113 protein-coding genes and 1 pseudogene (1 of these 114 running past the window's edge) are annotated in these 108,895 nt (G+C 28.7%); 47 read left to right on the top strand and 67 right to left on the bottom strand.

Going from position 1 to position 108,895, the window contains the following annotated elements; all coding sequences use genetic code 11:
* The 4 genes and pseudogenes from L8X97_RS02780 to L8X97_RS02765 form a co-directional block, all read right to left on the bottom strand.
* A pseudogene (locus tag L8X97_RS02780) lies at positions 1 to 180 on the bottom strand (hypothetical protein); the annotation flags it as partial.
* Positions 181 to 452: 272 nt separating this feature from the next.
* On the bottom strand, positions 453 to 1,208 hold the full coding sequence (traN, locus tag L8X97_RS02775) for a conjugal transfer protein TraN (RefSeq protein WP_263662565.1): 756 nt from the start codon (positions 1,206 to 1,208) through the stop codon (positions 453 to 455).
* 116 nt (positions 1,209 to 1,324) lie between these two features.
* On the bottom strand, positions 1,325 to 1,477 hold the full coding sequence (locus L8X97_RS02770) for a hypothetical protein (protein WP_250325339.1): 153 nt from the start codon (positions 1,475 to 1,477) through the stop codon (positions 1,325 to 1,327).
* Positions 1,461 to 1,853 carry a hypothetical protein gene (locus L8X97_RS02765; protein ID WP_263662564.1) on the bottom strand — a complete coding sequence of 131 codons (393 nt, stop codon included), beginning with the start codon at positions 1,851 to 1,853 and terminating at the stop codon, positions 1,461 to 1,463. The genes L8X97_RS02770 and L8X97_RS02765 overlap by 17 nt, the downstream gene beginning before the upstream one ends.
* A gap of 538 nt (positions 1,854 to 2,391) precedes the next feature.
* Between L8X97_RS02765 and L8X97_RS02760 the strand changes: the two genes are divergently transcribed.
* Positions 2,392 to 3,300 carry a helix-turn-helix transcriptional regulator gene (locus L8X97_RS02760; protein WP_263662563.1) on the top strand — a complete coding sequence of 303 codons (909 nt, stop codon included), beginning with the start codon at positions 2,392 to 2,394 and terminating at the stop codon, positions 3,298 to 3,300.
* Positions 3,301 to 3,304: 4 nt separating this feature from the next.
* On the opposite strand, the gene L8X97_RS02755 is transcribed toward L8X97_RS02760, so the two are convergent.
* On the bottom strand, positions 3,305 to 4,714 hold the full coding sequence (locus L8X97_RS02755) for a PD-(D/E)XK nuclease family protein (RefSeq protein WP_263662562.1): 1,410 nt from the start codon (positions 4,712 to 4,714) through the stop codon (positions 3,305 to 3,307).
* Between the two features lie 106 nt (positions 4,715 to 4,820).
* On the opposite strand from L8X97_RS02755, the gene L8X97_RS02750 reads away from it, so the two are divergent.
* From L8X97_RS02750 to L8X97_RS02730, 5 genes are all read left to right on the top strand, one after another.
* Entirely contained in the window at positions 4,821 to 5,369 is a 549-nt protein-coding gene (locus L8X97_RS02750; protein WP_263662561.1) for a hypothetical protein, read from the top strand.
* Positions 5,366 to 5,809 (top strand): agmatine deiminase family protein, encoded by a 444-nt coding sequence (locus tag L8X97_RS02745; RefSeq protein ID WP_263662560.1) that lies wholly within the window; start codon positions 5,366 to 5,368, stop codon positions 5,807 to 5,809. The genes L8X97_RS02750 and L8X97_RS02745 overlap by 4 nt, the downstream gene beginning before the upstream one ends.
* A 66-nt stretch (positions 5,810 to 5,875) precedes the next feature.
* Positions 5,876 to 6,535 carry a hypothetical protein gene (locus tag L8X97_RS02740; RefSeq protein ID WP_263662559.1) on the top strand — a complete coding sequence of 220 codons (660 nt, stop codon included), beginning with the start codon at positions 5,876 to 5,878 and terminating at the stop codon, positions 6,533 to 6,535.
* Between the two features lie 44 nt (positions 6,536 to 6,579).
* Complete coding sequence (locus L8X97_RS02735) at positions 6,580 to 6,786, top strand: helix-turn-helix domain-containing protein (RefSeq protein ID WP_002819558.1); 207 nt, start codon at positions 6,580 to 6,582, stop codon at positions 6,784 to 6,786.
* Positions 6,783 to 7,355 (top strand): hypothetical protein, encoded by a 573-nt coding sequence (locus L8X97_RS02730; RefSeq protein ID WP_263662558.1) that lies wholly within the window; start codon positions 6,783 to 6,785, stop codon positions 7,353 to 7,355. The genes L8X97_RS02735 and L8X97_RS02730 overlap by 4 nt, the downstream gene beginning before the upstream one ends.
* Here the strand turns inward: L8X97_RS02730 and L8X97_RS02725 are convergent.
* Both L8X97_RS02725 and L8X97_RS02720 read right to left on the bottom strand, forming a co-directional pair.
* Positions 7,347 to 8,255 (bottom strand): DNA-methyltransferase, encoded by a 909-nt coding sequence (locus L8X97_RS02725; RefSeq protein ID WP_002819561.1) that lies wholly within the window; start codon positions 8,253 to 8,255, stop codon positions 7,347 to 7,349. The genes L8X97_RS02730 and L8X97_RS02725 overlap by 9 nt on opposite strands.
* A 29-nt stretch (positions 8,256 to 8,284) precedes the next feature.
* On the bottom strand, positions 8,285 to 9,307 hold the full coding sequence (locus L8X97_RS02720) for an IS1595-like element ISCaje5 family transposase (RefSeq protein WP_032591053.1): 1,023 nt from the start codon (positions 9,305 to 9,307) through the stop codon (positions 8,285 to 8,287).
* Positions 9,308 to 9,500: 193 nt separating this feature from the next.
* On the opposite strand from L8X97_RS02720, the gene L8X97_RS02715 reads away from it, so the two are divergent.
* From L8X97_RS02715 to L8X97_RS02705, 3 genes are all read left to right on the top strand, one after another.
* Positions 9,501 to 9,821, top strand: coding sequence for a hypothetical protein (locus tag L8X97_RS02715; RefSeq protein WP_263662557.1), 321 nt, complete (start codon positions 9,501 to 9,503; stop codon positions 9,819 to 9,821).
* 167 nt (positions 9,822 to 9,988) lie between these two features.
* Entirely contained in the window at positions 9,989 to 10,705 is a 717-nt protein-coding gene (locus L8X97_RS02710; protein WP_263662556.1) for an ATP-binding protein, read from the top strand.
* Positions 10,706 to 10,843: 138 nt separating this feature from the next.
* Complete coding sequence (locus L8X97_RS02705; RefSeq protein WP_263659129.1) at positions 10,844 to 12,508, top strand: DUF262 domain-containing protein; 1,665 nt, start codon at positions 10,844 to 10,846, stop codon at positions 12,506 to 12,508.
* Positions 12,509 to 12,537: 29 nt separating this feature from the next.
* On the opposite strand, the gene dnaE is transcribed toward L8X97_RS02705, so the two are convergent.
* Positions 12,538 to 16,131 (bottom strand): DNA polymerase III subunit alpha, encoded by a 3,594-nt coding sequence (gene dnaE / locus L8X97_RS02700; RefSeq protein WP_263662555.1) that lies wholly within the window; start codon positions 16,129 to 16,131, stop codon positions 12,538 to 12,540.
* Positions 16,132 to 16,234: 103 nt separating this feature from the next.
* Here dnaE and L8X97_RS02695 point away from each other — a divergent pair, with 103 nt between their 5' ends.
* The gene (locus L8X97_RS02695; RefSeq protein ID WP_257906301.1) at positions 16,235 to 16,474 is read left to right on the top strand and encodes a SelT/SelW/SelH family (seleno)protein; all 240 of its coding nucleotides are present in this window, start codon (positions 16,235 to 16,237) and stop codon (positions 16,472 to 16,474) included.
* A 23-nt stretch (positions 16,475 to 16,497) separates the two neighbouring features.
* Here the strand turns inward: L8X97_RS02695 and L8X97_RS02690 are convergent, their stop codons facing one another.
* From L8X97_RS02690 to L8X97_RS02675, 4 genes are read right to left on the bottom strand one after another with little or no spacing between them, the layout of a single operon-like run.
* Positions 16,498 to 17,064, bottom strand: a complete 567-nt coding sequence (locus L8X97_RS02690) for a DJ-1 family glyoxalase III (RefSeq protein WP_263662554.1) — start codon at positions 17,062 to 17,064, stop codon at positions 16,498 to 16,500.
* 10 nt (positions 17,065 to 17,074) lie between these two features.
* The gene (locus L8X97_RS02685; RefSeq protein WP_087699946.1) at positions 17,075 to 17,947 is read right to left on the bottom strand and encodes an N-carbamoylputrescine amidohydrolase; all 873 of its coding nucleotides are present in this window, start codon (positions 17,945 to 17,947) and stop codon (positions 17,075 to 17,077) included.
* The gene (locus tag L8X97_RS02680) at positions 17,916 to 18,830 is read right to left on the bottom strand and encodes a cation diffusion facilitator family transporter (protein WP_012661604.1); all 915 of its coding nucleotides are present in this window, start codon (positions 18,828 to 18,830) and stop codon (positions 17,916 to 17,918) included. The genes L8X97_RS02685 and L8X97_RS02680 overlap by 32 nt, the downstream gene beginning before the upstream one ends.
* Complete coding sequence (locus L8X97_RS02675) at positions 18,827 to 19,804, bottom strand: agmatine deiminase family protein (protein WP_263662553.1); 978 nt, start codon at positions 19,802 to 19,804, stop codon at positions 18,827 to 18,829. Before L8X97_RS02675 ends, L8X97_RS02680 begins: the two co-directional genes overlap by 4 nt.
* Positions 19,805 to 19,994: 190 nt before the next feature.
* Here L8X97_RS02675 and L8X97_RS02670 point away from each other — a divergent pair, with 190 nt between their 5' ends.
* A complete protein-coding gene (locus L8X97_RS02670) occupies positions 19,995 to 20,990 on the top strand; it encodes a c-type cytochrome (RefSeq protein WP_263662552.1) in 996 nt (331 codons plus the stop codon).
* A 23-nt stretch (positions 20,991 to 21,013) separates the two neighbouring features.
* Here the strand turns inward: L8X97_RS02670 and L8X97_RS02665 are convergent, their stop codons facing one another.
* Together L8X97_RS02665 and L8X97_RS02660 are read right to left on the bottom strand one after the other, a co-directional pair.
* Positions 21,014 to 21,295 carry a hypothetical protein gene (locus tag L8X97_RS02665; protein ID WP_133318838.1) on the bottom strand — a complete coding sequence of 94 codons (282 nt, stop codon included), beginning with the start codon at positions 21,293 to 21,295 and terminating at the stop codon, positions 21,014 to 21,016.
* Complete coding sequence (locus L8X97_RS02660) at positions 21,295 to 21,894, bottom strand: MBL fold metallo-hydrolase (RefSeq protein ID WP_263660924.1); 600 nt, start codon at positions 21,892 to 21,894, stop codon at positions 21,295 to 21,297. The genes L8X97_RS02665 and L8X97_RS02660 overlap by 1 nt, the downstream gene beginning before the upstream one ends.
* 61 nt (positions 21,895 to 21,955) lie before the next feature.
* Here L8X97_RS02660 and L8X97_RS02655 point away from each other — a divergent pair, with 61 nt between their 5' ends.
* The 5 genes from L8X97_RS02655 to L8X97_RS02635 are packed head-to-tail and all read left to right on the top strand — an operon-like array spanning position 21,956 to position 26,488.
* Complete coding sequence (locus L8X97_RS02655) at positions 21,956 to 22,696, top strand: NAD+ synthase (protein WP_263660925.1); 741 nt, start codon at positions 21,956 to 21,958, stop codon at positions 22,694 to 22,696.
* A complete protein-coding gene (locus tag L8X97_RS02650) occupies positions 22,683 to 23,621 on the top strand; it encodes a tetraacyldisaccharide 4'-kinase (RefSeq protein ID WP_263662551.1) in 939 nt (312 codons plus the stop codon). Before L8X97_RS02655 ends, L8X97_RS02650 begins: the two co-directional genes overlap by 14 nt.
* Positions 23,596 to 25,005 (top strand): threonine synthase, encoded by a 1,410-nt coding sequence (thrC, locus tag L8X97_RS02645; protein WP_263662550.1) that lies wholly within the window; start codon positions 23,596 to 23,598, stop codon positions 25,003 to 25,005. Before L8X97_RS02650 ends, thrC begins: the two co-directional genes overlap by 26 nt.
* Positions 25,002 to 25,727 (top strand): 3-deoxy-manno-octulosonate cytidylyltransferase, encoded by a 726-nt coding sequence (kdsB, locus tag L8X97_RS02640; RefSeq protein WP_263661784.1) that lies wholly within the window; start codon positions 25,002 to 25,004, stop codon positions 25,725 to 25,727. The genes thrC and kdsB overlap by 4 nt, the downstream gene beginning before the upstream one ends.
* The gene (locus tag L8X97_RS02635) at positions 25,724 to 26,488 is read left to right on the top strand and encodes a transporter substrate-binding domain-containing protein (RefSeq protein ID WP_133318832.1); all 765 of its coding nucleotides are present in this window, start codon (positions 25,724 to 25,726) and stop codon (positions 26,486 to 26,488) included. The genes kdsB and L8X97_RS02635 overlap by 4 nt, the downstream gene beginning before the upstream one ends.
* On the opposite strand, the gene L8X97_RS02630 is transcribed toward L8X97_RS02635, so the two are convergent.
* Both L8X97_RS02630 and ppk2 read right to left on the bottom strand, forming a co-directional pair.
* Entirely contained in the window at positions 26,485 to 27,267 is a 783-nt protein-coding gene (locus L8X97_RS02630; protein WP_263662549.1) for an amino acid ABC transporter permease, read from the bottom strand. The genes L8X97_RS02635 and L8X97_RS02630 overlap by 4 nt on opposite strands.
* Before the next feature lie 9 nt (positions 27,268 to 27,276).
* Entirely contained in the window at positions 27,277 to 28,119 is an 843-nt protein-coding gene (gene ppk2 / locus L8X97_RS02625; protein ID WP_220567128.1) for a polyphosphate kinase 2, read from the bottom strand.
* Positions 28,120 to 28,196: 77 nt separating this feature from the next.
* Here ppk2 and dsbD point away from each other — a divergent pair, with 77 nt between their 5' ends.
* Positions 28,197 to 29,888, top strand: a complete 1,692-nt coding sequence (gene dsbD, locus L8X97_RS02620) for a protein-disulfide reductase DsbD (protein ID WP_263662548.1) — start codon at positions 28,197 to 28,199, stop codon at positions 29,886 to 29,888.
* Positions 29,889 to 29,910: 22 nt separating this feature from the next.
* Here dsbD and L8X97_RS02615 read toward each other — a convergent pair whose 3' ends face one another.
* A complete protein-coding gene (locus tag L8X97_RS02615) occupies positions 29,911 to 31,086 on the bottom strand; it encodes an NAD(P)/FAD-dependent oxidoreductase (RefSeq protein ID WP_263662547.1) in 1,176 nt (391 codons plus the stop codon).
* Between the two features lie 102 nt (positions 31,087 to 31,188).
* Here L8X97_RS02615 and L8X97_RS02610 point away from each other — a divergent pair, with 102 nt between their 5' ends.
* Positions 31,189 to 32,553, top strand: coding sequence for a sodium-dependent transporter (locus L8X97_RS02610; RefSeq protein ID WP_214126899.1), 1,365 nt, complete (start codon positions 31,189 to 31,191; stop codon positions 32,551 to 32,553).
* Here the strand turns inward: L8X97_RS02610 and L8X97_RS02605 are convergent.
* The 5 genes from L8X97_RS02605 to L8X97_RS02585 all read right to left on the bottom strand — a co-directional run bounded on the left by L8X97_RS02605 (position 32,524) and on the right by L8X97_RS02585 (position 37,618).
* Positions 32,524 to 33,408 carry a 1-aminocyclopropane-1-carboxylate deaminase/D-cysteine desulfhydrase gene (locus L8X97_RS02605; RefSeq protein ID WP_263660063.1) on the bottom strand — a complete coding sequence of 295 codons (885 nt, stop codon included), beginning with the start codon at positions 33,406 to 33,408 and terminating at the stop codon, positions 32,524 to 32,526. The two genes, L8X97_RS02610 and L8X97_RS02605, sit on opposite strands and share 30 nt — an antisense overlap.
* A complete protein-coding gene (locus L8X97_RS02600; RefSeq protein ID WP_263662546.1) occupies positions 33,395 to 34,345 on the bottom strand; it encodes an OmpA family protein in 951 nt (316 codons plus the stop codon). Before L8X97_RS02600 ends, L8X97_RS02605 begins: the two co-directional genes overlap by 14 nt.
* On the bottom strand, positions 34,332 to 35,663 hold the full coding sequence (locus tag L8X97_RS02595) for a MotA/TolQ/ExbB proton channel family protein (RefSeq protein WP_039626332.1): 1,332 nt from the start codon (positions 35,661 to 35,663) through the stop codon (positions 34,332 to 34,334). Before L8X97_RS02595 ends, L8X97_RS02600 begins: the two co-directional genes overlap by 14 nt.
* Positions 35,664 to 35,738: 75 nt before the next feature.
* Positions 35,739 to 36,803, bottom strand: coding sequence for a class II fructose-bisphosphate aldolase (fbaA, locus tag L8X97_RS02590; protein WP_133318824.1), 1,065 nt, complete (start codon positions 36,801 to 36,803; stop codon positions 35,739 to 35,741).
* Positions 36,803 to 37,618 carry a peptidylprolyl isomerase gene (locus L8X97_RS02585; protein ID WP_133318823.1) on the bottom strand — a complete coding sequence of 272 codons (816 nt, stop codon included), beginning with the start codon at positions 37,616 to 37,618 and terminating at the stop codon, positions 36,803 to 36,805. The genes fbaA and L8X97_RS02585 overlap by 1 nt, the downstream gene beginning before the upstream one ends.
* A gap of 78 nt (positions 37,619 to 37,696) precedes the next feature.
* Here L8X97_RS02585 and nth point away from each other — a divergent pair, with 78 nt between their 5' ends.
* A complete protein-coding gene (nth, locus tag L8X97_RS02580) occupies positions 37,697 to 38,320 on the top strand; it encodes an endonuclease III (RefSeq protein ID WP_133318822.1) in 624 nt (207 codons plus the stop codon).
* 28 nt (positions 38,321 to 38,348) lie between these two features.
* On the opposite strand, the gene gltS is transcribed toward nth, so the two are convergent.
* The 4 genes from gltS to L8X97_RS02560 all read right to left on the bottom strand — a co-directional run bounded on the left by gltS (position 38,349) and on the right by L8X97_RS02560 (position 44,075).
* Positions 38,349 to 39,557: a sodium/glutamate symporter gene (gene gltS / locus L8X97_RS02575; protein WP_133318821.1), complete on the bottom strand. Its 1,209-nt coding sequence runs from the start codon at positions 39,555 to 39,557 to the stop codon at positions 38,349 to 38,351.
* 114 nt (positions 39,558 to 39,671) lie between these two features.
* Positions 39,672 to 41,012 (bottom strand): TolC family protein, encoded by a 1,341-nt coding sequence (locus L8X97_RS02570; RefSeq protein ID WP_263662545.1) that lies wholly within the window; start codon positions 41,010 to 41,012, stop codon positions 39,672 to 39,674.
* Between the two features lies 1 nt (position 41,013).
* Positions 41,014 to 42,945: an ABC transporter permease gene (locus L8X97_RS02565; RefSeq protein WP_263660066.1), complete on the bottom strand. Its 1,932-nt coding sequence runs from the start codon at positions 42,943 to 42,945 to the stop codon at positions 41,014 to 41,016.
* Positions 42,942 to 44,075: an efflux RND transporter periplasmic adaptor subunit gene (locus tag L8X97_RS02560; RefSeq protein ID WP_263660067.1), complete on the bottom strand. Its 1,134-nt coding sequence runs from the start codon at positions 44,073 to 44,075 to the stop codon at positions 42,942 to 42,944. Before L8X97_RS02560 ends, L8X97_RS02565 begins: the two co-directional genes overlap by 4 nt.
* A 133-nt stretch (positions 44,076 to 44,208) precedes the next feature.
* Here L8X97_RS02560 and L8X97_RS02555 point away from each other — a divergent pair, with 133 nt between their 5' ends.
* A complete protein-coding gene (locus L8X97_RS02555; protein WP_133318817.1) occupies positions 44,209 to 44,817 on the top strand; it encodes an NAD(P)H-dependent oxidoreductase in 609 nt (202 codons plus the stop codon).
* 69 nt (positions 44,818 to 44,886) lie between these two features.
* The gene (locus tag L8X97_RS02550) at positions 44,887 to 48,399 is read left to right on the top strand and encodes an acyl-[ACP]--phospholipid O-acyltransferase (RefSeq protein WP_263662544.1); all 3,513 of its coding nucleotides are present in this window, start codon (positions 44,887 to 44,889) and stop codon (positions 48,397 to 48,399) included.
* 30 nt (positions 48,400 to 48,429) lie between these two features.
* Here L8X97_RS02550 and L8X97_RS02545 read toward each other — a convergent pair whose 3' ends face one another.
* Both L8X97_RS02545 and L8X97_RS02540 read right to left on the bottom strand, forming a co-directional pair.
* On the bottom strand, positions 48,430 to 50,439 hold the full coding sequence (locus L8X97_RS02545) for a CocE/NonD family hydrolase (RefSeq protein ID WP_263662543.1): 2,010 nt from the start codon (positions 50,437 to 50,439) through the stop codon (positions 48,430 to 48,432).
* Positions 50,436 to 51,686, bottom strand: a complete 1,251-nt coding sequence (locus L8X97_RS02540) for an MFS transporter (RefSeq protein WP_263662542.1) — start codon at positions 51,684 to 51,686, stop codon at positions 50,436 to 50,438. The genes L8X97_RS02545 and L8X97_RS02540 overlap by 4 nt, the downstream gene beginning before the upstream one ends.
* A gap of 242 nt (positions 51,687 to 51,928) precedes the next feature.
* Here L8X97_RS02540 and L8X97_RS02535 point away from each other — a divergent pair, with 242 nt between their 5' ends.
* Genes L8X97_RS02535 through mnmH form a run of 7 tightly spaced genes read left to right on the top strand, consistent with a single transcriptional unit; the run spans position 51,929 to position 57,182 of the window.
* A complete protein-coding gene (locus L8X97_RS02535; protein WP_220567115.1) occupies positions 51,929 to 52,873 on the top strand; it encodes an NAD(P)-binding domain-containing protein in 945 nt (314 codons plus the stop codon).
* Positions 52,867 to 53,559: a tRNA1(Val) (adenine(37)-N6)-methyltransferase gene (locus L8X97_RS02530; RefSeq protein WP_220567116.1), complete on the top strand. Its 693-nt coding sequence runs from the start codon at positions 52,867 to 52,869 to the stop codon at positions 53,557 to 53,559. Before L8X97_RS02535 ends, L8X97_RS02530 begins: the two co-directional genes overlap by 7 nt.
* Complete coding sequence (locus tag L8X97_RS02525; RefSeq protein WP_220567117.1) at positions 53,549 to 53,920, top strand: YkgJ family cysteine cluster protein; 372 nt, start codon at positions 53,549 to 53,551, stop codon at positions 53,918 to 53,920. The genes L8X97_RS02530 and L8X97_RS02525 overlap by 11 nt, the downstream gene beginning before the upstream one ends.
* Positions 53,896 to 55,131, top strand: coding sequence for a tetratricopeptide repeat protein (locus tag L8X97_RS02520; protein ID WP_220567118.1), 1,236 nt, complete (start codon positions 53,896 to 53,898; stop codon positions 55,129 to 55,131). The genes L8X97_RS02525 and L8X97_RS02520 overlap by 25 nt, the downstream gene beginning before the upstream one ends.
* Entirely contained in the window at positions 55,116 to 55,718 is a 603-nt protein-coding gene (locus L8X97_RS02515) for an indole-3-glycerol-phosphate synthase TrpC (RefSeq protein WP_133318809.1), read from the top strand. The genes L8X97_RS02520 and L8X97_RS02515 overlap by 16 nt, the downstream gene beginning before the upstream one ends.
* Positions 55,718 to 56,206, top strand: a complete 489-nt coding sequence (locus tag L8X97_RS02510) for an HIT family protein (RefSeq protein WP_220567120.1) — start codon at positions 55,718 to 55,720, stop codon at positions 56,204 to 56,206. Before L8X97_RS02515 ends, L8X97_RS02510 begins: the two co-directional genes overlap by 1 nt.
* The gene (mnmH, locus tag L8X97_RS02505; protein WP_263659103.1) at positions 56,199 to 57,182 is read left to right on the top strand and encodes a tRNA 2-selenouridine(34) synthase MnmH; all 984 of its coding nucleotides are present in this window, start codon (positions 56,199 to 56,201) and stop codon (positions 57,180 to 57,182) included. Before L8X97_RS02510 ends, mnmH begins: the two co-directional genes overlap by 8 nt.
* Here mnmH and L8X97_RS02500 read toward each other — a convergent pair.
* From L8X97_RS02500 to L8X97_RS02490, 3 genes are read right to left on the bottom strand one after another with little or no spacing between them, the layout of a single operon-like run.
* Positions 57,177 to 58,697, bottom strand: a complete 1,521-nt coding sequence (locus L8X97_RS02500; protein ID WP_133318806.1) for an inorganic phosphate transporter — start codon at positions 58,695 to 58,697, stop codon at positions 57,177 to 57,179. The genes mnmH and L8X97_RS02500 overlap by 6 nt on opposite strands.
* A gap of 43 nt (positions 58,698 to 58,740) precedes the next feature.
* Positions 58,741 to 59,841, bottom strand: a complete 1,101-nt coding sequence (pdxA, locus tag L8X97_RS02495; protein ID WP_263659102.1) for a 4-hydroxythreonine-4-phosphate dehydrogenase — start codon at positions 59,839 to 59,841, stop codon at positions 58,741 to 58,743.
* Positions 59,838 to 60,605 carry a pyridoxine 5'-phosphate synthase gene (locus tag L8X97_RS02490; protein ID WP_263662541.1) on the bottom strand — a complete coding sequence of 256 codons (768 nt, stop codon included), beginning with the start codon at positions 60,603 to 60,605 and terminating at the stop codon, positions 59,838 to 59,840. The genes pdxA and L8X97_RS02490 overlap by 4 nt, the downstream gene beginning before the upstream one ends.
* A 55-nt stretch (positions 60,606 to 60,660) precedes the next feature.
* Here L8X97_RS02490 and L8X97_RS02485 point away from each other — a divergent pair, with 55 nt between their 5' ends.
* Genes L8X97_RS02485 through L8X97_RS02475 form a run of 3 tightly spaced genes read left to right on the top strand, consistent with a single transcriptional unit; the run spans position 60,661 to position 62,724 of the window.
* The gene (locus tag L8X97_RS02485; protein WP_263662540.1) at positions 60,661 to 61,620 is read left to right on the top strand and encodes a Ppx/GppA family phosphatase; all 960 of its coding nucleotides are present in this window, start codon (positions 60,661 to 60,663) and stop codon (positions 61,618 to 61,620) included.
* Positions 61,621 to 61,630: 10 nt separating this feature from the next.
* The gene (locus tag L8X97_RS02480; protein WP_263662539.1) at positions 61,631 to 62,074 is read left to right on the top strand and encodes a GatB/YqeY domain-containing protein; all 444 of its coding nucleotides are present in this window, start codon (positions 61,631 to 61,633) and stop codon (positions 62,072 to 62,074) included.
* Entirely contained in the window at positions 62,071 to 62,724 is a 654-nt protein-coding gene (locus L8X97_RS02475) for a DNA/RNA non-specific endonuclease (protein ID WP_263659098.1), read from the top strand. Before L8X97_RS02480 ends, L8X97_RS02475 begins: the two co-directional genes overlap by 4 nt.
* Positions 62,725 to 62,755: 31 nt before the next feature.
* Here L8X97_RS02475 and dnaK read toward each other — a convergent pair whose 3' ends face one another.
* Genes dnaK through L8X97_RS02460 form a run of 3 tightly spaced genes read right to left on the bottom strand, consistent with a single transcriptional unit; the run spans position 62,756 to position 65,929 of the window.
* Complete coding sequence (gene dnaK / locus L8X97_RS02470; protein WP_263659097.1) at positions 62,756 to 64,618, bottom strand: molecular chaperone DnaK; 1,863 nt, start codon at positions 64,616 to 64,618, stop codon at positions 62,756 to 62,758.
* Positions 64,619 to 64,640: 22 nt separating this feature from the next.
* A complete protein-coding gene (gene grpE / locus L8X97_RS02465; RefSeq protein WP_114640401.1) occupies positions 64,641 to 65,150 on the bottom strand; it encodes a nucleotide exchange factor GrpE in 510 nt (169 codons plus the stop codon).
* The gene (locus L8X97_RS02460) at positions 65,147 to 65,929 is read right to left on the bottom strand and encodes an HrcA family transcriptional regulator (protein ID WP_258107533.1); all 783 of its coding nucleotides are present in this window, start codon (positions 65,927 to 65,929) and stop codon (positions 65,147 to 65,149) included. Before L8X97_RS02460 ends, grpE begins: the two co-directional genes overlap by 4 nt.
* Positions 65,930 to 66,169: 240 nt before the next feature.
* On the opposite strand from L8X97_RS02460, the gene L8X97_RS02455 reads away from it, so the two are divergent.
* The gene (locus tag L8X97_RS02455) at positions 66,170 to 66,301 is read left to right on the top strand and encodes a hypothetical protein (RefSeq protein ID WP_256374638.1); all 132 of its coding nucleotides are present in this window, start codon (positions 66,170 to 66,172) and stop codon (positions 66,299 to 66,301) included.
* Here the strand turns inward: L8X97_RS02455 and L8X97_RS02450 are convergent.
* Genes L8X97_RS02450 through L8X97_RS02430 form a run of 5 tightly spaced genes read right to left on the bottom strand, consistent with a single transcriptional unit; the run spans position 66,290 to position 70,754 of the window.
* Complete coding sequence (locus L8X97_RS02450; protein ID WP_263662538.1) at positions 66,290 to 66,919, bottom strand: hypothetical protein; 630 nt, start codon at positions 66,917 to 66,919, stop codon at positions 66,290 to 66,292. The two genes, L8X97_RS02455 and L8X97_RS02450, sit on opposite strands and share 12 nt — an antisense overlap.
* On the bottom strand, positions 66,916 to 67,152 hold the full coding sequence (locus tag L8X97_RS02445; RefSeq protein WP_263659094.1) for a hypothetical protein: 237 nt from the start codon (positions 67,150 to 67,152) through the stop codon (positions 66,916 to 66,918). The genes L8X97_RS02450 and L8X97_RS02445 overlap by 4 nt, the downstream gene beginning before the upstream one ends.
* Positions 67,136 to 68,188 carry a DHH family phosphoesterase gene (locus tag L8X97_RS02440; RefSeq protein ID WP_263659093.1) on the bottom strand — a complete coding sequence of 351 codons (1,053 nt, stop codon included), beginning with the start codon at positions 68,186 to 68,188 and terminating at the stop codon, positions 67,136 to 67,138. Before L8X97_RS02440 ends, L8X97_RS02445 begins: the two co-directional genes overlap by 17 nt.
* 9 nt (positions 68,189 to 68,197) lie before the next feature.
* Positions 68,198 to 70,357 (bottom strand): flagellar biosynthesis protein FlhA, encoded by a 2,160-nt coding sequence (flhA, locus tag L8X97_RS02435; RefSeq protein WP_133318796.1) that lies wholly within the window; start codon positions 70,355 to 70,357, stop codon positions 68,198 to 68,200.
* A complete protein-coding gene (locus L8X97_RS02430) occupies positions 70,350 to 70,754 on the bottom strand; it encodes an Rrf2 family transcriptional regulator (protein ID WP_220567238.1) in 405 nt (134 codons plus the stop codon). The genes flhA and L8X97_RS02430 overlap by 8 nt, the downstream gene beginning before the upstream one ends.
* 183 nt (positions 70,755 to 70,937) lie before the next feature.
* On the opposite strand from L8X97_RS02430, the gene rpsO reads away from it, so the two are divergent.
* Entirely contained in the window at positions 70,938 to 71,210 is a 273-nt protein-coding gene (gene rpsO, locus L8X97_RS02425) for a 30S ribosomal protein S15 (protein WP_012661650.1), read from the top strand.
* A 187-nt stretch (positions 71,211 to 71,397) separates the two neighbouring features.
* Here rpsO and L8X97_RS02420 read toward each other — a convergent pair whose 3' ends face one another.
* The 5 genes from L8X97_RS02420 to ilvC are packed head-to-tail and all read right to left on the bottom strand — an operon-like array spanning position 71,398 to position 75,503.
* Positions 71,398 to 72,291, bottom strand: a complete 894-nt coding sequence (locus tag L8X97_RS02420; protein WP_263659091.1) for an RsmB/NOP family class I SAM-dependent RNA methyltransferase — start codon at positions 72,289 to 72,291, stop codon at positions 71,398 to 71,400.
* Positions 72,278 to 72,664 carry a Holliday junction resolvase RuvX gene (gene ruvX, locus L8X97_RS02415; RefSeq protein ID WP_263659090.1) on the bottom strand — a complete coding sequence of 129 codons (387 nt, stop codon included), beginning with the start codon at positions 72,662 to 72,664 and terminating at the stop codon, positions 72,278 to 72,280. The genes L8X97_RS02420 and ruvX overlap by 14 nt, the downstream gene beginning before the upstream one ends.
* Positions 72,661 to 73,428 carry a DNA-protecting protein DprA gene (locus tag L8X97_RS02410; RefSeq protein WP_263659089.1) on the bottom strand — a complete coding sequence of 256 codons (768 nt, stop codon included), beginning with the start codon at positions 73,426 to 73,428 and terminating at the stop codon, positions 72,661 to 72,663. Before L8X97_RS02410 ends, ruvX begins: the two co-directional genes overlap by 4 nt.
* Positions 73,415 to 74,479, bottom strand: a complete 1,065-nt coding sequence (locus tag L8X97_RS02405; protein ID WP_263659088.1) for a divergent polysaccharide deacetylase family protein — start codon at positions 74,477 to 74,479, stop codon at positions 73,415 to 73,417. Before L8X97_RS02405 ends, L8X97_RS02410 begins: the two co-directional genes overlap by 14 nt.
* Before the next feature lies 1 nt (position 74,480).
* Entirely contained in the window at positions 74,481 to 75,503 is a 1,023-nt protein-coding gene (gene ilvC, locus L8X97_RS02400) for a ketol-acid reductoisomerase (RefSeq protein ID WP_263659087.1), read from the bottom strand.
* A gap of 107 nt (positions 75,504 to 75,610) precedes the next feature.
* On the opposite strand from ilvC, the gene L8X97_RS02395 reads away from it, so the two are divergent.
* The 6 genes from L8X97_RS02395 (at position 75,611) to L8X97_RS02370 (ending at position 80,468) form a co-directional block, all read left to right on the top strand.
* On the top strand, positions 75,611 to 77,551 hold the full coding sequence (locus tag L8X97_RS02395; RefSeq protein WP_263662537.1) for a VacB/RNase II family 3'-5' exoribonuclease: 1,941 nt from the start codon (positions 75,611 to 75,613) through the stop codon (positions 77,549 to 77,551).
* A complete protein-coding gene (holA, locus tag L8X97_RS02390; protein WP_263659085.1) occupies positions 77,544 to 78,509 on the top strand; it encodes a DNA polymerase III subunit delta in 966 nt (321 codons plus the stop codon). Before L8X97_RS02395 ends, holA begins: the two co-directional genes overlap by 8 nt.
* A 90-nt stretch (positions 78,510 to 78,599) precedes the next feature.
* Positions 78,600 to 78,974, top strand: coding sequence for a 30S ribosomal protein S6 (gene rpsF / locus L8X97_RS02385; protein ID WP_133318789.1), 375 nt, complete (start codon positions 78,600 to 78,602; stop codon positions 78,972 to 78,974).
* 3 nt (positions 78,975 to 78,977) lie between these two features.
* The gene (locus L8X97_RS02380) at positions 78,978 to 79,508 is read left to right on the top strand and encodes a single-stranded DNA-binding protein (RefSeq protein ID WP_133318788.1); all 531 of its coding nucleotides are present in this window, start codon (positions 78,978 to 78,980) and stop codon (positions 79,506 to 79,508) included.
* Positions 79,509 to 79,518: 10 nt separating this feature from the next.
* Positions 79,519 to 79,779, top strand: a complete 261-nt coding sequence (gene rpsR, locus L8X97_RS02375; protein ID WP_039618521.1) for a 30S ribosomal protein S18 — start codon at positions 79,519 to 79,521, stop codon at positions 79,777 to 79,779.
* Positions 79,780 to 79,832: 53 nt separating this feature from the next.
* Positions 79,833 to 80,468: a MarC family protein gene (locus tag L8X97_RS02370; RefSeq protein WP_133318787.1), complete on the top strand. Its 636-nt coding sequence runs from the start codon at positions 79,833 to 79,835 to the stop codon at positions 80,466 to 80,468.
* Here the strand turns inward: L8X97_RS02370 and L8X97_RS02365 are convergent.
* From L8X97_RS02365 to fliW, 5 genes are all read right to left on the bottom strand, one after another.
* Entirely contained in the window at positions 80,461 to 80,775 is a 315-nt protein-coding gene (locus L8X97_RS02365; protein ID WP_263659083.1) for a hypothetical protein, read from the bottom strand. The genes L8X97_RS02370 and L8X97_RS02365 overlap by 8 nt on opposite strands.
* 98 nt (positions 80,776 to 80,873) lie before the next feature.
* Positions 80,874 to 81,602: a prepilin-type N-terminal cleavage/methylation domain-containing protein gene (locus L8X97_RS02360; protein WP_263660961.1), complete on the bottom strand. Its 729-nt coding sequence runs from the start codon at positions 81,600 to 81,602 to the stop codon at positions 80,874 to 80,876.
* The gene (locus L8X97_RS02355; protein ID WP_263660963.1) at positions 81,586 to 81,882 is read right to left on the bottom strand and encodes a hypothetical protein; all 297 of its coding nucleotides are present in this window, start codon (positions 81,880 to 81,882) and stop codon (positions 81,586 to 81,588) included. The genes L8X97_RS02360 and L8X97_RS02355 overlap by 17 nt, the downstream gene beginning before the upstream one ends.
* On the bottom strand, positions 81,879 to 82,607 hold the full coding sequence (locus L8X97_RS02350) for a pyrroline-5-carboxylate reductase (RefSeq protein WP_263662536.1): 729 nt from the start codon (positions 82,605 to 82,607) through the stop codon (positions 81,879 to 81,881). Before L8X97_RS02350 ends, L8X97_RS02355 begins: the two co-directional genes overlap by 4 nt.
* On the bottom strand, positions 82,607 to 83,002 hold the full coding sequence (fliW, locus tag L8X97_RS02345; RefSeq protein ID WP_012661666.1) for a flagellar assembly protein FliW: 396 nt from the start codon (positions 83,000 to 83,002) through the stop codon (positions 82,607 to 82,609). Before fliW ends, L8X97_RS02350 begins: the two co-directional genes overlap by 1 nt.
* 175 nt (positions 83,003 to 83,177) lie before the next feature.
* Here fliW and bamD point away from each other — a divergent pair, with 175 nt between their 5' ends.
* A complete protein-coding gene (gene bamD / locus L8X97_RS02340) occupies positions 83,178 to 83,834 on the top strand; it encodes an outer membrane protein assembly factor BamD (protein ID WP_133318782.1) in 657 nt (218 codons plus the stop codon).
* Positions 83,834 to 86,212, top strand: coding sequence for an endopeptidase La (gene lon, locus L8X97_RS02335; RefSeq protein WP_263662535.1), 2,379 nt, complete (start codon positions 83,834 to 83,836; stop codon positions 86,210 to 86,212). Before bamD ends, lon begins: the two co-directional genes overlap by 1 nt.
* A 10-nt stretch (positions 86,213 to 86,222) precedes the next feature.
* Here the strand turns inward: lon and L8X97_RS08380 are convergent, their stop codons facing one another.
* The 11 genes from L8X97_RS08380 to L8X97_RS02280 all read right to left on the bottom strand — a co-directional run bounded on the left by L8X97_RS08380 (position 86,223) and on the right by L8X97_RS02280 (position 97,444).
* Positions 86,223 to 86,957, bottom strand: a complete 735-nt coding sequence (locus L8X97_RS08380) for a methyl-accepting chemotaxis protein (RefSeq protein ID WP_412174898.1) — start codon at positions 86,955 to 86,957, stop codon at positions 86,223 to 86,225.
* A gap of 652 nt (positions 86,958 to 87,609) precedes the next feature.
* Positions 87,610 to 88,101, bottom strand: a complete 492-nt coding sequence (locus L8X97_RS02325; RefSeq protein WP_263659078.1) for a PAS domain-containing protein — start codon at positions 88,099 to 88,101, stop codon at positions 87,610 to 87,612.
* Between the two features lie 85 nt (positions 88,102 to 88,186).
* Entirely contained in the window at positions 88,187 to 88,678 is a 492-nt protein-coding gene (locus L8X97_RS02320; protein ID WP_133318778.1) for a PAS domain-containing protein, read from the bottom strand.
* A 43-nt stretch (positions 88,679 to 88,721) separates the two neighbouring features.
* Entirely contained in the window at positions 88,722 to 89,933 is a 1,212-nt protein-coding gene (gene ilvA / locus L8X97_RS02315) for a threonine ammonia-lyase (protein WP_263662534.1), read from the bottom strand.
* Positions 89,926 to 90,297 (bottom strand): CoA-binding protein, encoded by a 372-nt coding sequence (locus L8X97_RS02310; RefSeq protein WP_257928492.1) that lies wholly within the window; start codon positions 90,295 to 90,297, stop codon positions 89,926 to 89,928. The genes ilvA and L8X97_RS02310 overlap by 8 nt, the downstream gene beginning before the upstream one ends.
* Positions 90,298 to 90,361: 64 nt before the next feature.
* Positions 90,362 to 91,546 carry an MFS transporter gene (locus L8X97_RS02305; RefSeq protein WP_263662533.1) on the bottom strand — a complete coding sequence of 395 codons (1,185 nt, stop codon included), beginning with the start codon at positions 91,544 to 91,546 and terminating at the stop codon, positions 90,362 to 90,364.
* Between the two features lie 13 nt (positions 91,547 to 91,559).
* Positions 91,560 to 91,883, bottom strand: coding sequence for a MarR family winged helix-turn-helix transcriptional regulator (locus L8X97_RS02300; RefSeq protein WP_133318774.1), 324 nt, complete (start codon positions 91,881 to 91,883; stop codon positions 91,560 to 91,562).
* Positions 91,884 to 92,686: 803 nt separating this feature from the next.
* Positions 92,687 to 93,724, bottom strand: a complete 1,038-nt coding sequence (gene trmA / locus L8X97_RS02295; RefSeq protein ID WP_263662532.1) for a tRNA (uridine(54)-C5)-methyltransferase TrmA — start codon at positions 93,722 to 93,724, stop codon at positions 92,687 to 92,689.
* Positions 93,725 to 95,437 (bottom strand): Na+/H+ antiporter NhaC family protein, encoded by a 1,713-nt coding sequence (locus L8X97_RS02290; RefSeq protein ID WP_263662531.1) that lies wholly within the window; start codon positions 95,435 to 95,437, stop codon positions 93,725 to 93,727.
* A gap of 16 nt (positions 95,438 to 95,453) precedes the next feature.
* Entirely contained in the window at positions 95,454 to 96,200 is a 747-nt protein-coding gene (locus tag L8X97_RS02285; protein ID WP_263662530.1) for an SDR family NAD(P)-dependent oxidoreductase, read from the bottom strand.
* Positions 96,197 to 97,444 (bottom strand): ankyrin repeat domain-containing protein, encoded by a 1,248-nt coding sequence (locus L8X97_RS02280; RefSeq protein ID WP_412175782.1) that lies wholly within the window; start codon positions 97,442 to 97,444, stop codon positions 96,197 to 96,199. The genes L8X97_RS02285 and L8X97_RS02280 overlap by 4 nt, the downstream gene beginning before the upstream one ends.
* Positions 97,445 to 97,552: 108 nt before the next feature.
* Between L8X97_RS02280 and L8X97_RS02275 the strand changes: the two genes are divergently transcribed.
* Positions 97,553 to 98,005 (top strand): methylated-DNA--[protein]-cysteine S-methyltransferase, encoded by a 453-nt coding sequence (locus L8X97_RS02275; protein WP_263660973.1) that lies wholly within the window; start codon positions 97,553 to 97,555, stop codon positions 98,003 to 98,005.
* A gap of 1 nt (position 98,006) precedes the next feature.
* Positions 98,007 to 98,885, top strand: coding sequence for an EamA family transporter (locus L8X97_RS02270; protein WP_263660096.1), 879 nt, complete (start codon positions 98,007 to 98,009; stop codon positions 98,883 to 98,885).
* Here the strand turns inward: L8X97_RS02270 and truA are convergent.
* The 7 genes from truA to glmU are packed head-to-tail and all read right to left on the bottom strand — an operon-like array spanning position 98,839 to position 105,080.
* Complete coding sequence (gene truA / locus L8X97_RS02265; RefSeq protein WP_263662529.1) at positions 98,839 to 99,573, bottom strand: tRNA pseudouridine(38-40) synthase TruA; 735 nt, start codon at positions 99,571 to 99,573, stop codon at positions 98,839 to 98,841. The two genes, L8X97_RS02270 and truA, sit on opposite strands and share 47 nt — an antisense overlap.
* Positions 99,573 to 100,598 (bottom strand): LptF/LptG family permease, encoded by a 1,026-nt coding sequence (locus L8X97_RS02260; protein ID WP_214100351.1) that lies wholly within the window; start codon positions 100,596 to 100,598, stop codon positions 99,573 to 99,575. Before L8X97_RS02260 ends, truA begins: the two co-directional genes overlap by 1 nt.
* Complete coding sequence (locus tag L8X97_RS02255; RefSeq protein ID WP_263662528.1) at positions 100,595 to 101,344, bottom strand: prepilin peptidase; 750 nt, start codon at positions 101,342 to 101,344, stop codon at positions 100,595 to 100,597. Before L8X97_RS02255 ends, L8X97_RS02260 begins: the two co-directional genes overlap by 4 nt.
* Positions 101,341 to 102,009 (bottom strand): polyprenyl diphosphate synthase, encoded by a 669-nt coding sequence (uppS, locus tag L8X97_RS02250; protein ID WP_263662527.1) that lies wholly within the window; start codon positions 102,007 to 102,009, stop codon positions 101,341 to 101,343. Before uppS ends, L8X97_RS02255 begins: the two co-directional genes overlap by 4 nt.
* A 1-nt stretch (position 102,010) precedes the next feature.
* Positions 102,011 to 102,631: a hypothetical protein gene (locus L8X97_RS02245; protein ID WP_165955253.1), complete on the bottom strand. Its 621-nt coding sequence runs from the start codon at positions 102,629 to 102,631 to the stop codon at positions 102,011 to 102,013.
* A complete protein-coding gene (gene coaBC, locus L8X97_RS02240) occupies positions 102,628 to 103,791 on the bottom strand; it encodes a bifunctional phosphopantothenoylcysteine decarboxylase/phosphopantothenate--cysteine ligase CoaBC (RefSeq protein WP_263662526.1) in 1,164 nt (387 codons plus the stop codon). The genes L8X97_RS02245 and coaBC overlap by 4 nt, the downstream gene beginning before the upstream one ends.
* A complete protein-coding gene (glmU, locus tag L8X97_RS02235; protein ID WP_263662524.1) occupies positions 103,788 to 105,080 on the bottom strand; it encodes a bifunctional UDP-N-acetylglucosamine diphosphorylase/glucosamine-1-phosphate N-acetyltransferase GlmU in 1,293 nt (430 codons plus the stop codon). The genes coaBC and glmU overlap by 4 nt, the downstream gene beginning before the upstream one ends.
* A gap of 162 nt (positions 105,081 to 105,242) precedes the next feature.
* On the opposite strand from glmU, the gene L8X97_RS02230 reads away from it, so the two are divergent.
* From L8X97_RS02230 to L8X97_RS02215, 4 genes are all read left to right on the top strand, one after another.
* Entirely contained in the window at positions 105,243 to 105,377 is a 135-nt protein-coding gene (locus L8X97_RS02230) for a hypothetical protein (protein WP_263662523.1), read from the top strand.
* A 390-nt stretch (positions 105,378 to 105,767) separates the two neighbouring features.
* Complete coding sequence (locus tag L8X97_RS02225) at positions 105,768 to 107,567, top strand: autotransporter outer membrane beta-barrel domain-containing protein (protein ID WP_263662522.1); 1,800 nt, start codon at positions 105,768 to 105,770, stop codon at positions 107,565 to 107,567.
* A 145-nt stretch (positions 107,568 to 107,712) separates the two neighbouring features.
* Positions 107,713 to 108,447 (top strand): flagellar type III secretion system pore protein FliP, encoded by a 735-nt coding sequence (fliP, locus tag L8X97_RS02220; RefSeq protein WP_133318758.1) that lies wholly within the window; start codon positions 107,713 to 107,715, stop codon positions 108,445 to 108,447.
* A 65-nt stretch (positions 108,448 to 108,512) separates the two neighbouring features.
* On the top strand, positions 108,513 to 108,895 hold the 5' end (the start) of the coding sequence (locus tag L8X97_RS02215; protein WP_263662521.1) for a bifunctional anthranilate synthase component I family protein/class IV aminotransferase. 1,366 nt of this gene lie beyond the right edge of the window; 383 of the gene's 1,749 nt are visible here — the first part of the coding sequence; it begins with the start codon at positions 108,513 to 108,515; the stop codon falls past the right edge of the window.

Raw genomic sequence — 108,895 nt, 5'->3', positions numbered from 1 at the left:
ACTTTTATTAGTTAATTGAAGCAAAGATATAACATCTTTTATAACTTGTAAAATATCATTTGCTACTTCACCATAGCCCCAAGTAAAGATAATATGATTATCATCTATATTTGTAGCACCAAATAATAAAGAAGGTGCAAAAATTAAAGCACTAAGGAATAAAATGTAAAATCTTTTCATCAATTGTATTAAAGAAGTTAAAGAGTTTGTTTGGTATAATTATATTAAGGGTGGAATGCCAAAGGGTGCCACCTTTGACATTCAATTTACCGCCCAGAAGGGAGGTGAGTTAAATGCTCAACATTGTTCTAATAATTATACTCTTAATGCTTTGCTATGTCAAGGCTTATTGAGTATCCCCTGCTTTTGCAGGGTTTAGAACAATCCCTTTGGCTTTTACCAAACAAACTTTTAACTAAACTCTATCTCCTTTCTATAATTTTATTTTCTTTTTAATTAGTAGGTTTTCTTGTTAAATTCTCAAGATTGCTTTCAATCTTTTCTTGTATTTTTATAAAATCAGCTTGTATTTTATCTACATCAATATTTCCAACAATATCAGCAATAAATTCACTTAAATCTATTTCACTAAAATCTAACTTTTGAAATTCTTCTGGAGTAAATCCTCTACAATCAGGACTTTTTGGAGAACCCCAACCTCTTTTAATTTGTGGACGTCCTTGTTCATTAAATATTCTTGCTAATTTTGAATTAAAACAACAATGTGTTTTTTTATGCTGAATACAAGCTATGAATTTAATTTTTTTAGAGCAATATTCACCAACTTCTACAAATCTATTTTGCTTATTGAGTTTTGCTAGCTTTTTTTCATCTTCTTTACAAGGTACAAGCCCTATAAATACTTTATCTTTATCACAGCAACCACCACCAGTTAAGCCAAAAAATTTGTCTTTAGAGCGACATCTATTATCTTTTTTATTAAAGATAAAAATTTGTCCTCCACAAGAACCATCATATTCCCAACCATTATTATTTTCATCATTAATACCAACTTGAGCATCATCATCTTCAATATCGCTAGCACCTTCTATGCAAGGAAACGGAGAACATTGATACTTATTATCTGTTAAAACACATTCTCTTTCTTCATTAAATGGACATACTTTCCTACTTTTAACGCAATTGTTTGCAGGTGGTATTGAAGAATTACAAGTATCATTAAAACCATCATTGTTAGAATCTATCACTAGATTATCTAAGCTTTTGGAATGGTAATTTCAATAAACGATATGTTGTCACAACATATACTAGAAATCCAAAAGAAAGTAGTATATTGTGAAACTCAAAAAATTAGCAGATAAAATCACTGATTCAACTCCTTGATTTTTTCTATATTGATCTCACATTGCTTATAGTGGTAAAAAAGCTCACTATAAGCTTTTAATATATCTTTTTCATCTTGCACTATAGGTTTATGCGCTCTATCAAATTCTAAAAGCTCATTTGGTATTTGCACTTTTTGAATTTGTATTTTGGTTAATACTTGTGTTTTGCTCCCACAGCCTATCAAGCATAGCATTAAAAAGCTTAGTGGTATTAGTTTCATTGCTTTTGGATATATAGTTTTTAACATCATCAACCCTTACTTTGATTTGATTTTTTTGAGTATTTGCATGAAAGAGTGCTTTTAGCTCTTGCTCGTGTCTTATTTTAAGCTCCTGAGTAATCCTTGTGAGTTCATTGTTTACACCCAAAGCTAAATTTAAATCACTTTGACTTTTTTCTAATTTTGCACTTGTGCTATCTAGTTTCAAATATAAAAATACATTAAGCATAAGCATTAATGCTAAAGCAATATAAAGCTTTGTATTGTTAAATAAAAGATTTATCATTTCTTATTTTATAAGTTTAAGTAAGATTTGAGTATAATTTCAAAGGGTGGAACACCAAAGGTGGCCGCCTTTGGTGTTAATCAACACTCAGTTAGGTGGTGATTAAATTGAACCATAAAATTCTAGTAATAATTATACTACTTTGTATAATTATAGTCAAGGCTTATTAGCTTTGATTTCCCCTTTAAAAAGGGGAGCTAGAATACCACCTTTGGCCTACTTAAACTTTTATCTCCTTTTTAAAATTTATTTGTGATTTCTAATTTTATATTTGATAAATCTTGCTGATATAACAAGTCATATAATTCTTTACAAGCTTGTCTGCTTTGACCTATACTTTCATCACTCTTAATTAAACCTAGTAAAAACAACCTTTTGTATTCTAATAATTATATATTTATCATCTTTTACTCTCAAGCATTGTTTTCTAAATAAACTTTCATTTCCAAACTATAAGTCTTGCAGCGTTTATAAACTAGACTTTATTTGTTTATAAAGCAATTGTTGTTAATATTTTGAAAAAATTTAGAGAAAAATCATGAAAGATCTTAAAAAATACATTGCAAATTCCAAACTAACACGCCTTGAAGTTTTATATGAAAAATTAGTAAAGTCTGAAAATGGCATAACCATAAAAGAACTAGCCCAAGAACTCAATGTAAGCGCTAAAACCATAAAAAGAGACATGCAAGGGGTTTTTGAGCCTATGGGGCTTATTAAAAATGGAAGAAAATGGCGTATCGATACAAGCAAGCAAGATGATGAAAAAATAATCCTTGAAGTGCTTGATACCATGGCAAAAAGTGCTGGAAATAGCTTTTATGCTAAGGCTCATCCCCTACTTTCTAAACTTTCTCAAAATATCTCTAACCCCATCCATACTAGCCTAGATGCAGAAAAGCTAGAAGAAAAAGATTTAAGCAATTTTCAAATTCTTGAACAAGCTATTAACACTAAAACACAAATTGTCTTTAAATATGAAAATAAACTTTTCCAAGTAAAACCTTTAAAACTAGCTTTTTTTAGTGGCTTTTGGTATTTACTTGTTTTTGATATGAAAAAACGTGATATTTTCAAAAAATTTTATTTAAAAAATATCCAAAACATCACCCTAACCCAAGAACATTTTCAAACCGATGAGAGTTTAGAAGTAAAACTTCAAAGAGTAAATTCTATATGGTTTAGCCTTGATAAACCTTTTACAGTAAGGCTTTTAGTAGAAGAACCGATACGAAAATACTTTGAAAGAAAACCTCTAAATTCGCAAATCATCACTGGTAAAGACAAAGATGGCTCCATAGAAATAGAGCTTGAGATAACTCATGAAATGGAAATTTTACCTTTGGTGTATTATTACATACCTTATATAAAGGTTTTAGAACCTGATTTTATAGCAAATAAAGTCAAAGAAGTAATTAGAGAATACCTTGATCAAATAAGTAAATAATTGCTTATTTGTTTGGTTTTAATTCATTGTTTATCTTTTTTAAAACATCTTTTATGGTATTTTTATCCAAGAATTCTCTTAAAATTTTAGAAAATTCTACCATCCAATTGCCATGATTATTTATTAGCCAATGCACAAAAGCATATTTTTCTTTAAAGTTAAAAATCTTAAATTCATCATAGTAATAATGATCACCACTTCTGCGGATATTATCATTTCTTATATTTGAGTTTTGAAAGAATTCCTTATATTTTTCATCCTCTTCATTACAATTAATTTTAAAAGTCAATCCAAAATTATCATAATCACCTTTTCCAAAAAAAACACCCACACTAGGCCACACATCATTATCATCTTCATAAATTTTTGGATAAAAATCAAACCAATCGTAATTAACTCTTTTCTCATCAAGCTTATATCCAAACCATTTTTCATCACATATAGTTCGTTCTTTTTCAAATTCTTTTTCAAGCTCATTAAAAAAATCATTTACTAATTCTTCACAAATTTCATCCCATTTCTCTCTTACTATTTCTTTTGCTTTTTTATATTTATCATTATCCACATCTTTAAAATCACTTTTATTTTTAGTATATCTATACAAAGCCTTAGTATTTTTTAAATTTTCTTTACTTTCTTTTAGAAAATTTAATACATAATCCCTAGCTACATATTCATCTGTTACATACCATTCTAAAATGTTTTTATATTGATTTAAAGTAAAAATCACATTTTGCATATCATTTTTAAATTTTTTATCAATTTCATTGTTTTTAACTTTATTCTCACACACACCTATACAAGCATTAATCCACTCTTTTATCCATTTATAATCCATTTTTAGATAAAAACTCATTTTTTTATCATAGCCATCATATATAAGATCATTATTTATTTTAAATCCATTTCTTGTGCCTAAGCTATACTTACTAGGCTCGGCTTCTTCATTTTTATGCAAATAAATAGTAAGTATATTTTCATGAAAATCATCTATGTTTTTACCTTTTTCTCTTATGTATTTTATGTAGTCTTTGAGTTGATTTGGCTGATCTTTTGCATAAAGTTTATTTTCTATGATGATATATCTTTTATCTTTTAAACTTATAAGTATATCAATCCTTCTATTATCTTTTACACAAGCTTCTGTTTCTACTCTTTCTATGTCATGAGCTGTAAGATTTTTAAATTTACCAGCCTTTGTATATCTTCCAAGCTTTTTTAGAAACTCATTTGCAAAAAACTCTTGATAATGATCACCATGCGGATCGATCAAATAAGCTATAAATTTAGAATGATAATTTTCTTTATACTCAACTCCCAAAGCTTCAAAAATATTTATATCACTCATGCCTTTTTTGGTATTTTCTTCAAATTTATCATTAACCCTTAATAATTCTTCAATAAAATTTTTCATTCACAATGCCTTTAAAATAATTTTCACAATTATACTACAAAAATATAGACTACCATTGTCTTCTTTTTTTAGATATGATTTTTCAAATCATTTAAAAAGGATAAAAATGCTTCAAACCATGAAACACATCCTAACTCACACCGATGAGACTTTACTTGCAAAGAAATTTGGTTATAACAATGTAGAAAAATTTACCAAAACAAAAACTTTGTTTTTAGAATGCGAAAGCATACAAGAATGGCTTTTAAAAGGATATTATGATATGGTAAATTCCTCTTTAGAATTTATACAAAAATTTGATTTTATCTTAGATAAAGAAATTTTAAATTCAATTTTAGAACAAAGTATTTTATTAAAAGATAAACACATAAAATTACAAGAAGCAAAAGCCATCATAAAAACAAATTTTAAACGCAAAAGCGAGCCTTTGCATACTTTGATGTTTTTATCTCATTTACGCATGCTTAAATTTCCTATTAGCAATGATATGCCCTATCTTGATAAAACGCAAATCATGCAAAAGCTCAAAGAACTTGCTATAAAGCATTATGAAAATTCACAAGGCAAATTAAAGCTTTGGGGAGATATCTTACAATATGACATTATTTATGATGATGAGTTGTTAGTTTTAAGCATGCAAAAGAGCGATGAATGATAGCCATTTCTACACTTTTATCATCAAAACATAAAAGAATTTATCAAAATCTTGTGCGAAATTTTACTAAATTTAACATCACTTTTAAAGAAATTCCAAGTAATGATATATGGTTAAGAGATTTCATGCCTTTAGTGTATGAAAATACGGCGACAAGCTATATTTATAATCCTGATTATCTTAGAAATTATCCGCATTTAAAAACCACTATAAAACCTCTAAAAAATCACTTAAATTTAATCCTTGATGGAGGTAATTTCATAAGAAAACATGATGTTGCCTTTATGTGTGAGAAAATTTTTAGCCAAAATCCAACACTTAGCAAGGAAAGCATTATCCATACTTTTAAACAAAGCCTAAATTTAAAACACATAGTCTTTTTACCAAGACTAGCTTATGATAGATACACACATAGTGATGATATTAATAATTTTTCATAACTAGACAACTAAAGTCTAGTTATTTTGTTTATAATTACATTATATATCTTAGTTTAAAGGTTTATAATGCAAACAAATACTTCTACTCTTACTCACATTGCGGATTTTGATTATTACTCACATAATGTAAAAGTCATCTCACTACACGCACAAATGCTCTCAAATAGCAAACAAATCAAAAAAGATTTTTACATCGAATTTGAAGATATACTAGAAAAAGATAGTAAAATCCCTAGTTTTATCTACAAACAATACTCCAAATTTATCTATTCTAGCTTTTTAAAGAAAAATCTAAGTTATCTTAAAAAATACTTAAATTTTACTCAAGCAGAATGTGATGTGTTTGTGTTTTTTTACTATGCAAATAAAGGTAGATTTGCTTTACACCAAGGCTATAGCACTGCTTTGGGCAAAAAGATCATAGAAAAAATTTTCAACCACACTTCAAAAGATGTCAATAAAGCTTTAAGTGATGATTCTATGCTTTTTAAACTAGATACCTTGTGTTATTATGATAGCGATGCCTTTGGTATAGATATAAATAATTTTGAAAGCATTTTCACTCAAGATATTAGCAAAACTACACTTATGGGTGAGTTTTCGTATTTTTTACCTAAAACTAGACTAAATTTGAGTGATTTTGACTATATACAAGAGGAATTAAATACTATCATTACTTTTTGGCTCTGTTTTTATAGTGTATTGATTTCTAAAAAATGCTATTAATAGAGTGTTGATTTATTTTGTTACTTATTTATAAAATATAAATTATGATTTCCATTTTAAACATATTTGCAAAAAATGTTCGCAAAAGACGACAAGCACTAAATATTACTCAGGAAAAGTTAGCAGAATTATCTAGTCTGCATAGAACTTATATTGGCAGTATAGAAAGATGTGAGAAAAATATTACCCTAATAAATGCTTATAAAATTGCAAAAGCTCTAGGAGCTGATTTGTCGGAGTTACTAAAATGATGAATATAGTTATAAAGCAAATAGAACGTAATGTTATTGATATTTTGTCGCAATATAAAAGTAATTTTAAATCAAAGAAATTTGACACAATTGTTTCTGACTCAGATATTTTAATGGATTTTTTTAATATAACTTATGAAACAAAAATGCAAAATATGCAATATTGGAATAGAGAGCTTGGAAGAGTTTGGGAATTAATAACCAAAGAGCTTTTTACTTCCAATAATCTATTTAAGCCACCAGAAAGTGTTGATTTTGGAACAGACCACCCTGTAGATTATTTCATAGGTAATTTGGCAATTGATGCTAAATATCGAATTGGTTCAGGCGATAGTGGAACGCTGAAAAAATTTAAATTATATGGAAAAATGTTAAAAGAAATGGAATATAATCCAGTTTTCCTGATTTTAAGAAACGATAACCTACTAGCGGCTATTACTGCTGCTATAAACGGCGGTTGGGAAATTATCTCTGACAAAGATGCTTTTAATTTTATCATAAACTATAGTGGAATAGATATAGTTCAATATTTGGCTTGTTTAAAAGCCAAATATGATTTTTTAAGATAATCGCATATTTGCTATTTTAATATACTCTTCATTTAATTCAAAACCAATATATGGAATACCTAAATTTTTACAAGCTAATGCTGTTGTCCCACTTCCCATAAAAGGGTCAATTATAATATTATTTGTTTGTTTTGGAACAATCATCTCTGCTAATTTTTCTATAAGTTTTATTGGTTTAACCGTTATATGCTTATTGAAATCATCTTTTTTATCTCTTTGATAGCCTTCAAATATATTTGATAGAAAGCCATTATGATTTATATAGCCTTCTGTTTTTAAAAGTCCTACTCCGTATTTCTTTACATTGTTTACATAATTGTTTTCTATTGGTTTTTGCAAGACAGATACTGCCTCGTAATTGTTTCTTGTTGCACTATGCCAGCCTTTCCAATTTTCTGCCAATTCATATCCATCTTTTTTCATTTTTTCATAAGCATTTAAGCCTTTTGGAATACCACTATTTCTTATCCATATAAACATATCTTTGGTATAAAAACCCACGTTTTCAAGTGCTATTTGAATATGTGCCACACTCCTATTGCTATTAAATACCATTATAAACGCACCAGGCTTTAAAATTCTATATAACTCTTTCCCCCAATGCTCCACCCAAGATTGATATTCTAAAATATTATCCCTATTTTTTTTATACCATCTTTCATTTTTAACTCCTCCTGCTAACCCACTGCCATAAGGTATATTTTTTACCAATATATTTTTATTGTTATTTGCTTTATTTTTTCTGCGTTTTATTTCTACATTATCCCAATTTCTACCAAAAAATTCATAATTATATGGTGGGTCAGTTATGCAGCCTGAAATATAATTATTAGGAATATTTTTCATTAGCTCACAGCAATCACCCAATGTAACATTGTTTAAATATTTTTTATATGACAATTTTATTCCTTTTTTAAATTTTTTACAGCTTACGCTACCAATAACGGCACGGCAGGTCTATTTGCTACGCTTATGCTTTGGCTTATGCAATTTGTGTTTAGTATATGGTTTAGCAAAATTTGTTCTTTATCTTTTCTACTCTCTTTTGCAAAATTTACAAAGTTGTGATAGACAAGATAATTATTTAGATACTTAGTAGCCACGCCTTTAAAATTATACACAAGCATTGATTTAAGTCTGCTATGGTAGTTATTTACGACTTGAATATTAAACGAGCCGTTACTATGTTTGTTTCGTGGTATGCGGATATGGTTTAGGCTCATTTCATTTGATAGTTTTAAATATGAACGTAGGCTATCAGTTACAAATACGCTTTCTTTCTCAACTTTGCCTTGTATTACTTTGGATAAACTAGCAATATTTGGCTTACCCAGATTAGATATTTTTGCTATTGATTTGCCATTTAAATTTACTACGCAAGGTATGCAAACAAGTTCTTTTGATAAGCCACGCTTAGTGTTTGCAGTTCCTCTTTTCTTTGCTAAGCGTGGAAAGTTAAAATCCTTGTGATGACCTTTATATGAGATAGGCATAAATGTTTCATCTGCTTCTACTATGCCATTAAGTTTTACTTCATCTTGCATTTTTTGCAATGTGTCTAAGATTTTATGTCGCCAAAAAAACGCAGTAGATAGTGCAATGCCACAAATTTCAGCGGTTTTTCTAAGTGAGTATTTTTCAATCATACAATGGATATATTTTTGCCAAATTTCAAGGTCTTTTTGGGTTTTAAAAAAGATTGAGTTATTTGTAACAGTAAATGTCTTATGACAATCCATACACATAAATCTTTGTTTACCATCTTTTTTTCCATTTTTCACAAAATTAGTAGATTTGCAATGCGGACACGCTTTTATCTCTTTTGAGAGTATTAAATTTTGCTCTGATTTTTCTTTGTTTTTGATAGATTTTAGAAATGATTTTTTATCATCATCGCTTAGAGTGCTAAAAAGCTGTTTTACGATTTCAAGTTCTGCGTTAGAAGTTGCCATTTTACCGCCTTTATTGTGCTATTTTTAATGTAGATATTTTAGCAAAATAAAGCTTAAATTTCAATACTTAATAAAAACATAGCCTACTTTTTTAAAAAAACGCCAAAAGGGGAATATTTTTATATATGGAAAAGCAGGCGTAGGCAAAAACGAGCTTGGCGCACTCATAGCTAAAGAGCTTGGAAAAGAAGCATTGTGCGTTAAAGATTGCGAAGATGTAAAAAAATCAAGCAGAATTTCAAATTTTTATGCACTTAAAAAAATACTCAATCCAAAAAAACAAATGATAGTCTTTGATGAGTGTGAAGATAGCCTTTGCTATGATTCTTTAAAAGAGAAATTAAAAATCAATAAAATCTTAGATGAAGAAAATGGCATTTGTGTATTTTTATCAAATTCTAAAGACATGGATGAAGCGTATTTGAGGCGTTTTGATGTGATTTTAGAGCTTAAAAGTATGCCTAAAGAAAAGAAAATTCAAAATATAAAAAAGCTATTTAATAAAAAAATATAAAAATAGATGAAGCCATTATAGAAAATATAGCTTCTCATCCTGAACTTTCTCAAGGGGTTATTTTAAAATGTGCAAACAATGCTAAGATCTTTAAAAGCAAAAGCCAAGAAGTATTTGTAAGATTGATCAATGAAAATTTAAAAGCAAGATCACTTCAGGGCATTTCAATGCCAAAAAAAGACAAAAAATACGATTTAAGCTTGATAGAATGTGATTTAAATTTACAAGAACTAATAAACAATATCGATAAAAATTCAAGTTTGAGAATTTTAAGCTATGACATAGCAGGTAGTGGAAAAAGCGAGTTTGGCAAAGAACTAGCTAATGTTTTAAACAAAACTTTACATTCTTATAAACTTAGTGATATTTTAGATCCTTTTGTGGGCAATAACGAAAAAAATATCGCAAACATTTTCAAAAAAGCTTCAAATGATAATGCTATCTTACAACTTGATGAAATCGATGCGTTAATTTATAGTAGAGATGAAGCAAATAAAAGCTGGGAAAAAAGCTTAGTCAATGAAATGCTTATGCAAATGGAAAATTTTGAGGGTATTTTCATAGCTTCTACAAATTACCTACAAAACCTTGATAAAGCTAGCATAAGAAGATTTGATCTAAAGATAGAATTTCAGGCACTAAAACAAGAAAAGCTTTTAAAGGCTTTTGAATTTTTTGCTAAAGAATTAAATTTAAGCTTTGATAAAAAACAAATTTCAAAAAGGCTCTTAAGACTTCAAAACATTTGTTTGGGTGATTTTACGCTAATTCTTAGACAAAATAAAATTTTTAAAATCAAAAACGCCGATGAGTTTTTAGAAAAATTAGAAAAAGAATCAAAACTCAAATCAGATGATGAAAAAATCAACATGGGATTTTTATGAAAAGAATTTACGCTTATATAAAAAATAATTTATTTGATATAATCCTTATATTAGTAGTAATAATAACAGGAATTTTATTTTAAGCAAATAAAAATTAAATTTTAGATATAATGAATAAATTTTTTAAAAGGAGTAAAAATGGAAATAAAAGCTAACATAAGCAGTTTAGAGGATATATTGGCTGATAATAGAAAATTCTATCAAATACCAGATTATCAAAGACCATATTCTTGGGATAAAGAAAATCTATCGGATTTAATTGACGATTTGTTTAATGCATATATTAATAACAAAGATGAGAATTATTTTTGTGGTTCTTTAGTTTTAGTAAATAATGAAAAAGACCAAAGATTTGATATTATAGATGGACAACAAAGAATGACCACTTTTATAATTTTATCTTGTGTTTTCAAAGCTTTATATTGGGAACAAATAAATGATAAAGCAAAAGATTTTATATTAAAATCCATTCAAGATAGATATGAAGAAGCAAAAAGAAAGTTAAGATTTCTAACAAATGAATATAATCAAAACAGTTTTGAACAAAATGTTTTACAAGGTATAAACTTTAAAGAATTTAAAAATATTAAAGAAATGGAAAATAATTTAAAAAATAATAAATATATTATAAATGCTTATTATTTTAAAAATCTTTTACAAAATAAATTAAATGAATATAAAGAAATAAATATAAATGATTTTATAGTTTGGATATATGAAAAAGTAGTATTAACAGTTATAATTTGTCCATCTCAAGATAGTGCTATTAAAATATTTAATGTTTTAAATGATAGAGGTATGCCACTAAGTCCTGTTGATATTTTAAAATCATCATTGATGTATAATTTAGATGATGAAGATAGAAAAATATTTAAAGCTACTTGGAATTCCATAAATGATAATGTTGAAAATAATGGTTTAGAGTTATTTTCTTTATTAAATGTATATTTATATTACACTATAACTTCAAATCCTAAAACTAGATTAGATAAAGAATTATTAGATAATTTTAAAAAAAATAATAAAAATTCATTAGAAATAATCAATGATATACAAAATTTTTCAAATTCATATATAGATTTATTAAAAATGGAAGATAAGTATATTTATTTATTAAAATATTTAAGACATGAAATATATTGGACTAGTATATTAACAACAGCTTTATTTAATAATTATAAATATTTTAATGAGCTTAAAAAATTACTATTATCTTATTATTATAAAAATTGGGTTGCTGGAAATACAGTTGCTACAATAAAACAAACAAGTTTTAGAATTTTAAAATTAGTAAAAGAAAAAGCCAATATTCAAGAAATAAAAAATGAGATATTAGAAAATATAAAAAATAACAACACGGAAGAAAATTATATGGAAAACTTAGAATATTATTATGTATATGGTAAAAAGTGGGATAAACCTATCTTGCTAATGCTTGAATATTTTGCCACAGATAATAATCATCATAGTTTTATACCTTTAGATGCAAATATACAAATAGAACATGTATTGCCTATAAAATATAAAGAATATAATTGGGATAAAATATTTACAGAAAATGAAAGAGAATATTGGACTAATGCGTTAGCAAATTTAACATTAATATCTATGAGAAAAAATGTTCAAGCGTTAAATTATGATTTTGCTAGAAAAAAAGAAATTTATACAAACAAAGATAAGGTTAAAACTTGCTATACGATAACTCAAGATATAATACATAATTATACTGAGTGGAATGTAAAATCTCTTAAAAAAAGAGAAAAAGAGCTAATAGAAAAAATTTCCAATATATTATCAGTTTAAGCTATGATAATCATAGCTTAAACTGATATTTAACCTTTACATTTTTGAGCTATCACATCCATAGCTTCTTGCGAGAGAACAAAATTTGTATGATAAAGCAAGCAACTACCCATATCAAGCACTTTTAGCACAAGCTTTTTGTTATTAGCATCTTTTGGGTTATGTCTTGTATTAGCTAGATCATAAATTTCATACACCATATCTTTACTAAGCTTATTAATGTCAAGTTCTATGATATTTTCTTCAAATTTCATAGGATCTTGTGTAAATTCTTCTTTGTTTTCTTTTTTTACAAAGCTTTTTTTCTTACTAAAAGATTTTAGCTCATTTTCTTTTGCTTCTTCTAGTGTATAAATTTCATTTAAACTAAAGCTTAAGTCATTGTCATTGTTTTTATATCTTAGTAAAAAGGCAAAGGCTTCATCTTTGCTTTCTTTAAAAAGTGTTTCAACTTTTTCTACTTGAGTTTCAAAAATAATCATATCAAAAGAAGAATAAAAGTCTAAAACCACAGCCTTAGCATATCTTTTACCACTTTTACTCATCATTGATTTAAAATCTTCAATCTTTCCTACAACCAAAAGCTCACCCTCGCCTTTGAGTGTTTCAAAATCCATACTTTTAAAATAATCTATACCTTCTATTTGACTTGCAAATTTATCTAAAGGATGACCTGATACATAAATTCCTAAGATTTCTTTTTCATAGCCTAGTTTTTCCATTAACTCAAATTCTACTTTGCTATCATGAAGCCCTACTTTGATATCTGCGGCTATTTCTTCTTCTCCAAAAAGAGAAGCAGTAGAATTTCTTTTAACTTCAGCTATTTTTCTACTTGTTTCTGAAATAAGCTCAAGATTATCCACCAAACATTTTCTAGTATAGCCAAACTCATCAAAAGCACCTGATTTAGCTAAATTTTCTATAGTTTTTTTATTAATCTTAGTAGGATCAATAGAGCTTATAAAATCATCAAAATCACTAAAACCCTCTTCCTTGCGAATAGTCATGATATTTTCTATCGCAGGAATTCCCACACTCTTAATCGCTCCAAGCCCATAAATAATAGCTTCAGAACCATCTTCAAGCTTAGTTGCACTAAATTCTCTTTGAGCTTTATTGATATTTGGCGGCAAAAGCTTGATATTCATTCTTTTCATCTCTTCAATGTATTTTGCGACCTTATCTACATTGCTTTCTTCACTTGTTAAAAGTGCAGCCATAAACTCACTTGGATAATAAGTTTTTAAATACGCTGTTTGAAAGGTTATAAGTGCATAGGCAGCCGAGTGAGATTTATTAAAACCATATTCAGCAAATTTCAAAATAAGCTCAAACAAATCATCAGCCTTTTTCTCATCATAGCCTTGTTTTTTAGCTCCTTCTAAATACTCTGCTTTAAGATTGTCCAAAATTTCTCTTTTTTTCTTACCCATAGCACGACGCACATTATCAGCTCCACCCAAAGAAAAACCACCAATTTTTTGCACTATTTGCATAACCTGCTCTTGATAAACTATAACCCCATAAGTATTTTCAAGTATAGGCTTTAAATCATCAAATGCATAAGTAGCAGCCTTTCTACCATGTTTAATATCGATAAAATCATCCACCATCCCACTATCAAGTGGTCCTGGTCTATATAAAGCTAAAACCGCGATTAAATCTTCAAATCTTTCAGGCTTTAACCTAGCATTCAAACTTTGCATACCGCCTGATTCTATTTGGAAAATACCCAAGGTATTACCACTTTGTATAGTTTTATAAACCTTAGGATCATTCATATCAATCTTTTCCCAAATTACATCTTTACCATAACGCTTTTTAACTAGTTTTATGGCATTATCAATTACTGTAAGGGTTTTTAAACCCAAAAAGTCAAATTTGATTAAATCCACATCTTCAAGATATTCTTTAGAATACTGCGTTACCAAATGACGCTCATCATTTTTGCTTTGTCTAAAAAGCGGAGCTTTATTCCACAAAGCTTCATTAGATATCACAACTCCGGCCGCGTGCATACCTGCGTTTCTATTTAAACCCTCTAGTGCTTTAGCAAAATCCCAAACTTGACGCCCTTTTGGATGAGAATTTACAAATTCAGCTATTTTTGGTTCTTGCTCATAGGCTTTTTCTAAAGTAATTTTTAGCTCTTCAGGAACTAATTTTGCCAAAGCATCCGCATCAGGTATGCTCATATCACAAACCCTGGCTACATCACGGATTACTCCCTTTGCTAAAAGCTTACCAAAGGTAATGACTTGTGCAACCTTTTCAGCTCCATATTTATCGATCACATAATCAATCACTTCTCCTCTTCTATCTTGACAAAAATCCACATCAATATCAGGCATTGATACACGCTCAGGATTTAAAAATCTTTCAAAAAGAAGATTATAAGGTATAGGATCTAAATCTGTAATTTTCAAACAATACGAAACCAAACTTCCCGCTGCACTCCCACGCCCTGGGCCAACTGGTATATCTTTTTCCTTAGCTGCGGCGATAAAATCATGAACGATTAACATATAACCTGAAAATTTCATATTTTTAATAATACTAATTTCTAAATCAAGCCTATCTTTATACTCTTGGTGCTTACTCTCATCGATAAATTGAAGTCTTTCTTCTAAGCCTTTTTTACAAAGATACTCAAAAACTATATCATCATTATCAAAGCTAAATTCTTGATCTTCTTGTGCTAGATTTAAACTATATTTTTTTGCATATTCACGGGTAAATTTAAAATTTGGTGGGGTTGGATCGCCTAGTTTTAATTCTAAATTGCATTTATTAGCTATTTCTTGAGTATTTTCAATGGCTTCAGGAATATCAGCAAAAAGTTCGCTCATTTGCTCTGGTGTTTTTACATAAAACTCATGCACCTCATGTCTTAAACGCCCTGGATCATCAAGCTTAACCCCCATGGCTATACACATAAATACTTCATGAGCAGCTGCTCTTTCTTTAAAAGTGTAATGCGTATCATTAGTTGCAATAATTTTTATATCAAGATCTTTAGCAAGTTTGATGATAGAATCATCGATAAATTTTTGATCATCAATACCATGACGCATAATTTCAAGGTAAAAATCATCTCCAAAAACCTTTTTATACCATAAAGCTGCTTCTTTTGCACCCTCATAACCCTTTGCGCCAAATTTTATATTTCTTTCATTCTTGGTATTTAAATGCCAATTAATCTCACCTTGCAAACACGCAGAAGAGCAAATCAAACCCTCACTATGAGCCTCTAAAAGCTTTTTATTAATCCTTGGGTAATAATACAAGCCATGTATATAACTTTGCGAGCTCAAATACATCAAATTTTTATAACCAATTTCATTTTTAGCAAATAAACAAAGATGGAAACGCTGTCTTGAGCTTTTATCACTTAAATCATCGTGATTATGTAAATATGCTTCAAGCCCTATAATAGGCTTAATTCCTTCAGCTCTCATTGTTTTATAAAAATCAATAGCACCAAACATATTTCCATGATCAGTCATAGCAACACTTGTTGCACCTTGTGCTTTTAGCGTTTTAGCTAGCTCTTTGAGTTTATTTGCTCCATCAAGTAAAGAATATTCTGTATGTAAATGCAAATGTGTAAATTGGCTCATATTTTTCCTTGTATTTTTTTATTATTATAAAAAAAAACCTTAAATTTAAAACTTACAAGCATAAAAAATGTATAATAGCTTACTTTCAAAAAAGGAGTAAAAAATGGAAGTAAAAATTTATTATTGTAATCTTTGAAATTACAAACCACAAGCTGCAAGGGTTGCAGAAGAAATACAAAATGAATTCAAAGATGCGCAAATTTCTACCATAGAAAAAGGTGGTGGTCATTTTATAGTAGAAGTAGATGGTAAAATCATTTACTCTAAAAAAGACTTGTTTAATTGTGAAGTAGATAGATTTCCTCATGAGGGTGAAATTACCAAGCTTATGAAACAAATATAAGCTAAACCCTCATTAGCGAGGGTTTATTTTGTTAAAGGAATAAGCATACCTTCATAAAGTTTTTGATAAATTTCTTCTGAACATAAATGTTTAGCAAGCTCTAAACCAAATAAAATAGCCGTAGCAGGCCCAGCTGCTGTGATGATATTTTCATTTACTACAACTGCTTTATTTACTCTTATACCTTCAACACCCGCTTCACAACCAGGATAGCAAGAAAACTCCCCGTTAATCACCCCTGCTTTTGCCAATACCATAGGTGAAGCACAAATAGCAGCTACGATTTTTTTCTTAGCATGTAAATCTTGTATGATTTTTATGATAAGAGAATTGTTTTTTAAATTCATCATACCTTCAAATCCACCTGCCAAAGCGATTGCATCTAAATTTTCTTGATCAACACTAGCCAAACTCACATCAGCCCTTATGCTAATTCCATTAGCTCCTTGCACTAAAAGCTCATCATCTAGTGAAGCAATAATAACTTCTAAATTTCCACTAGCCTCTCCTGCTCTTTTTAAAACATCAGCTATACCTATAAACTCAGCTTCTTCAAAACCTTTTGCCAAAGGCACTAAAACTTTTTTCATTTTTCTCCTTTTAGTCGATAAATCTTTTATTTAATTCATGAAAATATTCTATGCGTCTATCGCGTAAAAATGGCCACCATCTACGCACATTTTCACATCTTTGCATATCAATTTCAACGATTTTACAAAGCTCTTGTTTATCATCAGCCCTAAAAAGCTCTTCACCTTGAGCTCCAAAAACAAAAGAATTCCCCCAAAATCTTATACCTTCTTCCACACCGCTTTCATCTTTTTCAAAACCCACTCTATTAATAGCTACTACAGGTAAACCATTAGCTATAGCATGACCTCTTTGCACGCCTATCCAAGCTTCAAGCTGTCTTTGTTTTTCTTCTTTTTCATCCTTATCAAACCAACCTATAGCAGTAGGATAAATCAAAATTTGAGCTCCCTTTAAAGCCATTAACCTAGCAGCTTCAGGATACCATTGATCCCAGCATATTAAAACCCCAAGCTTTCCAACACTTGTTTGTATAGGCTCAAAACCCAAATCACCTGGAGTAAAATAAAATTTTTCATAAAAACAAGGATCATCAGGAATATGCATTTTGCGGTATTTGCCTGCTATGGAGCCATCTTTTTCAAATACCACACTAGTATTATGATAAAGCCCTGCACTTCTTTTTTCAAATAAAGAAGTTACCAAAACAACTTTATTTTCCCTAGCTACATTAGACCAAAATTTAACATCCTCTTCATAGTCATTTGCCAAATCAAAAAAGTTTGTATTTTCACTTTGACAAAAATACTGCGTTTGATGAAGCTCTTGCAAACACACAAGCTCAGCCTTTTCTTTTGCTGCTTGTTTAATAAGTTCGCATGTTTTTTCTATAGTTTTTTCTTTATTTTGTTTAAATTCTTGCTGAATGAGCGCTAATTTCATTTTTACTCCTTTCTTCTTCTGAATCATCATAAGGATCTAAATGTATATGGATATTCCAAAAATCATCTTTAAAATGTTCTCTTATGCTATCTTCAATCTCATCACCAATCTCATGAGCTTTTAAAAGTGATATTGTAGGTTCAAAAACTAAATGCACACTAACATAAAGCATATCAGGACTTTTTCTAGTTTTTAAATGATGAAAACTTTTGACTTCTTTATTTGCACTTATGATTTGTTTAATCACTTCAACTTGTTCTTTATCAATAGCTACATCTAATAAAATTTTAGAACTTTCCTTAATGATTTTAAAAGCTGAAAAAATCGTATATAAACTTATAGCTATGCCAAATAATCCATCAATAAAATGATAATTTGTAAAAGCTATAATCACAAGTGCTAAAAGCGTTAAAGCATTAGTCAAAAAGTCTATTTTATAGTGTAAGCTATCAGCTTTTATAATCAAGCTTTTTGTTTTTTTAGCAACATAATTTAAAAAAACCACCAAACACAAAGTCACAGCCATAGCAAAAGCCATGACAAAAATTCCAAGATCAAGTTTTTCTACACTTTCTTGATTGTGAATTTTCAAAACACTCTCATAAAAAATATAAACCCCAATCCCACTAATAACAAGACCTTCAAAAAGCCCCATTAATGCTTCAATTTTACTAAGGCCAAAATTATATTCCTTGCTAGAGCCTTGAGAGCTTTTTTTCAAAGCTAAAAAATTTAAACCCGAAATCACACAATCAAGCAAAGAATCAATCGCGCTAGAAAGTACTGCAACAGAACCTGAAGCTAATCCTACTGCAAATTTTATAATAGCTAAAAAAATAGCACATACACTTGCAATGATAGTTGCGCTTTTTTGTAAATTCATCTTTGACCTTCATAGCGGTTTTGACAAGAGCAATGCAAAGAACCATTTTGTCTTAAAAACACCCTTGCATCAACCCCTACTACTTTTCTATCTTTGCATGCTTTTTGTAAATTTTCTAATACCAAAGCATCATTTTCATCATTATAAGTTGGCACTATCAAACCACCATTAACAAAAACAAAATTTGCATAAGTAGCACCAAGTCTTTTACCTTCAAAATATAAAGGCTTAGGTAAAGGAAGCTCTAATAAATCAAATCCTGTTTTTTTAACTTCCTCTTCCATAGCCTTTAAAGGTTTATAATGCTCATCATTTTCATCTTTACACACACAATAAGCAATGGTTTTTTCATTTATAAATCTTGCTAGAGTATCTATATGATGATCAGTATCATCGCCTTTTATATAACCATGATTTAACCATATAATTTGTTTTAAGCCAAAAATTTCTTTTAACTTAGCTTCAATTTGCTCTTTATTAAAATGTGAATTTCTATTTTCATTTAACAAACAAGCACTCGTTGTAAGCATTACTCCTTGCCCGTTAAAATCAATACTCCCACCTTCTAAAATAAGATCAATTTTTTCTAATTTTCCAGATAATTTTTGTGCAAAAAGTTTTGAATTTACCGCATTATCTAAAGTGCTTTGAAATTTATCACCCCAAGCATTAAAAGTAAAATCAAGCCCTATAATTTTATCATCTTCACGCGCATCAATTGCACCAAAATCTCTAATCCAAGTATCATTAGTATCACACTTAAAAAAATCTACATTTTTTATATGTTTAAATCTTTGAAAATCTTTTTCACTTGGAGCAATAAGTAAAACTTTTTGAAAATTTGCCACAGCTTTAATAAATTCCTCATAGCTTTGCATAATTTCTTCTAAATAAGGACTCCAATCGCTATTTTTATGGGGTAATGAAAGTAAAAGTAGTTCCTGTTTTTCCCATTCTGCTATGCTTTTTCTCATTGATAATTTCCTTTGATAAAATGTATAAAAAGGTAACATTAATTACATATTCTAAAAAATATTAATAATATCATTTTTATCTTTAAAAACGGCATAGTAGTATTTAAAGATACTTTTACATTAAAAACATTTAATATTTTTTTAAATTTCAAGTTATAAGATGAAAATAAGACAAGTTCAAGGAGGTAAAATGAAAAAAATTGTATATTCTGTCTTATCTTTATCTTTTTTAATGAGTTCTGCTTTTGCCATTGATCAAGCAAAACTTCAAGCAAAAAAGCAAACAGGTATCCATTTACAAAGTGCGCAATGGAAAGTCCCAAATACTATAGAAAATGGCATTATCATTGAAGATAAACTTCCAAATTCACCTTATACTCAAGCAGTCATTTTGGGTAATAAAATTTTAAATTACACCACAAACTATATAGGACCTCAAGCAAAAAATCCTAAAAATCGTTATGCAGGCAATAATCTTTCTTGCTCAAGCTGTCATGCTAATGCTGGAACTATAAAAAATCAATCAGGTTTTGTAGGAATTTATGCACGCTTTCCACAATATAATGCAAGAGCGGATAAAATAATCACTCTAGAAGATAGAATTAATGGCTGTATGGAAAGATCCATGAATGGCAAAAGGCTTCCAAACAACTCTCCTCAAATGAAAGCCATACTTGCTTATATGCATTATATTTCTCAAGGTATAGAAGTAGGAGCAAAAACACAAGGACAAGGATTACCTAAAATATCCTTTTTAAAAAGAGCAGCAGATCCTAAAAAAGGTAAAGAAATTTATCAAAATAAGTGCGTAGCCTGCCATGGAGAAAATGGAGAGGGGGTAAAAAGTAATGATCCTAGTATGAGTTATTACATATATCCTGCTTTATGGGGAAATGATAGTTACAACACAGGTGCTGGCATGTATAGACTTATCAAAGCTGCAAGTTATATCAAAGCAAATATGCCAAAAGATGATGCAACCTTAACTCTAGAACAAGCTTATGATGTGGCAGCTTATATTAATTCTCAACCAAGACCTATTAAAAAGAATAGAAATAAAGACTTTCCAGATCGTGATGTAAAACCTGCAGATATGGATGTAAAACCTTATGCTAAACATGATAAATTTAGTATAGAGCAACATCGTTATGGTCCTTTTGAACCTTTATATATTAATACAAAATAATTTTTAAGAATAGCTAATTCTAGCTATTCTTTTTTTAAAACCCAAGCAAAATACCATATCGCAAAAGATAAAAGCAAAATCATAAAAAGCTTTTTATCATACACTCCAAAACCAATATAAAGCACAGAATACATAAAACCAAAACTTCCTGCATAAATGCAAATTCTACTCATTAAACCATTTTCTACTGCTCTAAAACATGGACATTTGTGAAAAAATTTCTTTTTTGTTTCTTTGGGTTTAAAAAAACTCAAAATCGCACTTAAAATCAGTAAAAAACTTAAAAAATATAAAACCTTATCCATTAATGAAAATACCTTAACCAAGCAGGAATTGCACTTTGCTCTTCTCTTAAAGAACTTTCTTCTCCATGCCCTGGAAAAAGCTTAAAATCTTTTTCATAAGCTAAAACTTTAAGCAAACTCTCTTTCATCTTAGTTGCATCTGAGTAAGGAAAATCCCACCTACCAATACTACGATAAAATAAAAAATCCCCACTAAAAAGCACATCTTCGCCCACAAGTTCTATCATACAACACCCTGGAGTATGCCCTGGGAAATGATGAAATTTAAACTTAAACTCATCTATACTAAATTCATTTTCATTTTCTATCAATACATCAGCACTTGAATGCTCAAAACCATAATTAAAAGGATCTTTTAGCATAAAAGCATCATCTTTATGGATAAAAATTGGAATTTCATAAGCCATTTTAACTTTAGCATTATCATAAACATGATCATAATGACCATGGGTATTTAAAATAGCTAAAGGTTTGCTTGTATTTTCTTTGATAAACTTATAAGCATTTTCTCCTGGATCGATGATAATTTGCTTGTTATTATGATCTATAATATAACAATTTGTTTCATACATTCCACATGGTTGTTTCAAAATACGCATATAAACTTCCTTTTAACTAAATCAAATATAATTTTAAAAAATTAATATTTAAAGATTTTTTATGAATTATACAAAATTACAAGAATTATTGATCAATTTTATAAAAGAACAAGCAAGAGATAAAAATCTCATCTTAGGTTTAAGCGGTGGGATAGATTCAGCTTTAGTAGCTCATCTTTGCAAAAAAGCAGTAGGTGAAAAACTTTTTGTGCTTTTAATGCCTACAAAATATTCTAAAAAAGAAAATTTAGATGATGCGTTAATGCTATGTGATCATTTGCAAATTCATCATAAGATCATTTATATTGATGAAGTACTTTGTGCTTATGAAAAAATTTGTCAAGATTTAAGCCATTTACGCTTTGGGAATTTAGCTGCAAGAGTGCGTATGAGCTTGCTTTATGATTATTCAGCCTTGCATAATGCTTTAGTGGTAGGCACTTCTAATAAAAGTGAACTTATGCTTGGTTATGGAACTATTTATGGAGATTTAGCTTGTGCTTTTAATCCTTTAGCTACACTTTATAAAAGTGAAGTTTTTGAGCTTGCTAAATTTATAGGTGTACATGAAAATTTCATACAAAAAGCCCCTAGTGCTGATCTTTGGCCAAATCAAAATGATGAAAAAGATCTTGGCTATAAATATGAAGTTTTAGATGAAGTTTTAAAAGCTTTAGAAAAAAATCAAAGCTTAGAAAATTTTGATGAGAATTTAAAAAATTTAGTCTTAGAGCGTGTGCAAAATAATGCCTTTAAAAGAAAACTTCCAACAACATTAAAGAATACATATGACTTGGCTTGATCGGTATTTTTTTAAACCTAATTTTTTGCAAAAAATTCTAGCCTTTTTTCTTTTACCTTTTAGCTTTTTATATATGATTATAGCTATTTTAAATACTAAATTTAAAAAAGAACTTGATTTTAATTTACCCATTATAAGCATAGGTAATCTAACCCTAGGAGGCAATGGAAAAACTCCCATTTGTAAAGCCATAGCTGCTGAGTTTGAAAATTGTTTTATCATCTTAAGAGGCTATAAAAGACAAAGTGAAGGCTTAATCATCGTTAAACACAAAGATAAAATTTTATGCAGCATTAAAGAAAGTGGCGATGAAGCTATGGAGTATGCACTTACAAAGCACATTAATGGAGTGATAGTAAGTGAAGATAGAGTTAAAGGCATACAAAAAGCTATCGAACTTGGAGCAAAGATCATACTTTTAGACGATGCTTTTTCTAAATTTCATATTAAAAAACTTAGTATTTTATTACAAAGCAAAGATGAGCCTTTTTTTGATTTTACCCTACCTAGCGGGGCTTATCGTTTGCCAAAATCTTTTGCTAAAAGGGCTGATTTTATAGCTAAAGAAAATGAAGATTTTGTGCGTTATTCTCATGTAAAAGAAAATCAAAAAGCTATTTTAATAAGCTCTATTGCAAAGCCTTTTAGATTATATGAGCATTTTATCAAAGCTAGGGCTTGTTATTTTTTTGCTGATCATTACACTTTTCAAAAAGAAGAATTAGAAAAACTTTTAAAAAAACACAATTGTGATACCTTAATGCTAACCTTTAAAGACTATGTCAAGGTAAAAGATTTTGGCTTTAAAACAGAATTAATTCATCTTGATATTATTTTAAAAGACAGCTTTAAGCAAATTTTGCAAGATTATATTGATAAATTTAACAATAAGGAAAAAAATGTTACTACACTCAACCCAAGATAAAAATCACCAAGTAAGCTTTTCAAAGGCCTTACTTAGCCCTAGTGCACCTAATAATGCTTTATATGCACCACTTAATCTACCAAAGCTTGATAATGAAGCTTTAAAAAATTTAAACTACAAAGAATTAGCCTTAAAAATCATCGCAGCTTTTGATTTTGATTTAGAGCTTGAAGTTTTTGAAAAAGCTTTGAAAACTTATGAGGGTTTTGATGATAAAACCTGTCCTATTAATTTAAGAAAAATTAATGATAAGCTTTATATTAATGAATTATTCCATGGGCCAACAAGAGCTTTTAAAGATATGGCTTTGCAACCTTTTGGCGTGCTTTTAGAATACTTAAAAAAAGATGATGATTTTTTAATCATGTGCGCTACAAGTGGTGATACAGGGCCTGCTACGCTAAAAAGCTTTGAAAATAAAAAAGGTATAAAAGTAGTTTGCATTTACCCAAATGAAGGCACAAGTAAAACTCAAGCTTTACAAATGACACACTCAAATGCAAGCAATTTAAAATCCATAGCCATTGAAGGTAATTTTGATGATGCACAAAATGCCCTAAAAACACTTTTAAATGATGAAGATTTTAAAAACACCTTAAAAGAAGAAAAGTTAAATCTAAGTGCTGCAAATTCAGTTAATTTCGGAAGAATACTTTTTCAAATCATCTATCATTACTATGCTAGTTTAAAAATCGATAAAACAATAGACATTATTGTGCCGAGTGGAAATTTTGGTGATGCTTTGGGAGCTTATTATGCTAAAAAAATGAGAGCAAATATAGGTAAAATAAAAATTGCTTCCAATTCAAACAATATCTTAAGTGAGTTTTTTAATACAGGTAAATACGATTTAAGAAACAAAAACTTACAAAAGACTATTTCCCCTGCTATGGATATACTCATATCATCAAATATAGAAAGATTGCTTTTTGATAAATTCAAAGATGAACGCACCAAAGAACTTATGCAAGCTTTAAAGAATGAAAAATATTATGAGCTTAGCCAAAAAGAACTAAAGCTTTTACAAGAAGACTTTGAAGCTGATTTTTGCAATGATGATGAGTGTATGCAATATATCAAACAATACAGCCACTTAGGACTTTTAGATCCTCACACTTGCACTTGCTTTAAAATGCTTGATTCTAACACCACGACACTCATCACTTCCACAGCACAATGGAGTAAATTTACCCCAAGTATGTATCAAGCAATTTATAACAAAGAATGTCAAGATGAACAAGCTTGTATGCAAGAACTTGCAAAAGAATTTAAGCAAGAAATTCATCCAAATATTGCAAGCTTATTTACAAGCACTCAAAAACAAAATCAAGTTTGCAAACTCAAAAATCTAAAACAAACTATTATAGAATGGATAAAACAATGATAATCATACCAGCAAGATTAAAATCAAGTCGTTTTGAAAATAAAATTTTATGTGAGATTGATAATTTACCTATGTTTATTTATACAGCTAAAAAAATGCAAGAAGTTGATGAAGTGTATGTGGCACTTGATGATGAAGAGGTTTTAAAAATAGCACAAAAACACAATATAAAAGCAGTTTTAACAAGCAAAAATCATGAAAGTGGCACTGATAGGATCAACGAAGCTTGTCAAATTTTAAAACTAAATGAAAATGAGCTAATTATTAATGTCCAAGCTGATGAGCCTTTTATAGAAACACAAAATATTAAAGATTTTAAAGAATTTAGCCAAAAAGCTTTTGAAGATGAGCTTTGTTTTATGAGTAGTTGCTACAAAGAAGTAGATGCGAAAGCTTGTGATGATCCAAATTTGGTTAAAGTAGTTACTGATAGTAATGATTATGCTTTATATTTTTCAAGATCTAAAATTCCTTATGAAAGGGCAAATTATAAACAAAATTTTAAAGCCCACCTTGGAATTTATGCATATAGGGTTAAAAATTTACAAGAATTTTGTACTTTGAAAAACTCAGCTTTGGAAGAATGTGAAAAATTAGAACAATTAAGAGCCTTAGAAAATGGCAAAAAAATCAAAATGTTAAAAATACAAAGTCAAAGCATAGGTATAGATACAAAAGAAGATTATGAGAGGGCTTTGGCTAAATTTGGAGTTAAAAAATGAAAAAAATACTTTTTTTACTAAGCTTATTTTTTACACTTCATGCAAAAGAATTAATCGTAGGTATGGAACTGGCCTACCCTCCTTTTGAAATGAGTGATACTAAAGGCAATCCAAGTGGTATTAGTGTAGAGTTTTTACAAGCCTTTGCTAAGGAAAAAAACTATGATTTAAAAATTCAAAATATAGCTTGGGATGGACTTATACCTGCTTTAAGAACTCAAAAAATAGATCTCATCATGTCTTCTATGAGTATAAGCGAGCAAAGAAAAAAAGTAATAGATTTTACTTTGCCTTATGCTAAGGCAAATTTAGCGATATTAAGCGCTAAAAAATCAAATATTAATTCCATAGAAGATTTAAATCAAAAAGGGAAAATCCTTGCTTTAAAAAGAGGTTCAAGTGCGCATTTATATGCTCAAAAAAATCTTAAAAATGCAAAAATCCTAGTATTTGATAAAGAAAATGCAGCTATTTTAGAAGTCATTCAAGCAAAAGCTGATGCTTTTATTTATGATCAAATGAGTATTTATAAAGCATGGAAAAAACATCCTGAGCAAACAAAAGCTATTTTTACCCCTTTTGAAAAAACACCTGAGCAATGGGCCATAGCTTTAAATAAAAACAATACCAAATTAAAAGAAGAGCTCAATGAGTTTATTTTAAAATCTAAAAAAAATGGTCTTTTTGATAAACTAAGTCAAAAATATCTCAAAGATATGCAAGAAGTTTTCAAAGAACAAAAGCTTGAGTTTTTCTTTTAAGAAAAACTCTTTTCAAGCTTTCTTGAAAACATAGAAATAGGTAAAGTTAAAAACAAATAACAAAGCGCTAAGGGAATATAAATTTCTAAAGTAGAAAAGGTAAAAGCATTAATTTCTTGAGCATTTTGAGTTAATTCTGAAATAGCTATAACGCTTAAAAGAGAGCTATCTTTGATCAAATTACTAAGTTGTCCACTTAGTGGTGCTAAGATATTTTTTAAAGCTTGAGGAAAAATCACACTTTTATAAATTTCAAACTCACTCAAACCTAAAGCCTTAGCACTTTCATATTGCATTTTATCAACACTTAAAATCCCTGCTCTAAATATTTCACAAATATAAGCACTAGCAAATAAAGCTAAAATCAAAACTCCACAAACATAGCGATTATCAAGCCCCAAATTATCTGCAAAAATATAATAAATCAATAAAATTTGCACTAGCAAAGGTGTGCCTCTAATAAGCTCTATAAAAACTCTTGCAAACATATTAAAAAGTACGATTTTACAAAGACTCATATAACACAAAATCAAAGCAAAAATCACACCTACAATCAAAGACAAAACACTAATAAAAAAACTCGTAAAAAAACCTTGTATCATTTTGTCTTTATACTCATAAATTGCCATAAAATCAAAATTATAACTAGCACTTAAAAAAGATAAATAAAAAAATAAAAACAATAAAAATGCTAGCAAAAAGGCATTAACCGCAAACACCTTTGGACTGATTTTTTTATGCTCATTAAATTTATTACGCACTATAAAAAGATGATTCAATTCTAGCCTTTATTTTTTATCAAATTTTTTAAGTTTTTCATCATTTAAACTAAGTTCCATCTTACGAATTTCTTCCTCACCGCTACGGACTAATTTTTTATCATATTTAAAATACTTATTTTTAATTTTATTTGGATACTCTAAAGAATTAAGTAGATATTTAAATAAATTTATCCTTGCTTTCTTTTTACTATCTGAATTAATGATCACCCAAGGACATTTTGGTGTATTAGAAGCTAAAAGCATAGAATATTTTGCTAGAGTGTATTTATCCCATAATTCTTGTGATTTTTCATCAACAACAGAAAGTTTGTATTGTTTTAGCGGATCTGTTCTCCTTTGCTCAAAACGCCTTTTTTGCTCTTGTTTGGAAACTGAAAAATAAAATTTAAAAAATAAAATTCCACTATCAAGTAGCATTTCTTCAAAAGAAGACACCTCACGCAAGAATTTTTTATGCTCATTTGGAGTACAAAAGCCCATCACAGGTTCCACCCCTGCTCTATTATACCAAGATCTATCAAAAATCACTATCTCTCCTGCTGCAGGCAAATGTGTCACATAACGCTGAAAATACCACTGAGTTCTTTCCACATCACTTGGTTTTTCAAGTGCTACCACACGACAACCTCTAGGATTTAAATGTTCAATTAATCTTTTAATAGCACCACCTTTTCCTGCTGCATCACGCCCTTCAATTAAAATCAAAACTTTTAATCCTTTATCTTTGACATGATTTTGAAATTTTAAAAGCTCAATTTGTAATCTTCTAAGCTCGCTTTCATACTCAAGTGTTGATTTTTTCACTTTAATAAGAGTAAATTTATCCTTATCCACAACAAACTCCTTAATTTAGGATAATTATTAACTTAAATTTACCACAAATAAGTAAAATAAAACAAATTTAATTTTCAATTTCAAGGAGAAAAATGCGTTTTTTAGCGGTATTTTTTATTTTTTTAAATTTAGCTTTTGCTAACAATGGAGTATTATCACTTAATGAAGCCTTTAAACTCAATACTCACAGCAATAATCAAGGAATTTTTTTAAAAATCAATCTTGCAGATAGAATTTATCTTTATAAAGATCAAATCAAAGTAGAATTAGACTCTAATGATATTACTTCTTTATTAAATTTCCCACAAACTCAAACTAGAGAAAACAAAGAAGTAATTTTTAGCCAACTTGAACTTTTCATACCTCAATTATTATTAGATGATTTTATTAAAAATAACAAAGCAAAACTTTCCCTAGCTTATCAAGGTTGCTCAGAAGAAGGTTTATGCTATCGTCCTGTATATGTAAATTATGAACTTAATAAACAAAATGGAATTTATACTATAAAATCCACTAAAGATCAATTTAAAAAGCAAAATGAAGATGAACAAATTGCTAATGATTTAAGTACGCAAAATATATTTATCACACTTTTAACTTTTTTTGGTTATGGCTTATTACTAGCATTTACTCCTTGTATTTTACCAATGATACCTATTCTTTCATCATTAATTGCAATGAAGCTCAAAGATAAACCATCTAAAAAACATAGCTTTTATTTATCTTTTATCTATGTCTTTTTTATGTCTTTAGCTTATGCTATAGCAGGTGCTTTAGTGGGCCTTGCAGGAGCTAATGTGCAAGGTTTATTACAACAACCTTGGATTATCATTACTTTTGCAGGCATTTTTGTATTACTTTCACTTTCTATGTTTGGACTTTATGAATTACAACTGCCACTTAAATTTCAAAATTTTATCAATAAAAAAATAGAAGGTAAAAACGGGGTTTTTGGTATAGCTATCATGGGCTTTTTATCAGCTCTTATTGTAGGACCTTGCGTAGCTGCACCTTTAGCAGGGGCTTTGCTTTATATTACTAATAGTGGCGATGTATTTTTAGGAGGACTTTCTTTATTTGTGATGAGTTTTGGTATGGGCATGCCTTTACTTTTAATAGGTCTTGGAGGAAATCTTTTAAAAAGTGGGGCTTGGATGCTTAAGATAAAGATTTTCTTTGGTTTTATCATGCTCATTATGGCAGTTTGGATGCTAGAAAGAATACTTAGTGCAAATATCATTTTGATACTTTATGGAATTATAGGGGTATTTTTTGCTAGTTTTATGGGTTTATTTGATGAAGCTAAAACTAATTTTGACAAATTTAAAAAAGCGAGTATGATTTTAGTTTTAACTTGCAGTTTAAGCCTAATTTTAGGTGGCTCAATGGGTTCAAAAAGCTTACTAAAACCTCTTGAGTTTAACCTTGCCTCAAAAGAAAATAGCCCTAGTTTAAGTTTTAAAACCATTAAAAATTTAAAAGAACTTAAGCAAGAATTACAAAATTCTACCAAACCTGTTATGCTTGAATTTACAGCCGCTTGGTGTGAAAACTGCAAGCTCTTAGAAGAATATACTTTTACAGATGCTAAAGTACAAAATTTACTTGCTAATTACACACTTTTGAAAGCAGATGTAACACATAATAGCCAAGAAGATTTAGCTCTTATGAAAGAATTTGGAGTTTTTGGGCCTCCTGTGATGATATTTTTTAACAAAAGTGAAGAAAAAGGACGCATTATAGGCTATGTAGATGCAAATGAATTTTTAAATAGAGTTCCTTAAAGGACTCTATTTAAAATTAATTTTATTTCAAAAAACCTTTCAATCCTTCAAGCTGATATTGCCATAGTTTTTCTATAAAAATTTTAAGTTTTATTGCCAAAAGACCACTAATTGGTTTATGTAAAACCGTGCCAACTGCATAATCTTTTCCAATTGAACAAACGGTATTTCCACTCACAAAAGAAAATTCTTGTTTAAAATCTTTCTCATCAATCATAGCCATTAAAGCTTTAGCCACATAAGCTCCTTCTCTTAATGCAAGCTGGGCTGTTGGAGGATATGGAGTGTTAGTTTTAGGGTTTTTAAATAAACTATTATCGCCTATAAAAAAGTATTTTGATGAATTTTCAACATTTAATGGATGCATAAAAGCATCTACTTCTATACGCGATCTTGTGCTTGGAAAATCTGAGCTATTTTCTATAACGCTATTACCTCTAACTCCTGCAGTCCAAATGATAGTATTAGCTTTAATAAATTCTCCCCCATCAAGCCTTATACCATTTTTTTCACATTCTATAATTTTAGATTTTTCATATACTTTCACACCAAGTGCTTCTAGTCTTTGCTTTGTTTTTAGAGCCAAACTTTTATCAAACATAGGTAAAATTTGATCCATAGCTTCAATAATAGAGAGTTCTAATTTCTCATAAGAAATTTGCTCTTTTTGACAAAATATTTTAAGCTCTTTAGCTAAAGAAGCTACAAATTCAACCCCACTTAAACCCCCACCACAAACTGCGATTTTTAAATCATCTTCATTTTGGGTGGTTTTGTAATTTTTTATTTTCTCATATATTATTTCATTAATTTTTAAAGCATTTTCATAATTATCTATACTCAAAGCATATTCTTGCATACCTTTAATACCAAAAGTTTCCTTCGCAAAACCAAGCCCACATACTAAAATATCAAAGTCAAATTCATTATTTTTAGTAAAAACTTTGTCTTTAGAAATTTTTAAAACTTCATCTTGGATAAAGTTGATTTTTGGATTTAATAAAGGTAAAAGATCATATTTTGAACTATAAATATCTTCATTTGAAGCTACTTTGTGTAGTAAAATAGTATGATAATGATAAGAATTGTTATTAATCAAACTCACTTGTGCTTTTTCAAAAAACTCATCAGGTAAGGCTTTTATAACCGATAAAGTAGCATATCCTGCACCTAAAAACAAAATTTTCTTTTTTTGCATGGATTTTCCTTTAATTTGATAAAAAAATAAATAAAAATTTGGCATAATGGTATTATTTTTTATCTTAAAATATTTTTTATTTAAATTTAACAAGGAAAAAGCATGCAAAGACAAACTTGGAGCAATACGCTAACTTATATCCTTACAGTAGCAGGAGCGACTATTGGTTTTGGAGCCACTTGGCGTTTTCCATATTTAGTGGGTGAAAATGGAGGCGGTGCTTATGTTTTGGCATTTTGTATAGCTATGATTTTTATAGGAATTCCTGTGATTTTGGTCGAAAATGTCATAGGAAGACGCAGAATGCTAAATTCAGTCGATGCTTTTGGCGGAAAAACAAGCGATGGAGTTAAAATATCTAATTCTTGGCAAGGTGTTGGCTATATGGGACTTTTGGGAAGTTTTGGAATCATGGCTTATTATATGGTAATAGGCGGATGGGTTTTAGCTTATATTTTTAAAATTATCATAGGCGATTTTAATCTTTCAAGTCCCATTAACGCTCAATATACAAGCGAATTTTATAGCTCTACTATAGAAAATAATCCTTTATTAATAGGAATTTTTACTACTATATTTGTGATAATTAATTGGATTATCTTAAAAAAAGGTGTAATTGATGGCATAGAAAAATCAGTAAAATACCTTATGCCATTTTTATTCATCTGCCTTTTGGTCGTTGTTGCACGCAATTTAACTCTTGAAGGAGCAAGCGAGGGTGTGAAATTTTACCTTACTCCTGATCTTTCCAAAATCACACCTAAATTGTTTATAGATGTTTTAGGACAAGTATTTTTTGCCCTATCTTTGGGTTTTGGTGTAATGATAACCTTATCATCTCACCTTAAGAAAAATGAGAATTTAATCAAAACTTCTGTTTATACAGGAATTTTAAACACCCTCATAGCAGTGCTTGCTGGATTTATGATTTTCCCTGCTTTATTTAGCGTAGGTTTAACCCCTGATAGTGGGCCATCTTTGGTTTTTAAAACCTTGCCCGTTGCATTTTCACATATACCTTTTGGAAGTATAATTTGTGTGTTTTTCTTTTTGCTTTTAATCATCGCTGCACTTACTACAAGCTTACCAATTTATCAAGTAATCATTAGTGTTTTAGAGGAAAAATTTAAACTAGCTAAAAATACCGCTATTAATCTAACACTTGGAAGTATTTTTGTTTTAGGGAATTTACCATGTATACTTACCTATGGTCCTTTAAGAGATATTACTATCATCAAGGGAAAAAATATTTTTGATAGCTTTGATTTTATTAGTGGAAATATATTCTTTGTTTTAACCGCATTTTTTTGTTGTATTTATGTAGGTTGGGTGCTTAAAAAAGATGCTATTTATGAACTTTCCAATCAAAATACCCTAAAAGGAAGTATTTTTAAATTATGGTATTATTATGTTAAATTTATTATACCTTTGATTATCTTAGTGATTTTTTATTTTGGAATTTTTTAATTTATACTCATAACGCTTTAACATGCTTATATTTCCTTCAAGGCCTCCTTGATGGATATATAAGATTTTTCCACCAAATTGCTCTTTATGAGCTAATAAAGTTTTAAAACCCACCATATCATAAAGCAAATCAAACTCCACTCCACATTCTTTTTTTAAATCCTTATAAAGCTCATAAAATTCTAAATAAGGCTTAGCAAAATGATATTTTTTAGGTGAATTTAATATGGTTAAATTATCAAAATCATAATTTGGCTCTAAGCTTAAAATTTGCTCTTTTAAATATGCACTATCGCCCACACAAGCACATGTAAAAACTTTAAATTTACTATGTTTAGCCAAAAAAGCCGCAGAAGTTCCTGTACCTGAAGGTAAAAAAATACTTACAGTTTCACTTAACTGCTCACTAAGCTCTAAGGCTAGTTGCTGGTATCCAAATTCAGCTTCTTTTATAGCCACACCCTCTTCTATAAAAATATCATCATCTTTTTTCAAGGCTAGAGCTTGCAGTCTTCTTGTGGGATAATTTATATTTTCTATCAACTTCACATTGTGTTTTAATGCAAATTCTAAATTTCCATGGGGATTTTCTTTTAAAAAAGAACTCATTTTTTCACAAACAAAAATGAGCAAAAAATCATTTTCGTAACAAAACTTAGCTAAAGCAACTAAAGCATTACTTTGAGAGGAGCCAAAAGAAATAAATCTTTGTCCTTTTTTAAATAAATGTTTATTTTTTTCAAAAAAGGCTAGTTTTCTAGCCTTATTTCCATTAATATAACCTAGTAAATCATCTCTTTTGAGTAAAAATTCAAAATCATTGTATTTTAAAACATCAATTCTACTTGCTATCAAGGTATTTTTCAACCTTTTCTAAAGCATTATTTGTATTGATATTAAACTTAATCTCTATTCTACGACTTGCCCCTTTGTCTTCTTTACCATCTTTCATAATCACATCAGAATAAGATCTACCACTTGCCATTAAAAGTTTTTGCAATCTTGGATCTTTGTAAAATGAGTGTATAAAACTCATCACAGCATAAGCTCTTTTTTGTGATAAATCAAGATTATATATATAAGAGCCTGCACTATCTGTGTGACCTTCTATGACTATATTTTCTATACTATTTAAGATATTTTCATCTTTTAAGATATTGTCAAAATACTGTGTTAAAATTGCCTTTAAATTCTCTTTTGCTTGAGCTTTTAGAGTAAAAGAATTTGTATCAAAAAGCACTTCAGAAGGTAAAACTATCGCGCCTGTATTAGAATCTAAGGTAATATTAGTATCAAATTTTGCTTGAAGATTTTTGATAGTATTTTCTTTGATTAATCCTAGTTCTTTGATTTTGCTTTTCGCCTCATCAAAATTACGCTCTAATTCTTTAATTTCCTCATCTTTTTTATTTAATCTTTCAAGTAAAGCAAAAATTTGCTGATCTTTTTCATCTAAACTTGAATTTAAATCTTGATTAAGTTTAGTAATATTAGCTTCTAAAGCTTGTTTTTGTTTGTTGATATTATCAAGTGTACTTGAGGTATTACTTAATTTTTGGCTAAGACTTTTTAAAATATCTTCTTTTTGATTTAATTCTTCTTTATTCTCTCTTAAGCGTTCTTCTTGTTTTTGCAAATTTTCTTTTATGATTTGTAAATCACTTTGAGTTAAAACATACTTAACAACTATAGCTCCAATAAGCAAAATAAATATAAAAAGCAAGCCTGCCATTAAATCTGCATAAGCTATCCAAAAATTATTTTCTTCATTGTTAGAATTATTTTTTATCATCTATTTTTTCATCTTCTTTTTGATTTTCAAGCTTTGCAATAACTTGTGTGGTTTGCTCATCTAATTCTTTGCTTTCTTCTTTAAATTCTTGCATTAGTGAAATTTTTTCGTCAATATTTTTTTCATCTTCATAAGCTTCTTTAAAAGTATGCATACCCTCTATAATACTTGCCCTAAAGCCTTCAAAAAGCTTAGTTTGATTATCAAGCATAAGATTTTGATATTTTTCAATATTATTTGAAAAATTATTTACCTTTTCATCTAAAGCACTCACACTTTTATCTAAATGCACAATCTTATCTGAACTCACATCTAAAAGTCTATTATATTGCTCTGAAATTCTTAAAGTTAGATCTTTTATGTTTGAATTTAACATATTTACCGCATTTGCAATCTCGCTATAAGTTTTAACTATATCTTTTTGCTCTCTTTGGGTTTTAGATAAATCACTCATAGTTTGTTTTACATGCTCACTGCTTAATCTTACAGCTTTTTCTTCAGCATTTACAAGTTCTTGAAAAACTTTGAATTTTCTATCTATTGTATTATCTAGTTCTTTAAAAAATTCCTCATTGCTTACATGTTCAAAAATCGTGCCTATTTTTTCAAAATGTTGCAAACTTTCTTGAAGATATTTTCTATCAATTTCTTCTTTAGACCAGAAAAAATCGCTTGTTGCGTTTTTTTGACGATTTAGAAGTTTTTGGAATTTACTACTACCGTATTTTTCAAAAAATATCCACCAAAGTGCTAAGAAAATTCCATAAATTGATACATAAAAGGCTGTTCCTACTCCATTTAATAAAACTGAAATCTCTTGTTCTAAGCCTGCTGTGTCGCTTGAATTAAAATTTGGCATAGACATGGCTATACTTATAAAAGTTCCTAAAATACCAAGCATAGGAAAAATAGCTGCACCCACAGAAGCAAAATTTTCATTTCTCAAATCTTTCACATAAGCATATGCAAAATCATCAAAACTAGCATTTGACTTTGTTTCTTTACCTATAACTAAAAAATGCTTCATAATATAGCGTTTTAATATCAGCTTAAATTCATCTTTTTGTTGCTCAAAAATACTTGAAGCATAATCAGCGCTATGTCTAGCAAAGATCAAAGCCACTAAAAAGATAATCCCTATCATTACAACACTATGTAATTCTACTTTAAAATCAATCTTTCCAAAATACCCTAAAAGCACTAAAATATACAATATAGCAGGGATAAAAATAATCTTTAAATAAGCAACAATTCCTGTGCTACCTTTTCCTTCAGGTAATACAAGATCAGAAAAATCATCAGTTGTTTTAACTTCCATTTTATAAACCTTTGTTAATTTTACTCTAAAAATTTAAAATCTTCACAGGAAAATCAACTAAGAGTTATAAAACTCTTAGTTTCTATCGATACAATTTAAATCGCTAAAAGCACACTCTAAGCGTTTGATCATACTCTCTTCGCCCGCTCTAAGCCATACTCTTGGATCATAATATTTTTTATTTGGCTTATCTTCTCCATCTGGATTACCAATTTGGCCTTGCAAATAAGCTTTATTTTTAAGCTCATATTCTCTAACACCATCCCAAAAAGCCCATTGTGTATCTGTATCAATATTCATTTTAATTACACCGTAGCTAAGTGCTGCTTTGATATCCTCTATATCGCTACCACTACCACCATGGAAAACAAAATTGATTGGTTTATCTTCACCAAGATTGAATTTTTCTTTTACATAATTTTGAGAGTTTTTAAGAATTTCAGGTCTTAAAATCACATTTCCTGGTTTATATACTCCATGTACATTACCAAAACTAGCTGCAATTGAAAATCTATCACTAATTTTAGAAAGTCTCTCATAAGCTAATGCTACATCTTCAGGCTGAGTGTATAATTTTGCATTATCAATATTAGTATTATCCACTCCATCTTCTTCACCACCCGTACATCCTAGCTCAAGCTCTAAAGAAATTCCAAGCTCAGACATTTGTTTTAAATAATTCTCACAAGTGCCTAGATTACTTTCTAAATCCTCTTCACTTAAATCAATCATATGAGAGCTAAACAAAGGCTTACCTGTTTCTTTTTTAAACTCAATATTTGCTTCAATCAAAGCATCAATCCAAGGAAGTAATTTTCTAGCAGCATGATCTGTGTGTAAAATTACTGGAACTCCATAAGCTTTTGCCATTAAATGCACATGTCTTGCACCACTTATAGCACCAAGCACATCAGCTTTTGGACAAGCTTTTCCTGCTACAAATTTAGCTCCACCATTTGAAAATTGAATAATCACAGGTGAATTAACTTTTTTAGCACTTTCTAAAACCGCATTAATAGAATTTGTCCCCACGACATTTACCGCAGGGATAGCAAATCCTTCTTTTTTTGCATAATTATATACGGTATTTAGATCATCGCCACTTAAAACACCTGGTTTGACAAGATCTAATACACCCATTATTTATATTCCACTTTTGCTTTTTGACGAAGCTCTTGAGCTTTTTTATTCATAAGTTCTTTAAATTCTTCCATTTTGATATTGCTTTCAATACCTGCTTTTACTTCATTATAACTCATAGTACTTTTCGCTCTAGCATCTTCTTTTAAAATAATATGATATCCAAAATCACTTTTTACTGGTGTTTTAGAAATAGTGCCTTTTTTCATAGAAAAAGCTGCATCAGCAAATGGTTTTACCATAGTTGATTCAGCAAACCATCCAAGATCACCACCTTGAGCCGAAGAACCTTTGTCGATTGATTTTTCTTTTGCAAGTTGAGCAAATTTATCATTTAAAGCTTTTCCACTTAACTTACTAAGCTCGGCAATAATATCTTTAGCTTCTTTTTCACTAGTTACCAAAATATGCTTAGCTTTTACTTGAGCTGGTTTAGTAAATTTATCTTTATTTGCTTCATAGTATTTTTTAGCCTTAGCATCATCATTTTTGATAGAATCAAAAATTTTCTTTTGATAGATATTTACCATGATAGCTTCTTTAGCACGCTCTAATTCTTCTTTATATGAAGGATCATTTTCTATTTTTTGAGCTTTAGCGTCTTTTAATACAAGTTGTTGGATGATATATTGATCAATGATTGCTTTTTTTTGTTCAGCTGGTAAGTCAGTGATTTTAGCACCTCTTAACATAGGAGCAAAAAACTCATTTACTTCTGTATCGCTAATATTGTTTCCATCAAGGGTTGCAACCACCGCAGCATTTAAACTCAAACCTGTTAATAAAGCCGCAGCAACTAAAGAAATTTTTTTCATTGTTTTTCCTTTGAAATAGTTTTGTTGATTTTATTATATCTAAACTTTATTTAAAGCCGATTAACATACAATAAGTTTATGAAAAGAAATTTAGAAATTAAAGAATTATTTTTAAAACATTTTGGACAAGCAAAAACAGAATTAGTTTTTAGCAATGCTTATGAACTTATAGTTTGTGTTATGCTTTCAGCTCAATGTACTGATAAAAGGGTTAATCTCATCACACCTGCTTTATTTAAAGCTTACCCTAGTGTGCAAGATTTAGCTAAGGCAAATTTATCTTCTTTAAAACTTTTGATTAATTCTTGCTCATTTTATAATAATAAAGCACAAAATTTAATCAAAATGGCTCAAGCAGTTTGCGAACAATTTAATGGTGAAATTCCAATGGACGAGCAAGATTTGAAAACTCTAGCAGGTGTAGGACAAAAAACTGCACATGTAGTGATGATAGAATGGTGTGGGGCTAATTGCATGGCTGTAGATACCCATGTATTTAGAGTTTCGCATAGACTTAATCTTAGCAAAGCCAAAACTCCTGAAGAAACCGAAAAAGACTTAACTAAAATTTTTAAAGATAATCTAAACTATCTTCATCAAGCTATGGTGCTTTTTGGGCGTTATACATGTAAAGCTAAAAATCCTTTATGCAAAGAGTGCTTTTTAAATCATTTATGTAAAAGTAAAGATAAGAAAATTTAATCTAGCACCAATTTAGTGCTAGATGATTTTAATGAAAGAATGGTAGATACAAGAAAGCATTGATGACTAAAGCATTTACTATATCTATGAAAAACGCACCCACTAAAGGTACAATAATAAATGCCATATGGCTCATACCATAGTGATTTGTTACAGTTTGCATATTTACCATAGCTGTTGGAGTAGCGCCCAAACCAAAACCACAATGCCCTGCTGCTAAAACTGCTGCGTCATAATCTTTTCCACATACCCTAAAAGTGATAAATATAGCATAAGCAGCCATCATAGCAACCTGAACAGCTAAAATTACCAACATCGGTAATGCAAGAGTTACTAAATCCCAAAGATTAATAGTCATTAGAGCTAAAGCTAAAAATAAAGATAAGCTTACATTACCCAAAACTGATACTTCTCTATCAAATACATGATGAATTTTTGTAGCTGATAAAACATTTCTTAAAACCACACCTACAAAAAGACAATACACAAAAGTTGGTAAAGTAAAACCTGTATTTGTTTTAATATAAGTAGACAAAGCACTACCTATTAATAAACATAAAGCAATTAATGCCAAAGATTCTATAAAAGAAGAAGGTGTGATTAGTCTTTCTTTTTCTGGAGACTGGAAATTTAAAATCGCATCTTTATCATCATTTTGCTTTGGAACTACTAACTTATATTTATTGACTAAATATCTTGCAACAGGCCCACCTATGATACCACCTGAAATAAGCCCAAAAGTAGCACAAGCAATAGCAACAGTAGTTGCACTAGAGTAAAAATAAGGTTCTTTAATAAATTCAGCTGCCCATGCTGCACCTGTTCCATGACCACCACTCATTGTAACAGAACCTGCTATAAGTCCCATTAGTGGATTTTGCCCCATAGCACTTGCCACACCTATGCCAACTATATTTTGCGCAAAAAGCAAGCCAACAACAACAACTAAAAAAATTGCTAATTTTCTTCCACCCTTTTTTAAAGAAGCAAAATCAGCTAACAAACCAATACTTGAAAAAAATGCAAGCATTAAAGGATCTTTCATAGATTCATCAAATTTAATATCCAATGAGAAGAAACTATGTAAGATCAAAAGAATAATCGCAGCAATCCCACCACCAACAACTGGCTCAGGGATATTATAATCACGAAGAAATTTTACCCTTTTAATGACAAATACGCCTAAAAGCAATACTATAACCATAGTAACTAGCGTTGCATAAAAATCAAATTTCATAATTCTCCTTTGTTTGATTTATTTATCAATTGTATTCTAAATGACTTTAAAACAACGCAAATAAACAACACTCTTTTCTTATAATATTACAAAATGAAACACTTTTAGTCTTTTTTACTCTGAAATTAAAACAATATTATGATATAAATTAATATTTTTAAGCAAAGATAGCTTTGCTCTGCTAAGCTCTTGGAGTGAATTTATAAGCAAAGCATCCGCATCAAGATAATCTTTTAGTTCACTGCGACCTAATTCATATTTTTCTAAATATAGCTGTGTAATTTTTTCTTGATTAACATTAATGTCTTTTACTAATTTTAACAAATCATTATAATACTTGTCATTTTCATAACAAAGTTTAAATTCATGGATAGTTCTTTGTAATACATCTTTATATTCAACCAAACGAGCTTGATATGCTAATTCAGAAATTTTTACATTTTGTTTTACTCTATAAAAGTCCAAAAATGGTAAGTCAATGGCGACATTGCCTCCTAAAATTAAAAATTTAAAACTCTCATCAATATTCTTATCATTCCCATCTAAATTTCCCAATATTTTTATGCTAGGTAAAATACTTTTTTGCACACTTGTATAATCCTTGTAAGAAGCCATAAGTTGATTTAGTTTTGCTTGAACTTGTGGTCTATAAGCAAGCATTTTTAATTCTATATCAAAATTAATTTTTTGCAAAGAAAAATCTTCAAGAGTATAATTTAGCATTTTATTAATCAAATGCTCATCATCTTTACCCAGTAAGTCTTTTATATTTTTAAGAGTTAAGTCTTTATTTTGCAAATTTGTAATGATATTTTGTTTAGTGTTTAATAAAGATTTTTTAATATTTAAAAGATCTATATATTCAACTTTTCCATAATTAAGTTTAGTAGTATAAATTTCTAGCATTTGCTCTAGATTTTTTAAATGTTTGTTTAATAAATGATCTACATCATTGAAATAAATAAATTCAAAAATACTATTTATCGCTAAATTAATCGTATCAAACTCTAAAGAGCGTAACTCATACTCACTTGCTTTTACTAAAAATTCAGAATTAGCAACTTGATCTGAAATTTTGCCATATATATCAAGCTCATAATTTAACATAATGCCATTTGAAAAACTATGCGTTTTTGCGCCATTGTTTAAATTTTTTCTTATATTTGCACCAAAATTTCCACTCAAAGTAGGATAAAGATCTAAATTTAAAAGCTTATATCTAGCTAAAGTACTTAAAAAATTAACCCTTGCTATATTTAAGTCTTTATTATTATCAATAATAGCTTTTAAGATATTATTTAAGTCTTGATTATTATATTTTTCCCACCAAGCCTTGCTTGCGTTAAAATCTTCAAAATATTCTTTTTTTATTTGCTCTTGAGATACTTGCTCTAATTTTACTCCTACGCAGGCATTTAAAAAAAAGGCTATAAAAAATAATAAAAATATTCTCATCTCATTCCTTTGATAAAGCACTAATAGGATTTAAATTTGCTGCATTTTTTGCTGGGAAAAATCCAAAAACCACTCCGATTAAAACCGAACTTAAAAGCCCTAAAAATACCGAATTTAATGAAAGTATCATCGTAAAACCAAAATTTAAAGAATTAAATACTTCAATGATGATAAAAGAAAGCATTACTCCAAAAATAGCCCCTAAAGAACAAATCAACACAGCTTCGATTAAAAACTGCATTAAAATATCTTCTTTTCTAGCTCCAATAGCCATTCTAACTCCAATTTCTCTTGTGCGCTCACTTACTGAAACAAGCATGATATTCATCACACCAATACCACCTACTATCAAAGATACCACTGCAATAGAAGAAATAAGTAAAGTCAAAGTAGCAGTATTTTCCTCAATGGCATTTTTAATCGCGTCAGAATTTATAGTAAAAAAATCTTTTTTTCCGCGTTTAATCTCTAAAATTTTTACCATAGCTTCTTCAGCCAAAGCAGGATTTACCTCATCTTTTACCTTAGTTACTATAGCTCTTATTTGTTTATCTCCTGTGATTTTATTCATCAAAGTAGAATAAGGAGTATAAATTTTAATGGTATTTTCATCAGCTCTAAAGCCTTTATTATCTCTTTCTTTTTTTAAAACACCAACTATAGTTAAAGGTTGCTTGTTAAAAATCACGCTTTTACCTAAAACATCTTTAACGCTGATATTATCAAATAAAATTCTCAAAGCATTTTCATCTATAATGCAAATATTAGTATTATCTTTTATATCTTCATTATTAATAAACCTACCATCTACCATCACAAAACCTCTAAGTCTTAGATGATTTGGTCCTACTCCATAAATTCTAGCTTGTAAAGAATTATTCTTATAAGTTACCACCCCTATTTTACCCACATCTGCTTCTACTGCTTCTAAATAAGGCAAAGAACTTAAGGTTTTTAAATCGCTTAAATTAAGCCTTGTTCTGCCTGATCGAATATCTCCCAAGCCACGCCCTGAAACAACTTCTATAGTATTAGTCCCAATAGAGCTAATAGAAGCAAGTATGTTTTGTTGGGCTCCAAGCCCTAAAGCAACCACGCAAACTACTGAAGCTATGCCTATGATAATACCAAGCATAGTAAGCAAAGAGCGTAGTTTGTGTGCTACAATGGAAGCTATGGACATTTTCAAACTTTCAAAAAGCTGATTTTTAAGCAAATTAAAGCTTTTTTTCTCTTTTGGCATTAACTTAGCTTTTATTTCATCTGCTTTTTTTGCACCATTATCACTTATAATCTTACCATCTTTAATTTCTATAACTCTTTTTGCTCTAGCAGCTATTTCCCTATCATGAGTGACTAAAACTACGGTGTGTCCTTGCTCATTTAGTTTATTTAAAATTTCTAAAACTATCTTACCGCTTTTAGAATCAAGCGCACCCGTTGGCTCATCTGCTAAAATAAGCTCACCACCATTCATCAAAGCTCTTGCTATGGAAACTCTTTGCTGTTGCCCACCACTTAGTTCATTTGGCTTAGAAAGTTCTTTATGATCAAGCTCTAAAAAAGAAAGTAATTCTTTAGCCTTTTGTGATCTTTCTTGTTTGTTTTTACCTGCATAAACAGCAGGTAAGGCTACATTATCTTTAGCATTTAAAAGACTAAGCAAATTATATCTTTGGAATATAAAACCAATTTTTTCGCGTCTAATTCTTGCTTTTTCATCTTTGCTTAAATTAGTTACTTCATATGCATCTAAAAAATATTTTCCACTACTTGGTTCATCAAGTGTGCCTATAATATTTAAAAGAGAGGTTTTACCACTTCCTGATTGTCCTATAATGGCTACAAATTCTCCCTTTTGAATATAAAGATTAATATTTTCTAAAATAGTTGTATTATTAATCTTTTTTTGTATATTTTCTAAGCGTATCATTTTTTATTTTTACCTATGATAACTAAATCACCCTCATTAATACCATCTAAAATTTGAGTATTTAAACTATCTTTGATACCTAATTTAACAGGTGTTTTTACACTTATATTATTGGCTTTTAAAATTTCTACATAATAACCACTTGTATCGCTTTTTATAGCTAAAGTTGGTATAACTAAAGTATTATTTTCTGTTTTAATAGCAATTTCATTTTCTGTACTCATACCTATGCGTAAAAAATTATTATCATTTTTTACAAAAACCCTTGCATAATAATACACAGCGCTAGTGCTAGTACTTGAGTTTGAGTTTAAATTTGTATTGCTTGTTGCATCACTTATGGTAGTATTTGCTGGATCTATACTTGAAATAGTTGCTTCATATTTTTTATCAGGCTCATTTAAAATGCTAAATTTTACCTTTTTTCCAACACTAATTTTATTAATATCAGCTTCAGCTATTTGCATACGAATTTCCATTTCACTTAAATCAGCCAAGCGCACTATACTTGGTGTATTTTGGTTTGCATTTACAGTTTGCCCCTCTTCAACTGCTACATTGATAATCTCACCCTTACTAGGTGCAGTTATAGTAGTATAAGCTAAATCTTTTTGAGCATTTTTTAAAGAAATTTCAAGTTGAGTAGTTTGAGCTTTTAAATCAGCCACATTTGCTCTTAAGGCATAAAAAGTATTTTTAAGATTTTCAAGATTTTCTAAAGAGGTAGCCTTTTTGGCATAAAGTTTTTGCTCTCTTTGGTATTGTTTAGTAGCTATATCAAGAGCGATTTTTTTACTTTCTAAATTTGCCTTTGCACTTTCAAGTCTAGCTTTAGTAATATCTAAATCATTTTGTTGTTTATCTTTATCAATTTGTGCGATTAAATCACCCTCATTAACACGATCGCCCAATTTTACATATAGTTTAGTAATTTGCCCACTAACTTGTGCACCAACATCAACTTGGGTTTTTGCATAAACTTCACCTATTGCTTCTATGCTTTGAGTAATGTCTTGTTTTTTAACCTCATAAGTTAGATAATTATATTCTTCCTTATTTGCAAAAAAGTAAAAATACACCCCTATAATAAGTATAATCAAAAATATGCTCAAATAAATTATTTTTTTCATTTTAATCCTTTAAAAACCGCATAATAAAACATTTGTGTGAAGTAAAAATAAAATTGTAGCAATAAAATATAATTTTAACAATTTTAAAGCTTATAAGGTATAAGATAAATTAAACTAAAAATAAGGAAATTATATGCAAGATTATTTAAATTTAATGCAAAATCGCTCTTCCATTAGAGCATATACTCAAGAAAAAATTTCTAGAGAGAACTTAGAATATATCTTAGAATGTGCTAGATTATCTCCTAGTTCTTTAGGGCTTGAACCTTGGAAATTCTTGGTTTTTCAAAAAGATGAACATAAAAAAGAAATTGCCAAAATAGCTAACAATCAAAATCATGTAGCAAATTGTGCTGCTATTATTGTTGTGATCTCAAGAGCTGATTTTAAAGATTATTTTGAAGAAAAACTAAAAAAGCGTGGTTTAAGCCAAGAAGAATTAAACAAACGCTTGCAAACCTATAAGCCATTTTTAGACGCAATGGATTTAGAACAAAGTTTTATTTATGCAAAAGAGCAAAGTCATCTTGCTATTGCAAATATTATCAATGCTGCTTATAGTTTAAATTTAGGTTCGTGTATTATCGGTGGCTTTGATAAAGATAAAATCAATCAATATTTAAATTTAGACACTACCAAACAAAGAGTATCTATGCTTATTGCTCTAGGACATGCCCAAAAAAATTCTAGTACAGAAAAAGCTCGTTTTGCATTTAATGAAGTGGTAGAATTTAAAGATTAATCAAATATCAAAACTCCATTTAAATTTTATATAATAAAATAATATTTTTAAAATAAAATGGAGTTTTAAATGCAAGGAAATTTTTTAAAGATTTTTGGCGTATTGCCATTTTTAGCAGTAGCTTTTATTAACGCTTTTGTGGATTTAGGACACAAAATCATCATACAAAATACCATTTATAAATTTTATGAAGATAGCACCCAACTTTTTCTAACTGCTATTGTCAATGCTTTAATGCTTTTGCCTTTTATTCTTATGCTTTCACCATCTGGATTTTTAGCGGATAAATTTCCTAAAAATAAAATCATGAAAATATCTGCATTATTTTCAGTAATATTAACTTGTATTATTTGTTTGTGTTATTATCTTGGAGCATTTTGGCTTGCATTTACAATGACTTTTATCATGGGAGTGCAATCTGCCTTATACTCTCCTGCAAAATATGGCTTTATAAAAGAATTAGTAGGAAAAGAGTTTTTAGCTATGGGAAATGGAGCTGTCAATGCAGTAAGTATTGTGGCTATTTTAGCCGGTATGGCAGTATTTTCTCTAAGCTTTGAAATGCTTTTTGAGTCAAATTTTAACACTCCTTCGGATATTTTAACACAAATTGCACCTTTGGGTTTTGTATTAATAGCTTTTGCTTTATTAGAACTTTTTTTAGCTTATAAACTTCCTAGCTTAAAAGAAGAAGATAAAAATTTAAGTTTTGATAAAAAACAATATTTACAAGGAAAGCTTTTAACCTCTAATTTAAAAACAATATTTTCTCATAAAATTATTTGGCTTTGTATTATAGGAATTTCACTTTTTTGGGCCATATCACAACTTTATTTAGTGAGTTTTCCTGTATATGCAAAAAATGATCTTTTCATAGAAAATACCTTTTATGTACAATGCTCTTTAGCTTTTTCTGGTATAGGAGTGATTATAGGATCGCTTATTAGTGGTAAGTTTTCTAAAAATTACATCGAATTAGGTCTTATACCACTAGGTGCTTTAGGGATTTTTCTAATGAGCATTTTAATGCCATTTTTAGAAAACTTACTAAGTTATAGTGTAGTATTTTTTATTTTTGGTTTAAGCGGAGCATTTTTTATCATACCTTTAAACTCTCTAATACAATTTCATGCAAAAGAAAATGAACTAGGAAAAGTCTTAGCAGGAAATAATTTCATACAAAATATTTTTATGTTAGGCTTTTTAGCACTAGCTACTTTTGCTGCTTATGCTAAAATTGAAGTGATAAATTTATTTTATTTTATCATCGCTGTAGCATTTTTTGGAAGCGTTTATGTGCTAAGTAAATTGCCTTTTTCTTTAGTGCGTTTATTAATGAGTATAGCGTTTTTTCAACGCTATCGTTTATTAGTAGAAGGTTTTGAGAATATTCCTGAAAAAGGTGGAGCATTATTACTTGGTAATCATGTATCTTTTATAGATTGGGCTATTGTACAAATGGCTATACCAAGAAAAATTTATTTTGTTATGGAAAAAAGCATTTATTCTAAGTGGTATATTAAAATTTTTCTTGATAAATTTGGAGTTATTCCTGTTTCAAGTGCTTCTAGTAAATCAAGCTTAGAGCTTATTGCTATGCATATTAAAAATGGAAATTTAGTTTGCCTTTTCCCAGAAGGAGTGCTTTCACGCCATGGACAGCTTAATGAATTTAAAGGTGGATTTGAGTTAGTTTGCTCAAAATTAGAAGAACAAGATGGAGTGATTTTACCTTTTTATATTAGAGGACTTTGGGGAAGTGCTTTTTCAAGAAGTGATGAAGAATTTTCAGCAAGAAACCGCAAAATAAGCAAAAGAAAAATCGCTATTGCTTTTGGAAAAAGCTTGCCAATACACACTAAAAAAGAAGTGGTTAAAGCAAAGGTTTTTGAACTTTCATTTATTGCTTGGAAATCTCAATGTGAAAGTATGCATACTATAGCCAGAGCTTGGATAGATAGCGCTAAAAGAAATTTAAGTCAAATAGCTATTGTTGATCCTTTAATAGGTGGTATTACCTATAGAAAAATGCTTGCTTTAAGTTTAGTTTTTAGCTCTTTTATAAAAAATAGATCACATGAGTTAAATATACAACCTACCCAAGGAAGCTATGCTCCAAAAGAAGAATGTATAGGAATTTTGCTCCCTGCTTCCATGGCTAGCTCTCTTTGTAATCTAGCTGTATTACTTGCAAATAAAATCGTGGTAAATTTAAATTTCACAGCAGGTGTAAAAGCAATAAATCAAGCCATTCAAAGTTCTCAAATTCAACAAATTTATACTTCTAGAAAATTTATGGAAAAATTAGAAAATAAAGGCATAAAACTAGAATTTGAAGAGCATGTTAGAATTATTTTTATGGAAGATATTATCGCAAACTTTAAAAGACAAAAACTCAAAATCTTTTCTATGCTTGCTTTAGTAAGTATCTTACCTACTTGTTTAATAAAAGCATTATTTGCATCTAATAAACAAAACCTTGCCATAGCTGCTATATTATTTAGTAGTGGTAGCGAGGGAGTGCCTAAGGGGGTAATGCTAAATAATCGTAATATTTTAAGCAATATAGCTCAAATTTCAGATGTATTATGTGCAAAAAATGAAGATGTTGTCTTATCTTCTTTGCCACCTTTTCATGCTTTTGGATTAACTGTAACTACTTTTATGCCTTTATTAGAAGGGATTAAAAGCATAACACATGCTGATCCAACAGATGCGCTAGGTGTAGCAAAAGCTATAGTAAAAAATAATGTTAGCATTATGTGTGCTACTTCAACTTTTTTGGGTATTTATGCAAGAAATAAAAAACTTGATGCGATTATGTTTGAAAGCTTAAGGATTATTGTTTCAGGTGCTGAAAAACTCAAAAGCGAAGTAAGAACTGCCTTTGAAATGAAATTTAAAAAACCTATTTTTGAAGGCTATGGAGCTACTGAAACCACTCCGGTTGCAAGTGTGAATTTACCGAATAAATTTGATCCTGACTATTGGATTTTACACCGTGCAAATAAAGAAGGTAGTGTAGGTATGCCTTTACCAGGAAGTGCTATACGCATAGTAGATCCATCTACTTATGAAAGTTTAAATCATGGAGAAGATGGATTAATACTCATTGGTGGCCATCAGGTTATGGTGGGTTATTTAAACAATAAAGAAAAAACCGATGAAGTTATCAAAGAAATCGATGGCATACGCTGGTATAATACCGGCGATAAAGGCCATGTAGATGAGGATGGCTTTTTATATATAGTAGATCGTTATTCTCGTTTTGCAAAAATTGGTGGCGAGATGATATCTTTAGGAGCTTTAGAAGAAGAAATTGCTAAATTTATCAATACAGATATAGTAAAATTTTGCGCAGTTGCACTAGATGATGATAAAAAAGGTGAAATGGTATGCTTATTAGTAGAATGCCAAGAGCAAGATTTTGAAGGAATTTGCGAAGCGATTAAAAACTCTACTATGCCTGCTATTTTTAAACCAAGTAAATATTTTAAAGTAGAACAAATTCCACTTTTAGGTTCTGGTAAAGTGGATTTAAAAGGCGCTAAAGATTTAGCTAAAATCTTGCAAGAAAATTAATTCCCAAAGTAAATTTTACTTTGGGAAATTTTATAAACTATTTCTTTTAGTTTTACAATCATATTTTTTATCAAAAACAAGCTTATTATTTTCCTTAACTACTAATTTTCCCTTAATATAAAAATACTCCAAATCGCTAGTTTGTATTAAGATTATATCCGCCTCCATCATACAACCCTCGCGTCCTATTTGCATTGTTTGGATAATGGTATATTGCGCGCTTAATGGATTTTCATTTTGAAGTTTTAATTCTCTTTTTAAATTATGCTTTACTAAAACATCAACCTCATCAAATCTATAAACACCTTCTCCAAAAACCCCGCCAACACCATCTGTAATACAAGTCCAAGTATCGTTTAAAATATCATAAGAAATGCTTCTATCTACCCTACCTTCTTCTAAAAGTGTTATTGGGGTTAAAGGAGCACTTTGTGCTTGCATATTGATTTTATCGCTATCTTGACCATTAAAACATGGTAAATTAAATTCACACTCATTTAAATCTAAAGTCAAGGTTGAAATTTTTGGCATAGGCCAAAACATAGGCCAAAAAGAATTTGCTAATGATAATCTTATCTTAGAACCCTTGGCAAATCTATATCCACAAGCATCAAGTTTGATTTGCTTTTGGATAAATTCATCTTTTTTTAAAGGTATAAATTGCTCTTTATTATCACTTAATGCAAGATTGATTACTCCATAACTTACTCTTTTTACAAAACCATCAGCTCTAACTTCACTAAGTTGAGCAAAGAGCATAGCTTTTTCTTGATCGCTTGCAATTTTTACATTTAACATAGGAAAGCCTAAGACATCTAAATCTTGTTCTAAAAAATCACTTTCAAAAACAACTGCCATCCCATCATCCAACCTTTGATCGCTAGGACTTTCTCCTAAAACACCAGCTCCCATCCACTCTCCTGATAAAAGCCCATGATTTAATGGAGTGTTAATTTTGATAAATTCACTTGATTTTTTACATGTTAGTTTATACGGATTTAAATAGTATTTTTTATAGCTAATATCATTTTCAAAATCATTTAAAGCAACAAAACGACCTTCTACTTTCTCTGTTTTTGAATTTGGCTTAGAGCTATTTTCAATATATGCTTGTATCATAGGAGCTTCAAGTGCATCGTTTTCTTCATTTTTAAGCCATTTATCCCACCATTTAAGTGCTTCTTGTAAAAAACCCATTGCAGGCAAAGGTAAGCCATCATGAGGATAAACATGAGCCCAAGGACCAACGATAGCTTTTTTTGGAACTTTCAAAGCATTCATTAGAGTAAAAACAGGATTAGTATAAGAATCAGCCCATCCATCTAATGCAAAAACAGGAACTTGTATATCATCATAATTTTCCCCAACAGATCCATGCTTCCAATAATCATCTTTTAAAGTATGCCCAAGCCATAATGTGGGCCATAAAGGCATGTTCTCAAGCCTATTGAACCATTTTTTTCTACCATTTGGATCAATTTTTGGATCAACAAAGCGCGATTGATATGCAAGCATGATATTACCCCACCAAAAATTATCATTAAGCAAACATCCGCCTTTATAATGAATATCCTCATTAAACCTATCATCAGTAAAACCTACTACTATAATTGCTTTTAAATTTTTAGGTCTTCTTGCTGCAACTTGTAAAGAATTAAAGCCACCCCAAGATTTACCCATCATACCAATATTCCCATCACACCATTCTTGCTTTGCAATCCACTCAATGACTTCTAAGGCATCATCTTGTTCTTGTTTTAAATATTCATCTTCTAATAAACCATCAGATTCCCCACTTCCTCTAATATCAACCCTAACAACCGCATAGCCATTACCACTAAAATATCCGTGCATAGGCTCATCTCTACCCCTTGTTCCATCATTTTTTCTATAAGGAATGTATTCTAATATAGCAGGAACTTTTTCTTTTACTTGAGGAAGCCAAATTCGTGATGAAAGCTTAGTGCCATCTTTTAAAACTATCCATTCATTTTCTATTACTCTAACCTTGTTTTTAAAGTTAAAAACAATTTCCTTCATTTCATCTCCTTTTTATTGTATTTTTTAATCCAAATCAAACAAAACATTACACCCAAAATAGCCATAACTATCATGATGGTAAAATATATATGAAAACCTTTTACACCTGGGTATCTATCTAATAAATCTCCAGCAAGTAATGGTGCAAAAACTTCAGGCAAATACCCAAAAGTAGATACAATACCTATAGCCATACCCGCTAAATGTATAGGAATTTTTCCCTCACTAAGTAAAGAATAATAAATTCCAAAATTAGAATACATAGCTATATAAATTACGACACAAGCAGAAGTTAAAACACTCATTTGTAAAAATCCATTTAATTTTGAACTAAGCATTAAAAAAATAACACCAATTCCCATTAAAATAAAGCCTATCATCATTATTTTAGCTTTTCCATATCCATCTGCTATAAATCCACCCACTACAGAAGAAACCGGACGAATATATTGAGCCAATACCGTTAAAATAGCTGCAAAAACAGCAGAAGTTCCTATAACATTGCTTGCATAAGGAGTAAAATAATAAAAACTCATGTTAAAAAAATATGTACAAAAAGTAATAGCAACCACAAGCCAAAGAGCAGAATTTTTCAAAAGAAAAACCAAGTCTTTGATTTTAATCTTCTCACTTTGCTCATTAATATCATCTTTCAAAAGAAAAAACAATAAAATAGCACTTGCAATAGGAGCTATAGAATAAAACACAATAACCATTTCTATACCTTGTGCGGCCAAGGCTTTTGTTTGAAAATATCCAAAAATACTCGTAGCTATAGCCAAATGTGCAGCACCAACAACTCCTCTACCGCCTTCAAAAATTCCATAAGCCCTTGCTTGTTCTTTAGAATTTGCTAAGTTCCTTACTATTTTCATCAAAGAAGGCCAAAAAGTTAATAAAGAAGTAATCCCCCAAATTCCATAAATAATCAAAAGTGCATTTAAAGAAGTAAAATATAAATGCAATAAACCACCAAGTCCTGTAGCAATTAAAGAAAAAATCAATAATTTTTTTGGTGCAAAACGATCTGCTAAATAACCTCCTAAAGCATAAGAAAACAAACCAAGCAATCCATAAGCACTACCCAAAAGCCCCATTTCAAAATTATTTAAGTGATAAAGACTCATATAATCATCATAATAATACTTTCTAAAATAAGGCAAACCATAAATAATAGATCCGCAAAAGGATAATAACAATAATGTTAAAAAATTATTTTTTAAACTTTGTCCTGTATTTTGTCCCATCAAAAACTCCTTTTGCATACTATATATAATTTTTATGTTTTTTTGCTTTTATGTAAGTGATTTTATGCAAAAAATATTATAATAATATCATTTTAATCTACTTTATTATAAAATTTTATTAATTTAATAATTTATAAGCATAAAAAAATTTATTTACAAGATAAAAATAATTTCTGTTTTTTATTTTTTATTATTGTTTTTTTGATACATTTACATAAACTAAAAATTAAAAAAGGGAAATAATGAAAATTTTTGATATGGTAGTTATTGGCGCTGGCCCTGCAGGTATTGCAGCTGGAGTAGAAGCTAAAATAAAAAATAAAGAAGTTATTGTTTTAGAAAAAGCTGATGCGATTTGTCAAACCTTAGTAAAATTTTACAAAGAAGGCAAAAGAGTAGACAAAGCTTATAAAGGTTGTGATAGCACAAATCATGGACATATAAATTTTGAAGATGGAACCAGAGAAAGCACAATAGAAACTTTCCAAAATGCCATTAAAGAGCACAATCTTGAAGTAAAGCTTTCTAGTGAAGTTGAAAGTGTTAAAAAAGATGGAGAAAATTTCATAGTTAGCACTGCAAATGAAAATTATATTTGTAAAAATGCAGTTATTGCCATAGGTAGAATGGGTAAGCCAAATAAACCAAACTATACTTTACCTATAACTTTAACTAAAATCATCAATTTTAATGCAAATTCAACAAGCCAAGATGAAAAAATCTTAGTTGTAGGCGGTGGAAATTCAGCAGCAGAATACGCTATAGATTTAGCTAAAAATAACGATGTTACACTTTGCTATAGAAGAGAAACTTTCTCAAGATTAAATGATATTAATCTTGAAGATATTCAAAAAGCTTTTGAACAAGGCAGTGTAAAAGCAAAACTCGGCATAGATATAACTGGTATTGAAGATGAAAATGGTAAAGCTAAAGTAAATTTCACTAACAATACAAGTGAAATTTATGATCGCATTATTTATGCTATTGGTGGTTCAACCCCACTTGATTTCTTACAAAAATGCTCTATAGAAGTTGATGAAAAAGGTGTGCCAAGCTTTGATGAAAACAAAGAAAGTAATGTAAAAGGATTATTTGTAGCAGGTGATATAGCGAGTAAAAACGGAGCTTCTATTGTAGTGGGTTTAAATGATTCATTTAAAATCTGCGATCATCTTTATAAATGCTAAAACTCTTTCAATATTCAAAAGGCTATCGTTATAATAATGATAGCCTTTTACTTTTTGACTTTTTATCTAAAAATAACTTAAAAGGAAATATCCTTGATATAGGATGTGGATGTGGAATTTTAGGACTTTTAGTAAAGCAAAAATTTCCAAATTCAAAAGTTTATCTACTAGATATTCAAGAGCAAAATATCAAACTAAGTTATAAAAATGCCAAAGAAAATAAACTTGAAATTCAAAGCATTTGCGAAGACTTTTTAAACTATAAAAGTGATATAAAATTTGATTTTTTGATCTCTAATCCTCCATTTTATAAAAAAAATACACAAAAAAGCCAAGATTTGCATTTATGTATATCAAGATATCAAGAATTTATGCCGCTTGAGAAGATGTTTGCTAAAATAAATACTTTAATCAAGCCAAATGGTAGTTTTTTTATGTGCTATGAGGCAAGTTTTTTAGATGAAATTTGTGCTTATTTAAAACAATTTAAATTAAAACTAGTTTCCCTTCAATGCATTCACACCAATACACAAACTAATGCAAGGCTTGTTTTAATGCATATTAAAAAAAATAGTAAAAGTCCTTGCGCGATAATGCCTACGCTTTTTATGTATGAAAATAATGTTTTAAATCCAAAAATTAGTGAAATTTATGAAAATACAGGAACTATAAGCTATGATATGTGAAAAAGACTTTGATTATTCTTTTGATGAAAATGCTTGTAAAACATGCGGTGGAAAATGCTGCACTGGAGAAAGTGGATATATCTATGCTAGCAAAGAAGAGCTAGAAGCTATTGCTGCTTTTTTAAATTTAAACTTTGAAGCCTTTAAAGAACAATACCTTATCAAAGTTGGATTTAAATATAGTTTTAAAGAAGTAAAGCATGAAAATGGCTATCGTTGTATTTTTTTTGATACAATGTATAAAAAATGTTTAATTTACAAGCATAGACCAAAACAATGTAGAACTTTTCCATTTTGGGAGTATTTTAAAACACACAAAGAGGAGTTGAAAGAAGAATGTATAGGGGTTTGCTTTCACTAATTATCGTTTTTATCCTAACAAACCTTGCTTTGGCTAAAAGCGAAGATAAAATCTTACAAGCACTCATTTATGAAGAACATGGACAGTTTCAAAAAGCATGTGATATTTATACAAATTTATTTCATGAAAATAATGAAAGTATCTATTTGCAAAAAGCATTGCTTTTAGCTTTGGGTGCTAACTTAAAACAAAAAGATGAACTTTTAAAAGCCTCTAAAGAATTTTTAAATCATACAGCTATTGCAAGATTAAATGCTTTGCATTTTTTTGAAATAGGAGATTATAAACAAGCCGAAACTATACTTTATAAACTCATTAAAGAAGAGCAAGATTATAGAAACTATGAAATACTAGGTGATATTTTTGCTAAAAAAGCTTTATACACCAAAGCTTTAGAGCAATACAATCTTGCTTATAAGCTTTTTGAACATGAAAATTTATTACTTAAAATAGTTGAAATTAATATTAAAAATAAAAATATTGATCAAGCTAAAAAAGCTTTAGAAGAATTTGTAAAAAATTCACAATGTACTCTTAAAACATGCACCCTACTTTTAAAAATTTATCAAGAGCAAAAAAACAATAAGGCAAGTATTCAAACCCTTGAAAAACTATATAAACTCAACAATGATATTAAATATATATATGCTATGATAGAATTACTAGTGCAAGAAAAAAATTATAAACAAGCTCTAAATTTAGTCCAACAATACAACATAGATCCTGATACTAAAATTTTCTTATATACACAAACAAAAAATTATAAAAAAGCTTACGAAATAGCTTTAAAACATTATGAACTTAGCAAAGATAAAAAATACCTTTCTATGGCAGGGGTTTTAGAATTTGAAATTTATATGGATTCTAAAAGTAAAAAAATCACGGATCCAAAAATTCTAGCTTCTATTATGAAAAAATTTGAACAAAGTGTAGATGTGCGTAGCGATGCTTTATATCAAAACTACTATGGCTATGCCTTAATCGAATATGATATTGATATTGCAAAAGGCATAGAATTAGTAGGCTGGGCACTTGAACAAGAACCACAAAATCTTTACTACCTAGACTCTTTAGCTTGGGGCTATTATAAACTTAAAAATTGCAAAAAAGCTTATGAAATTTTACAAAAAACATTCCACGATAAAGAATTTGCAAATTCCCAAGAAAGCAAAGATCACTTAAAGGCCATTGAAAAATGTTTAAAACAATAGATTTAAAAGATCATTTTTCAAAAACACAAAAAATTCTAGAAAATAAAAAAGAAATTTTTCCTTATGATATGCTAGGCAGAAGCCTAGCTTCTAATGCTTTTTATCCTAAAGATATTTACACACTTTTGCTTGAAAGAAAACTTTCGCATTTTTTATACTCCAAAGATTTAAATTTTAATCATGAAAATTTTGATGCTATCGTTTTACCAACAAGTCCTTTGCTTAATCAAGACATACAAAATTTAAGTCTTTTTAGACGCTATCATGAAAAACCCATTGTGCAATTTGACTTTATTTTTGATGAATATCAAATTTTAGAAAGCTTGGTATATGGAGCTGATGCGTTTATTGTATTTCCTAAAATGCTAAAAACTATGCAACTAAAAAAACTTTATAATTTTGCAATACATCTTGGCTTAGAGGCCATTTTTTATATTGAAAGCAAAAGCGATCTTAATAATGCTATTTTAGCAGGAGCTAGAATTTTTTTATTAGAAGATGAAAAGCTATTACCTTTGATACCAAAAAATAAAGCTCTTATAAGTAAAAATATCAAAAATCTGCATGCTTGCATAAAGGAGAGTTGATGGAGTATTTATACGCACCTTGGAGGGATGTTTATTTTAATAATAAAGATAAAAATTTTTGCCCTTTTTGTCATTGTAAGTATGAACTCAATGAAGATGAAAAACTTGGGGTAATTTTTAGAGCTAAAGAATGTTTTGGCATTATGAATAAATACCCTTATAGTCCGGGTCATTTCATGATTATCCCTTATGATCATTTAGAAAATATAGAAGATTTAAATAATGATACATGGCTAGAAATTAGCCATTTTGTGCGTATTGGAGTTAAAATTTTAAAAGAAAACTTTCATGCTAAGGGTGTTAATATAGGTATGAATTTAGGCAGTGCAGCAGGAGCTGGCATAGCGCCGCATTGTCATTATCATTTAATCCCAAGATGGCAAGGGGATACAAATTTTATCACTACCATAGGACAAACTAGAGTTTGTGGGAGTGATTTGGAAAAAGTTTATACCACTTTATGCAAAGCTTTTAAAGATTATGTATAAAGAAGTTGATTTTGAAAATTTTTTAAAATTTAATTTTGATCTTTTAATTGATGTAAGAAGTCCCAAAGAATACAAACTTGCTCATATAAAATCTGCGCAAAATTACTACGCACTAAATGATAATGAATTTGAAGAAATAGGCACACTTTATAAGAAAAATAAAGGCTTAGCTAAAGCAAAAGGTGCAAGTTATATTTGTAAAAATATGAGTGAACATATTAATAAACTTTATCAAAATTATAAAATAGGTTCTTTGGTGGGAATTTATTGTGCAAGAGGTGGTAAAAGATCAAAAGCTATTGCTTTAATCTTAGCTGAACTTGGTTATAGAGTTGTAAGATTAGAAGGTGGATACAAGGCCTATAGAAGTTATGTGAGTGAGTTTTTTAGGAAAGATTTAAATATTGAGTTTTTATGTCTTTGTGGTAATACAGCAAGTGGTAAAAGTGATTTAATCGAAACTTTAAATAATGCTTTAAATTTAGAAAAACTAGCTAACCACCAAGGATCAAGTTTTGGTAAAATTTATGGAGAACAACCAAGCCAAAAAGCCTTTGAAGATAAGTTGTTTTATTTTTTAAAAGATTATACTCACAAAACTTGTTTTATAGAAGCTGAAAGCAGACAAATTGGAAATTTAACTATCCCACTAAATTTATACAATAGTATGCAAAAAGCTAAGAAAATTTGGTGCGAGTGTGATATAAATTTACGCATTCAAAGAGTTTTAAAAAACTATACTCCAATGGATAAAAAAGTATTTTATCAATGCGTTGAAAAAATATCACCTTATATCAGCAAGGATTTTAAATTAAGACTTTGTAAAAATTATGAAGAAAATAATTTAGAACTTTGTGTAAAAATGCTTTTTGAATATTATGATAAAGTATATAAAAAACCTGCAAAAATTGATTATTTTATAAATAGCTCTAATTTAAATGAAGCTAAAAAATATCTTATGAGTTTAAACTCATAAGATTATATTTACAAAAATTACAAAAATAATACTTGAAAGAATTCCAGCAACTGGTAAAGTAATAACCCAAGCTAAACCAATAGGTTTCATCATACCCCATTTAGCATCTTTATTAAACACCCCTATACCCAAAATAGCGCCGATTAAAATATGGGTTGAGCTAACTGGAATTCCAAGTTGAGTTGCTAAAAGTATAACAATACTTGCACCAAGTTCAGCACTAAAGCCTGTTGTTGGCTTAATTTCTGCTAGTTTTGAACCAACAGTTTGAATAACTTCTTTACCTAAAAACCAAAGTCCAATAACCAAAGCTATACCAAACATAAGCATTACAGCAAATGGCACTGGCGAACTTGGATTAATGGTGTTGTTTTTAAGCACATCTAAAATCGCAGCAAATGGCCCAAGAGCATTAGCTATATCATTAGCTCCATGCGAAAAAGCAAAACTAGAAGCAGTAAAAATTTGAAACCACGAAAAAATCTTTTCTATAGTTTTATTTACTTCAGTTTTTTTCATCAATCTTACAACAGCCAAAGTAACTATATAAGCAAAAATAGAAATAATAGAAACTATCCATAAATTCTGCACCATATCTAAAGTAGAAACTTTATTTAAACCTTTAAATAAAAACATTGACGCTATTATTAAAGCAGCTATCCCTGCAACCAAAGGAACATGGAATTTCATTTTAGAAAAAACATCTATATTTTTTTCTTTTTCTTTTAATTCTTTAATTTTTAACTTATATTCACTTCTTTTTTCATCGTCATCTAAAACAATGGCGCTTAATTCTTTAATTTGCTCTTCTTGACTTTTGTTTTTTAAATTGATAAAAAAATTTTCTTTAAACTCCTTTTTTTCTTTTTTAATTTCTTTTATTTGCATATTAATCAAAGCCGAAGGTTGAAGTATTTTTTTATAAATATAAGCATAAATTAAATACGCCACAAGTCCACCAAGTAAAGGAGAAATAACCCAACTCATAGCTATTTTATAAATACCATTCCAATTTACCATAGAAAAAGCTTGGTCTTGATCAAAAAATACAAACCCCATAGCTATACTTGAACCTACAATACCACCTATAATGCTATGAGTAGTAGAAACTGGAAGTCCTTTTTTTGTTGCTATAAATAACCAAATACCTGAACTTAGCAAAGCTGAAAGCATAACACATACAAATACCATAGGATCAACACTATCTGGTAAAACCACTATACCACTTCTTATAGTATTAGTTACTTCCCCACCTGCAAACACAGCCCCACTTAATTCAAATACTGCTGCAATAATTAAAGCTTGCTTAATAGTAACTGTCTTAGCTCCCACGCTAGTGCCAAATGAATTTGCAACATCATTACCGCCAACATTAAAGGCCATAAAAATTCCAAATACACTAGCAAGAATAAATAATATCATGGAATTATTAGGAATGTAATTATAACCCCAAACAAAAAAACACAAAACGCTTACAATAAAAATAAAAAATGCAATGGTATTGTCTTTACTCAAGCATTCTCCTTAAGAAATTATTTTAAGAATATTTTAGTAACTTTTACTTATTTTTTTCTTTGATTTGTAAAAATTGTAAAGCAGATTTTACTGCTTGCATATAACTTTGTAAGTTTATTTTTTCATTTTTATAAGCCCTATCATAAGCTGTTCCATGATCAACACTAGTTCGAATTATGGGTAAATTTAAACTCGCATTAATACTTTTATCAAAATACAAAGCTTTTAAAGGTGCTAAGGCTAAATCATGATACATGCTGACTAAATACTTGCATTTACTTAATGCAAAAGGAGTAAAAGCACTATCGGCCACTAAAGGCTCACTTAAAAAAATATTTTCCTTATAAGAAAACTCTTTTTCTTTTTGACTTAAAAAATATTCATTTTCTAAATTTTGTAAATTTAATGCATGATCTTTTAAAAATACATTTGCCATTCTTATAGCTTTTTTTATTTCCTGCTCTTCTTCTCCGCCTATTACGCCATTATCACTTGCATGAGGATTAAAACCCAAAACTCCAATTTTTTCAAATAAAGTGCATTGATAAAAATTAATTAAAAATTTCGCAAGCTTAAAAGCCTTAATCTCTTTAAAAACATCTCTTAAAGGCATATGCTCAGTATATAAAGCCACAAAAAGCTCATCACACCCTAACATCATAATAGCATCTTGTTTGAAAAAATCTCTTAGTGCTTCAGTATGACCTTTATAGCTCACTCCCCCCATTTGCCAAGTCTTTTTATTAATCGGTAAAGTTACTAAAGCATCTAAAAACAAATGCGTGCAATAACTAGCTCCTTCAAAACTTAAAAAAGAATAAACCCCACTTTTAGCGTCTAAATTTGCAGGATTTAACTCAAAATCAAAATCAATAATTTTACTAGCTTGATATGAAAACTCATAAATTAAAAAATTTTCTTTTTCTTCTTTAAAGGCAAAATGTGGTTTTAAAGCATTAGAAATTTCAACTAAATTGATTTTAGATTTAGGATTTATTTTCAAAAGTTTATTTGCTTTTTGAAATAATTCATAATGCACAAAATAATATGGCTCACAAATTTTTACTAGCTCATCATGACAAGATAATAAAATTTGCATACCTATACCATTTAAATCTCCTATACTAATAGCAATTTTTTTCATCTTTTAATCAAAGCTTTCATTTGCAATATAGCTTTTTCTAAGCCTACAAAAACCGATCTTGCTACTATACTTTGACCTATATTTAACTCTTCTATTTCTAAAATATCCACAATATTTTTTACATTTTTATAATTAAGCCCATGACCAGCTGCCACTCTTAAATTTAAACCCTTAGCCAAACTCGCACTTTGTTTTAATCTTTGGAGTTCATTTTCTAAAAGCTTTTTGAGTTCATTTTTACTTAAAATTAATTCAGGCAATGCATAAGAAGTTTGATTGATATTGGTATATAATGCATTATAAATATTAGCATACAATCCTGTATGAAGCTCTATAAAATCAGCATTTAAAGAAGATGATTTATTAATATCTTCTAAATTTGGATCAATAAACAAAGAAACTTCGATTTGCTCTTGTTTTAAAGCATTAATGGCTTCTTGTAATTTTTCATTGTCTAAATTTAAACCACCTTCTGTTGTAAGCTCTTGTCTTTTTTCAGGTACTAAAGTAACGCGCGAGGGTTTGTATTTTAAAGCATATTCTATCATATCAATAGAGCATTCTAAATTCACTACACACTTGCAGTATTTTAAGATATTTTCTAAATCAAACTCATTAGCATGACGACGATCTTCTCTTACATGGATAGTGATTTGATCAGCTAAATTTGCACTCAAAAACGCAGCTTCAAGCAAATCAGGATCATTTACTTTTCTAGCTTCTCTTAAAACTGCTATATGATCGATATTAACCCCTAAAAGCATAAGTTTTCCTTATAAGTTTTTTGCTATTATACTTTAAATTTTTTAAGGAGAGCTAGTGCTAGGTATTGATATGGGTTCAAATACATTAAGAGCTGTTTTGATGGATGAGAATTTTAATAAATTAAAAAGCGAAGAATTTATCATAGGAGCAGCTAAAAATATGCAAAATGACACCATTAGTGATGAAGCTATAGAAAGAATTTTTAGCGCTTTGAAAATCTTAAAAGAAAAAAATTATAACTTAAGTCAAGCTAAAGCAGTCGCCACAGCTGCTTTTAGAAAAGCAAAAAATACTAAGCTTATTTTTGAAAAAATTCAAAAAGAATTTAAACTTGATATAAAATTAATCGATGCAAAAACCGAAGCAAAACTAAGCGTTTTAGGTATGCAAGAGCGTCTTAAAGCTCTTAAACTTTTTAGAAAAGACTTAAGTTATTGTGATTTGGGCGGTGCTTCTTGTGAAATTTCAAATGATAAGTTTAGCAAAAGTTATGATTTTGGAATCATTAGTTTTTATGAAAGAATGCATTTTAAAGCCATAAAACCAAGTGCTTATGTAAGATTTTTTAAAAAATATCCACAAAATCTTGTGCGTATTAAAGATGAAAAATTAAAAATTCATCTAAGCCCCTACCCTACACATTTAAAGCAACTTGCCTTAAAAGCTTTTAATCTTAGTAAAGATATAAAATTAAAAGGAAATTTTTTCATACTAAATTCAGGAGTACCTACCACACTTTGTGCTTATAAACAAAACATAAAATACAAAGATTATCTAGAAGAAAGTGTAAATGGCAAAATACTCAAACGCAAAGATTTTTTTGATTTTGCATTAAAAATTTGGAATTTAGAACAAGAAAAAGCTAAAATTTATCTTGGAGAAAATAGAAAAAAATACCTCATAGCAGGCTCAATGATACTTTTTGCTTTATTTAATAAGCAAAAGCTCATTGTGATTGATGATGGTGTTAGAGAAGGTGTGTGTATAGCACATTTTAAAAATATCAAATTTTAAAGGAGAAAAAATGAGTTTAAAAGATCAAATTTTAGAAGATATCAAAGAAGCTATGCGTAATAAAGATGATTTTAAAAGAAACACTTTAAGAACGCTTAATGCTAGCTTTAAACAAATAGAAGTTGATGAGAGAATCACACTTAATAATGAAAGAATATATAAAATCATTGCGAGTGAGATTAAAAAACGAAATGAAGCCGCACTTGCTTTTAGCAAAGGTTCTAGAGAAGATTTAGCACAAAAGGAACTCCAAGAAGTAGCTATTTTAAGTGCTTATTTACCAAAACAACTTAGCGATGAGGAATTAGAAAGTGAGCTAAAAAAACTTATAGAAAAACTACAAATTAGCTCTTTAAAAGAACAAGGTATTTTGATGAAAGAAGCTAAAACAGCTTTTGGTGCAAGCGTTGATGGTAAAAGACTTAATGAAACGGTAAGAAAGCTTTTAGCATGAAAAAAGTTTTAACACTTTGCGCCTTAGCTTTAAGCTCTTTTGCTTATACTCAATATGAATTACATCCTAGCTTTAAAGCTTATTTTAAAGACTGCTCTTTATTGATGGATAAATATTATTATATTAATTGTTATGATTATAATTATAAAGGTACTAAGGCAATTGCTTATAAACTAGAAGCTAAAATTTTAAATCAAGGACACATCAAAAAACGCCCAAAATTTAAAGATGATACTAATATTCCTAAAAAGTATAGAACTTATTGGGAGGATTATCTAAGAAGTGGTTATACAAGAGGGCATGTCGTGCCAAATCAATCCATGAATGCAACCTCACAAGCCCAACTTAGCACTTTTTTAATGAGCAATATCACTCCGCAAAAAAAAGATATTAATGCAGAAATTTGGAATGAAATCGAACAAAGAGAAAGATATTTAGCAAAGAAAAATAAAGAATTGGAAGTCTTAAATTTGGTACTTTATGATGATAAGCCAAAACGCATTAAAAACAACATAGCCATTCCTAGTTTTTATATCAAAATTCTTAAGGCTAAAAATTTCACTGAATGTTATAAAGTGCCAAATAATGATAATTTTGCAAGATTTGATAGAAATTATTTTAAGGAAGATTGTAAAAAATATATTGATTAAACTAGAAGCAACAAGGCTTCTAGTTTAGTTTTTACTCAACTTCAGCATCGATTACATCATCGTCTTTTTTCTTTTGAGCGTTTGGTTCTTCTTTTTTATACATATTTTCTGCTAATTTATGAGAAACTTCACTTAAAGCTTTCATTTTACCTTCGATTTCTTCTTTAGAAGCATTAGCATTTTTCAATGTCTCTTTTAACTCATCTAAGGCTTTTTGAATATTTGCTTTATCATCATCGCTTACTTTATCTCCAAGCTCACTTAAAGATTTTTCTACTTGATGTACTAAGCTATCAGCAGCATTTCTAGCTTCTACTGCCTCCTTGCGTTTTCTATCTTCTTCTTTGTGAAGCTCTGCATCTTTTACCATGTTGTTGATTTCTTCTTCACTTAGTCCGCTTGAACCTGTGATTTTAATCTCTTGAGCCTTACCTGTAGCTTTATCTTTTGCACTAACTGTTAAAATACCATTTGCATCAATATCAAAAGTTACTTCAATTTGTGGCATACCGCGAGGTGCTGGTGGAATTCCTTCAAGATTGAAATTTCCTAAAGATTTATTATCACGGCTAAATTCTCTCTCACCTTGTAAAACATTGATAGTAACTGCGCTTTGATTATCTTCAGCAGTTGAGAAAACTTGCTCTTTTTTAGTTGGTATAGTTGTACCTTTTTCGATGATTTTAGTCATCACACCACCTAAAGTTTCAATACCTAAAGAAAGCGGAGTAACATCAAGCAATAATACATCTTTAACATCACCTTTAATAACCGCACCTTGAATCGCCGCTCCAATTGCAACAACTTCATCAGGATTTACTGATTTATTAAGCTCTTTTCCAAAGGCTTTTTTAACTTCTTCTTGCACTAGTGGAACACGGGTAGAACCACCCACCATAACGATTTCTTTTACTTCACTTTTATCAAGCCCTGCATCTTTTACTACTTCATTAATTTTACTAATAGTTTCAGCAACTAAACCATCAATCATACTTTCAAATTTAGCTCTTGTTAGAGTTTTAGTTAAGTGTTTTGGACCACTTGCATCAGCTGTGATAAATGGTAAATTAATATTAGTTTCATTAGCTGAACTCAATTCTTTTTTAGCATTTTCAGCTGCTTCTTTTAATCTTTGTAAAGCCATTACATCGTTTTTAAGATCAATACCTGTTTCATCTTTAAACTCATTTGCTAAAAAATCGATTAATTTATTATCAAAATCATCACCGCCTAAAAATGCATTACCGCCTGTTGCTAAAACTTCTACAACATTATCACCTGTTTCAAGCACAGTAACATCAAATGTACCACCGCCTAAATCATAAACTACAATTTTTTCACTTTCTTTTTTATCAAGTCCGTAAGCCAAAGCTGCTGCAGTTGGTTCGTTGATAATTCTTAATACATTCAATCCTGCAATTTGTCCTGCTTCTTTTGTAGCTTTTCTTTGTGCATCATTAAAATACGCTGGAACAGTAATAACCGCATCTTCTACTTTCTCGCCCAAGAAAGCTTCTGCATCTTCTTTTAATTTCATTAAAACTTTTGCTGAAATTTCTTGTGGAGTATAAATTTTACCTGCTATTTCAATCGCACAAGCCCCATTTCTCTCTGTGATATGATAAGGTAAGCGATTTTTAGCTTCTTTTGCTGCTTCTTCGTTGATCATCAAACCCATAATTCTTTTTATAGAATAAATAGTTTTTTCAGGATTAGTCACAGCTTGACGCTTAGCGCTATCTCCAACTAAAACTTCTCCCTTATCTGTAAAAGCAACTACTGAAGGAGTAGTGTTTTTACCTTCTTTATTTGGGATAACTTTACTCTCGCCTCTTTCATATACACTCACACAAGAATTTGTTGTACCTAAATCTATACCTATAACTTTTGCCATTTTTTATCCTTTTTATTAAATTTTATTTTGCAACACTAACTTTTGCTGATCTAATTACTCTATCATTCATCATATAGCCCTTTTGTAAAAGTTGGACAATATGATTACTTTCATGATCGGCGCTTTCAACATGAAACATCGCTTCATGTAAATTTGGATCAAACTCACCATTTGCTTCTATTGCTTTAACCATATGTTTTTCAAGTTTTTTCAAAAGCAAGTCTAAAGTGTTTTGAACCCCTTCTTTTATTTTCAAACTTAATTCATCATTAGCTTCTACATTAATAGCCGCCTCTAATGCATCAACTACATCAAGCAAATCTTTAGCAAAACTTTCATTTGCATAAATTGTTGCTGAAATTTTTTCTTTTTCCATTCTTTTTTTGATATTTTCAAATTCAGCATTTGCTCTTAAATAAGTATCTTTTAACTCATTATACTCTGCTTGAAGTTTTTCTAATTCATTGTTTTGATTTTCTGAATTTTCCACTGCTTCTTCTTGCATTTGCTCATTTTGCTTTTCTTCGCTCACGCAGCCTCCTTTATAATATTTAACATTGTTTTAAAATCAGAATACACACTACCAGCAAAAACCACATTAGATTCTTTGCCTAAAAATGTACTCTTAAGCTTTAATCCCATAAAACCCTCTTCAAATAAAGGATCAAATTGCAATTTATCGTTAAAATAAAATCCAATTTGAGGAGATAAAAGCTTAGCAAATTCATCATTTTGATAAATTTGATAAGCTTTACTCTCATTATATCTATAATAAACCATAGCTTCTTTTAGCATAGTTATTTTTTCCAATAACTCTTTAAACTCAACTCTAAAAGCTAAATTTTCAATACTTTTTAGATCAAGTCCTATAAGTCTTTGTAAGAAAACCAGACTATCTTGGCTAAATCTTAAAACCAACTCATTTTGTCCAAAATCAAGTATGATAAATTTATCATTAACCTTGGTAATATCTTGTAAAATAAGCTCATCGCCACCATAAACTAAGGTATAAATTTCAAACTTATCAAGCAAAAACTCTAATAATGCAAGATCGTTAATCACAATCTCATCTTCGCAAAGTTGCTCATACCAATAAGCCTTCATAGCACTAAAAGTTGGTATGCGACCACTGCTAATATGAAGTTGCGTTAATACACCCTCATCGCTTAATTTTTTAAAATAAACTCTTATAGTAGAAGCAGGTATGCTAACTTTATGATTTAACTCATTAGAACCCACAGGGTTATTACCCTCTAGATAGGTTTCAATGATAGTTTTTAAAATTAAATCTTTTTTACTATAAGACTTCACTATAAAACCTTAAATTTTTTATTTTAGCACTCAATGTTTTTAAGTGACAAAATAATTATACAACTTTAGTATAATAATGTCAAGTTATTTTTAAATAAAAATATTTAAAATTATTTAGTCTATATAACTAAAGTTTATTTAGCCATTTATATATAATATATAAAAACTTATTTTTCAGTTTTTTTAAAAGAAAAGATAATATAATTGCGTCTAGCAATATTTTTTAAAAGGTTTATAATAATGAAAAATCTTACTTTAAGAGAAAAGCAAGATCTTGAAGCTTATGTGTTTTCCAATATAGAAAGAAAAAAAATGGCTTTAAGTAGAATTTTAAAGTTATATTATTTAAGATTTTTTAGACTAGTTTTTTAATTTATATTTTCTCATACCCTCTTTTGTGAAAGATAAGTCTTTAAAATCAGGGGATGAGATTAACTCCATACAAGTTTTATCCAAATTTTCCATTCCACTTACTTGCATACTAGCTTGCAAATTTTCATCTAAATATAAATCAAAAATTACACAAGCTTGATTATTGACCTTGTAGAGAATTTTTCCACCTTTTTTCTCATCTAGTTCATACGCTTGTAATTTATCATTTTTACTCATTCTCTTAATTTCATTTGCAAAAGATTGATGCAAGGTATAATAAATCATAAAATCGCGCATAATATTTTTAATATCAGCAATTTCTTTTTTTAGTTTTGATAAATCTTTAGTGTATAAACTTATAAATTGCGTATTTAAGTATTCATTTAGACTTTTTTCGTTTAAATTTTCACACAATGGATAAATTTTAACCACAAAAGCCTTATCTTTAGCAAGTACTATATCTACACAAGCTTGTTTGTTTTGTTTGTATTCTAAAAATAAAGCTTGACTAGAGCTTAAATTTAGCGTGTTTTGTTTATTATAAGCAAAATCACTTAAATCTTCATAGATATTTGCATAAGAAAAAATTCCTATAAAAAGCAATAATAAATTTTTCATTCAAATAAATCTTTATGATGAATTTTTAAGTACTCCACTACTTCTAAGATCTCATCAACTCCTTCTTTTTGGGTATTATGACAAACTTCATCAATACAATCAATATAAACTCCAATTGCTTTTTCTAATTTTACTCTTTTTACCCCAGCAAACAAGAGCATTGCTTCTAAAACTATACTTAATTCATATTGTAAATTTTCTATTTCTTCTTTAAAATCATGATTTGTTTTCATTATTTTCCTTTAATTCTTTACTTTTAATTAAATCTACAAATTGTGCTTTTATAAAATCATAATTAGAGCTATCTTTATACGCAGCAAATAATCCTCCGCTAGCATTTTTATGCCCTCCCCCATTGACCAAACTTTTAGCCATCAAACTCACATCGATTTTATTATTTGCTCTAAAACTTAAGGTTTTTCTCGAACTAAGATCAACAAAAAAATCAAAATCAGGATTTTGCATTAAAAAATCATTTCCAATTACGGAAGTATTGCCTATATTTGAAGTTAATAAACCTTTACTTCCTTTATAAAATACACTAAATTTTTCTTTATTTACACTTAGTCTTTCTACTATAAATTTAGAAATTAAATTGCTTAAAGTATCATCATTTTCTTTTTTAAAAAAAGATTTTTTTAAGCCATGTAAATCATCATCTAAATTAATATGAGCATTTTTTTGATGAATGTATTTTCTACAAACATCAAAAAGATAAAAAAGATATTTGATATTTTCTTGTGCAAACATTACTCTATTGATTTCTTTTGCTCCAGAAACCATACCAAGTAGTACTTTTCCAAGTTCAAAATTCTCATCTTCACTCAACCAAATATCTACTGCATTTACCACATCTACAAATTCTGACAAAGCCTTATTTTCACCATAACATTTACTAAAAAAATCATAAACAATCTTAGTAGCACATCTTTTATCATCTAAAAAATACCAAGGATATTTTTGCATACATTCTAAGCCACTTTGATGATGATCTAAAAGTAAAAGTTTGATTTTTTTGCCTTCTATGGCTTTTTGAAAATCTTCACATTGACTTAATGTTAAATTTAAATCCGTGATTAAAATCACAAATTCTTCATTAGGATTTTGCTTTAAATCTTCTTCTATATTTTTAAAAATCACATTAAAATTTTCATTAATCTCTTTACCATAATTAGAATTATAAAAATAACAATTCTTAAAATAAAAATCTAGCACATACTGACAAGCATAACCATCTAAATCCGTATGTGAAAGATGATAAATTTTCATATTTTTCCTTTATAAATTATCAACTTTTATAATACCTTCTGTTTCAAATTTAGTATTTTCTGCAATCTCAGCAAAACTTAAGACCGTAATATTAATACCAAAATTAGAACAAATATCAGCGATAAATTTTCTAAGTTGCGGCTCAACACAAAGCAAGAAAGGTTTAATTCTTGTATTTGCCACACTTGCAAGTTCAGCTTTTAAAGCTTCTACCAAAGCACCAGTTTGAGCTACATTTATCATTAAATGATACGAACCATCTTTAAACTGCACATGCTCCATTAATTTTGCAGCTGCAGCTGCATCAAAAATATAAAAGCTAATTTGCCCTTTTTCATCCACATATAAATTTGTAATCGCTCTTGCTAAAGAAGCCCTTACATGCTCAATAATCATATCCAAACTCTTGCTTACTTCAGCTATATCACTAATTGATTCTAAAATTGTAAGCATATCTTTAATAGGAATATGCTCTTTAAGTAAAGCTTTTAAAACTTTTTGAATCAAACCTATACTAGCAACTCTTAAACAATCATCTACCACGATAGGATAATCATTTTTGATTTTATCTAGTAAATTTTGCACTTCTTGTTTAGTTAAAAGCTCTGAAGCATTAGCTTTTATAAGCTCACTCATATGGGTTGAAATCACACTTGCTGGATCAATTACAATATAACCATTCAGCGTTGCCTCGTCTTTTAAAGATGATTCTATCCACAAAGCATCAGAATTAAAAGCAGGTTCTTTAGTAGCTATACCTTCGATAGGTTCAGTGATAAAACCACTATCCATAGCTAGATATTTATCAGGATAAATTTCAGCACTAGCTATACCTACACCTTTGAGTTTAAAAGTATATTCATTTGGTTTTAATTGCAAATTATCTCTAATTCTAATTTTTGGCATTAAAAAACCTAAACTTTGAGCTATATTGCGTCTTGTTGATCTAATACGCTCTGTTAATTCACTTTCTGCTAGTTTGATAAGTCCATAACCTAATTCTAATTCTAAAATTTCTAATTTTAAAATATCTGTGATTTTATTCTCTTCTTCTTTTAAGATTTCTTCTTCGCTGCGTTTTTGAGGTTTAGCTTGTTCTTCTTCATGGGTTTCTTGAGACTTTTTAGCTGAAATTGCATTGATTTGAATTTTACCTTCTTGCACTTGCTTTATCATATAACCAAGTCCTAAAAACACCAAAGCCATAAAGCCCAAAGAAAAATGTGGCAAGCCTGGTACTAAAGCAAATATAAATAAAACAAAGCCTACAATTAATAAAGTTTTGTATTCCCCTAAAAGCTGATTGATAGAACCTTCAGCAAAATTATCCTCATCTTTACTAGCACGCGTGATGATAATTGCAGTTGCCGTTGAAGTTATAAGTCCAGGAATTTGAGAAACAAGTCCATCGCCTATTGTTAATATAGTATAAGTTGAAGCACATTCTCCAAGCTCCATATCATGCTGAAAATAACCTATCATAAACCCACCAATTAAATTTACAATGGTGATAATAATCCCAGCAACAGCATCCCCTTTTATAAATTTAGAAGAACCATCCATTGCTCCATAAAAATTTGCTTCAGCTATGATTTCTTGGCGTCTTGCGCGTGCAGTTTTTTCATCAATCAAACCTGCATTTAAATCCGCATCAATAGCCATTTGCTTACCTGGCATTGCATCAAGGGTAAATCTTGCTTGAACTTCAGAAACCCTTGTACTACCTTTAGTTACAACCATAAAATTGATTAAAACTAAAATACAAAAAACAACCATACCTATAACATAATTTCCACCAACAACAAATTCACCAAAACTTGCCACTATATCACTAACAGCAGCTGGACCTTGATGACCCTCGCTTAAAATCATACGCGTTGTAGCTATGTTAAGTGAAAGTCTAAAAAGCGTAATAATTAAAATCATAGTTGGAAAAGTTGTTAAATCTGTAGGTTTTGGTATATATAAAGAAATTAAAATAATTAAAACTGAAATTGCTATACTTAAAGCAAGAAAAAAATCTAAAACTATACTTGGTAAAGGTACTATAATAATAGCTAAAATTGCAATAATTACAGCTACTATAGTTAGACTCTTTGCCTTTAAAATAGGTGCAACAAGTGGAGCAATCCAAGGCAATACTAAGCTAAAAATATCCCTTTTAGCCATTATTTTGAATAATATCCTCTAGAGTAATAGAAACTAAAAAATCATCTATCTTATTTTGAAGCTTTACCAACACAGGCATAATTTTACAATTTTCTTCTTTTTGCGAAGGACAAATTCCATTACTGCACTCAAATACATTGATAGATTTTTTCTCTACACTATTAATAATTTCTTTTAAAGTGTATTCACTTGGCTTTTTAACAAGCATAAATCCACCTTTAGCACCCTTATAAGATTTCAAAAGTGCGTCTTTGGCAAGTGCTTGTAAAATTTTCGCCAAAAAACTTTTTGGTATATCTAAAACACTTGACATAGTATCTACATCTTGCGGTTCTTGGGATTTTGCTATATGAATTAAAGACAATAAAGCATATTCGCTAGCTTTGGTAAATAACACTTTTTTCCTTTCACTGAAATATTAATAAACAATATCTATTTTTAACTTTAAATAAAAATTTTAATTATATCAAAAATATGTGTTGTTAAATATTAAATTTCTTATTTTTTAAATTTCAGCATTTTTTTTGTTTTTTTAGTTATAATTGCACTTTTTATTTTAATACCGCTCAGGAGGTCTATTATGGCTTTAGATTCGGCTAAAAAAGCAGAAATAGTTGCAAAATTTGCTAGAAAAGAAGGAGATACGGGTTCTCCAGAAGTTCAAATCGCACTTTTAAGTGCAAGAATTTCAGATTTAACAGAACATTTAAAAATCTACAAAAAAGATTTTTCTTCTCGTTTAGGTCTTTTAAAGCTTGTTGGTCAAAGAAAAAGACTTTTATCTTATCTAAAAAGAAAAGATTATCAAGCTTATTCTAAATTAATCAGCGAATTAAATTTAAGAGATAAATAAGCCTAGTGCTTATTTATCTTTAATATATTTTATTTTAGTTATTTACCACTTCTTTAATTTAAGTTTTCAAAATTTCAATATTTTATTCACAAGAGTTTCACGATGTGATTTTAGCTTCTAAGTATCTAAAAATAGCACTTTAAGTTTTATGAGTAAAAATATTTTTCACATTTAATTTTATTGATTTTTAATGTTTTTTCACTTTTGCTATAAAAAACCCATCTGCATAATTATCTGGTAAAACTCTTTTGGCAAATGACAAGTCAAAATCATCACTTTTCGCATTAATGAAATTAACATTTAATAAATCAAAATCTAGTAATTCTAATTTAAAATTTTCATTTCTTAACGCATTTTCTAAAACAGCTTCATTTTCTTCTCTTAAAAATGTACAAGTACTATACACCAATTCCCCACCATGTTTTAAGGCTAGTAATGCTGAATGTAAAAGTTTTTTTTGTAAATTTGCTATTTTCTTAATTTCTTTTGTGTTTTTTTGTATTTCAAAACCCATTTTTGCAAAAGTTGAACAAGGCGCATCAAGCAAAATTTTATCAAATTTCAAAGGACAAGCTTTACCTATAGTGCGTGCGTCTTTTAAGAAGCATTTTGCAATTTTAACTTGATAATTTTCCATAGTTGTTTTTAAGGTAAAAAAGCGTGTTTTAGATAATTCACAACTTGCTAAATAACCTTCATTTTGCATAAAATTGGCCAAATTTAAACTTTTTCCACCAGGAGCTGCACACATATCTAATACACTCTCACCAGCTTTAACGCCCAAGGTTTTAGCACATAAATACGAAGAATAATTTTGTATATAAAACTTACCCTCATTAAAAGCATTCATTGAGCTTAATTTGCTTTTAAAAATACTAGGTATTTTATAACAATACAAATCAATTTTTTTAAATTTTATATTTTTTTCATTTAGAATTTCTTCTAGTTTTTCATTGTCAATAAGCAAAGAATTTCTAAAAATATTGACATATTTTTCTTGATTAAAACTTTGAAGGATTTGTTCTTTTTGCTCTTTTGTATAAATTTCATCTAAAGCTGTATTTAAATCAAGCAAGGCCATAAAAATCCTTTAAAAATAAATATGCAGCTAAAGAATCAAGTTTGCCATCTTTTTTCTTTAAATTCACTACACCAAGCTCTTGTGCGTTTTTAGAGCTAAAACTCTCATCAACAAAAAAAACTTCTTTATCAAAACCAAGTAAAGATATGAAATACTCTATTCTTTTTCGCATTTCATCTTCACTAGATCCGCCCAAAGGAATTCCTACCACCAAAGTATTTACATCATAGTCTTTAATGTATTTTTTTACCTCATTTGCTGCTTGATTGCGGTTTTTTCTAATGATAGCTTCAAGTGGCATGGCCATGCTTTTATTAATACACAAAGCAACACCAATACGCTTTAAACCTATATCTAACGCTAAAGTATTCATATGCAAGCTCTTACTTTCACTCCAGAAATTTCCACCAGACCCTCAAGTTCATATTCATAAACTCTATCACCAAATTTTTTCAAAACTTTTTCTAAATCATTTTCATGCTTTAAAAAGCTTAACAAATCATCCTCACTTTGCTCTTGATAAAGCTCTCCAAACATTTTTACAAATTCCTCAAAATTATGAATTAAATTTGCTTTTTTTGTGGCTAAAAGTAAATTTGTTCCTTCACTTTCATCTTTCCTATGAGGTAATACATATATAGGTTTATTCATACTCAAAGCAAGCCTTGCACTTTGCATAGAACCACTTTTTAAATCAGCTTGAGCTATTATAACAACCTCACTTAAAGCAATAATAAGCCTATTTCTTAATAAAAAATCATATGGCTTTGCTTTATATTTTGCTTCATTTTCACTTAAAGCTAATGCATTTTCATAAATATTTAAAATTTCATTTGTATTAGCTTTTGGATAAATCTCATCAAGTCCATTAGCAAATATGGCTATAGTTTGAGGATAAGCTATTTTAGCTGCTTGGATATCCACACCCAAAGCCCCACCACTTACTACACAAACCTTAGTCTTTTTTAACAAAGATACTAACTCAATGAGACAATTTTTAGTATAAACGCTCATTTTTCTAGAACCTATAATAGCTACTTTTCTAGCATTTAAAAGCTCTAAATTGCCTTTATAATAAATCTTTGAAGGTGGATTTAAAAGATTTTTAAAATCTTCAATATTCTCAATAAATTTCATTTAAATATACAAGTTCAACTGAATTTAACAAATCTTTACTTTGCACCAAAGCTTTAAAAGTCTTTTCTCTTGGATGACCAATAGCTATAGCAAAACCTTTCTTTCTTGCCTCTTCTACTGCTTGTTTGAGTTGATTTTTAATATATGCTATATCATCTTCATTATCCAAAAAAACATCTCTAGCTATATAAGGCTGATTAAATTGACTTACTAAATTTTTAGCTTTAGAATTTCCTATGGTTCTTGAATCTACAAAAATAAAATCATTTTGTTTAAAAGCATTAAATAATTTTTCCATAGCCTGCTTATTTGCAGTAAATAAACTTCCTGTATGGTTGTTAATAAATTTTACCTTTGGAAATTGTTCTTTTACAAAAGCAATACGCTTGCTTATTTTTTCCATATCATCACTAGGGTGTAAAGTGTTTAATTCTGCCTTGTCATATTTTATAGCAGCAAGAGGCAAATGCACCATAAAAAAGTCAAAATCCTTTGCAAACTCAGCTGTATAAGGATGGCGTTTATCAGGTGGAAAAAAAGATGGGATTAATTTTAAATTTGTTTTTTTAAGCATATCTACATGAGTGTGACTTGCCATATCATCTATAATAATTGCTAGACGAGGCTTGGTATTTTTTTGTACTAGAATTTGAGTTTTATTATCCTCGCTTTTATCTGATATATTTTGCTCTTCATTTTTTGATTCTTTGCTTGTATTTTGATCTATTACTTCTAAAATTGAAGTTTGATTATCTTCTTTAGTTTGATTTAACTCTGTATTTACAGGGTTTAAATTTAAAATTTCACTAATATTTTTATCTAAAAATTCTAAATTTTCATTTTCTAAAGTCAAATTTATATCATTAAAACTAAAATTATTTTCTTGTTCTATTATAGGTAATGGTTCTTTTTTGTTTATTGTTTGATTGTAATCTAAACCTTTATTTTCTTCTTTTTTTAAAAACAAAGCTCCAAATGCAAAAAGAAAAATTCCAATTACAACAAGACAAAGCGCTAAAAGCACTTTGTATTTTTTATTTATAGTTTTCAAATTAGTTTTTATCTTTATCAACTAATTTTTTAGCACTAATCCAAGGCATCATAGCGCGAAGTTCGCGTCCTGTTTTTTCTATCAAAGAATCATTCATTAATTTACGCTCTGCATGCATTCTTGCAAAATTCGCTCTTCTTTCTAAGATAAAATCTTTAGCAAAACTTCCATTTTGTATATCTTTTAAAACACCTTTCATAGCCTCTTTAGTTTCTTTGGTAATAATCTTAGGCCCTGTGATATAATCTCCATATTCAGCAGTATTAGAAACAGAATATCTCATATCAGCAATACCACCTTGATAAATCAAATCTACAATTAATTTCATTTCATGCAAACACTCAAAATACGCCATTTCAGGTTCATACCCTGCTTCAACTAAGGTTTCAAAACCAGCTTGGATTAAAGCACTAAGTCCTCCACAAAGCACCGCTTGTTCGCCAAATAAATCTGTTTCAGTTTCAGCTTTAAAAGTCGTTTCTATAATACCTGTTCTACCACCACCTATAGCACTAGCATAACTTAAAGCTAAATTTTTAGCATTTTTACTTTCATCTTGGTGGATAGCAATTAAGCAAGGAGTGCCCCCGCCTATACTAAATTCATGTCTTACAGTATGACCTGGAGCTTTAGGAGCTATCATAATCACATCTATACCTTTTGGAGCAACAATTTGTCCATAATGGATATTAAATCCATGTGCAAATGCTAGAGTTTTACCTGCTTTTAATTCAGTTTTAATTTCTTCATTAAAAATTTCACTTTGAATTTCATCAGGAGCTAAAATCATAATCAAATCTGCTTCTTTAGTAGCTTCTTTTACACTTTTTACTATAAAATTTGCTTTTTGAGCTTTTGCCCAACTTTGCCCACCCTCTTTTAAGCCTATGATCACTTCTACACCACTATCTCTTAAATTCATAGCATGAGCATGACCTTGAGAGCCAAAACCTATAATAGCTACTTTTTTTGATTTTATTAAATTAATATCACAATCTTTATCATAATAAATTGACACAGCCATTATGCACTCCTAAAATTAAAATTAAAGCAAAGATTATAACTAAAAAATATAAATTTAATCCTTTTATGATAAAATTTAAGTTTTGAAAAATTACTATAAAGAGTATTATGAAAGAATTATTTAATCAACTAAGCTATGGTCTAAATGCTGATGAAATTACCAATAAAAGCAAGCAAATCATTAGAGAGTTACTAACTTGCGATATCATTAAATTTTATAAAAACAAATACTATTTAAAAGATGGCTTTACTTTTGGTAAGATTGATATTTCAGCTAATGGAACGGGATTTTTAGAAAGTTTTGATCCTGTTTTTAAGCGTGATTTGCTCATAGAAAATAAAAATTTAAAAGGAGCAAATTATGCTGATATAGTTGTAGCAAAATTACTCCCTCTTAAAAAAAAGCGCCCAAGTGCTAAAGTTATTTTAATACTTAAAAGAGCCCATGAAACATCTTTGGTTATGACTAAAAAATACGGCGAAGCAGTCCTTGGAGTAAATATTCAAACAGGACTTACATGTGCCTTAAAAGCCTCTCAAAAATCCTTAAAAGCTCTGCCTTTAGGAACTATTTTAAAAATAGAAAATCATGATAATAATATCACTGAAGTGATAGGGCATATTGATGATGATTTTGTAGATGAAAAAATTTCCTTAGCACTTTTTAATAAAAATGCAGTTTTTGATAATTTATGTGAAAATGAAGCAAAAGCTTATGGAGATAAAGTTGATGCAAGTATGTATCCATCAAGAAAAGATCTTAGAAATTTAAATTTTTGCACCATTGATCCAATTGATGCAAAAGATTTTGATGATGCAATTTATTATGATAAAAATGAGCATGCTATTTATGTAGCCATAGCTGATGTAAGCGCTTATGTGCATGCTTATAGCGCTATTGATAAAGAAGCAAGATCAAGGGGTTTTTCGATTTATTTTCCTCATATTGCTATACCTATGTTACCAAGAGCTTTGAGTGAAAATATTTGCTCACTAAAACCTAATGAAGATAGATTAGCATTTTGTTTTAAAATAAGCTTAGATCAAAATAATGAAGTGATTAAAGAAGAGCTTTTTGAAGCTATTATCAACTCAAAACGCCGTTTTAATTACGATGAAGTTGATGAGTATTTACAAACGCAAGAAGATTTAGGCGCAATCAATTGGCTTTATGAGGTTTTCAAAATCACTCAAAATTTACGAAAAAAACGATTAAAAAATGCTTGTGAGTTTAAAACCCAAGAGCTAAGAATGACTTTAGATGAAAATAATAAACTCATAAAAACACGCCTTGAAAATGACACTGCCTCGCATAATTTAATCGAAGATTGCATGCTTTTAGCTAATAAAGCTGCAGCAAAACTCATTGATATAGGAGTTTTTAGAAATCATTTAAGTCCTGATTATAAAAAAATAGATCAATTGCTAGCTGATCTTTCAACACTTAGTATAGATATTAATCCTAAAAATAATGTCATAGAATTATTTAAAGACATTCAAGTCTTAGCAAATGAGCTAAATATAAGAGAAGAAGTAGATAAACTCATCATCAAGGCGCAAAAAAAAGCAGAATATTCTAGTGAAAATGCAGGGCATTTTGGCTTAGGTTTTGATAAATATACCCATTTTACAAGTCCTATTAGAAGATATTCTGATCTTATATTACATAGACTTTTAAAAGCTAAAATCAACAATGATGAAAAAATGTTTAATTATTTGCTTTTAAATATACAAAGCACTTGTGAGGAATTAAGCTTACTAGAAAGAGAGGCGGATAAAGTTGCTTGGCATTTCATGGATAGAAAATTTGCAAGATGGGCAAAAGAAAATATAGGAAAAAGATTTAAGGCTTTAGTGGTAGAAAATCAAAGTTCATTACAAGTAAAATTAAATGATGAAATTAAGGGAGCTTTGATTACCATCGTAGGTTCAAGGGCAAATTTATTAGAAAATGTAGAAGTAGAAATCACTGAAGTAGATATTGTTAGTGCTAAAATTTTTGGCAAAATCACCAAGTATTTTAGTTTAGAAAGAAACCAAAATGTATAAAAATCAACTCCAAAGTTTACTTAATAGCAATAATTTTCCTAATTATTTCTTACTTTATGGAGCGGATAATTTCCAAATAGAGCTTTATACTAAATTTATTAAAGACAAATACTCTTTTGATGAGAGTTTAAGATTTTATTTTGAAGAATATGATTTTAAGCAAGCATATGATTATTTATCTAGCGCTTCCTTATTTAGCGAAAGAAAATTGCTAGAAATCAAAACTCAAAAGAAAATCCCAAGTAAAGAACTCAAGCAACTTTTACAGCTTTGTCAAAATTCGCAAGATAATTATTTTTTACTTGAAATTTATGATGAAAGCTCCAAACAAAGTGAAGCGGAGAAAATTTTTGCTAATAATTTTTGTAGATTTTATAAAGTAAATTCAGCTAAGGAAGGCATGGAATTACTAGCTTTAAAAGCTAAAGAATTAAATATTAACATTACTCAAAATGCCCTTTATGCTCTTTTTTATAATTTTAATGAAAATTTATATTTAGCAGCTAATGAGTTAAATAAATTTAGTGGTCTAAATATCGATGAAAAAATTATCCAAGAGCATTGTTATAGTTTAAGTACTATTAGTTTTGAAAGTTTTTTTGATAAATTAATGCAAAAACAAGATTTAAGAAACGAACTTGAAAATATTTTAGAAAATTACAATGAAATAGCATTGATTAATGCCTTATATGCAAATTTTTCTAGACTTTTTAAAATAGCTTTACATATTAAAATTTATGGAAATTTAGACTTAAAAGAAATTTTAGGCTATGCTCCACCTATTTCTGTGGCACAAAATCTTCAAAAACAAGCTCTTATGATCAAAATATCACAATATAAAAATATCTTTCTGATACTTTGTAATTGCGAATATGAATTAAAAAAGAATTCTAAAATAGAAAAAAAAGAATTTTTAATCGCAACACTTTTACAACTTAGCTCCATATTAAAAAGTTAAATTAAGAAAACTTATGGTAAAATGAAATTTGCATTTTATGCAAAATCCTTGCCTAAAATTTTAGGCTTTATATCCATAAGGAGAAATTAAATGAGACATTATGAAGTTTTATTCATATTAAAACCAACACTTACAGAAGAAGAAGTAAGTGCTAAGTTGGAATTCGTAAAAGAAGTCCTTACAAAAAATGGCGCGGAAATTGAAAGCGTAGTTCCAATGGGAACAAGAAAACTTGCGTACAAAATTAAAAAATACGAAAGAGGAACTTATTTTGTGATTTATTTCAAAGCTCCTACAAATTTAATAGCAGAGCTTGAAAGGGTATTAAGAATCACTGAAGAAGTAATCAGATTTTTAATCGTAAAATATGAAAATAAAAAAGAAATTGCAGCTTGGGAAAGACTAAGCAAGGGTATCAAACAAAATAAAAAAGAAATTAAAGCTAGTGAAAGCACAGAAGGCTAATTAATGTTTAACAAAGTCGTTTTAGTAGGGAATCTTACAAGGGACATAGAAATGCGTTATGCTCCATCAGGTAGCGCAATAGGCTCTTCTGCTATAGCTGTAACAAGAAGATTTAGTACAAATACAGGAGAAAAAAGAGAGGAAACCTGCTTTATCGACATTAGCTTTTTTGGAAGAACTGCAGAAATTGCTAATCAATACCTTAATAAAGGTAGTAAAATTTTAATCGAAGGTCGTTTGAGATTTGAGCAATGGAGCGATCAAAATGGACAAAACAGATCAAAGCATAGTATTCAAGTTGAAAATTTAGAAATGCTAGGTTCAACTGTACAAAATAATCAACAAAGTAATTTTGAAAATCAAAATTATGGTTATAATCAAAATTTTAATCAACAACAAAGCTTTGATCCTTATGCTCAAGTACAAACTAGAACAAATTCATCTAATAATACCTATCAAAATCCTCAAAAGGAAGCCCCTATGAAGGAAATTGATATTGATAAATATGATGATGATACAGAATTACCATTTTAAAGGAAAAAACATGGCAGAAAAAAGAAAATACTCACGCAAATATTGTAAATATACTGAAGCTAAAGTTGATTTTATAGACTATAAAGATACAGCATTGCTAAAACATGCTTTATCAGAAAGATTTAAAATCATGCCACGCCGTTTAACAGGCACTAGCAAAAAACACCAAGAAATGGTTGAAGTTGCTATTAAGCGTGCAAGACATGTAGCACTTATCCCTTATATCGTAGATAGAAAAGAAGTTGTTACTAATCCTTTTGAAGGACTATAATTATTAAATCAAACCCAAGCTTTTTAAGCTTGGGAAAATAAAAAGGTTGTTTTATGTTTTCAGATATAGAATCTGAAATTTATGTTATTTTACTTGCATCCGTTGCTATTATAGCAGTTTTAAATCCTTTTGGAAATCTTCCACAATTTATTGCAATGACTGAAGGTTTAGATGCTGATACAAGAAAAAAACTTTTTAGAAATATCATTTACACTGCATTTTGTATTGTTTTAGTTTTTTTACTTTCTGGACCATTTATCATGAAATATTTATTTAAAATAGATATTAATGATTTACGAGTTGCAGGTGGTTTGATTTTAATCATTATGAGTACAAAAAATCTACTTTTCACCCCATCAAGCACTCAATTTCAACACTATCAAGGATTAAGCCACAAAGAATTATTAAAAAAAAGTATAGTGCCAATGGCATTTCCTATGCTTGTAGGACCTGGAACACTTTCTACCATAGTAGTTATTTCAGAAGATCAAAATTTAGCTATAGCCATAGCTTCTGTATTACTTACTTTTGCTTTTATTTTTGCTTTATTTCACTTTTCAGCTACTATTGAAAAAGTTATCGGTAAGCTTGTGCTTTATGTTTTTTCACGCATTGCTTTAGTTTTTATTATGGCTATGGGAGTAAAAATGATAGCTATTGGAATTCAAACTTACATTCAATCTACCTAGGATAAATAAAAAAACTTTTTTGTAAAAACACTTCTTCATTTACTGCTTTATTGGTATTTAACAACACACTAATATTTACCGCTACAATACTTTTTGCATGAACATACTTTGCAATTAATTTATTATTTTTACATTCACCCAAAGGATAAGCATAATCAATTCGTATTTTTATATTATTATATTCAAAATTATATTCACTTAAGCATTCTTTACCCTCCAAATAGGCTTGATATAAAAAATATTTAGCAAACTCTTTTGCATCATGAAGTAAAATATTTCCTTGAGTATAAAGCGCTAAATCTTTCATAATTCTTGGTGGATATGAAGAAATTTTTATTATAAACGCCATAATAAAAGAAATAAATAAAATAAAAAATATTGTATATATCATTGCAAATGATTTTTTCACAAAAGCATCCATTTATCTAAACATCTATTTTGAGTATTACTGCAAATTGTAATTTTTAATAACTCGCCATCATGCTTGAAAATAAGTTTTGAAATATTTTGAGCTAATAAAAATACTTGTTTGTTATGATTTAAATCATCAATTTGCATATAAATATTTTTATTTTTCAAATACACCTTAATATAAGCATATAAAATAGTATAAAATCCGCTAAAACTCTCATCAAAAAAATTGATTTTTTCTCTATCATCAACTAATATTTTATAGATTTTTGAATTTTTTATATCATAAATATACATATAATCACTAGTATATATTTTCAACTTCTTCATACTATGCATATCTTTATAATTGCTCAAAATTCCTTCAGAAATTCCATTTTCTATAAAATACAAATTACTTTTTGGGCTAAAAAAACTTTCATTATTTTCTAAAATAATACCACTGAAGTTTAATTTTTTTAATGACAAATCATAAAAAATATCATCATTTGCACTCATATAACACTCAAAAGAATTACTTGTAAATATTGCATTCAAGCAAGAATTATAAATTTTCTCCATGCTAAGTAAAGCTTGATTTAAATCAAAAAATATTTCACTAGATTTTTTAACATTAAAACTATAATTATAAATATACATAGCTGGATTAATTAAAATAGTAATTAAAATACCCAAAATAACAAGACTTAACGCAAGTTCCAATAAACTAAAAGCCTTTTTCATCTACAAAAGCTTCTTTATAGGATAAATCTTTTATTTTTAAAGATTTGAGTTTAAATTCATCACTAGTGTATTCTAAAAAGTTGTAATTATTTATATTTATCTCTTTTGCTTTATATGAAGGAATTTTCTTTAGCAATTCTTTTTCTTCATTAAAAAGGGTTTGATTTTGCCATATAGCATTTAAAGATTTATTTGCAAATACAAGATAATAAGATCCAAAAATAAAAGATAAAATTACAATACAAAAAGCAAGCTCTAGGAGACTAAAAGCTTGCTTCATTTATTTAAACTTGCATTAAAAGCTTCAAAAAAGGCACCGCGTAAAGCTCTTTTTTCTAAAGCTTCAATTCCTTTTATAGTTACTCCTGCTGGAGAACAAATTTTTTCTTTAATAATAGCAGGATGAGCATGATTAAACAAAGCACTAAAGCTTTCAAAACTTGCACGAGTAAGCTCATAACTAAGCTCATTTTTTAAACCATTTTTCACACCTGCATTAGCTAAACTTTCTGCTATCAAAGCCAAAAATGCAGGAGTACAACCACTCAAAACCATAGCTATATCAAATTCTTTTTCATTTTGCAAACTTATGGCTTTACCAAAAGTATTTAGCAAAGATAAAATTTCATCTTTAAATAAATCTTTTTCCATTAAATAAGCAGTTGTAGAAGCTTTAAATTCGGCTGCTGTATTTGGCATAATTTTCACATAATTTTGTGCATCAATACAATGAAGCCGCTCAAAAGTAGTGTTTGCTAAAACCGAAATAAGCCATCTTGCCTTGCCTTTTAATTTAACAGCTACTTCTTCTAACGCATAAGGTTTAAAAGCCAAAATAATATTTTTATTATCCATATCAAACTCATCATACGATAATACTTTTAAATTTAAACCGCTGGCTTTTTTTAAATCCCTAGCAACAATAACTACTTTATAAGTATCCTCTAAACCTTTAGCTATAGCACTTGCCATAGCACCATTTCCTAAAATATAAATTTCAGACATTATTTTGTTTGTTTAATAAAAGCTGAAATCTTTTCAGACTGAAAATAATTAGGATATTTGCTTGTATCTAAAATCACTTGCACTAAAGAGTTATTATCATAATTCATCACAACAGGTGCTAAAAAATTTACCGTAGATTCTTCTAATGGCTCATTAATAGCCACTATAACAAACACACCAAAATTAGTTTGCTCATTTAAAGCTAATAATTCTTGATAATAATCAGGCACTTCAAAATCATAATCAGGACGGATCATATAAGGATCAATCATCACAAAAGAAAAATCTTTACCATCAAGGCTTTTAAGTCTATAAAAAACCTCGTCTATTTTATAAAAATTCATATTTTTGGTATCTTCAAAACCTAAAATAGGACATTTAACTTCTAAGTTCATCTTGCCTCCTAAAATCTATTGACTAAGAAATTACAACTCATTAAGCAATTTTAGTTCCAATTTTAAAAATTACACTAATTAAGAGTTTTTGACTATAATTTTAGTTTTAAAAATTAACAATTTCATAAACATAAAAACATTATAATTACAATTATTAAATTTATAAGGTAACACAATGAAAAAACTTTTTATTTTTTCACTTATTATTGCGGGTTTATTTTTAGGAGCATGTAGCTCGAAAAAAGCTGAAGATTTATATAATCTAAGTTCTATGGAATGGTATCAACAAATTATAAAAGATTTACAAGAAAAAAATCTTGAAGCAGCTGATAAACACTATACTTCAATGGCAGGTGAACATATTGCTGATCCATTATTAGAACAAACTTTACTTATATTAGCTCAAGCTCATATTAGTGAAGAAGAATATGAAATGGCAAATTTTTATCTTGATGAATATTTAAACAAATTTGGTGATTCTAAAAATGTAGCTTATATAAGATATTTAAAAATCAAAGCTAAATTTGACTCTTTTGCTGTTCCAAATCGTAACCAAGCTTTAATGCTAAAAACAATAGAAGAAATCAAAGAATATAATCAAAACTATCCTAATGTACAATATAATGATTTAATCGATACTATGCTAACTAAATTTAATCTTGCAGTTTTTTACCTTGATACAAGTATAGCAGAGTTATATCAGAAAAAAAACAGAGAACAAAGCTATGAGATTTATAAGCAAAAAATCGAAAATTCCGATTTTAATAAAATCGATATGATTAAACCAGAACTTCCATGGTATAGAAAAATATTTGAAGAAGGTATAATGTAATGAAATTAGAAAATACTCAAAACTATCCAACAAAACTTCCCATTCTTGTAGAAGATGAGCTTTTTTTATACCCTTTTATGATAACACCTATTTTTTTAAATGATATGCAAAATATTAAAGCCTTAGATACCGCTTTACAAAATGAAAGTATGATTTTTGTGGCACCATCAAAAATTGAAGGTGGGCGTGGCTTTGATGATATATATGATTGTGGTGTCATTGGGAGTATTATGAGAAAAGTTCCACTGCCTGATGGTAGGATAAAAATTTTATTCCAAGGATATGCAAAAGCCAAGATTGTTGAGAGAATTTCGGATGATCCTTTATATGCTTTAGTTGATTTAATTCATCAAGAGCCAATTTGCAATACAAAAAAAGAAGCTATTATAGAAGTAGTTAGAGAAAAAGCAAAAGCTTTATCGACTGTGAGTCATTATTTTCCACCTGATCTTTTAAGAACTATAGAAGAAGATGTCGAACCTAGCAGAATTTGTGATCTAATATTAAATTCTATTAAAATCAAAAAACAACAAGCTTATGAATTTTTTATCGAAACTAATTTAGAAACTAAGCTTTTAAATTTAATTGATTATTTAGCTAAAGAAATTGAAGCAAATAAAATCCAAAAAGAAATCAAAAATAAAGTTCATTCTAAAATTGACAAGGTTAATAAAGAATACTTTTTAAAAGAACAACTCAAACAAATTCAAAGAGAGCTTGGAAGCGATATACAAAAAGAAAGCGAAGTAGAGGAATATAATAAAAAATTAGAAAAGAAAAAAGCTTTTATGTATGAAGAGGCTTATAAAGAAATCAAAAAGCAAATTCAAAAATATGAAAGAATTCATCAAGATAATTCAGAAGCTTCTATGGTGCAAACTTACATAGAAACGGTTTTAGATATACCTTTTGAGCACTCCTCAAAGAAAAAACTAAATTTAAAAGATGTATCCTTGCAACTCAATAGTGATCACTATGCCCTAGAAAAACCGAAAGAGCGTATTGAAGAATACTTTGCAGTTAAAGAACTTTTAGAAAAACGCAAGATTAAAGATAGAGATGGTGCAAAAGTCATCTTGTGCTTAGTTGGCCCTCCTGGTGTTGGCAAGACTTCTTTAGCAAATTCAGTCGCAAAGGCATTAAAAAGAGAGTTAGTACGCATAGCTTTAGGTGGTTTAGAAGATGTTAATGAACTAAGAGGACATAGAAGAACCTATATAGGAGCTATGCCAGGACGTATTATACAAGGACTTATAGAAGCAAAACAAAGCAACCCAGTAGTTGTGCTTGATGAGATTGATAAACTAAGTCGCAATCATAGAGGAGATCCAAGTGCAGTTTTACTTGAAATCTTAGATCCTGAACAAAATACTAAATTTAGAGATTATTATCTAAATTTCAACATCGATTTAAGCAAAATCATTTTCATAGCTACTGCAAATGATGCAAGTTTAATTCCACCTGCTCTAAAAGATAGAATGGAATTTATAGAACTTAACTCTTACACTCCTCAAGAGAAATTCCAAATAGCCAAAAACTATCTCATACCTGATGAAATAAAAAAACATGGATTAAAAAAAGAAGAAATAAGCTTTAGTGATGATGCTATAGAATTAATAGTGAATGAATATACTAGAGAATCAGGTGTAAGAAATTTAAGAAGAAAAATTGCTGAAATTTGTAGAAAATGTGTTAAAAAACTTCTTTTAGAAAAAGATATTAAAAATATTGAAATTAATGATAAAAATTTAAAAGATTTTTTAAGTAAAAAAGTCTTTGAAATAGAAAAGCACGAAAAAGAAAATAAAATCGGACAGGTAAATGGACTTGCTTGGACTGCAGTAGGTGGAGATGTATTGAAAATCGAAGCCATTAAAATCAAAGGCAAGGGTGATCTAACTTTAACAGGGAGCTTAGGTGATGTAATGAAAGAATCAGCAAAAATTGCTCAAAGTCTTGTTAAGAATTTAATCGATGATGAACAAATTAAAGTCTCAAAGAAACTTTTCTACAAAGAAGATGAAAACATATACAATCAATACAATCTTCACATTCATGTACCAGATGGAGCCACTCCAAAAGACGGACCAAGTGCAGGCATAACTATTACCACAGCCATTGCTTCTATTTTTAGCGACAAGAAAGTAAAATCAAATGTTGCAATGACTGGAGAAATTGATCTAATGGGCAATGTTCTACCAATAGGTGGTTTAAAAGAAAAACTTATTGCTGCTTATAAAGCTGATATTAAAACAGCCATTATCCCACATAAAAACTATGAAAGAGATTTAAAAGATATTCCTGAAGAAGTAGTAAAAAATATGAAAATTATTGGGGTGAAAAATTTACAAGAAGTTTTAAAAATAGCTCTTATCTAAATTAGAAGCTTTAAGCTTCTAATTTATTCATAACTACTCTACTTTCATTTTCAAGTTCTCTTATATCATTAATAATAGAGTCATAATCTTCTTTTGATATATTGTCCTTTTTAGCTATTTTTATAGCTTTACTTGCCGCGCTTTGTATTTTCTCACTCTTAATCTCCATTTCATTTTGAGAAATTAAAGGACAGAAAATACTTTTTGCATCTTCATCTTTACATAAAGTTGAAATAGGATCTAGATTTTGAAGATTTTCTTGAGAACCATTTAGAGTTAAATAAACATCAGATTTATATAATATATGATCTATTTTCATTGCAGAAAGAGTTAAATCAGAAGCAAAATTAACAAATTCTTTTCCTAAATGAGAGCTTTTATCCTCTAATTCTTTAAATGCCTCACTAAAATCAGCAACTTTACTATCAGAAGAATTTGCAATATCAAATACTTTTTCGCTATTTTCTTGTATAGAAGCAATTTCTTGATTCATTACTTGAATTGCTAAAGTAATTTCACCTGTTGCTTTTTGTGTTTTTTCAGCAAGTTGTCTTACTTCATCTGCAACTACCGCAAAACCTCTACCATGCTCTCCTGCACGAGCTGCTTCAATAGCTGCATTTAATGCAAGTAGGTTAGTTTGATCTGCAATATCCCTAATTACCTCAACAATTGCATTGATACTCTGAGCATTAGATGCAAAAGTATTTACAGCATTTTTACTTTCATCGGCCACTTGCATCATTGATGAAATTGAATCCTGTAAATTACCTACTTCTAAACCATTTTTTTGTGCTGTATTTGAGATTATTCTAATATCACCAAAAACTTCTCTCATAAGTTTGATGATTTTATTTAATGCAGAAGACAAATCATTTAAATTTTTATTTTGACTATTTAAACTCAAGTCCATAAGTTCTCTTGATAAAGCATTTTTAAAAACAGATTTTCCTGTTTTTTCTATATCATCTAAAGCTTTATTAATAAAGTTAATATTATGAACAAAAATACCTTTTAAACCTTCAGGGATAGCTCTTCTAAAATATTCACCTTTTTGAGAACAAGCAATTGAAGTATTTATCTCTCTTAAATAAGCTTCTAAACCATCTATTGTATTATTAAGATTATCAGCAATTTCTTTTAATTTTTTATTAGCACATTTAATATATACAATTCTTGAATCAAAATTACCATTTTTTAACTCTCTACTAAGATGTAAAATCTTATCGCTAAATTGTTCTTCTTTTTTTAAAATAAACAATCCATATATAAATAAACAAAACAAAACTAAAAAGAAACCTAAGGAAATAAACTCTGCATAAAACAAAGAATTAATACAGGCTACTATGCTTAAAACTATACCAAGAAACAAAATATTTTTCATAAGAAATCCTTTTTTATTTTTGAATTTTCATCATTAGTTCATTATAGGTCACCCCATAAGATTTTACTATTGCTTTTAACTCTTCTATTCCAGATTTAATACCACCATCTTTTTCTTTCAACAAAAGAACTTTATAAATTTCTTCTATTGTTTTGATAGCTTCCATATTTGGTTTTCTTCTAACTGAATAATAATTTAAAATGTTTCCATTTTCATCACATGAAGCAGTTACATTAGCAAAAACCCAATAATAATCATTATATTTTGTTTTATTTTTTACAAAAGCAAAAACTTCTTTTTTAAGCTGAATGTTATCCCATAAATATTTAAAAACCGTTCTTGGCATATCAGGATGACGCATGATACTGTGAGGTTTGTATAAAATTTCCTCAATTTTATAATCAGAATATCTCAAAAAATCCTCATTTGCATAAATAATCTCACCTTTTAAATTAGTTTTTGATGTTATTAAAACATCCGAGGTTAGAATTTTTTCTGAAGACATAACACAATCTCCTTAGTTTAAAATTAAAATGGGAGTAATTATATCTCAATATAAAATAATAATTTATAAACAAAATTTATCAAATTCATCTTTGAAGCTCTAAAATTAATTGATTATAACTCATACCATAAGAATTAACTATCTTAACAAGTTCATCCACTCCGGCTTTTATACCATCTTTTTCTTCTATTTCTAAAAGAATTTTATAAACTTGCTCTATGGTTGATATTGCCTCTCTTTTAGGTTTTCTTCTAACTGAATAATAATTTATAATATTTCCTTGTTCATCAAAAGAAGCTGTAACATTAGTAAAAACCCAATAATAATCATTTTGTTTGGTTTTATTTTTAACAAAAGCAAAAATTTCTTTTCCATCTTGTATATAATCCCATAAACATTTAAAAACAGTTTTTGGCATATCAGGATGACGCACAATATTATGAGGTTTATATAAAATTTCCTCCATTTTATAACCCGCATATTTTAAAAAATCATCATTAGCATAAATAATATCCCCTTTTAAATCTGTCTTAGAGGTTATTAATGTATCTGGTTCTAAAATTTTTTCTTGCGACATTTTTTTCCTTATAATTTATTTACAAAATATTATATTTCATTTATCATAAAATTTCATTGAAATTAAAACCTTTGTCATAAAGTATCTTTCTAACTAATTCTTGATGTTCTTTTCCTTTTGTTTCCAAAGTAATTGAAATCATCGCATCACCATACTCTAGCTTAGTGGAAAATCTATCATAATCAATTTTAACTATATTAGCTTGAGCTTCTTTTATAGCATCACTCAAAGTACTCAAAGCTCCTGGTTTATCAACCAAAGTAACATTGATAAGCATTTTTCTAAAAGCCTTAAACAAACCTTTTTCTATGATAATATTTAACATTTGCACATCAATATTTCCACCGCTTAAAATCACGCCTATTTTTTTATGATTTTTTAAATCTATTTTTTTATGTAAAAGTGCAGCAACTGCTGATGCTCCAGCACCTTCAACTGTGATTTTGTGTTTTTCAAGTAAATACAACACCGCATTAGCTATTTCTTCATCATCAACTTGAATAAAATCATTAACACATTCAAGAATAATATCAAAATTAATTTTATTTACATCACGCACCGCAATACCATCAGCTATGGTTCTCACAGCCTTTGAATTGATTATTTTTTTACTTTTAAAACTCTCATACATAGCAGGAGCTCCTTTAGCACTTACTCCAATAACTTTTATATTAGGATTAATCTGCTTAGCAGCACTCGCCACTCCACTAATCAAACCTCCACCACCAACTGGAGCTAAAATCATATCTAAATCACTTATTTCATCAAGCATTTCAAGCATTAAAGTACCCTGCCCTGCTATAATACTTTCATTTTCAAAAGGATGAATAAAATTTAAATGATGTTCTTTAGCATAATTTAACGCATAAGCATAAGCCTCATCAAAATTATCTCCTTTTAAAATCACTTTTGCACCTAAATTTTTAGTCGCACTTACTTTTAGCAAAGGTGTAGCTTCAGGCATAACAATCACAGCTTCTATCCCAAATTTTTTAGCACTGATTGCAACTCCTTGTGCATGATTTCCAGCGCTTGCAGCTATTACACCTGCTTGCTTTTGTTCTTTACTTAAATTAGCAATAGCATTATAAGCACCTCTGATTTTATAAGCACCTGTTTTTTGTAAATTTTCACATTTTAGAAAAACATCAGTATCTAAAAACTCACTTAAAAAAGAAGAGTGCACCAAAGGGGTTTTTAATACAAAATCTGCAATTTTTTGCTTTGCTTGATAAATTTTATTTAACTCAATCATGATTTACCTTTTTATCTAATTCTATTTTAATACAACGATCTTGAACGCAATTTATACCAAATTTTTTACATTTTTGCATTATTTCATCGTTAATAATACCAAGTTGCATCCAAAAATTTTTAACATTTTTAGCTAAAAGATCTTCAAAAATTTCATTTGCGTAACTTGCTTTTCTAAACATTACAACCGTGTCGATTTCAAAAGGAATTTCCCTTAAATTTCTATAAACTTTCTCGTTTAAAATAAAATCTTCTTTGGGATAGATAGGATAAATTGTATAAGATAAATCTTGTAAATATTTACTTACAAAATACGAAGGTTTTTCTTGATTAGGACTAAGTCCTATAATGGCGATATTTTTCATAGAACTTAGTATTTTATGAGTATCACACAATGCTTTTTCCTTACTTTTAAAAAAAGCATTGTATCTAAAATAAAATTAACAAAAAGTTTTTTTTAACTATTAATAAATAATATAAAACAAGAGCAAACAAAACAAGTACAACACAAAGTGCATAGACATTAGCAAAACCTATACTTGGTTCAACAATACCCAACAGATAAGGACTAACTCCTATGCCAAAATCCAAAGATAGAAAAAAAGTAGAATTAGCTAACCCCATTTTTTCTTTAGGAGCTAGTTTGATAGCCAAAGCTTGTGCGCTTGAAGTAGCATTTGCATAACCTAGTGCACAAAATATACCGGCGATAATAATCATATAAAAATTTTTTGCAAACGCAAGTAAAAGTAAACACAATATAAAACTAAATAATGAAAAAATTATTACAATATTAGCTCCATGTTTATCAAATACCTTTCCAGCAAGAGGTCTAAAAACTATAGAAAATCCAGCATATATTACAAAAAACATAGATCCAGCAAAGCTTAAATTTAAACTTTGAGTATAAGCACTCATATAAGCTATAATAGCTCCAAAAGGACATGCGATCAAAAAAGTAATCAAAGCTAAATTTAAAACTGATTTTTCAAAATAATTATAAATACTAAATTTTCTTTTTACATGATAATGTTTTTTAAATCTTCTTACTTTTAAAAAAATTGATAAAACTAATGCAAAGATAATACTCACACTTGCAATTAAAAAGCTTAGTTGAAATAAGTTGATAGAGTCAAGTTTTATGGCCAAAAAAGGCCCTAAAGCTGAAGTTAAAACAACACTCGTAGCATAATATCCTATACCAATTCCTCTTTTATTACTAGGTATTATTCTAGCAATAGCTGCCCCACAAGCACAAGAACAAATTCCATAGCAAACTCCAGCTAAAAAGCGTATCAATACCAAAAAATACACATTATAAAATTTCAAATACATTAAATTAATAAAAAGATAAAATAAAAGTGAAAATATAATCACTTTTTTTATATTAACACCATCAATAATAGAACCAAAATAAAGTCTAGAAAGCAAAGCACCTATAACAAAAGCACCCATTATAAGTCCTGCGGTGCTAGTTTGAAGATTTAAAACACCCAAAACATAATCTGTACTAGAAATAGTACTCATATAAAAAACAAGACAAATAACAAAATTTATCCCAAAAATACAGAAAAAATTTACATTAAATAAATTATATTTCTTACTAAGACCCATGAAAAAACCTTTCTTAAATTTTTTCATTGATATAATCAAGTAATTTTAAAAGCACTTCTTGATCTTGTTCATCTAATATATCTAAGATTTCTTTTTCATATTTTCTTATACAAACATTTGCATCAAAAAAAATTTCTTTACCCTTGGCACTTAAAGTAATGATCTTTTCTCTTTTATCATCAGCTTTTAAAAACTCTATATATTCAAGTTTTGCTAGTTTGGAAACAACTCTAGAAAGTATAGCTTTATCCATTTGATAAAATTCACATATTGGAGCTAAAGTGCTATTTTGATGATGGCTTAAATAAACAAAAACTCTCCAATCACTTGATTTCAATCCAAATGGCTTTAAAATTTCATTGACTTTATAGAGTATTTTTCTATTTGTATAAGTAATTTTTTGAAAAAATATGAGAAATCCTTTGTAAAAATTAATTGATTAAATCAACTATTTTAATAGTAACAAAGATTACATAAATTCTAACTTATATAAGTTTTTTCCTTAAATACATTCTGCATTTAAGATAAAAAATATCAAAAAATTAAAGCTTGTAACTTTGTTATAATATTTTAAATTTACAAATATTTGTAGTATTGACAAACTCAAATTAGCTTAGATTAAACTATGACATTAGAGACTTTATTTATACTAATAAAACTTGCATTATTATTTTATAATGCTTAATATAATTTAACATAAGTCAATAAATTTTACCACTGAGTATTGTAAAATATTAAAAATTATCACAATAAAGGTTGTAATCATGATCGATATTTATCCTTATATACTAATAATACATTTATTTTGTGCTATATTTTTTATAGGATTTTTATTTACCGATGTATTCTTATTAAGAAAATTAAATTTGGATATAAAAAATACAATTAAAATAATGCCACCTATTGTATTGATTTTATTTCTTAGCGGTTTATATTTAGCTCATTTTCACTTAAATTCATTAAATTGGATATTTATTTGCAAAATATTCTTTGCTTTATGTATTTTTATATTAATACTATTTTCTCTTTTTTATAAAATAATCTTAAAAAAACAAAATCCTTTTCATGCATATATTCACCCTATTGTATTTATTTTTACTATAATTATTGTAATATGTGCAAAATTAATGTTTTATATTGTTATTTGATTTTCAAATAAACACCACATTCAAGATGATTTGTGTTTGCAAATTGATCAAAAAATGCAAATTTGGATATTTTATGAGTTTTGCATAATTTCTCAAGGTTTTCTTTTAAAGTGATAGGATTGCACGATATATAAATGATATTTTCATAATTTTTAATAAGTTCAATCACACTTAAATCAAGTCCTGCTCTTGGAGGATCAACTAAGACATGAGATATTTTAAAACCATCTAAATCTATGTCTTTTAAGCGATTAAATTCCCTTTCTTTTTTCAATGCTTGACTTAACTCTTCACTAGAAAGCCTTGTAAAAGTTATATTTTCAATAGAATTTAAAACGCAATTTTTTAAAGCAAACTCAATATTTTTCTTAGAAATTTCAGTTGCTAAAACTTTTTTAAAATTTCTTGCTAAAGCTATGGTAAAATTTCCATAACCACAATAAAGCTCTAATAAATCTTGCTTAAAATCACTCTCTACACAAGATACAACCCATTCGATCATCTTTTCATTAATAAAAGTATTGGGTTGGATAAAACAATCATTATTAAACTCATATAAAAATTCATTTGTATTGATATTTAAAATTTGTCTTAAATTTTCTCCATTAAATACAAGTTTTTTACCCCTACTTCTTGCTATGAGCTTGAGATTTAATTTTTCTGCTAATTCTTGTAAATCTTGTGTGATTAGCTCTATATTTTTATGGAAAAGTAAAGTTATACTTAAATCTAATTTTGTAGCTAAAAACTCTACTCCAAAAAGCTTTTCTTTTAAATTTTCATTTAGATTATTTAATAAAATAGGCATATATTTTTGAATTTTTTCATCTGCTATATCAAAATTTTCAATAGGAATTTTTTTCTTATTTTCAAACATTGCATAAGAAATTTTCCCATTTTCATGATGATATATAGAAAATTCCGCCCTAGTTCTATAAGCTTTTAAAGGTGATTTAAAGCACTGAATTTCTCCATCATACAAAGAAGAAAACAATGCTTTGTTTAAAGCAATTTTTTCTTCAAAATGCATTTACGCATCTACCTTTTTGCCAACCACAAAAAGTAAAACTATCATAGCTAAGATTCCAAAAACAAGTCCTAACCATACATTAAGTCCTAATGCTACCGGTAAATAACCACAAAGTATACTGATAGCACAAACACTCAAAGCATAAGGCATTTGTGTACTAACATGAGCTAAAAGATCACACTTACTTCCCATAGATGAAAGTATAGTTGTATCAGAAATTGGTGAGCAATGATCTCCAAAAATAGCTCCTGTTAAAACCCCTGAAATATTAATAATCATATATTGGTGCAACTCTACTCCGCTTAATTCATTATGAACCCCAACAGCCATAGCTAAAGGAATAGCCAAAGGCATTAAAATACCCATAGTTCCATAACTAGTTCCCGTTGAAAAAGAAATAATAGAAGCAAAAATAAAAATTGCTGTAGGAAGCAAATAAAGAGGTGTTTTATCTGAAAATAAGTCAATTAAATATTTAGAAGTTCCCAAATCTTTAATCACAGAAGCTAATGACCATGCACAAAGTAAAATAATCACAGTCATAATCATAGTTCTCCAGCCATGAGTCCAAACCGCAATAGCTTCTTTTAAAGTAAATATTTTTCTATATATTCCCAAAATAATAGCTACTATGGTAGCTAAAAGTGCTGCTTGAAACAATACAACTGAAGCATCAGCTGCGCCAAAAGTCTCTCTAAAAGCAAATAAACTAAACGGTGCTGCATCAATTTGTGCTTTAACACTCACATCATCTAAGGCATTATAACCACTAAAATAAAAACCTATAAATGAAAACACAATCAAAACAGCCAAAGGTATAATAGCATTAGAAGCTTGTAATTTTACATGCTCTTTTGGCTCTAAGACCTTATCTTCTATATTATCAATTTGTTCATGACCATGAGAAAATTTACCTGCTCTAGCTCTAAGTTCAGCTTTTAACATAGGTCCAAATTCCCTACCTGTATAAATAGTCAAAACAACAAAAATCAACATAAAAAGATTATAAAATCTATAAGGTAAGGTTTGTACAAAGATTTCAAAAGCGTTAATTTCTTCTTTTACTACACCTAAATGTGCAAAAGTTGCATTATCAATTAGATCATATCCGCTGCGAATTAAAGAAATTTCAAGTCCTATCCAAGTAGAAATGATAGCAAGACCGGTAATTGGTGCTGCAGTTGCATCCATTATAAAAGCAAGCTTTTCACGGCTTACTCTAAATTTATCTGTTACCGGACGCATGATAGGACCTACGATTAATGAATTGGCATAATCATCAAAGAAAATAAAAATTCCCATGCACCAAGTAGCAAATTGTGAGCTTTTTGCTTGTTTAGCTTTAGTAGAAAGCCAAAGAGCTACTGCTTTTGTCCCCCCTGTTTTGGTAATAAGAGCTACAACACCACCTATAGTTAAAACTTGCAATAAAATTCCTGCATTACCCGGACTTGCCATGGCATTTACCACTTTGGAAATAAAGCCTGTAAAAGAAGCAATGATAGCATGGTAAATACTATTTTCAATAAGTCCTAACATAAAAGTACCACTTAATGCACCAATAAATAACGAAAGTACTACATCTTTAGCAACAAAAGCTAAAATAATAGCTATCACCGGTGGTAAAAGCGTCCAAGCTCCAAAAAGTTCTGCATTTGCTTGTGCATCAGCAAATAACAACAAAGGAGCTAATAATAAATAAAAAATTTTCATAATTATCCTTAAGTTTTTATATTTTTTCGCTAAAAGTTCCTGCCCATGTTTGAGTCACAGGCATAAGCTCTATTTCGTTAATATTAATATGCTCAGGTAAGCTAACGATAAAAGTAATAATTTTTGCTATATCTTCAGCTTTGATATATTTAGTATTTTCATAAACCTCATCAGCTTTTTTAATATCACCTTTAAATCTCACTTCACTAAATTCAGTTTTACAAAGCCCTGGAGCAATATTTGTTACTTTTATATTGCTTCCGCGCAAATCCGTTCTTAAAGCTTTAGAAAATTGTGCCACAAAAGCTTTCGTACCACAATAAACATTACCTCCATAATAAGGTACATTAGCTGCAATTGAGCCAAGATTAATTATGTGGGCATTTTTTGCTTTTCTAAGTAAAGGTAAAGCAGCTCTTGCTACATATAAAAAGCCTTTGATATTAGTATCTACCATGGCTTCAATATCTTCAATATCCAAAGAATCAAATTCATTTAAACCTAAAGCAAGACCTGCGTTGTTAATAAGCAAAGAAATATTGCCAAAATCTTGAGGTAAATTTTCAATTGATGCAAAAACTGCTTGTTTATCTCTAACATCAAGTTCTATGGGATAAATTTTATCCCCATAAAGCTCTTGTAGTTTTTCTAATCTATCTTTGCGTCTTGCTATAGCTATAACTTTATAATCAAGTTCTATTAAAGCTTTTAAACTCTCTAGTCCAAAACCTGAACTTACTCCAGTTATTAAAGCAATTTTCATGGCTGTGTCTCTTCATATAGCATTAAATTCTCATTTTCCTTTAAACCAAGTTTTTTTAGATATTTAATATTTTGTTCTTTTTTTGCAATTATGGCAAAATCAAGAGCATTAAATCCCAAATCATCAATTTCTTTATAATTTGCTTTGTAATCTATAAGTAACTTAAGCATTTTTACATCTGCATAGTTTGCTCCATGCATAAAAATATTTTTAGAAGTATGCTCAAGTGCACATAAAGTAATGAAATATGGCGTATTGCTTCCCATACTAGCAATAGAAAGTTTTTCATTATCGTTAATGTATTTTTGATTTACATTAGCTCCATTTTCTAACAAAACTTTTGCAACCTTATAATTGCTGTATTCAACTGCATAAAACAAAGGTGTTTTTCCAAAAGAATTTCTATAATCAATAATAGCCCCATTTTCTAATAAAAGCTTGACATTATCTGCACTATCTAATGCAAAAAACAAAGCAGACTCATAACCTTCATTTATTTTTACACCTAATTTTATAAACTCACTTATAATTTGACTTTCTCTATTGTTTAACAAAGCAGATTTAAAACCATTATTTAATTCTAAATTGCTAATTTTTTTAGAATAAATATATTCTTTTATTTGTTCTAAAGAGTTGTTTTTATTAGCCACAAATTTTTCAAAGTCCGAAATATCTTTAAAGATTTTAGTCTCACCAACTGCCCAATTTAAAAATTCATTCAAAGCATTACTAGCAAAGTAAATAGCACTTGCTTTATCTAGGTTAAATTCGTTTTGAAAATATTTTGTTAAAGGATTAATCGCATTATTATACTCTTTCCAAAATTCCTTAAAGAGCTTAAAATTTCCTATACTTTGATAAGCCCAAAATCTAAAATAAGCTTTTAATTTTGCAAATTTTTCTTCAAGTATTATAGGATCTTGTAAAGTTTTTTGATAAACTTGCGGATCAAGCGCAATTTCTAATAATTTAAAATCAAATTTTCTCAAATCGCTAAAATATTCCCCTCCCATACAGGCACTATTACTTCCTCTAATTTCATTAGCAAGCTCATATAATCTTTTTGTAATTTGACTATTTTTTAAAGAAAAATCGCAATTTAAATCTACTTGAGCAAAATCTTGAGAAACTTGTGGTTTAAACTCTTTAAAAAAATCCATCTTATTTTCTTTAACATACCCGCAAGTGTAATCTAAAGCTAATGCATTTAAACTTATAATCAAACTAAATAATAAAATCCTCAAATATTTTCCTTTGATATAAATTAAATCACTATTTTAACTAAATTTTTGCTTTAATAACAATTAATTAATTTAAAATTCATACAATGATTATTTTAAAATGAGGAAAAAATGTATCAAAGTTTTTACAAAGCTAGTTTTGCTTATATTCTTTTGCAGAGCAATGAAAATAAACTTATCAATGTTGATTTTATAACATATAAGCCCAATTTTACCAAAGATAAACACACTATTTTAGAACAAGCCTTAGAAGAGTTAGACCTTTATTTTAATAAAAAACTTTTTTTCTTTAATACACCCCTAGCTCTTCAGGGGAGCGAATTTGAGCAAAAAGTATATAAAGCTTTAATTAAAATTCCCTATGGACAAACTAAAACCTATCAAGAAATTGCTTCTTTTGTCAATCATCCAAAAGCTTTTAGAGCGGTAGGTAATGCAAATTCTAAAAACAAACTTGCAATTTTTATACCTTGTCATAGAGTGGTAGCTAAAAATCACTTAGGCGGATACAATGGTGGTTTATTCATCAAAGAAGCTTTACTTAAATTAGAAGGTGTGCTTTAAAATGCCAAGTTTATTACTAGCAAGTTTTATTTGGGCTTTTTCTTTTCCATTAATTGGGCATTTTATAACCTTAGAAATGGATAGTTTTTTTGCTGCATTTGCAAAAGTTTTTTTGTCTTTATTAGTATTTTTACCTTTTTTAAATTTTAAGCTGAATTTGCATTTAAAACTAAAACTCATAAGCATTGGAGCTTTACAACTTGGTGTGATGAATTTATTTTATTATCATTCTTTTTTATATTTAAGTGTAAGCGAAGTGGCACTTTTTACGATTTTTACACCTTTTTATGTTGTACTTTTTTATGGGCTTTTTTCAAAAAATCTTAGATATTTATATTTTATAAGTATTTTTATATGTATTGTAGGTGCTTTTGTAGTTAAATTTGATAATATTAACTCTAATTTTTTATATGGATTTTTACTTATTCAAGGGGCTAATTTAGTATTTGGAGCTGGACAAAGTTTTTATAAAATTTTATTAGAAAAAAATACAAACTTAAATCAAAAAGAAGCTTTCGCTTATTTTTATTTAGGCGCAACTAGTATAACCCTACCTGCTTTTTTATTTTTTGGAGATTATAATAATTTACCATCCAATTTAAGTTCTTGGATAGCTTTGATTTATCTTGGGACTATTGCTTCAGGATTTGGATATTTTTTATGGAACAAAGGCTCCACTGAAGTAGATAGCGGGGTTTTAGCTTTGATGAATAATGCTATTATACCTATAAGTATTTTTATCAATATGAGTATTTTTGGAGTAGATGTAGAGCTACTACCTTTTTGCATAGGGACCTTGATCATTCTTTTTTCATTTTTTATACATAAAAAAATCATGCATTATTATAATAAGAAATCTTACTCAAATACAAACCACTAGCAGGAGCTAAAAATCTACAATGAGCTTTTTTGGCATTGATTTGATCTAAAAGCTCATTTTTGCTCATTTTTCCTTCTAATACTTTTAAAATACTTGCCATCATCATTCTAATTTGAGATCTTAAAAAACCATTTGCTTCAAAATAAAACACAGTGTAATTTTTATAAGCATAAACTCTAGTTTTATACATTTTTCTTATACTTGTTTTATTATCAGAGCCTTCTTTTTGAAAGAGTTTAAAATTATGCTCTCCTTCAAATAAAAAAGCAATTTCCTTGGCTAATTTAATATTTATTTTTGGATAAAAATACACATATGAGGCTAAAAAGGGATTATATTTTCCATGACTTATAATATAGCGATATGCTCTTTTTTGCACATCAAAACGCACTTGGAAATTTTCTTGCATTCCTTGGATATACTTTATATGTATAAATGGGTGTGTAAAATGATTGATTTTATTTTTTAAATATACAAAATCTTTAAAATGTTCTCCTGCTTTTACACAAGCGACTGCATTAAATGCATGCACACCTTTATCAGTTCTTGAAGCAAATAAAGGCTTTTCATAAATGCCCAAATGCGACAAGGCCTGCGCTAAGGTATCTTGGACACTAAGCTTATGTGGTTGGGTGGCTGAACCTTGAAATTTAGAGCCATCATAAGAAAAAGTTAATTTTAAAAGCATTAATACTTACTTGCAATTTTTGCTTTAAAATAAAACAAAGAAGTAATTAAAAAGCTTGAAAAAATCACAGCAATAGCTACAAAAGGAGGATTATAAAAACTAATCAAAAGCGTAAAATAAGCAAAAATAATCACAAAAATTCCAAAATAAGCAAAACCTTTTTCATAACGATAAGTTACTATACCAAAAGAGAGTGCAAAAAGCACGCTAGCTAAAGGAAATAAAGCTATAAGAATATAAATAACAAATTCTTTTGCTTTTTCTTTATTGCTTGTTACATCAGACCAATACCCATAAAAACTTTGAGTATTTAATTCTTTAGAAGAAAGTTTACTTTTAATTAATAAATTTTTAAAACTAGAAATATGCCAATCTTCTTCTTTAATCTCATAAGCTTTTCCTTCATCTAGCTTAAAAGTAATAACACCATCATTTGTTTCTAACTTTCCTTCTTTGGCTAAAATCACTTGTTCTTTATCTTGTGGGTTTTTCTTTGGATGATACATTATGATATTTTTATAAGTTTCATCAGAATTTTTGGCATCGATAAAAACAAGCCATTCTCCATATCTTTGTCCAAATTCCCCTGTTTTTATACTTACTTTAGCACTAATTTTTTTATAATCTACAAAATTATCAAAAAGTTCAAAAGATATAGGTATAAAAACCAAAACCACCACAAGCATAAAAGCACTTACCAAAGCTGCAATTTTTGCAAAAAAACTTGCTATCATGCTTGGAGCTATACTCAAAGCAAATAACACTGTGCTTTCATTTTCCCTAGAAAGTCTATAAAAGGCCAAAGTCAAAGCTATGAAAAAAGATATGGGTAGAGTAAAAATTAATATCTTTGGTAAAAGAAAAATATATAATTTGATTAATTCAAAAAAAGTAATTTCAATATAAGCAGTAATTTTAGCAAGTTGTATAAAAAAAATAATCGAAACAATAATAAATAAAGTAAAAAATAAAGATAACATTGTACTTAAAAACTGATTAAGCAAATACTTATAAACTAGTTTCATAATATACTTTCTACACTTAGATTAATCAAAATTCCACAAAATAAAAAAGGAATCATAGGCATTTGATAATCTTTCTTGGCTATTTTTATAAACATCAAAAGACTTAAAAAACTTGCAATAAATAAAATCAAAAAGCCTTTTTCATAGCCAAAAATTCCAAAAATCAAAGCTATTATTATAACATCACCTTCCCCTAAACTTTCTAAAATTTCATCTCTTTTTTTAAAATTTTTAATAAAATTAATCACACTTTTTAGTATAAAAATTAACCCCGCTCCAAAACACACTCTAAATAAAAAGCTATCTTGAAAATCCTCTAAATTTAAACCATTTTGCAAAAAATCAAAACAAAAAGCTAAAATAAATAAAATCCAAAGCCAAAGCTCACTCACTGCTTTTAGATAATAATCCATCCAAGAAAGTGCTAATAATACAGCTAGCATACAAGCAAAAATTAAAATTTGAAAAACATCTTCAATTAAATAAAAAGCAAAGACAAACAAACACGCACAAATAAATTCATTAAAAGGATAAATCAAAGAAATTCTTTCCTTACAAAAAGCACATTTGCCTTTTAAAAATACAAAAGATAACAAAGGAAAAAGATGATAAAATTTCAAAGTTTTAAAACACTTAGGACATTTTGATCTTGGACTTATTATGCTTTCTTTATTAATCGTTCTTAAAATCAAAACATTGACAAAAGAACCCACACAAAGCCCTAGTAATAAAAATAAAAATATCATTTACCAAAGGTTCTTTTGCGTTTTTTAAACTCAGTAATGATATTTGTGATTTCTTTTTTAGTAAGTGCAGGAAATAAGGTTTGACTAAAATAAATTTCTGCATAACTTGATTGCCATAATAAAAAATTTGAAATTCTTTTAGCGCTCCCTACCCTTAAAAACAAATCCACATCTTCACTTAAGTCAAGATTAGCTTGTATATTTGCTTCATTAATTTCAAGATTTTTTTCAATCACCTTTTTAACCGCTCTAACTATTTCATCCTTGCTTCCATAAGAAATAGCTAAATTTACGCATAATTTTGTGTAATTTTTAGTTTGTTCTTGAAAATTTTGTATTTTTTTTAAGGTTAATTCATCTAAAAGACTTAAATTTCCTATGGCTTTAAAACGCACTTCATTAGCTATAAATTTATTTAAAGATTCATCAAGATATTTATTTAACAGCTTAAAAAGAAACTCCACTTCTTCTTTTGGTCTTTGCCAATTTTCTGTACTAAAAGCATAAAGGGTTAGATTTTGAATTTTTTCATCTATACATACTTCTATAATTTTTTCAACAACTTTAGCACCTTGACTATAACCAATTTTTTCTAAAAGTCCATTTTTTCTAGCCCATCTTCTATTGCCATCCATTACTACAGCAAGATGCTTTAACTCATTCATTCTATCCCTTTATATCCATCAATCTTTTAAAAACAAACATAGGATTGAGCGTATTAACTACTTCAAATTTAAAATACTCGTTTAAAAAATGTGCTACTTTGGCAAAAGGTGTTTGTATGCGTATGATTTTACCATTATCAATTATAATTTTTAAAGCACCAAAAATTTCAAAATACAAATACACCTCTAAAATATTTCCATTTTTCTTAGCTTCAAATAAAGCTCTATTTCCCTCATAAACAAAAGGTATATGATAAATTCCTTCAAAAAATGCAAAAAACATTTCCTTATAAATTTCAAACTCATATGCGCTTTTGCTTTCCATAAGTCTTTGGATAATGAATTTTTTATACCAAGCTTTTTCATCACCTTCTTGTAAAAGCTTTTCTATAAGTTCAGCACCTTCTTCAAAAAGTCTAATTTTAGGCTTTTTCAAAAGATTTTTAAAAGAAATCACGCCTTTGTCTTCATAAACTTCAGCTAAATACTCCTCCCCTACTTCAAGCTCTATCAAACTTTTTGTTTCAAGTTTTTTAGTGTTTAAAAGCAATACATAGCGATTATATGCGCGTTTTTCTAAAATTTGCATTCTTACAGGTAAGGTTGAGTTGATGATATTCACCAAAGTTTCCTTAATTCTTGTGCTAAAATAAAACCAAGTTTTTCTTTGCTTTGTTTAGAACTTTGAGAGATACTATCTTTAGTGATAAAACAAATGCTATTTTCATCACTTCCAAAGTTCATTTGCTCATTTAAGACATTTAAACACACCATATCTAAATTTTTACTAACTAAAGATTTTTTAGCATTTTCTAAAGCATTTTGCTCATCAAATTCCATTTTAAAGCCTATTTTTTTGCCTTTAAAATCTAAATTTTTTAAGATATCCTCATTAAGCTTTAATTTTAAATCAAGTCCGTTTAAATGCTCATTTTTCTTAATCTTACCCTTATAAACCTCAAGAGTAAAATCACTCACAGCAGCAGCCATAATTAAAGCATCAAAATCTTTGTATTTTTGCAATTTTTCTTTTAGTTCTAAAGAAGATTCAAATTTTTCTAATTTATAAGGTGTTTTAAACCCTACTGAGCTAACTAACACCACCTTAGCACCTAAAAAATATAAAGCATCAGCAACCGCCTTTGCCATTTTTCCACTTGAAAAATTACTAATACATCTTACATCATCAATTTTTTCTTTAGTGCCACCACCACTTACAATAAAACTTTTATCTTTAAAAAAATCTTCTTGCATTAGACTTCTTTTTAAAGCATTTATAATACTATCAAGCTCAGCCAAAGCTCCTAAGCCTTCATCTTTACAAGCTAGAGTTTTAACTATAGGATCAATGATAATATAGCCTTGCTCTTTTAAATTTTTTAAAGAATTTTGAGTGCTAAAATGTAAATACATGTTTGTATTTGCAGCGGGTGCGATTAAAAATGGTTTATTTTTATCTACTGCTATTAAAGTTTGAATAAATAAATTATCTGCTATACCATAGTTTAATTTATTAATAGAATTTATACTAGCAGGCGCAAAAAGTACACAATCGCAAGTCTTGCTAAAAGCTATATGATTATTAGTATTTTGCCAACTTTCATTATCTTCACATAAAACTTCATCCGCTAAAGCTTCAAAGCTAAGCTTAGTGCCAAATTTTAAAACTCCCAAACTTAGTAAAACTTTAACCCTAAAACCTTCTTTTTTTAATAAAGAAATAAGCTCATAAGCTTTATAAAAGGCTATGCTTCCACTTACTGCTAGTAAGATTGTTTTCATTTTTTACCTAGTTTTTTATAGTAAAAATCTTCTATAATTTGCGTCTTTGCTCTATTAATATACAAAGAGCCTTTTTCTACATCCTTACACACAGTGCTTCCTGCTGCGATGATTACCTCATCTTTTATCTCAACCGGAGCGATAAATTGCGTATCTGAACCCACAAAAACATTTTTACCTATTTTGGTCTTATGCTTTTTAACCCCATCATAATTACAAGTAATAGTGCCACAACCTATATTAGTTCCCTCATCTATCTCACAATCCCCTAAATAACTCAAATGCCCTGCTTTAACTCCATTTAATAAAGCATTTTTACATTCTACGAAATTTCCTATATGGGTATTTTTAAGCTGGCATTTTGGACGCAAATGCGCTAAAGGCCCTACATCGCTATTTTCTACTATACTATCTTCAATCACACTTGAACTTTTGATGATAGAATTAATGATTTTTGATTTTCCCTCTATACGCACATTTTCATACACTTCACACTCACCTACAAACTCAACTTCATCTGAAATAAAAGTTGTCGCAGGCATGTGAAAAATCACTCCTTGCTTCATCCATTCTTTTTTAATCGCTTCTTGCATAAGATCTTGAGCTAGGCAAAGCTCAATTTTATCATTTACCCCCATAAAATCTTGCTCATTTACAAACACCGCATCGATTTCATAGCCCTTTTCTTTTGCTAAATAAACCGCATCGGTTAAATAATACTCTTTAGCTTTATTATCATTTTTTATCAAAGGCAATACTTCTTTTAAAATTTGTGCTTTTATAGCATAAACACCACTATTGCAAATGTTTATAGCAAGTTCTTCTTTGCTTGCATCTTTTGTTTCTACTATTTTTTGAATTTTATTTTCTTTTAAAACTATTCTTCCATAACTTTTTGGATCTTTTGCCTCAAAAACTGCCACATTAAAATCACTCTCATTTAAAGCTATTTTTTCTAAATCATCTGCTTTAACTAAAGGCATATCGCCACATAAAATCAATACTTTTTCATGCTTACTCTCATAACCCCTTAAAGCCCCTGCAGTACCTGGAAAATTTTGCAAGTCTTGTTCTAAAAAGCGTGTATTTGGAAAATACTCTAAAATAACTTGTTCAACCTTTTCTTTTTGATGAGAAAGCACCACACATACATCATCACTAATTTTATATGCTTGTTTTAAAATATGTAAAATCATTGCTTTTGAGCAAATTTTTTGAAGCACTTTTGGATTTTGTGATTTCATACGCGTGCCAAGTCCAGCAGCCAAAATAAGCACAGAAATTTTCATAATTTACCTTTGTTTTAAAAATTATTGCTTATTTTAACAAGCTAAAGTAAAAATTCTTACTAGTTGTTATTTGTTTTTTACAGATTTTAATTTACTTTAAACTTAAATTTATGGGGGGGGGTATAATGCTTTTTTCAATTTAAATTTACAAGGAGTAATCAAATGAAACTTTCTTATTACACAAGTAAAGTTTTAATGGGAGTTAGCATTAGTGCTTTATTAAGCGGTGCTGCTTTAGCTCAAGAAATAAATCATGAAAATTTTTCTAGTTATTTTAGTTATAAAGATGGAATTTAGAGTTTAGATTCTAAACAAAACATAGAATTAAAAATAAGCCCTTCAGATATTCAATCATACTATGGTGGAGAAAATCATGATAAGCCTATAAATGAATTTAACATCAAAACAAGTGGCGTTTTAACCATAGGATCTGATTCAGACTGGATAGATGTAGGTAGCACTTCAACTAATGAAGCAAAATATGATTTATATAGTGTTAATTTAGAAGCAAAAGAAATCATTTTAAATTCTGATAGAGCTACCTTAGAAGCAAATAAAGCTTTTAATATAAAAGGAAATGTTACACTAAAAGGCAGCTCACCTATAACAAATGATAATATAAGCAACGAAGAACTTGATAGACCTAGTTTAGATGTATGGAATGGATATGGCGAAAAAGATGGCTATATGAGCATACAAGGAAATTTAAATGTAAATAATTCTTTTATTGGTATATTTGATGCAAATAAAAAAGGTGGCTTAATCTCTGTAGATGGAGATGTAAATATAAAAGATTCAGCTATAGGTATAAGCACAAATAGTGTTTCAAATTTAGGTATAAACAACTATGTAGCTATAAAAACTACAGGTAGTTTTAACCAAGATATAGATAAAAACTTAGTAACGGCACTATATACTAAAGATATAACAAGCATGCTTGAAACAAGCAATTTACTACCAAAAAATGTATTTTTTGAAGATACTGATTTGGCTCAATTTACAGATTATAAACTTAGTGTTTCTAATGATGGCAAAAGTCTTTTAATTAGCGGTGGTGCTAATGAAAATGTAAGAGATTTATCAAAAATATTAAAATCTGAAATTGATATTAGAAAAGAAGCCTTAGATACTTTTGAAGGCATAAAAAAAGATATAGAATATAACAAAAATTCTTATCAAAAACCAGGATATATTGGCGATGATGCTATGCTTGAAGCCATAGCACAAGCAGAAAAAGAACTGCAAGAACAAATTAAAAAATTAGAACAACAAATCCAAGATATACAAAATAATGGTGGAAAATTTGATGGTGGTGATTTAGTTGAAAATATGAAAGATATTAGCTTAGAAAATAAAAATTTAGCTGTAAATATGCTAAATAGTATTTTAGATTCTAAACTTAGCAATGATGCTATCGCAGCACTCACTCTAGATACCACAGGAAAAAATCTAAACACACTTACCACAAATACAAAAGCAAGTGCAAAAGCTATAGTAAATAATGCTCAAAATTCTTCTGTTAATTCATCTATAGGTGTAGCAAATGACCTAGCAATTGGAACAAGAATAGCAAAACTTTCAAATCCTTATCAAGATAAAGCTTTAGTAGAAAAATTTGCTACAACCCATATAGCAGCACTAGCAAGCGATGTTTATAATTATTATGGAAATTCTTCATTTAATAATAGCTTTTGGGGTAATGTTTTTGGTGGTGCAAATATCATAGATGGAGATAGTGGTGCTTTATATGGATTTACACTAGGTGCTGATAGAAAAATCAATGATAATGCTTTGCTTGGTTTTTACTTTACTTATGCTGATTCAACTATCAAAGATGGAGTTATGGAACAAAAATCAGATAACTATCAATTTGGTATTTATTCTTTAATTAATCCAAACGATCAATGGGAAATTAATCTAAGAGCTTACGGGCAAATTTCTCCAACAGATCAAAGTGTTGTAATGTTAAATGATTCTAATAAGGCTGATTTTGATAGTAAATTCTTTGGTTTAAGTGCTAATGCCGGTAGAATTTTTAATCCAAATTCATCATCATTATTCATCAAGCCTTTTGCTGGTATAAATTACTACTACGCACACACTCCAAGTTATAAAGAAAGTGGTATGTTTGCAAAAGATGTTCAAAGTATGACAAATAATTCCATATCTTTAGAACTCGGTGCTGAATTTAGAAAATATATGAGCGAAACATCATATTTATTTATCACTCCAAAAATAGAACAATATGTAATGAATAATGGAGATGATTATATAGCTGGATTTGTTGGATCAAATTCAAATTTTATCATCAAAGGTAATGATAAGAAAAAAACTTATGGACAAATCATCATAGGTGGAAATGTAGATATTAACGAGCAATTTAGCCTAAATGCAGGTATTGGAGCTAAACAAATACTAGCTGGTAAAACAGATGGTAAAAATGAAACTTATGTAAGTGGTCAAGTAGGTTTTAAATACAAATTCTAAAAAAAATATTTTTTGAGAAACTCCTAAATGCTAGAGTTTTTCACTCTAGCATTTTAAAAATAAACCATTAATTCAATCATATAAATTGCATTTTTAAGAGTAAAATTGCTAAAATAATGCTTTTAATTTTAACCAAGGAAATATTTTGAGGGTTTTACTAGTTTTATTTTTATCAAGCCTAGCTCTTTTTGGCGCTGAAGCAACTATACCAACTGTAAATTTAAGCCTTAGTGCCCCAAATAGCCCTCAACAGCTCGTAACAACTTTAAATATAATTATAGTTTTAACTATACTAGCACTTGCTCCAACTATCATCTTTGTAATGACTTCATTTTTAAGACTTATAGTAGTTTTTTCTTTTCTAAGAACTGCTCTTGGCACACAAACCATGCCTCCAAATACTATCTTAGCGACACTAGCTTTGATTTTAACTTTTTTTATTATGGAACCTGTTGCTACAAAATCATACAATGAAGGCATAAAACCCTATATTGCTGAACAAATAGGCTATGAAGAAGCCTTTGCTAAAGGCGTTAAACCTTTTAAAGATTTCATGTTAAAAAATACCAGAGAAAAAGACTTAGCACTTTTTTATAGGATCAGAAATTTAGAAAATCCAAAAACCATAGATGATGTTCCTTTAACGGTTTTAGTGCCTGCTTTTATGATAAGTGAGCTTAAAACTGCTTTTGAAATAGGCTTTTTACTTTTCTTGCCATTTTTAGTTATTGATATGGTAGTAAGCTCAGTGCTAATGGCTATGGGTATGATGATGTTACCACCTGTTATGATTTCCATGCCTTTTAAATTGCTTATTTTTGTTTTGGTAGATGGATGGAATTTGCTTATACAAAATCTCGTCAAAAGCTTTTTAACTTAGCAATTTAGGGCAAAAATATGTGTATTATTAGCTTTATTTGTATTTTTCTAAATCAAAGATTTTAAATGGCATTTGCTATATTTGGAAAATACCTTTATGATAATCTTGCCTTCACTCTTAAAGCTCACACTCAAAAAGAAAGTAAAAAAGCTTTTAAAATCATAGAAAAATATAAAAATCAATATTATTTTTTAGGCTATATTCAATATGAATTCTATAAATATCTAGAAGATAAAAATTATAAAAGCAAAGAGCCTTTTTTATATTTTTTTGCTTTTAAATCAAAAAAAATCTTTACAAACGAAGAAAAAAATTTAGACTTTTATCCAAGTTTTTCATCCAATTTAAACCAAGAAAAGTATTTTGAAAACTTTGACAAAGTCAAAGAAGCCATAGCTAAAGGTCAAAGTTATCAAGTTAATCTTACTCAAGAACTACATTTACAATC

Origin of the sequence: Campylobacter sp. CNRCH_2013_0671h (assembly GCF_025773055.1) — a bacterium.
GTDB classification, from domain to species: domain Bacteria; phylum Campylobacterota; class Campylobacteria; order Campylobacterales; family Campylobacteraceae; genus Campylobacter_D; species Campylobacter_D lari_D.
This window is presented reverse-complemented; position numbering and strand designations above follow the sequence as displayed.

Excerpts from the sequence above, each read along its gene's own strand:
- L8X97_RS02765 (WP_263662564.1), bottom strand. The coding sequence starts at position 1,853 with ATGATAAATCTTTTATTTAACAATACAAAGCTTTATATTGCTTTAGCA.
- L8X97_RS02760 (WP_263662563.1), top strand. The coding sequence starts at position 2,392 with ATGAAAGATCTTAAAAAATACATTGCAAATTCCAAACTAACACGCCTT.
- L8X97_RS02755 (WP_263662562.1), bottom strand. The coding sequence starts at position 4,714 with ATGAAAAATTTTATTGAAGAATTATTAAGGGTTAATGATAAATTTGAA.
- L8X97_RS02750 (WP_263662561.1), top strand. The coding sequence starts at position 4,821 with ATGCTTCAAACCATGAAACACATCCTAACTCACACCGATGAGACTTTA.
- L8X97_RS02745 (WP_263662560.1), top strand. The coding sequence starts at position 5,366 with ATGATAGCCATTTCTACACTTTTATCATCAAAACATAAAAGAATTTAT.
- L8X97_RS02740 (WP_263662559.1), top strand. The coding sequence starts at position 5,876 with ATGCAAACAAATACTTCTACTCTTACTCACATTGCGGATTTTGATTAT.
- L8X97_RS02735 (WP_002819558.1), top strand. The coding sequence starts at position 6,580 with ATGATTTCCATTTTAAACATATTTGCAAAAAATGTTCGCAAAAGACGA.
- L8X97_RS02730 (WP_263662558.1), top strand. The coding sequence starts at position 6,783 with ATGATGAATATAGTTATAAAGCAAATAGAACGTAATGTTATTGATATT.
- L8X97_RS02720 (WP_032591053.1), bottom strand. The coding sequence starts at position 9,307 with ATGGCAACTTCTAACGCAGAACTTGAAATCGTAAAACAGCTTTTTAGC.
- L8X97_RS02710 (WP_263662556.1), top strand. The coding sequence starts at position 9,989 with ATGCCAAAAAAAGACAAAAAATACGATTTAAGCTTGATAGAATGTGAT.
- L8X97_RS02705 (WP_263659129.1), top strand. The coding sequence starts at position 10,844 with ATGGAAATAAAAGCTAACATAAGCAGTTTAGAGGATATATTGGCTGAT.
- dnaE (WP_263662555.1), bottom strand. The coding sequence starts at position 16,131 with ATGAGCCAATTTACACATTTGCATTTACATACAGAATATTCTTTACTT.
- L8X97_RS02690 (WP_263662554.1), bottom strand. The coding sequence starts at position 17,064 with ATGAAAAAAGTTTTAGTGCCTTTGGCAAAAGGTTTTGAAGAAGCTGAG.
- L8X97_RS02685 (WP_087699946.1), bottom strand. The coding sequence starts at position 17,947 with ATGAAATTAGCGCTCATTCAGCAAGAATTTAAACAAAATAAAGAAAAA.
- L8X97_RS02680 (WP_012661604.1), bottom strand. The coding sequence starts at position 18,830 with ATGAATTTACAAAAAAGCGCAACTATCATTGCAAGTGTATGTGCTATT.
- L8X97_RS02675 (WP_263662553.1), bottom strand. The coding sequence starts at position 19,804 with ATGAGAAAAAGCATAGCAGAATGGGAAAAACAGGAACTACTTTTACTT.
- L8X97_RS02670 (WP_263662552.1), top strand. The coding sequence starts at position 19,995 with ATGAAAAAAATTGTATATTCTGTCTTATCTTTATCTTTTTTAATGAGT.
- L8X97_RS02665 (WP_133318838.1), bottom strand. The coding sequence starts at position 21,295 with ATGGATAAGGTTTTATATTTTTTAAGTTTTTTACTGATTTTAAGTGCG.
- L8X97_RS02660 (WP_263660924.1), bottom strand. The coding sequence starts at position 21,894 with ATGCGTATTTTGAAACAACCATGTGGAATGTATGAAACAAATTGTTAT.
- L8X97_RS02655 (WP_263660925.1), top strand. The coding sequence starts at position 21,956 with ATGAATTATACAAAATTACAAGAATTATTGATCAATTTTATAAAAGAA.
- L8X97_RS02650 (WP_263662551.1), top strand. The coding sequence starts at position 22,683 with ATGACTTGGCTTGATCGGTATTTTTTTAAACCTAATTTTTTGCAAAAA.
- thrC (WP_263662550.1), top strand. The coding sequence starts at position 23,596 with ATGTTACTACACTCAACCCAAGATAAAAATCACCAAGTAAGCTTTTCA.
- kdsB (WP_263661784.1), top strand. The coding sequence starts at position 25,002 with ATGATAATCATACCAGCAAGATTAAAATCAAGTCGTTTTGAAAATAAA.
- L8X97_RS02635 (WP_133318832.1), top strand. The coding sequence starts at position 25,724 with ATGAAAAAAATACTTTTTTTACTAAGCTTATTTTTTACACTTCATGCA.
- dsbD (WP_263662548.1), top strand. The coding sequence starts at position 28,197 with ATGCGTTTTTTAGCGGTATTTTTTATTTTTTTAAATTTAGCTTTTGCT.
- L8X97_RS02615 (WP_263662547.1), bottom strand. The coding sequence starts at position 31,086 with ATGCAAAAAAAGAAAATTTTGTTTTTAGGTGCAGGATATGCTACTTTA.
- L8X97_RS02610 (WP_214126899.1), top strand. The coding sequence starts at position 31,189 with ATGCAAAGACAAACTTGGAGCAATACGCTAACTTATATCCTTACAGTA.
- L8X97_RS02600 (WP_263662546.1), bottom strand. The coding sequence starts at position 34,345 with ATGATAAAAAATAATTCTAACAATGAAGAAAATAATTTTTGGATAGCT.
- L8X97_RS02595 (WP_039626332.1), bottom strand. The coding sequence starts at position 35,663 with ATGGAAGTTAAAACAACTGATGATTTTTCTGATCTTGTATTACCTGAA.
- fbaA (WP_133318824.1), bottom strand. The coding sequence starts at position 36,803 with ATGGGTGTATTAGATCTTGTCAAACCAGGTGTTTTAAGTGGCGATGAT.
- L8X97_RS02585 (WP_133318823.1), bottom strand. The coding sequence starts at position 37,618 with ATGAAAAAAATTTCTTTAGTTGCTGCGGCTTTATTAACAGGTTTGAGT.
- nth (WP_133318822.1), top strand. The coding sequence starts at position 37,697 with ATGAAAAGAAATTTAGAAATTAAAGAATTATTTTTAAAACATTTTGGA.
- gltS (WP_133318821.1), bottom strand. The coding sequence starts at position 39,557 with ATGAAATTTGATTTTTATGCAACGCTAGTTACTATGGTTATAGTATTG.
- L8X97_RS02570 (WP_263662545.1), bottom strand. The coding sequence starts at position 41,012 with ATGAGAATATTTTTATTATTTTTTATAGCCTTTTTTTTAAATGCCTGC.
- L8X97_RS02565 (WP_263660066.1), bottom strand. The coding sequence starts at position 42,945 with ATGATACGCTTAGAAAATATACAAAAAAAGATTAATAATACAACTATT.
- L8X97_RS02560 (WP_263660067.1), bottom strand. The coding sequence starts at position 44,075 with ATGAAAAAAATAATTTATTTGAGCATATTTTTGATTATACTTATTATA.
- L8X97_RS02555 (WP_133318817.1), top strand. The coding sequence starts at position 44,209 with ATGCAAGATTATTTAAATTTAATGCAAAATCGCTCTTCCATTAGAGCA.
- L8X97_RS02550 (WP_263662544.1), top strand. The coding sequence starts at position 44,887 with ATGCAAGGAAATTTTTTAAAGATTTTTGGCGTATTGCCATTTTTAGCA.
- L8X97_RS02545 (WP_263662543.1), bottom strand. The coding sequence starts at position 50,439 with ATGAAGGAAATTGTTTTTAACTTTAAAAACAAGGTTAGAGTAATAGAA.
- L8X97_RS02540 (WP_263662542.1), bottom strand. The coding sequence starts at position 51,686 with ATGGGACAAAATACAGGACAAAGTTTAAAAAATAATTTTTTAACATTA.
- L8X97_RS02535 (WP_220567115.1), top strand. The coding sequence starts at position 51,929 with ATGAAAATTTTTGATATGGTAGTTATTGGCGCTGGCCCTGCAGGTATT.
- L8X97_RS02530 (WP_220567116.1), top strand. The coding sequence starts at position 52,867 with ATGCTAAAACTCTTTCAATATTCAAAAGGCTATCGTTATAATAATGAT.
- L8X97_RS02525 (WP_220567117.1), top strand. The coding sequence starts at position 53,549 with ATGATATGTGAAAAAGACTTTGATTATTCTTTTGATGAAAATGCTTGT.
- L8X97_RS02520 (WP_220567118.1), top strand. The coding sequence starts at position 53,896 with ATGTATAGGGGTTTGCTTTCACTAATTATCGTTTTTATCCTAACAAAC.
- L8X97_RS02515 (WP_133318809.1), top strand. The coding sequence starts at position 55,116 with ATGTTTAAAACAATAGATTTAAAAGATCATTTTTCAAAAACACAAAAA.
- L8X97_RS02510 (WP_220567120.1), top strand. The coding sequence starts at position 55,718 with ATGGAGTATTTATACGCACCTTGGAGGGATGTTTATTTTAATAATAAA.
- mnmH (WP_263659103.1), top strand. The coding sequence starts at position 56,199 with ATGTATAAAGAAGTTGATTTTGAAAATTTTTTAAAATTTAATTTTGAT.
- pdxA (WP_263659102.1), bottom strand. The coding sequence starts at position 59,841 with ATGAAAAAAATTGCTATTAGTATAGGAGATTTAAATGGTATAGGTATG.
- L8X97_RS02490 (WP_263662541.1), bottom strand. The coding sequence starts at position 60,605 with ATGCTTTTAGGGGTTAATATCGATCATATAGCAGTTTTAAGAGAAGCT.
- L8X97_RS02480 (WP_263662539.1), top strand. The coding sequence starts at position 61,631 with ATGAGTTTAAAAGATCAAATTTTAGAAGATATCAAAGAAGCTATGCGT.
- L8X97_RS02475 (WP_263659098.1), top strand. The coding sequence starts at position 62,071 with ATGAAAAAAGTTTTAACACTTTGCGCCTTAGCTTTAAGCTCTTTTGCT.
- dnaK (WP_263659097.1), bottom strand. The coding sequence starts at position 64,618 with ATGGCAAAAGTTATAGGTATAGATTTAGGTACAACAAATTCTTGTGTG.
- L8X97_RS02455 (WP_256374638.1), top strand. The coding sequence starts at position 66,170 with ATGAAAAATCTTACTTTAAGAGAAAAGCAAGATCTTGAAGCTTATGTG.
- L8X97_RS02450 (WP_263662538.1), bottom strand. The coding sequence starts at position 66,919 with ATGAAAAATTTATTATTGCTTTTTATAGGAATTTTTTCTTATGCAAAT.
- L8X97_RS02445 (WP_263659094.1), bottom strand. The coding sequence starts at position 67,152 with ATGAAAACAAATCATGATTTTAAAGAAGAAATAGAAAATTTACAATAT.
- L8X97_RS02440 (WP_263659093.1), bottom strand. The coding sequence starts at position 68,188 with ATGAAAATTTATCATCTTTCACATACGGATTTAGATGGTTATGCTTGT.
- flhA (WP_133318796.1), bottom strand. The coding sequence starts at position 70,357 with ATGGCTAAAAGGGATATTTTTAGCTTAGTATTGCCTTGGATTGCTCCA.
- rpsO (WP_012661650.1), top strand. The coding sequence starts at position 70,938 with ATGGCTTTAGATTCGGCTAAAAAAGCAGAAATAGTTGCAAAATTTGCT.
- L8X97_RS02420 (WP_263659091.1), bottom strand. The coding sequence starts at position 72,291 with ATGGCCTTGCTTGATTTAAATACAGCTTTAGATGAAATTTATACAAAA.
- ruvX (WP_263659090.1), bottom strand. The coding sequence starts at position 72,664 with ATGAATACTTTAGCGTTAGATATAGGTTTAAAGCGTATTGGTGTTGCT.
- L8X97_RS02410 (WP_263659089.1), bottom strand. The coding sequence starts at position 73,428 with ATGAAATTTATTGAGAATATTGAAGATTTTAAAAATCTTTTAAATCCA.
- ilvC (WP_263659087.1), bottom strand. The coding sequence starts at position 75,503 with ATGGCTGTGTCAATTTATTATGATAAAGATTGTGATATTAATTTAATA.
- L8X97_RS02395 (WP_263662537.1), top strand. The coding sequence starts at position 75,611 with ATGAAAGAATTATTTAATCAACTAAGCTATGGTCTAAATGCTGATGAA.
- holA (WP_263659085.1), top strand. The coding sequence starts at position 77,544 with ATGTATAAAAATCAACTCCAAAGTTTACTTAATAGCAATAATTTTCCT.
- rpsF (WP_133318789.1), top strand. The coding sequence starts at position 78,600 with ATGAGACATTATGAAGTTTTATTCATATTAAAACCAACACTTACAGAA.
- L8X97_RS02380 (WP_133318788.1), top strand. The coding sequence starts at position 78,978 with ATGTTTAACAAAGTCGTTTTAGTAGGGAATCTTACAAGGGACATAGAA.
- rpsR (WP_039618521.1), top strand. The coding sequence starts at position 79,519 with ATGGCAGAAAAAAGAAAATACTCACGCAAATATTGTAAATATACTGAA.
- L8X97_RS02370 (WP_133318787.1), top strand. The coding sequence starts at position 79,833 with ATGTTTTCAGATATAGAATCTGAAATTTATGTTATTTTACTTGCATCC.
- L8X97_RS02365 (WP_263659083.1), bottom strand. The coding sequence starts at position 80,775 with ATGAAAGATTTAGCGCTTTATACTCAAGGAAATATTTTACTTCATGAT.
- L8X97_RS02360 (WP_263660961.1), bottom strand. The coding sequence starts at position 81,602 with ATGAAAAAGGCTTTTAGTTTATTGGAACTTGCGTTAAGTCTTGTTATT.
- L8X97_RS02355 (WP_263660963.1), bottom strand. The coding sequence starts at position 81,882 with ATGAAGCAAGCTTTTAGTCTCCTAGAGCTTGCTTTTTGTATTGTAATT.
- L8X97_RS02350 (WP_263662536.1), bottom strand. The coding sequence starts at position 82,607 with ATGTCTGAAATTTATATTTTAGGAAATGGTGCTATGGCAAGTGCTATA.
- fliW (WP_012661666.1), bottom strand. The coding sequence starts at position 83,002 with ATGAACTTAGAAGTTAAATGTCCTATTTTAGGTTTTGAAGATACCAAA.
- bamD (WP_133318782.1), top strand. The coding sequence starts at position 83,178 with ATGAAAAAACTTTTTATTTTTTCACTTATTATTGCGGGTTTATTTTTA.
- lon (WP_263662535.1), top strand. The coding sequence starts at position 83,834 with ATGAAATTAGAAAATACTCAAAACTATCCAACAAAACTTCCCATTCTT.
- L8X97_RS08380 (WP_412174898.1), bottom strand. The coding sequence starts at position 86,957 with ATGATGCAAGTGGCCGATGAAAGTAAAAATGCTGTAAATACTTTTGCA.
- L8X97_RS02325 (WP_263659078.1), bottom strand. The coding sequence starts at position 88,101 with ATGTCTTCAGAAAAAATTCTAACCTCGGATGTTTTAATAACATCAAAA.
- L8X97_RS02320 (WP_133318778.1), bottom strand. The coding sequence starts at position 88,678 with ATGTCGCAAGAAAAAATTTTAGAACCAGATACATTAATAACCTCTAAG.
- ilvA (WP_263662534.1), bottom strand. The coding sequence starts at position 89,933 with ATGATTGAGTTAAATAAAATTTATCAAGCAAAGCAAAAAATTGCAGAT.
- L8X97_RS02310 (WP_257928492.1), bottom strand. The coding sequence starts at position 90,297 with ATGAAAAATATCGCCATTATAGGACTTAGTCCTAATCAAGAAAAACCT.
- L8X97_RS02305 (WP_263662533.1), bottom strand. The coding sequence starts at position 91,546 with ATGGGTCTTAGTAAGAAATATAATTTATTTAATGTAAATTTTTTCTGT.
- trmA (WP_263662532.1), bottom strand. The coding sequence starts at position 93,724 with ATGCATTTTGAAGAAAAAATTGCTTTAAACAAAGCATTGTTTTCTTCT.
- L8X97_RS02290 (WP_263662531.1), bottom strand. The coding sequence starts at position 95,437 with ATGAAAATTTTTTATTTATTATTAGCTCCTTTGTTGTTATTTGCTGAT.
- L8X97_RS02285 (WP_263662530.1), bottom strand. The coding sequence starts at position 96,200 with ATGAAAATTGCTTTAATAACTGGAGTAAGTTCAGGTTTTGGACTAGAG.
- L8X97_RS02275 (WP_263660973.1), top strand. The coding sequence starts at position 97,553 with ATGTATCAAAGTTTTTACAAAGCTAGTTTTGCTTATATTCTTTTGCAG.
- L8X97_RS02270 (WP_263660096.1), top strand. The coding sequence starts at position 98,007 with ATGCCAAGTTTATTACTAGCAAGTTTTATTTGGGCTTTTTCTTTTCCA.
- truA (WP_263662529.1), bottom strand. The coding sequence starts at position 99,573 with ATGCTTTTAAAATTAACTTTTTCTTATGATGGCTCTAAATTTCAAGGT.
- L8X97_RS02260 (WP_214100351.1), bottom strand. The coding sequence starts at position 100,598 with ATGAAACTAGTTTATAAGTATTTGCTTAATCAGTTTTTAAGTACAATG.
- L8X97_RS02255 (WP_263662528.1), bottom strand. The coding sequence starts at position 101,344 with ATGATATTTTTATTTTTATTACTAGGGCTTTGTGTGGGTTCTTTTGTC.
- uppS (WP_263662527.1), bottom strand. The coding sequence starts at position 102,009 with ATGAATGAGTTAAAGCATCTTGCTGTAGTAATGGATGGCAATAGAAGA.
- coaBC (WP_263662526.1), bottom strand. The coding sequence starts at position 103,791 with ATGAAAACAATCTTACTAGCAGTAAGTGGAAGCATAGCCTTTTATAAA.
- glmU (WP_263662524.1), bottom strand. The coding sequence starts at position 105,080 with ATGAAAATTTCTGTGCTTATTTTGGCTGCTGGACTTGGCACGCGTATG.
- L8X97_RS02230 (WP_263662523.1), top strand. The coding sequence starts at position 105,243 with ATGAAACTTTCTTATTACACAAGTAAAGTTTTAATGGGAGTTAGCATT.
- L8X97_RS02225 (WP_263662522.1), top strand. The coding sequence starts at position 105,768 with ATGAGCATACAAGGAAATTTAAATGTAAATAATTCTTTTATTGGTATA.